The following is a 93415-nucleotide window of genomic DNA, read 5'->3' as shown; positions in this document are numbered from 1 at the left end:
ACTTCCTTGGCTCTCGAAGCCATCAATGTGCCGCCCTTCGAATTTTCGACAAAAAATTCGAGCGAGGTCCAGAACTTGATCGCTTCCATGGCGGCCTCTTTATGTTCGGACAACGAAGTGACTCCGAAATAATTCGGAGAAACCTGCGAGCCGACTTCAGCCAAGCCGGGCAATACCGGAAATGAAACCATGTCCCAATCGAGCGACGAAAAATCTTTTGTCAGTGCAAGCGGAGCGGCCGCCGTGTACAAAAGCATGGCAACCCTGCGATCCTTGCTAAACGTTGACCAATCCGGTATTTTCTTTATTTCCTTGTATGCTTTCGTGAATACGGGATTCAATAGCACAGATTGGACCAGTGTCTGCCATTGCGCGTTCGTATGAATCGTCGGTGTTCGCTTGGTCCCGTCCACCAAGGGCAAAGAATAGGGATTCCAGCCGATCATCGCACCCGTTCCATGGCTTCCGATCCCGTAATATTGCACGCTGCCGTCAAACCGTGTCATTCTGTTCGCCAAATCGAGCGTTTCCGCCCATGACATCCCGTCTTTCGGATAGGGCACTCCGAACGTATCGAAAAGCGTCTTGTTGTAGTAGAGCAGCAAGCTGTTCATCTTGACCGGAAGGCCGTAAAGCTTTCCATCGAACATCTGCCGCATCGAATCGATGGCTGTCGGCTCCAGATGGCCAATATCGACGTTATGTTTGCGGATCAAGTCGCTCATATCGTACTTCAGATCGTAATCGAGCAGCGTCTCCTCGAATCCTCCCCGTGAATTGGTGTACAAATCGAACTTGACGCCGGTCGCCAGCAGTTCGGGAATCGTCGTGCCGTTGGCCTTCGATGATTGAATGTACCGCAAATCGAGATGAGGGTGTTTTTTGCGCAGCGGCTCCAAATAAACCACTTCCATCTCCTCTATAGGAGAAATGGACACTAAGGTTAGCGGAACGCGCTTGGCCGGATTTTCCTTGGCCGTTTGAGGAACATCGGCTTCCTCTTTTGCCCCTCCGCTGCAAGCGCCGACAATAGCGGTTATTCCTGCTAACAGGATTAGCAACCTTGCTCTCTGTTTCAACATAAGAACACCCTCGCGTTTCCATTATTCTGGTTTAAAACCCGCTTCCTTCAACATGCGAACCAGGTGCATTCGAGCATCTGCGATTCGCTGATCGGTCAGCTCGGGTACAGCCGGTCCGTCCACCCGCTCCAAAAATACATTGCCCTCGAACCCGCCCCTCTTTAAAACGGTAAAAATAGCCGGGAAATCTACATCTCCTGTACCGGGTATCGGGAAATCGCGTGCGCCCCGCTCCCCGCGGTGATCTTTGGCGATAAGCGAATGCGTGCGTTCCGCCACCTGGGGAAAATCGTCAGCGGCAGCAATTCCTTCGTAAAACTCCACATTGCCGGGATCGTAGCATCCCCGAATATGCGGGGAATCGATTTGCTGCAAAGTCTCCATCATATCCGCGGCGGTTGCCGTATTTCCGGTATGGGGTTTGATCGTTATGATGAGGTCCAGTGCGGCCGCTTCCTCGGCAATTTGTTTGTACCGTTCGATGTATGCCCGGTTTATCGGTCGCATTTCCTCCTCTGTCAGAGGAGCCGACGGAAAGGAGCGGTAGCTTTGCGTCCCGATTGTAAGTATTTCCTTGATTCCCAGCGCTTTCGCTAGTTGCATGCGCTGCCTCGCCCGCTCGATCGGCTGATCGATTTTAAAATGAGCATTGGACATGAGCTGCAACGGTTGCAAGTTGTACATGGCAAACAGCCCGTCCAATTGGCCGATTGCACGGCTGTCGTCCGCATCCGGTAATTCGATCCCCCCGTGAGGATTCCCGATGCCAATATATCGATACCCCGCGCGCGAGATTCCTTCCAAAGCCCGTTCCATGGAACAGGTTGCATAAGGCAATGTCATACAGGCCAGTTTCATCTTCCGCGTCCCTCCTATTTCAGTTCCCGCAGTCCCGCGTTCAGTACCATTCGTACGGAACCCCGACCTCGCTCAATACCGGATGGGCGACATATACGAGACTGGTTGCATGGACAGACAGTTTCCGTATACCGAAGGAAACCGTTCCCGAGGACGGCAATAAGTCTACGTAGGAGACGAGCTGCCAATCCGTATTCTCAAAATATGCTGACGTGTTCGGACCCAACTGACTGGAATAGGCCGCAGCACCCGTTGACGCCTCCGAAGCTCTCGCATAAAAAGCAAAATAAACGTACTTGCTCGCTAACTCCGGATACTGCGCCAAATCGATCGTGAACCCCCAGTCGCTCGTATTGGCGGCCCCGGACAGTTCAAACGCCTCGTAGGTGCGGTAGGTGGCGCTCGACAAAGCAAACGATCCGCTTCCCGTCGTGACGGGAACGAATTGTCCCAGACCAGGCGAGTAGTTTACTCTCGCGACACCTTGAATTTCGGCCCTATGGAGGTGTGTCTTGGCTGCGGCCAAGTCCTCGATTTGCAAATTCGCCAGCGAAGCGTACGTTTCGTCGTAAGCGACGCCGTTCCCGTATATCTTCAGATTGTTGACCCACGCTCCCATTCCGGTCCTGCTCGTCCCTGTTCTTAGGAGCGTGTAGGCTTTGAAAGGAGCGCTCGAGCGGGAGATACTGTTGTTGCCGATCTCCAGCCCCAGCTTGGCGGAATAGCAAGCTACCAAGCAGTCGGCATCCCGTAGACTGGCGAAATTATTGACGATCCGGATGGAGCTGACCGGCTGCGTGTTGCCGACCGTGGCCGCTACGACCGTGCCGTTTATAATGATCTGCGCTTTCACCAACCGCTCCGGATTCGCAAACGAATAGCCGACCGAGCCATTATTTTCGAAATAGTTGTCAGACAGATCGAAGGGCATGATCGAATTGCGGGCGAAAACGCCGCATACTTTGTTTCCTTCGATATTGCAGCCGTTTATCCGGACGCCAAGCGCTTTCCTGGACAAATAGATGCCGATGCCGTCATTCGTAAATATTTTCGTATTCACAACATTGAAGACGTTCACTTCACCATCAACAAATTGAATACCATCGCCGCGGTTGTAAGATATTTCGCATGTCTCGACGTCATTGCACCAGCCGTAGCCGATAGCAAGCGCGGCTAAAGTCGTTCCTTTGATGGAGATTCGGCGGAACAGCGAATGCGCGATTTTTTTGGAATAAATCCCATATCGCGTCTTGTTGTCCCCGGATATGTCGAGATTCGAAAATTCGAATTGATTCCCCACCTCGGTATCCGTAAACTTGAAGATCGCTTCCAACGGAGCCGACACCGTGACGGAAGCATGCGGACGAATGACGGAAGAATGGACCCGTCGGTTGTAGTCGTCCCCGATCAGCCGAATCCCCCGCTTACTTGAATCAATCAGGATCGGGCTTGAGATCAAATAAAAATCGGAAGATGGAAAGTAGACGACCGCCCCCCGGTTCTGCGCGGCATCCACAGCCGCTTGTATGGACTGTGTATCGTCAGACGCGTTGTCGCCTTTCGCCCCAAACCATTTTACGTTGAATGCTCCTTGGAAAATGCGCTTGAACCGTGCTCCTGTTACCGATACAATTACCAGACCGGTATTATCCGCGCTCGACACGTCGGCCGGATCGAAACGGAAGACGCCTTCCTTGCCCGGGTCTGTCACATCATACAGTTCCGCAGGAGCCGTCGACAAGGAGCGCAGCTCGGCAATCGTCACCTTGGGCCAACAACATCCCTCCTCTTCCGCCCCGTATACCCCTTCTGTCACACGTTTCCCCTGGACATTCGCCGCACTCCACAGACTGCCCGCGACCAAAGCCGTGCCTGCCAAGCCAATCGATGCGAGCAGCTTTCTTCTGCTGCCACTGACCATTCCCGAATCGTCAACTTCTTGCTTTGTGTCGATTTCTTTCTCGTGATTCATAGAAGACCTCCCATCTGTAGTTTTGGGTTTCAAGAATCGGTAAGCGTTTACACGAAACGAGCAAGCCGATCCTGCATCCAGCATAGTCGAACCCGATTGCTTTTAAAATAAAGAGAATTAAACTAAACCATATGTAAATTTTAACGGAATTCCGAGAGATGAATGTCGGCCGGGCAACGCCTGAATGATCTTCCTAAATCCTGCCCTAATGATCGATCGTATGATACAATCAGTCTCAGATCTCTCGCAGAACGGAGGAGCCGAACTTGCATACCGAAGAGGGTCGAAATGTTCTGATCCCCCAGCTCACATACTGTAGATATTGGGAGCGAAAAGACAAATTTTTGTTTTATGAGGATACCTGCAAGGAGTGGACCATTTTCGCCGTCATAGACGGGTCGTTCCAGTATGAATTTAACGAGGAGAAAGGCATTGCCGCATTCGGCGATTTGATCATTTGTCCGGCAAATACGGTTCTGCGCAGGGTCGTTATATCGCCCCTTACTTTTTTTGCGATTCGGGTTCGATGGCGGATCAACGACTTGGTGAGGGTGGGACAGGCGGAACCGCCCCGGTTTGTCGGCAAAACGAGTATCGCCGACACGAAGCGGTTGGCAGGCAACTATTCCTTGATGAAGCAATCCGAAGGACTCAGCGAGGAAGTTAAGCTGTGGCTGTGCGGTCACTATATGCAGGACATTTGGTTGTTATATGGGAAGGAGTGCAACAAATGGCCTTGGCCGGCGGAAAGGCAAGCGGGCAAACAACCGGAGCCGATCATGAACGAAGCCTCCTCCCTCATTCGCAAACATGCCTTTGAGACTGTTGATCTGAAGGAGATTGCCGCACAATTGCGACTAAGTCCAGCACGGCTATGCCAGAAGTTTAAAGCGAGCTTCGGACAAACCCCGATCCAGTTTTTGACCGAATTGCGTCTGGAGAAAGCGAGACAGCTGCTGCTGGAAACAACCATGACGCTTGATCAAATCTCGGAATACATTGGTTACCAGAACGCCTACTATTTAAGCTACATCTTCAAGAAGCATATGGGAGTCACGCCGTCCGCCTTCAGAAAAACGCATCGGGTCTAGCTACTTCCCATATAACACCCCCCACAACGAACTCTCGGCCGATGAGGGCCGCCACTCGTTTGAAAAACGCAGTTCATACGAAAAATAGTCGGCTGTGAGGAGTTGTTCCTGACCGACTATTTTTCGTATTGACCGTCACTGGCGGTGACGTGTCCGGCTGTCCATGACAGCTGTTTTTAAGAACGTTGGATGAAAATCACTTTTTGGGCATACTCTTGCAAATTCGCAGACACAAAATGAGAGATTAAGTTCTGGGCAAGTACAGATGGTTCCGAAATAACATGGATAAAATCTTGCATATAAGCCTCGACTAAGGTGGACGGTGCTGATTGTTTGATCAGTTGGGCGATGATCATCAGCCGGTATTGCAACTGATTTGCCAGAGTAGGTTGAATTTCTTGTGATTGCTGATACCCGTCGATCCGAAGCTTCATTTCGTCCAAGAGCAAGAGTGGGTCCGTAACCTCTAAGGCGGTACTGTAATACAGAAACTTTCCTGTCGTGTCTGTTAGATATACGATATCCTTGCCCGACACGTCTGAAATAACCGACAGACGATCCGCAGGAAGCCCGGGAACAATGGATAGATGCTGCCAGCCATTAGTGTCTGGAATGGCGGCATAAACGCGATCAACTCCCGTATTGCGTATATAGTACAGCCGGATTTCTGACCCGAAACGTGTAATATCCAAAGCGGCTCTGGTGGGTGTCTCTTGAAAAATGACCTCACGCTGCCACTCGGTACCCTCCCATCGTGCAAATTTTACGACAAAGTGATTGGGATGGGACAAACTGCTTTGCCGGTATATGACTAGAGGCAAGCCGTTCTCATCCAATGCCAGCTTAGCAGTCTGCACACCATGATTACTGTTGTAATCTTCATCGGATAACAAGGGTTGGATGAGATCGACAGTTGCCGGAGTGACCGGAATTGGAACGACATTATGACTGGCATCCGTGAATGTCCCCGCAGCTGAATCATACCGAATGTAGGAAAGTTCGTGGCGCATTGGGGCGGCAGGATACAACGCCCATTCAAAAACGATGTGTACATTCCCTTCATCATCTACCTTGAGATCGTTCGGATAAACAGAGCGTTGATCGGCTGATGCAAATTCGGCAATACGGCTCCACTCGCGTTGCGTGTGATCATAATGATACAAAATACCTGGTCGGCGAGTGCTTTCATGCATGCGCACAATCAGCCACAAATCGCCTTGCGAGTCGACTTCTACAATCGGATAAGTGATTCGAGCGTTCGGGTCCGGCATATTGGCCGAGGCGTCCAATAACTGGGCGGATGAATCCGTTGTATCCAATGTAAAATAACGCCAATTGTCATTGTGCATGGAAGCGAACAGATGCAATTGGCCATTGCCGTCTATAGCCAGAGAAGGTTGATTGTGGCCGGGATCATTGATATATGATTCCGGGATTCCTGCTTCATTTGTAGCGAGATAGCGCTTCCAATCTCCTCCAGATGATCGAACCGCTATGGCAACATGGTGAAACAATTCGCGGTCGCTTGGAGTATTGTATGCCATATATATTGCTCCATTGTGCTCTGCGAGAGGAGTCCACCACCCCGCTTGATTCGAATCATGCATCCAAAAGGGCACTCTTTCGATTGGCGCTGCCGGCGCTCCACTGACTGGGAATAGCATATTTATGTAATACTGCAACTTTCGCGTCGCTTCATTGACTTCCTGCTGCGTAACGTTGTTGTCTTCATATACCGAGGTGGCAACGGTCAAGTTGCTTTGCAATTCAAACCAGCTTTGAGTCGTATAATTTGTTGCTGACAATTGTGCCGCCGCATCAAATTGCGATTTCAAACCGCTTTTATCAACGATTTCTGGCGCCGCTATCGCTTTGACGGTTACTTGATCAATCCCGACAAGTTGATTGTAGGCTCTGAAGCCGATCCCGCCTTGCGATAACGTGGAGTCTGAAGCGGAAAGCACTTCCGTCCCGTTCATATACCCGATAATTTGGTCATGATCTACAGTAAGATTCATTGTGTAAGTTTGTCCGATCACAAAAGGATAGCTCGTTCCTGTTAATCTGGTGTAGGTGCCATTCAAGTTGCGCATCAATTCGACAGAGCCTGTAGTGTTTAAGCGCAGCAAGTAGAAATTTTTATCGTCGGCTACTCTTGCTAAAATTCCGGATGCGCGTGTCCCTGCCGGTGCTTCATTGTAGAAAGTAACATCCATTTGAACCGAATAGTTTTCCCAGGAAGAACTTCCCGCCAGCAGCAAACCTTCCGCAGACATACTGTCTCGCTTCAAAACATGATTTCCGTTATCGTTTACGATTGACCAGCTACCGCTCGATTGAGTCCAGTTGCTCCCACCGCTGCTTTCGAAATCTTCGTAAAATAGCGTCGGAGGAGAACTTGTGCTTTCTTGAGCATTCGTTGCAGTGACAGAAAGTGTTGCAGAGAACACTAACAACCCCAGCAGCCATACCAGCGTACCGGACAGCCGTTTGCGAGAAGCAGAGATCATCCTTTTCATCGTACACCACCAGCCTTTAGAATTTGGTAAAAATTCGGTTTACACCGTCATTGTAAGTGACGGTTTTTATGCATGTAAATGGACGATCATTTTGAAATAACATAAAACGATTGTCCATATAGTTGAAATGAATGTCTATTTCATAATGTCATTCTTTGACTTATACTCGGCAGTGAGAGGAAATGATCGTCCACATTTTGATCGCGTTGAGGAGGAGAGGAGATGGACCACGACTTTTTTTCGCGATTTTATCCGCGTATTGTGGAAGTACTTTATCGGGATGAATCATTCTGGAAACAAGTCAATTATGATGTAAATAGGCTGCAGCTTAAAACGAAAACATTCAATATTCTTTTAGTAACAAATGGAAGCGGTTACTATTGGCTTGATGATCAGAAATATGAACTTCGCCGGGGAAACTTGTTTCATTTTAGCCCCGGAAGCGCATTGCGATTGCTCAGTTCCCGCGAAAATCCGCTGCAGTACTATTCAGTGAACTACGATTACCGGTTTATCAAATGGGAAGGAACTACGGTACATACATCTGAATCCATGATCGGCTTGTCCTTCCCCGCAATGTCGTTCATTCCGGAAATCAGCCTGTTACAGAGTAGCTTTGACTCGCTGCACAAACTATGGGATAAAAAAGACAGAGGGTATGAATGGCTGGCTCGGATAGGATTTCAACAACTGCTGATCGAAGTAGATCAGGCGCTACGGATGCTGGATAAGGCAGAAGATCATATTGGCCAAATTATTACGCAATCCGAACAGTACATCAAGGACAATTACAACAAATCATTGGATCGTGAAGAACTGGCGGCACGGGCTTCTTTATCCTTGAGCTACTACTCGATTATGTTCAAAAAATGGACTGGCTACAGTCCGCTAAAGTACATCCATAATGTTCGGATTGAACAAGCAAAACGCTTACTTCGATCCGGGAATATGAAGATATCGGAAGTTGCCCGCGAGGTCGGGTTTGAAGACCCCCTCTACTTCGCCAGGATTTTTACCAAAAAAAACGGATTGTCCCCCCGCGATTACAGAAAGGTGTAGCTGGGCAATAAGACAATCTGTGCAACGCATTTTGCAAGCGCTTCCCCCGAACCTTCATTTCCCATTCGTCAGGGTTAAAGCTCTCCCTTCCATCACGAGAAATGGATACCCGAACCGCCCCGATTGAGCATGGTTTGAATCAGACTCTAGGACCGGGATAGATGAATCTCATGGCGTTAGGAAAATATTTATTGAAGTAGCTGTGGTCGTGCACCCTTTGCATGTCGATCTCGAACTTGAGGCTGCTGCTCCCTCCAGGATTTTTTTCCTTCAATAATTCGTACGTTTTCTTATTATTCGGGACCATGTCTTTCTGCAGCGTGGCTCGGCCAACCCCCTCTTGCTCACCGACGTACATATACATGCGAATGTTGTCTTGTTCGAACGTGCGGCTCTCTACAAACTCCAAAAATTTTAAGGAAATCAACGCGCCCAAAGACCCGCCTGTGATTCCGGTTTGCTCAGGGTCTGCAATGTAAGAATTCCGATCACCCGCAGCAACCTGGCCCTAACCCACTTAGCACATATCGACATCGACCAGAACCGTCCCTTTGCAACGTTGCAACTCCTTGATGAGCTGCCTGATCGCTTGCTTCGTGCTTCGGTTTTCGAGAATCGACAGTACCAGTTCAATCCCGAACGGACTGCTGTCCGAATCGAAATCATTCTGGCTCGAGTGCCCACCGGCATGTCCGCCGTGCTTGTTGAGCCAATCCTTCATTTTGCGCCGGACTAAATTGGAAATCAGGATACCGCTCCCCATGCGCAATACGGCATAAGGGACCGGAATCGTAAAAGCGTGCTCTTTGCTCTTAACCTTCTCAATCATCATGATTGTTTTTGTTGTAAACGTTAGATTTGAACAACTGGTCAAAAGCTCGTGTTGTGTTACCATCGAATAACACAAATCCCGGATCATTTGTTCCTTTATTGCCTCGATGGGATAATCCGGATAAGACAGCGGCCGCACCTCGGCTTACTGGTACAGCAGCGGAGAGGCCTGTCCAACTCCCAACGTTACCGTTCCCCTCAGCTCCGTTCCTGTTTGAAGCTGACTGGCGGCTCCCCCCAATATTTGCTGAAAGCTTTTGAGAAGTTTCCGGCATCCTTGAAGCCGCAGAGGGCCGCGACATCATATACTTTGTGGCCATCTCTCAGAAGTTGCTTGGCCCGCATCATCCGCATCGAGATGACATAGTCGTAATAGTTGCGGCCGGTTTCCTTCTTGAACAGCCGGCTGATATGAACCGGATGCAACGCGAAACGTTCGGCCATCGCATTCAGCGACAAGTCCCGCTCCGGCTCCCGCAACGCGAGCTCGAGCAACTCGCGGATAACCGGATGTTTCGCCCCGGTATGGAGCGCATCCATTTGCCTGACAAGCCGGCTCACGAGCCGCTGAAGCAGCTCGTAGCCTTGTTCGGGCTTTTGCAGCTGCGCCAGTTCATAGGCTTCATCCTCCATGTGCTTAAACGCATCCGCGGAGGTCCATCCGTTTCGCTCCGCCTGCCGCACAATCAGATAACAGCCTTTCATTACGTGCAGCTGCCAAATGGCGTTAGCGGCGGACGGGGAATGTTTCATTTTCGCGCCCCACCATTCGGTCAAAGCCGCTTCCGCAACTCGCAGCTCGCCCGAGTCCAAAGCGGCGGCAAAAGCATTGTCCGCTTCAGGGTCATCTGAAATGGCGTCCCCCCCGCCACTCGCGGTATCGCTTATCCCCCGGCCAAGTACACTGGCCGCAGGCCCGCTGAACGGATCGACTGACGCCGCTGATCTTCGCTCGGCCCCGGTGCGAGCGGCAGCCGAGCGAACGCTTTTCGGTGGATGATCGATTTCGATGCACACGCCTGCTTCGCCGAACTCAGCTTCCGCCACATGTAACCTGACCGTCCCCGCCAAACGATCGTACCGCCAGCTGCGGAACGGATCGGCTTTATTCCGCGCTGTGCGGTCCGGACGGCGCTCCCCGCCCACCCGCACTGCTGCGGGCTTGGCGTTCGTGTGAACAATGAGCTCATAGCTCCGCTTGGCCTCCATGCCGGCGAATAATCCCTCGCGCTTTGCAATGCGCACCGTCGTCATCGCTTGATCCGACGCGCACTCCAAACGTGTTCGGACGGATGCCCCCTTCAAGTAGTCGAGCGTAGCGCCGTCGTCTTCATACAAGAGAAAGCTCCCGTGAGCTCCGGGGTATACTTCCAGCGTGAGCGTCTCAACCCGCCGCTCCCCGATATAATTCATCGGCGGCCACATCGGAACAATCGCCCCGGCGCGCACGAACAAGGGTCCGCCCGCTTCGGGAGGAACGCTTGCGTCGATCATGCACGGACCGCAGTAACGTTTCCCTGTCCAATAATCAAACCAGTCCCCTTCCGGCAAATAAACGCTCTCGGTATAAACGGCGACGAGCAAAAAATCGCCCAGCATGTACTGCCCGTCCAGCTCCCGGCAATGCCGGTCCCGCGGATACATAAGCGGCATGGCCCGCGTAATCGGCATCCCGGTGCGTACGGCAGCGTGAGCGGTCGAGTACAAATACGGGATCAGACGGTAGCGCAATCGCGCATAGTGCTGAAACAGCTCCTGCAATGGATGCTCCAGAAAGTCCGGATGCTGGAAATGATCCATACTGTTAATTCGCGACCACGCCAGCAAAAAATCGGCGTGGATGCCTTCGCGCGAAATGAGATGCATGTTCGTTGTCGTATGGACATGACCGGAAAGACCGTAATTAAGTATCGCCACGATCGCGTGCTTTGCGGTGTAAAACGTCCCTGTCGTACTGGCCGCAAACCGCTGCATCCCCAAATACCCTCTCTCTATGTGGATCGCCGGCCGCCTGTTCGTCTGCTTCAAGAAGCCGGCATACATTTGCTTGCAAAGCAAAACCGGGTAAAGATTATGCAGCTCGGCACTGCTCATGCCATTCCCCCAGATTCGCCCGGGATCGCCGTGCATCGGGTTATTCGGGTGCAGCACAAATGCCGATACGCCGTCATCGACAAACTTGCGCAAGTGCTCGTACCACGATTCCTCATGAGGAGGCTGCACGTCCTCTCCGTATCCGTCGTTGCGATCTTCCCATTCCGACCCCACATTCTCGCTGGCCAGCCGCTCTTCGAGCAATGTCAAATCGTAATCGCAGCCCAAAGCCAGGCTCAGCTTGAACCCTTGCTTGTGCAAGATGCCGATAAACGAAACTTGGCGCAGCAGATCGTTCGAACTTGTCGGGAATCGAACCGGATGCCACCGTTTCGTCGTCGAGAAGTCTTTTGCCCGCTCCATCCAATCGTCGTTTAGGCCGATCAAATCGCATGGAGTCCCGGCGCGGCGAAATTTGATCGCATCGTCCAGCACATCGCGGGCGCTGGACCCGATCCGCGAGCAAAAGTTCAGACCGTACATCCAGATTGGCAGCAGGGGCGGCTTTCCCGCAACGTTGGTGTAAGCGTCTAGCAGCTCCGCATAGTCGTTGCCTGCGAAAAGAAACAAGTCCAGCTCGCCGGTCGGCCCTTCGATCAGCAGCTCGTTTTCGTTCGAAGCTCCAATATCGAACAGATGACGCCATGTCGTATTCACCATAACAGCCCAACCGCTCGAGCTCATCAGGAACGGAATCGGGGCGCTTGCCCACAGTTGCTTCTCCGCTCGCATCTCGACACGCAGGCCGCGCCGCTGCAGCCGCTCCGGAGCGACGTTGCCCAGCCCGTACAGCGCCTCGTCGGCCCGCAGCAGGAAGCGTACGCCGAAGCCGGATGTTTCGCTCGACCAGGGAGCGGCGCACGTCGCCAACCGTTCGTCCCCATCCGTTCCGAGCAATTGAAGCTGCCCGTCCGCTCCGTCGATTCGCAGCATCGCCCGCTTGGTCCGCAGTTCCGCGACGGAGCCGGGAAACGGCGCGCAAACCTCTTCCTCCGCCCCGGAGACAGCGCTTACAATTCCATAACGCTGTAAAGCCGGCTCCGCGAAAAGCCCCGTCCCGTTCAACCGGATTCGGAAGGTGCCGGGCGCAGCCGTCTGAATGCGCATCCATCCCCCGTTCGCAAGCGGCAGCAAGAAATCTTTCCTCTCCTCCATCCCTACGCCTCCTCTATGGCCCCATTATAGCATCAGCGAAACGACAATGTTAAAAATTCACATGAAAAGTTGAGCCCAACTCGGTTTAAAATCAACATCGCCCCATTTGCAAATACCATGTACGGCTCATCCCGGCGTCCTCTATACTTGAATTGCCGACCGCCAGATATCGATTGCTGAAAAGGGGTTGGCGATAAGGAGGAAGATGAAGATGGCAAACTTGACGAGAAGAAATCTGTTGGCCGCTATCGGCGCGACGGGAGCGGCGACCCTGTTTTACAAGGCTTCCGTCGGCATGACAAGCGGAGCGGGGCAATCGGTTTTGCATGCGACCTACGGTGGCGGATTTGCAAGCAAGCTGTGCGTTTCGACAACTGTCAGCGAACTAAGGGCGGAAACGTCTCCGGAGGAAGGGGTTGCCTATTACGTCACTGACCCGGGAAAGGAAGGATTTTTCGTATATGACCCCTCCGACCTCTCGTCGCCCGACAATACCGGAACGGTTCTTGTCTCGACATCGGGCGCCCGCTTCAAACGGATCGTGGAGCAGTCGTTCGTAAACGTGAAATGGTTCGGGGCCGCGGGAGACGGCGTGACCGACGATACGGCGGCGATCAACGCGGCCGTAGGCGACGGCAACGTGACAGTGTACATTCCGGAAGGAACGTACATGATCCGGGCCGATGCCACCAGCGTCGGCCAATTGAACGCGGGCATTCAGGCGAAGGACAACACGACGATCGTGATCAGCCCTTCGGCCATTCTGAAAGCGTTGCCATCGACCACGCCGCGATATACGATCATCAACATTTTCGGCAAAACCAACGTCACCATCGAAGGCGGAGGCAAAATCCTCGGGGAGCGAAACGAGCATACGGGCACGACCGGACAATGGGGGTACGGCATTGCGATCGGCGGATCGGACCGCGTGCTGGTGCGCGACCTGTATATTGCGGATTGCTGGGGGGACGCTTCCGTGGTCGGCTATTACATGACACAGAGCAACGCTGCCCGCAATATTACGTTCCAGAACGTATACTGCGACAACAACCGACGGCAGGGAATCAGCGTCACCTGCGCCGAGAACGTTCGGATCGAGAGCTCCACGTTTGTCAATACGCACGGACATGACCCCCAGTTTGGCATTGATCTCGAACCGGACCCTGGCAGTTACGTTCGTTATGTAACCGTTACCAACTGCTTATTCGAAAACAATACCGGCGGCAGCTTTACGATGAACGGGACATTAGGGACGGTCGAATACGTCGAATTTATCGGAAATACGCTGAACGGCCCCGCCTCCCGTATTAACGGACTGCTGACGCAAAACGTCGCCTTGAAAGGCAACATCATGTCCGACTCGATCAATAGAGCCGTATGGATCAGCAAATCGACCTATTATTCAATAGAGGGGAACCTGATTCGAGATTGCAACGGAATCGGCATCTGGCTGGAAAATGCAAGCTCGATCAGCATCACGAACAACCACCTCTACAACATTGCAACCAACACCATTCGGCTTTCCGGGGCTTCCAACTATTGCCTGGTGGCCAACAACGTGATCGAAGAAAGCGGAAGCGCTGCGTCAAGCACGAGTGTGATGCTGGTAGACAGCGCAAGCTTCAATACCATCCAGGGCAACACGGTGCAAAACCGGTTCAAGCACGCCGGAGTGGCGAAGGGCGGAACGACCGCTTCGATTGTGCTGGACGATAATGCTTCCGCCACAAGCGGAGAGTACAACACGATGACGGTTTATTTGGTCGGCGGAACCGGCGCGGGTCAAAAAAGGAAAATTTCATCCTATGACGGAACGACGAAAACCGCCGTATGTACGCCGGCCTGGACCGTCGCCCCGGACGCTTCGTCCGAATTTGAAATTCGTTATGGCCCTATGGACGGTATACGCGTACACTCGCCGCAGTCCAAATACAACGTCATTCACAACAATCAGCTTCTGTTTGGCACAACGCTCTACGATTCAAACGGTATCGCAGATCTAGGAACGGGCACATCCGTGCTTGGAAACGTGTCGCTGGAATAGCACGATAGGATTGATCATCAATGAAAATCGGAGGAAACACCGTGTGGGATGCTCGAATAACGAGCATGGCGAAGTCGCCCACCGGGAATGGGACGGAAAAACCGCTGGACCCCGTCACGCTTCGCGTCCCACATGGATCCCTTTCTCCAGCGCAGTAATGGAAATCTCGGCATGATACCGGTTATGTGTAGTGACCTCCAGGATATCCAAGTTTTCATTTTCAAGCATCATGCGGTAATCCCCAAACACCTTTGGCGTATTGAATTGCTTGGCAGCCTTTCGGCAAAGTCTGTTAGAGGATCACAAAGTCAGCCATCATTCACATGTTGTTGCGATTTCTCCAGTCTATGGATCGCTTGTGAACATTCGTTCACGGGCACTGACTTTGTACCCGTCGATGTTAATACGGTAATGCCTATAAGTTCTTGTCCCAATACGGCTAAGGATATAAGTTCTTGTCCTGAGCCGTGGACAAGAACTTATATTCTTAAAACAAAAAGTCCGCGATTTACACGGAGTCCGAATAACGGCAATCGGTATAGATTCTTGACACAGAATTTTGTCAAGAATCTATACCGATAAAATGAAAAACCCGCGATGTACGCGGGAAGGAATCAGAACAAATTCTTGACAACCGACATACATGGTGTCATACACCATATATTGTTCTTTTCGCTTTTTAAAAAAATAAGATAAGATTATTTTTCAGCACAGCAAGTTTTGTTGGACACCATATAAAAAAAGCCTGCAGCAAGTTTGAAACCGCAGGCTTGGCTTTCTTATTTGCCAGCTAGACCCTCATAAGTTGAATGACGTTTTACTTCGAAGTCTTGAAATGCGCTTGTGATTTTAAGTGTTGTCTTCAACGTACTTAGATATGCAAAATCAGTTCCAAAATCCTTTGAAAAATTAGTGGCGGTCTCCTCTCCGGGATGAAATAAAGCAGGGTATACAGAGTCTATCCCACAGCCATCCTCCACTTCAACCACGTCTCCTAATTGGATAAACGTATATTTATGTCGTAATTAGAGGTGTTCAGAGGGCTCAAGCTGAATAAAATTCAAATGTTTCATTCGGTTTATGACAGATAATACTTCATTAATTCTTGGTAATTCAAGCCATCTTTCGAAACCAGGAAAAAAGGAAGAAAATACAATATCCACTCCTTCTCTCTCCATATCTTCGAGAGCTTTTTTGATCTTTTCATGAAGAAGGATGAGGCGATCCTGATTGCTTATAGCGATTTTTCGAATTAAAAAGGCAATAGCTGCAAGCTGGGCGTGTGATGTGATATTGTAAAGCCCTCTGATATCAATTTGTTCATCGCCTATCATCATGTACCCCATGGTTGAAACCATCAGCTTTTCTGTACCACTGCCTTGTGGATAGCTTGAAAAGTGATCGGTGGTTATTTTTCTTTCTATCTCCCATTTTGTAAGCGGGATACGATCGCGTGGTTTGTCGTGTGCACATAAATTTTTTGCTTCCTGGGTTACGTTTTTTGGCACAAAATTGTCCATCAGGATGATTTGATCGGCAACGGATAAAAATTCACCGCTACCTCCAATAACAAGAACGGAAGATACGCCAACAGCCTCATAAAGCTCCCTGACACGTTCCGTAAAAGGTGTAATGGGTTCATGCTTGATTAATGAACGCATTTTGATGTCTTGAATCATAAAATTCGTCGCACTTCTGTCTTCATCAATAAGAAGCAGCTTACACCCGACGTTGATTGCCTCCATAATATTTGCGGCTTGAGATGTGGAACCTGAGGCGTAGTCAGTCGAAAACTGTTCAGCCGAACTATTGGGTATCCATTTTATGAAAGGCGTAATATTGATATTTTTTATGGAACGGCCTTCCTCTGCAGATATTTCCATTGCACTTTGATCTGTAATCACAAATTCTCGTCCGTCGCCTATGCTGTGATTGTAAATCCCCGAATTTAGTGCATCCAGCAATGTGCTTTTACCCGAATAACCACCGCCGGTGATGACCGTCACACCATGTTTTATTCCCATTCCTCGCAAACCACATATTTCAACTTCAACATCTTCCGGGGATGTAAAAGGCAAAGCACCCTCCAGTGGCCCGCTGTTGTCTTTATTTCTCGGCAAAATGCTGCCATTCGCAATAAACGCACAATAATTACTGGATTTCAGCCATTCGCGAATCCTATTTTGTTTTTTTACCAATTCATAGGCAGCATTTAATTTGATGAGATCAAAGTTGGCAATTAACTTCTCCACTTCTTTTGGAAGCATTTTGCAGAGCATGCGCATAGCTTTATCATTATTCCTGAACGGAAGTTGAACTGTAATCATTAAGCATAGATACCATTTTTCCGAGATGACTTCGACAAAGGATGCATTACGTTGCAACACCACATTGGTTGGACGAAAACAATAAAAAGCACCATTTTCTTTATCAGGACGTGACCGGTTATAAATCAATTCATTTAATGCCTCAATATGATCGACCCATTCTCTTAATGCAAAATCTGAGAGAACAACTTGATCCCTATTTTCATCTAAGCCGAGACGGTCAAAAGGTATTTTTATGGTGATACATGGTTTATCCAATGTGAGTTTATGTGTCCGTTCAATGTAATAGGCAACATCATTATTCCAATAGGTTGGGTCAGGTTCATAAATCATACTGTAAGATGACTGTCCGGATTGTAATGAGCGAAAATATTGAGCGAGTCTTTTAATAAAGCATCATCCTTTCATATTTGGAAAGCGGTGAATAACGGGAAACGATGCCGAAGTTGAAACGTTATCTCAAGAAGGAGGCCCCTTATCCTTTGGAACAAGGTAACGACGAAACGGATCGACCCCTAATCTCCAGGTGTGAGCCTGCTCAAACTGTTTGAAATTTTCCGCAAAAAATGAATTCCATCCTAAGTAACTCAAGTTCAATACATATTCCCCCAAACGATTAAATCCTAACCAATTTCAAAATAAGACCACTATTGTTGCCTTGACCAACCCTTTTGTCCAAAAAAATAACAGCCACTAAGTAAGTGGCTGTCATAGACCGGCAAGAAAGCTTAAACGTTCCTTCTGCCTAAATATAAAAGCCCTGAGAGTGAATCCTACCCTCAGAGCCTAGTGTCTTCGTAAAAAAATAACTAAAAAGCAACATGAGGATAAGAGTTATATGTTTTTGTTTTCATTGTCCTCACCTCGTTACGATTTATTTTTGCAGCAACACAATCATAACATTAAGATCATCCACAATATAGGGAAAGATTAATTATAATTTACTCAAACCCTGAACTATAATAGGTAAAAGATGCCCCCATAGAATGAAAACACAGGACACGTTAAATAAACACGCCTGTAACTTTTATCGATCCCAATAACGTCAATCTCACGTGTTTGATCTAATGCCATGACAATCATTGGTAGCGGTATACGTTGCTCTCTAACGTCTGCAATTGCTTTACGAAAGGCTTCACGTTGTTTGCGCTGGCTGCTGCCTGCGGCTTAGAGAGTCCCCGTGAATTAAGGCGAGAACATGTGGTGTTTACGAACGAAAACGGACAAAGCTTCCGAATCGTGGAATTGTTTCCTTATCCGGTTTCGATTTAAGTCCCTAATTTGGGTCTGTGCGGCAACAACGAGCGCCGTTTTGTCGGATGACAAGATCGGCGCATGTTGCCCTTATTTTACCGTCTATCGCGGGAGGGATTCATAGGAGAGGCTAACTCTCTTTTTGTACGGCACTAGCTATAAGCGAGGCATAGAACTCGGCACCCTCCCGTTTAAGATGAACGCCGTCGTCGTAAAAGTACGATTTCTTTCCTTCGCTTGAAGTGTACCAGTCTACAAGGGTTACATTATGAAAATCTTTGGCTGCTTCCTTTAGCGCCGAATTAACCGTATCCTGCCATTTTCTCGGAACCCGAGTATTAACCAGAACGATTTGCCGCGCATCGCCGAGTGAGGAAAGCAATTCTCGCAATTGTTTGGTATTGAATGAACCGTTAGTTCCCAGCTCAATGATAACCCGACTGCCAAGTTTGCCGTTTGTCTTGAGATTGTCGACTACTTCTTGCGCCTGAAACATTTGCCTGCCTACTTTACCGTCGATCACAATGCCTGGCAAGTATTTTTCCAAATAGGGTGCGGCGTCCAGAATAACCGAATCTCCTATAGCCGTAATACCAAGATTTGCTTCTTTCTCGCTATTGGGCTGATCATTGGGCGAAGCTATTGGCTCAGGCGTTTCGGGCGGCTCCGGTTGCACAGCTGTGCCGGAATGCTCTTCCATATTGTGAATAACGGCGTCCGGGATCGGTTCGACCATGACCGGCGAATCCGCATTGCTCTTGCAGGATGAGGACAACAAGACGATAGGTAGAATTGCAACGACTAAATGGTGGAACTTTAATCGCGGTTTTTTACTTATTTTCCTCCATAGGTTTCCAAACAATCCATGGCGTATAGGTTCCTCGATATATTTCCATGACAGTGCGGCCAACAGGATACTAATTCCTAGTTGAATCAATATGAGGAAACTTCCCCAAGCATCGTTCTCAACAGAATGGCCGGTAAGTACGATAACAGGATAATGCCAAATATACAGGCTATAGGAGCGCACGCCGATCCAACGCAAAGGTTTACATGCCATTAGCCTCGCCAAGCGGCTAGCCGGATGAGCGAGAACGGCTATTACGATCGCTGAGATGATCGACAAGAACACGAATCCGCCGTAATAAAGAAAACTACCAAACTCGTTCGTTCGCCCTATCATCAATATGATGATGATAAGCCCGCCCCCTCCTGCCAGATCAAACAGATTTCGAAACTTACGAGAGATGCCTCCGTTCATTCTCTGACTCGGACAAACAATGGCAAGAGCGGCTCCGATCAACAAAGCAAAAACCCTGGTATCGGTGCCGTAGTAGACCCGACTTGGATCCATTCCGGGTTCATAAATCAGCCCCATGGCTAACGCCGAAACAGCTGCGCCTGCAAGAAGGAGCAAAACGATTTTGCCCCTTTGCGGTACAATGCGAAATAAGAGGATAAGGATTACTGGCCATATGACGTAAAATTGTTCCTCAATAGCCAATGACCAGAGATGCCCGTTTGGAGAAGGCGGACCAAAGCTTTCAAAGTAAGAGACGTCGTGAAAAATGAGCCACCAGTTGTGGAAATACAGGGCAACGGAAATAATGTCGCCTTGCAATGCTTGTAATCGCGAACTGTCGAACAATGCGAGCCATAAGGCTACAAACGCCAGCATGGCGAACATGGCTGGAAGCAGCCGACGCGCCCGTCTTATCCAAAAATCTCTAAGGTCGATCCTCCTATTTTGCTTCCACTGCGTAACGATCTGGTCCGTAATTAAATACCCGGACAGAACGAAGAAAATCCCGACCCCCAAAAGCCCTCCCGAAGCCCATTTGAAGTTGAAATGATAGGCGATGACCGCCAAAACGGAAAGTGCCCGCAATCCGTCCAAACCCGGCATGTAACGTCTATCGCCGGATAAGCATTTATGCGCAAGCCTCCCTCTATTGTCAGTAATCGATGATGGGTTCATGTTGCCTTTCATAGCATTCAGTCCCTCGCCTTTATTTGTTTTACACAAGCAAGACGCGCGACTTATTCAAATAGTTTGCCCCTTCAAAAATTTCCGGACGTCCAAACTTTTTTTCAAGCTTATACGTCTTAACGATATACACAAAGCATGGATATGCGGGCGCATCAAAGAGGAGTCGCTGCTCAATGACGATCAATAAACAATTCAAAAGCTTACTCGTACATTGCATAACCGAACATAAAGAAAACGTGTATCGACTAGCGTACAGCTATGTAAAAAATTCCGAAGACGCTCTCGATATCGTTCAAGATTCCATACAAAAAGCGTTTTCTTCGTCGGGAAAACTAAAAAGTGCCGAATCCATGAAGAGCTGGTTTTATAAAATCGTGGTGAATACGTCTCTGGATTTCTTGCGTAAACATAAGAAAATTCAAGTTGTAGATGAAAATACGCTGGAATCGTATCAACCGGGAAACGTTGACGTATACCAGGACATAGATTTGGAGAGAGCATTGGATGAGCTGCCGACCATCTATCGTACCGTCATCGTGCTCAGATATTTTGAAGATTTAAAAATAGAAGAAATAGCAAACGTGTTATCGGAAAACATGAACACGGTAAAAACGCGCTTATATCAAGCGCTGCGAATGCTGCGCGTTAAAATGGTCGATGAATCGCTCAAGGAGGAAACCTAAGATGGACGAAAAACTGAAACAATTGAAAAGACAGTATATGGATGTGCCTATTCCCCAAGAATTAACTTTCATCGTAGACCAAGCAATAAAGCAAAGAAAGAAACGAAAAATGAACGTGAAGTGGCTTGCCGGAATTTGTGCAGCCGCGATTATGTTCGTTACCGGGGTTAATGCGAGCCCGACTTTTGCGAATGCCTTATCGGAGGTGCCCTTTCTCGGAAACCTCGTTAAAGTAATTACATTTAGAGAATATAAAATCGACGATGAGTCCTTTAAGGCTGATTTTAAAATACCTGCCGTAAGAAATATGGAGAATAAGGCTTTAGAGAATGCGTTAAATGACAAATACATCGAAGAAAACAAAAAGTTGTACAATGACTTTATCGCGGAGATGGAAAGTATGAAGAAAAACGGCGGAGGTCATGCGGGAGTAGATAGCGGCTACGAGGTAAAAACCGATAACGATCGCGTCCTGTCCCTTGGCAGATATGTTGTAAACACGGTCGGCTCTTCCTCGACAACGTTTAAGTATGATACGATCGACAAGAAAAACCAAGTATTGCTCACATTGCCCAGTTTATTCAAAGATGACCGTTATATAGGCATCATTAGCGGGAATATTAGGGAACAGATGAAAAAACAGATGATGGACGATCCGGATAAAGCGTATTGGGTTGCCGGCGTACCTAATGGAGTTAACGAGTATTTTGAAACCATTTCAAAAGATCAGAACTTCTATATTAGCAATGACGGTAAGCTGGTCATTTCCTTTAATAAATACGAGGTCGCTCCAGGATACATGGGCATTGTCGAGTTTGTGATTCCCACAGAAGTGCTATCCGATGAATTGATCGGCAATGAGTATATGAAATGACGTGCAACAACCCCAAAATTGGAAATGGAAACAGCGCAGCGACAGCCACGGACAATACTATCAAAGTCCTGGACTGTCGCCGTTTTCATTCAACCAACGTACCCGATAGCAGAAGGAGTTTTCCCACAGCCTTGATTTCAAGTTAGTACAAAGTGGGAATGGGAGGACAAGAAACAGTGCTGATAAATCTCGGATCGATTACGTAATAAAGCCAAAACACCCCATTCCAGCGGTATCCCGCAATCTCAAAATACTCAACCGAAGTCGGGTAATACCAGAAACTTTCCCCGTTCCATAACCTTACATAAGTGTAATTATACAAGCAGTTAACAAGATAAGATCCAGTTGGAGTAAGAGGGATAAGCGGAGGGTGAGTAGGCAACGCTTGAGCGCCGGGCAGCGGCAATAATGCCATGGATTTCACTCCTTGTGATTGCCAAATAGAATCGGTGATTGAATACCGATTAACGCATTACTAACCACCATTTCCCGTTACACTATGCATAAGCCTAGTCAAAGGTGCAGTGTCGGCTCTCACAATTTTGGCGGTAATAAGGGTCGATCGGCAAACTCAGCGCTCTAAATTTCAGCACCGAGCGCGTGTCAACCCCGTACGTGCCGTCACTTGCAAGCCCCATCGTTTTCATGAGGCTTGCCTTCTTTTACCGCTTTTACGTTCACTCATATAAGTCTAGAAGCTCGAGCAAAGAATGGACTGAAAGTGCGCTCTTTGGATCCGACCTCAGCCCGATTAAACTACTTTTTACATTCCCATCAAGCGTACGTGTATCTCCTGCTTGTCGCCGCTCAAAAAGTCTAGTACGGTCGTTCGGCGCCTTTCTACTTTAAACATCTTGCCATTCCCCCCAGGTTCGCCCGTTATCATCGGAGAATCGCTCGAATGCTGCATTGCTCCAATCAGCAATGATCTCGGCTACGCTAAGACGACTAACGGCTTCATTTCTTAAAGAAAGGTCACCGCTCCACGAATAGGATAATCATGTTGGGTGCTATAAAGGTAGAAGCCATCAGCCCAATGTCCTCCGCTACCATCAGCAGGGACCCCATATGTCTTCAGAAACATCGCCAGAAACTCCGCTTCTGAAACTGAAATGTTCGGCTTGAATGTTCCGTCCGGATATCCGTATGATAGGTGTCGGTGGTGCTTATTAAAATTTAGTACTGCATAGTTGTTCCAGTCAAGCTTACAAGCGCCTCGGGCGTTTGAACGTCTCGGGTGGGGAGCCCCAATACTTCGCAAACACTCTCGAAAAGTGGCTCGGATCCTGAAAGCCGCTTTCGGCGGCCGCTTCGTACACTTTCATGCCGGATTCCAGAAGCGATCGCGCTCGGTTCATCCGCTGCATCAAAATGTAACTGGAGAACGGTTGCCCGACATGCCGTTTGAACAGGCGGCTCAAATAAAACGGATGCACATTGGTTCGTTGCGCGACCTGCTGTAAAGAAAGCTTTTGCTTCAGTTCGGCCTCCACGATCGCCAGTGCCTGCCGGATCACGGGGTGTATGTCGGAGCCGGCCGGAGGACGTGCAAAGTCCATCATCCGCCGGGCAAGGCAACTGAGCAAAGCGAGTCCCTGAGCCGGTGTCCGGATTCGATGCATCGTGTAAACGGGTTCCAAATCTTTGCCCCATACCTCCGAAGCCGTCCAACCACGGCGCTTCACATGGCTGATGAACAAGGAGCAGCCGTGGAGCAGGCGCAGCCGCCAATCGTCTCCCTCATGATTCCACCAGTTCACCAGCAGAATCCCGATCGCTTCTCTGTCCATTGTCTCCAATCCCAGAATCAATTCCTCGTCGGAAACCGACCTCGATGCGGTAGCTGTCGCTTCACCCCCTTCTGGCATACTCCGCTCTTTGCAGGGACTCGCAAGCGGATCGCCCAGGCTCAGCATCACCCGTACTCCCGTCCGCACATCCTCTGTTACCTGCAGTTGAACGCATCGGGTTTGTCGGATGTATTGCCATCCGGTTCGCGACTTCGCCTTGTCCCCCGTCTTTTTTTCCGGCATCGGCATCCCGTTCAGTTCGATGCCGGCAGGTCTGCCGCCGGTGAATACGGACAGCTCGTAGCTCCTCTTGTCCGGCATTCCTGCATACGCTCCGGTTCGAGGCCCGATTTGCACCGCGATCTGTCCGGCGTTAGACTCGCAGGAAACTTCTGTAATGGCCATATGGCCTTGCTCATGGGCCAGCGTAATCCCGTCATCCTCATATATCGTAAACCGACTGCGCTCTCCCGGATAAATATGCAGCGTCATGCGTTTAATCTCCGTTTGCCCCACGTATTCGATTTCCGGCCACAACGGTAGAATCGAGCCTTCGCGTAAAAATAAAGGGCCTCCCGCCTCATCAGGGATTGTGCAAGAAACCGTTTGTCCGCCATTATACGTTTCGCCCGTCCAGTAGTTGATCCAACGGCCTACAGGCAAGTAAACGCGATCCGTAAAAACGGCTACCAGCAAAAACGGTCCCAGCATGTACTGCTGCCGTAGCTCCCCGCAATGCGGGTCGTCCGGAAACATGAGCGGCATCGCTCTGGCAATAGGCATTCCCGTACGAGCGGCAACGTGTGCCGTTGAATACACGTATGGCAGCAGCCGGTACCTCAATCTGGCGTACTTGCGGAACATGTCCCGAAGAGGTTTTTCCAGAACGCACGGATTCCGGAAGTAGCTGCCGCTATTGATAAACGACCAGGGCTGCAAAAAACCGGCATGGATGCTTTCGCGCATATCCACGTTAATATGGGAAGCGGTGTGCGCATGACCAGACAAGCCCATGCTCAGCGCCTGAACAACCGCCACGACGCCGCTGTTGTATCTGCCCGATTCCAAAGCGGTAAACTGCTGAATGCCGGTATACCCCGAAACACAATGGATAAACGGTCTTTTCCCCGTTTGCTCCGCATATCCGTCATAAGTTTGCTTGACCAGCAGCACCGGATACAAATTGCACAGCTCGCGATCTTTCATGCCATTCGCCCACTTCCGGTCCAGTTCCGTTTCCATGCCCATCTGACTGTAGGAGGAATAACGAAAGGACGCGACCCCCTCTCCGGCGAACGGGCGCAAGTGAGCATACCATGGATCCGACGCGTTTTCAGTCCCGCTTCCGGCTGCTTGGCGCACAGAAAATTCGGCATGGGCTGTCAGATCATAGTTGATGCAGTGCATGAGCAGACCGAGCTTGAAGCCGTGCCGCTGCAACATGTCCATAAACGTGAACGAACGGTCCTGGCCGTTGGTCGGCGCGGAAAAACGCGTCGAATGCCATCGCATATCCGTCGCTTCCCCGTTGCCCGTATCGTTCCAGCCGCTGCCTAAACCGATGAGATCGCACGGAATGCCTTCCTGTCGAAACTTCAGTACGTCATCCAGCACTTCCCGATCATGGGTCGTCATGTCGCGTATGTAGGCCAAACCGTACGCCCAGATCGGCAGCAGCCTTGGCTTGCCGGCAATATCCGCGTATCGCTCCAACAACTCCCGGTAATCGTCTCCGCCGAATACGTAAAGATCAAGCTCCCCTTCTTCAGCAGTGATCCTCATCTCGCCGGGATTCGTTTGGCCAAGATCGAAGGCGTGCGGCCATGTCGTATTGATCAATAAGCCCCAACCGCCGCTGCTCATCACGAAAGGAATCGGTACCGGGCTTCCGTCCGGCGTGGCCGAAAGGACAGCTCGGCTGCCGCGCAGTTGAAGTCGATCGGGCACAGCATTCCCCAAGCCGTAGAGCCGCTCCTCCTCCGTCAAGGCAAAGCGGATATCAAAGCCCCCCTCCGCGCCGATCTTCAAGTCCGATATCATAAGCGGCAAGCGTTCCTTGCCCGAACCTCGAAACGTTATCGGTCCGTCGGCATGTCCGATGTGCAGGCTAGTCTGTTCGGTACGCATGGTGAACGAGCACTCCGTTTCTTCCGTCTCCACTGCGACGGTCCGGCCCGTCTTACGCAATATACCGTATCGATGAAGCGTCGATTCGGCAAAATCCCCGCCAACCTTTCCCCGGATGCGAAACGTATGGGGCGCGACCGCGAAGGCCGCCAGCTTTCCACGGTTTGACCAATCCATTTGCAGGCCGTGTCCGTCATCGGCCGCCGGACCGTCGCCATCGTATCTCCGCATGTCCCGTTCACTCTCCTTTTCTGATCCGATCATTTTGCTGGCAAACGGATGGACAGGTTATGAACATCCATGATAACAGAGGAGTTGATTATCGATCGTCAAACAATGGTTATCGTACGCACCTACACACCCCTCTTCATTCTTGCTAATCTGAGGATGCACATTCAAATCAAATGAAATCAAGGGGGCGTACAAGTTGAAGAAAATAGCGGTTGCCGGCGCGGGAGCGCGTGCTCATGTTCTCGTGAAGCCGTTGGCCACGCAATTTCGCGAAGAGGTCGAACTGGTAGGCGTCTATGACCAGAATCCATCCAGAGCACGCCTGCTCGCGGAAGAATGCGGACATGTACCGGTTTACGCCAGCTTCGACAGCATGCTGCAGGAAAGCGGAACTGAGCTTGTTTTGATCACGACGATGGACAGTACGCATGATGCCTTCATTATCCGGGCATTGGAAGCCGGACTCGACGTCATTACCGAGAAACCGATGACTACAGATGCCGTGAAATGCCAGGCTATTCTGGATGCCGAGAAACGGACCGGTCGCAACATCAAGGTCGCTTTCAATTGCCGCTATATGCCCTACATGATGCGGGTAAAAGAGCTGCTGGACGCCGGTACGATCGGAGACATCCTCAGCGTGGACTACAACTGGTATTTGGACTCGAACCATGGAGCACAATATTTCCGGAGATGGCATCGCCATATGAGCAACAGCGGCGGGCTGCTCGTCCATAAGTCGACACATCATTTCGATCTGGCCAACTGGTGGCTGCGCGATGAGCCCGTTGAAGTAAGCGCCTTCGGCGAACGGCGCTTTTTCGGCCCGACGCGCGAGGAACGCGGCTTCCGTTGCTTGAATTGCAGCTTTGCAAGCACATGCGAGTTTTATTTCGATATTAAGCAACATCCGTTCAACAACGACTATTTTCATAAATGCGAGACGGACGACGGCTATATTCGCGATCGCTGCGTGTTCGGCGACGATATCGATATTTACGATACGATGTCTGTCCATGTCCGATACCGGAAAGGTACGGTCTTGAACTATTCCCTGGTTGCGCATAGCCCGTATAAACATTGGACCGCCACCTTCAATGGCACCAAGGGCAGAATCGAGGCCGGCGAATATTATACCGGCGACAGAGCCGACGAACCGACGCAGCAGATTCGCCTTTTCAATCGAAAAGGGGAAAAAATCGTGCATGAAGCCCGAAAAGCAACGGGTTCTCACGGCGGGAGCGACGACCGGATCCGCAAAATGTTCGTTCAGAACGAGCCGACCGATTCGTTGGAGCAGCGGGCCGGCTCCTGGGAAGGCGCCCTATCCATGCTGATCGGAGCGGCGGCGAATATTTCGATCCAGGAACAACGGAAAGTAACGATCCAAGAGCTGTTGAATCCGAATGCAATCACAAACCATCGGTGATGAAGGAGAGGAAATCCGTGAAACCCATTCCGACCATTTCAAGCAAAGCCCGGCGTGCCGTCAACTGCTCGACTGCCATCGCAACCTTGCTGCTGGTACTGGCGTCCGGCTGTGCTCCAGCTTCGAAGGAACCCAATCGCGAGGCGGGCGGTACCGCCCCTCAAGACGGCCAGCATGAACAAGCCAAGCTTGTATTTTACTCCAATAACGGCAACTCCGAAGAAAGCTTCGATCAATCGTTCGGCAACGCCTTGCGAAAAAAATTTCCGAACTACACGATCGAATACATCCGGGCCGCAACAGGTACGCAGTTGCAGGATTTACTGGCCTCGGGCACGAAATTCGACATTTTCTTCAACACTATCGGCAACTTCGAACGTTATATGATCGAAAGCGGCATGGAATATGATATGCGCGAGCTGATCAAGAAGCATAACGTCCCCTTGTCCGATCTGGATCCGGTTTATGTGGAATACATGAATGGTGCCGCCGGCGGTCCGATCTACGGATTCCCGATTCAAAACAACGTAATGACCTTGTACTACAACAAGACGCTGTTTCAGAAATTCGGCGTCCCCTTTCCGCAAAACGGAATGACCTGGGATGAAGCGATCGAATTGGGGAAAAAACTGACCCGGCAGGAAGCCGGCACCTCCTATGTCGGTTTGACCGTAAATCCGGCCAACACCGCCAACCAGAACCAGTTTTCGCTGCCGAGCGTCGATCCATTGACAATGAAGCCGACGATTAATACGAACCCGCTTTGGAAACCGTTGTTCGAAACGTTGTTTGTCCGTCCGTTCGAAAATGAAATCGCCCGAGCGGAAACGATCCGACTGAAAAAAATACCCGATCATTACACCTTCGTACGGGACCAAACGTTAGCCATGTACGGCTATTCGTCGGGGTTGATCTCCGCCTTGGGCGAGGAAATGAAACAGCTCGATTGGGACATCGCGGCGCTGCCTACTTTTCGCGAAAAACCGGGTGTGGGCGCGCAGCCTTATCCGTTCCAGATGGGCATCACTTCATTTAGTGCGAACAAGGATGCCGCGATGACGGCCTTGAAATTCCTGCTTTCCGAAGAGTATCAGAAAGAAATATCCGAAAAGGGACAAATGCCGGTATTGAAGCTGGAAACCGTAAAGCAAGCGTTCGGCAACAAATCCACCTTCAGCAATAAAAATTATTCGGCCTTATTTTACAACAAGATGGCTTCGATTGCATTTAAAACTCCGCCTTATGGCGCCGCTATCGACAGGTTTCATACAACTAGCGCCTTACAGCTGGCACAAGGACAAGCCGACATCAACTCCCTGTTCCGCCAAGCGGAGGAAGAGGCCACGAAGGAAATTAACGCGCTAAGGCAAAACGCGAAATAATCGGCAGGGACGGTAAAGCCTCTAATCCACTTTGAAAGCGGATTAGAGGCTCCTTCATGTTGGGTAGCTCAGATCGACCAAATGCCAGGCAGCTGCGCTTTCGCCTTGCAGATCATGCCGGGTTCAATCAGCAAGCTTGTCGCTCCCGCCGCTCCCGGCAGCTGCAAGACATCCGAGCCGGATGCCAGCAGCCGGATCTTTCCTCCGGACTGGGAAGCGTTGGCGAATACATACTCCAGCCCGATCGATACAGCAGACCCGGGCAGCTGTACATCCTTTGTTCCCGTTTCGGCGGCCGGGAGCATCAGTTCGACCCCTGCCAGCAATCCGCCGCTTAAGGTGAAGTCGTCATCCAGTACGTATCTGGGTCGAGGGCCCGTATAGGTCAGCTGGCTATCGTCTGAGACGTTAAGGCGCAAAAAACCGCGATCGCCATCCAGATCGTTTTCCGAATACGGATCGATAATGTGTAGGCCGTTGATCGACGCCCCGGATGCCGCATTTGCCCAAAAGGGGACGAGCATCTGCGGCGTGCTTCTGGTGTCGATGGCCCTCGGACGTATTAGCGTTATTTTGCCGATACGGACCTGACCGCTCGTCACATGGGAGGCGACGATATCGATCGAGAACGCGCTCCGCTCCTGCGGGTAGGATGAGCCGGCAACGCCCGCTTCGTTGGGGTCCTGTACGGCGACATCAGTCGCGATCACTTCGGGCGCATTCGGTCCCCAACGCGCCCACTCCACCGCTTTGCGTGCCGGCCGCACGATCATCGCCTTCTCGATCACGATCGAACCCCGGATCTTTTTCGTCAGGTTAACCCCGCCGCTCAGTCCGGGAAAAGCGAAGCGAAGCCCCCCGACCGGACCGTCCGACTCGGAACGATAGTTGGCGATGTAAACATCAAATAAGGGATTTACGGTACTCGAGGCGGTCAGGAACCCTGGTACGAGCTGCAAACCGCCTCGTCCGTTGTTGCTGGTCTTGACATCGATAAGCGATATGTCGATCTTGTTCCCGAGCTGACTGTTGGGTTCGATATCGATGCCGTAACCCGGGTTCGTCAAAACGATCTTCCCGGTATTGCGGTAATCTCCCCCGACGATCCGTCCACTCTGGACGGTGACGATCGACAACCCTTGCCTGCGATTGGAATCGGCAATGCAATCCTGAAGCAGTATATGCTCGGGGATCGGCAGCGCCGTATTGTGCGGGTACACGCCGATATAATAGCCATCGCCCCAAAACTTCTCGGCAGTTCCGTTATGGATGGCGATATGTTTGCTGCCGGAAGCGATATAAAAACCGAACCCCCACTCTCCACCGGTCCCCGTATGGGTCCCGATATCCCCGATCACCCAGGGACGCCACATCGTAACGTGCTCGCAGCCCTGCAAGTTAAAGAGCACATGCTCGCCGTAAGGACTCGCTTTAGCTTGAAAACGGAACAGGCCGTCGAACCAATGGGTGCTGTCGCTAGGTGGTCGGATGCCCCCGTTGAACTTGGTTGTCGGATAAGCGGGGTCGTCGCAATCGATGACCGACGCTATGTCCCCGGTATAGAAATAGTTCTTCGCCTCTTTGGCGTACGCGGCCCGGACTCGCGCCGTGCAGTCGACGCCCGTCTGGACGCCGACCTGCAACATATCGATTCCCTGCGAGATTTCCAAAACGGCGACTTTGCCCGATGCAATCATCCCGTGATCGACATAGCCGTCCGGCGATCCGACATAACTGGCAGCTGGTGTAATGAAGTACCAGGCGCCGCCGCCGTCCCCGGAGGCGAAATAACCTCGCGTCCTTACAAGCTGGCCGTCTTCTGGCGATGACAGGCTTATCATTGCGGCGATGTCATCGACTACGATCACTTGTTCCCCAGCGGTCGCCCGCACTTCGGTTTGACCAAGCACGCTGCCCGCCACCAACATCGCGCCCGCGCTTGCGGCGGTGCCGAGCAAAGCCCTGCGACTCATCCTCTTGTTCTCCACTATACAGTCCTCCTTCTTTTCTCTTGCGCATCAGTCATGAATCTACTGATTGTCTTGCTCTATTACGAAACGTGTTCGTCCAAAACAAGAAAGTGCGGCATCGCGACAGTTTCTGTTCAATAAAAATGAAAGCGATTTCATTTTTATTGAAACGATAGGCTTCGCCACCCGAGAAGACCTCACCCCCTGCAGTAAAGTCGCATGCAGGACTTGTATTGCCTCCTTTCTTCCCTTCAAGTCCTTCCGACGAAGAGCTTGTCAGGGCTACAGGCTTTCCTCTACTATATAAAAAAACGGAAAGGAGAGGCTATTGCGGAAAAGGACAGACAGTGTGCCGATCCGGTCACTTTCCCGCTTTCCGGGATCGATCTGCTTCAGACAACGGTTAATCATCAATTCCGGTTTCGATGCGGCTACCGATTTTCTTCTCTGTACTTGCCCGGCGAACAACCGCATTGGCGAACAAACAATCTCCCGAAGGAAGCGGCATCCTCATAGCCGACCCGATGCGCGACAACAGACACAATGTCGTCGGTTTCGATCAGCAGTCGCTTTGCCTTTTCGATCCGGATGAACTGCACAAATTCGTATACACTGGTTCCTCGATACCGATTGAAATGCCGATTTAACTGGCGCTCCCCGACGTAAAACAGTTTCGACAGCATCGGCAACGTGATTTTCTGATTATAGTGCCTTTCCACATAACCACAGACCCGATGTACAAGCAGTTCGTTCGGAGAAGGGATCTGCAGCTTGTGCTTCCCCTTGTTGTAGTAGCGGGACAGCAGGATGAACAGTTCGGTCATTCGCAGCTGTACCAGAGCTTGATAACCGGAATCCCGCTGCGTCATTTCCCGATGCAATTCCTCCAGAATGTCCCGCGTTTTGTCAGCGCCAGCCGTCACCAAATTCAGCTTGTGGTTAAACCTGATTTCGCGATTTAAAAAAGGCTGTACGTAAAAAAAATCGAACGAATCGCCCAATCGTAACGCCTGAAGCACATATGACGCTATAAAATCCGGATGGAACAAACAGTTGATCACTTCGATGGTCTGACCTTCAGTGACGATATAACCGTGCTTCTCGCCCGGGTTAATCATAAAAATATCGCCTTTATTGATCTCGTATGAAGTATCTTGGAACAAATGCGTCGCTTGACCGCTCTCCACATAAATCAGTTCGACGAATTCGTGAGTGTGCAAAAGAGGCATGCTTCTTTGGTCATGACGGTTTCGCTGAATCCAAAAAGGGAAATTGTCGGGATGCTTATAATGAGCCAATGATTTTACCAGCATAAATCGTCTCCTCCCTCCAGCGTATAAAATCTGCGTTTCCGCCGGCAGCCGTTCCAGATTGAATTTCGTTCCGACGTTGGAGGTGCACCTCCGCCCGGTTAACAGACGTAGGGATATCTCCACTTTTCTCTATTTTACTTTACCAGTTGACGTTTTTCTAATCTATTATTCTCACGAATGGGAAACTACCAGTTTGATTTGGCCGTTTCTGGCCACTTGCAGATTTACTGTTGTTACTGTCGGATTCGCGGCTTCGGTCTTGTGTTGCCAAGAACATATATCCTTAAAATAAAAAGTCCGCGATTTACGCGGATTTCTAAGCATATAAGTTCTTGTCCCTCGACATCCGGCCCCGTAGATGCGAGCGCTGCTTTATTCCCCGGCATATCGCTTCAAATCGTTTATGAGAACTAATTCAGCATAGGCAAACGGCTCTTTTTCCTTTAGCCAGATCAGACGGAAACGCTCCGCTGCATGTGTCTCCAGAGTTGCTTCGATCTCGGAGGATTTGCTTTTATTCTTCTGAAACAGACAATTCACAGACGTTCATCCAGTTGTTTACTTCTAATGGCTCAATAGTTATATTCATCTACATATTTCTCATCTCATGGATTTTTTGCAAGGTATTAAGGTGCATTGATTTATCTTCGGGCGACTCAGCGAATTTATACCACTCCACAAGCCTGTATCCGAACATAGCAAGAATTAGTTCATAGATACAAGGATCGGAAATATGGGACACATCCGCATATTCCGAAAAACCCCTGTAATACGCCGGAATGCATTTCTGGTAATATTCAATCATATGACAGACATCCGCTTCATCCGTTATTAAACTCGCGATATCCTCGCCCATGTACCCCCATCCGGAGGTATCCCAATCGATAAGTACGATTTTACTGTCCGAATAGAATATGTTTGCCACCCAAAAATCTCTGTGGCAAAGCACTATTGGCAGCTTTTCAATGCGACTGAATATTTCGTCCGCATTGTTATCTATGTCTATGAGCATTTTACACAGGTGCTTCGGAATTTCGCAGTCATCGGAGCGTATGTAATCATACAAAACATTCCATGACCGATACCGCAGATAGTAGTTTTTCGTAAACTCAACCTTGCTTAAATTGGACAGATTCTGCAATACGTTTGGTCGTTCAGTGTACAGCTTGCCTTGAAATCGACCCAATTCCTCGGCTATACGTTCATACATTTCCGAGGTCAGATTTAAGCCTGACACACCATCAATATATTCCATCCACAGTTGAATCTCATCGCCATTTATTTCGGCGTGATAACACTCCGGACAACGGAACGAATCGAAGAAAACCTTTTTGAAATCCGATGCATAGAGGTCGTATTCCCTTCGCCATGAATCCGGATCACCGTAACGCTCAAATTTTTTCTGTGTTTTCCAAACCACCTTATACGGCAGATTTTCACCATCGGAAGTTTCAACCATGCCTGTTACAAGCCGAACATCTCCTACTGTCCCGCCTTGCAACACTTTGAGTTGATAATCTGCGCGGATTATCGCCTTGTCGAGCATTTTACTCAAAACAAGCGCCAGTATTTCGGGCTTTACAAACCTTTCATCATGGTTGTTCATTTCTTGTATCCTCCGTTTTTTACCCTAATGTCGCATGGCAATCGACTTTTGCCACGCCCGTTTATCCATGAGATACCCCGATTTATCATCCACAAACTTGTTTTCCCGCTTCTGTACAAGGTAACGCTCTAAATGCTCTGGCGCCAATGAATAGTTTTCTTAATCATATATCGCATCGGGGCAGCATACAGGGATTTATTGGTTATAGTTGATCTCTACTGCCTGTTAGGTGAGCAAAGGCAGCCGATCAGTTTGAACGGCTGCCTCTTAAATGGAGTTTCAAATTACAAAGTTAAACGACGAACTATTGCTTTTTCTGAATTAATAATCCCTGATTGTGTTCCTCGAAACTTTGCACCGTTTGATTGTCACAAATGCAGACTTTCGATCGCTTACAGGATATATATCACTGATTTTTAGCATGTCTATAGCAACTAATTCTACACGGCTTGGCGTGCCGAATGATGATGTGGGCGTGTCCTGCTCCTGAGGCTCGGCGGTAAACAGCTTTGGTCGCTCCGACGGCCAAGCACCCACTGCTTCGACCGAAATTACCTCCAAACTCTCAGAACTTGATTTCTCATATGGACACTCCTTTCGTCAGATAAGAAAAGCTTTTGATCGAAGCCTTCTCGATGATGTGCATTCGTGTTTTAGCGGTAGCTTATTCTTGGTAAGGAAAGTCTCTCTTCGTTTTAGTGCTTTAGTGAAGTTAAACTTTCCTTATCGTTAAAAAAGACCCGCCCCTACCCAAAGATAGTGACGAGTCATCCGGAGTACCGACCAAACTGATATTAATGTATTTTACCGCCGAAGCATTCTGTCAAATCCGTCTGCGTCCGAGAGTCAGCGTTTGTTGCAGACCAGCGCAACAAAGCTTGCTCGATGACTTCCCGCAGCCTTGCGCCCATATTCAAAGAAAAATGCGAATTGCCCCAGAGCGACATGTAAAACTCCGTAGTCGGCCGTGCTTGGAAATCAACCAGAGCCTGCGACACAAGGAGACGGCTGTCTGGATGTCGGTCGCCAATACGGATTAATGCGACAATTGCATGCGAGACATATTGAAACTGTTCATCCTCCTCAGAGGGGTGATGCCCCTTCTTTCCATTCGTTCCGGTGCATAAGCCGGAATCCTGGAGGATATGAACAAGTTCGGGTATAGCCGCTTGGTGAGCCAGACGACCCAGCAAACAGACAGCCGTATAACCGCGCGCATGATGAAATCTGGAACGGCCGCCAGGAATAAAGGAATCCCGTTCGCGCACCATTTCCAAAAGAACAGTAGCCGCTTCCTGCCTGTCTATCAAAGCGAGTGCGATTGCGCTATGTTTGCGCAAATGTTCCTCGTCGGCTTGCTCCATCCAGCTTATGAGGGTGTTCCCGAGCTCGGCGCCGATACGTTTGGCGGACCATATCGCGATCGCGGGACTGTCGCTTGCCAATCCGGCTTGAATATCGGCAATGCTCGTCATCCATTGCCGAACGTCACCGGGTGACGACCGGGCAGAGCGGGCTTCTTCGGATTGCGAATCGTCCAAGCAACCCGTCTCTCGAAGCAGTGCGCTTAATTCCCCGTACGGAACCTTGCGCAAAGAAATTTGATCCCGGATAGCGATATAGGCGGCGACAGCTGCGGCCTCTCCGCATTTTTGCATATCTCTTTTCATCCTGACGCAAGAGGCAAGATCATGATCGACTGCCAGACAACGGCCCGCAACAAGCAAACGATCATAACCTTCCGGGATCAGCGCTTCAAGAGGAATGGGTACGCTCAGCTTCATCCCCCACAGCCCGGCGTTCACAGACCAGTCCTGAAGCAGACTGCTTTCCAAAGCGAAGTCAATTCCATGATTGTCCAAATTAGAGAACGCCCAGAATACAGGTTCCGGTGTAGCGCGATTTTCCAGAATGTCCGAAAGTGTCACATTGGTTTCACCCTCAATATGACAGCTCTCTCTAATCCCAATCTGCGGCGCTATTCGAAAATAGTCGTTCTCGCCAAAGCAGCTTCTCAAATGAGCGGGCGATAACGCCGAATCCATAATTTTGTTCGATAAATCGAGCGGATCAGTTGTGTGGACATAACCGCTGTCCATATAGAAAGTACGAACATGATCTCGTTCCATTTTAAACAGCACATTGGAAAACGGCTGCACCATCCCATCCAGTTGTCTGCCGGTCCGTATCTTGCAACCGCTCATACGACATAGATCTGCATTGCCTGTGCAATCGATCACAACCTGGCATGTCTGCGTATACTTGCCGCGCTCCGGTGAAAAGCACGCCACTCCCCGTAACCTTTTATCCGTACGAATCACATCGATGACGGTCGTATCGTAATGAAGTACGACACCGGCTTGCAAAGCTTCCTCTTCTAGCACGAATTGTTTGCTTTCCGCTCCGATTCCTATCGCCGGCGTATAAATCGAACCGGAAACCTGCTGCGCTTTCCGATCGACATCCTCATACATGCCGCCCGTCGAACCAAAATAGTATTTAAGTACGCCTCCCGTTGTTCCAGTGCCTCCCATTGCGGATAACCGTTCGATTCCCAGCACGCGCAATCCCCGTTTCGCTGAAGCAATCGCGGCAATGGCGCCTGCCGTGCCCAGTCCGACGACAATCACATCAAAATCATAGGTTGGATGCGGCATGCTGCCCCCACTCCTTCGCCCCATATTCGTAACCATGGTCCAAGGCGTCCAGCGGATTGGCATAGGCTTCCGACGGGAACCAATTCCACCCTGTCGCTAAACGATGTACGCCTGCGGGAACATGGGAGGCGAATCTTCCGGCGATTGCGGCAATCGTCCAAGTCTTCCATGCATTCGGGCGATCGGCCCAGCAACGATGCAACCGCTGTCTGGCATCAGACCACGAGTCTTCAGCGGAAACAGCCATCTGCAATGTCGCTTGGAATGGGCGAAGCCGTGTCGTAAAGGAAAGACAAGTCTGTTCTTCGCTGTCTCCCTCCCATTCAATCCCTGCCGGATGATGGAGATAAGAATGTATGCTTTTCGATTCGGGTGTAAATAGCTCCCCGGGGCAAGTCAGACGCATGGTGGAAGTATCAAGGATTTCCTCGGCCTGTATCGTACTTTTTCCGCGAATGTCGTGTAATTCGACATGATATTGTCCCCTCCCTCTACCGATCTCCACGATCTCGGTAAGCATGCGTACTTGAAGCCGCTGTTGTCTCACTAGCAAACAGAGCAGCGGGTGGAGTGCCGACATATACACGGAGCAACCGTCTTGACCGATGATACCGCGCTCCATCATGTGCTGGTGCAGCCATCGCCCCGTCTCCGTGCGGGGTAGCCATTCAGCGCGCCTGCATTGGAAGGCTTCTATAAATTCGCCGCCAAGCAACGCCGATCGTTCGATAAGAATGACATTTCTTCCGGCGGCCTGTGCAGCCAGCGCGGCGCCAAGTCCGGCGAACGTCGCGCCGCAAACCAACAGATTGTAATCATGATGCACCTTGGTGTCCTCCTTCACAGCAACGGCCAAACCGCCTTCCCACTCTTTGGCTGATCCTATCGTTGCTTAATTTTTTCGTTTCGCTTTTTCGGCCTCGACATCTTTCGTCATTTGATCCGTCGCGACGCGCAGCGCCGTGTTTAAATCTTTAAGACCGAGCAAGTATTCCTTGAACTGATTATTAAATGCGTTTCTCGCCACCAATTCATAGGACGACAGCTGCTCAGGATAACTTGCCGGCTTCATGTCGGCAAAAGCGCGTTTGTTTTTGTCTGCCATTGAGCGCAAGTCTGTTCCGATCGCTTGATTGTACATGGCATCCTTCATCAACGACGGTCTTCCCGTTCTTACGCTTTGCAGTTGTACGTCAGTCGAGAACATTTCGGCTACAACTTGAAACGCCTGATCCATATGTTTAGTAGTCGGCGAGATGATAAATAACGGGGTATGCATCTGCGTCGACACTCCTGGTGCCTCAGGGAAAACCGGTAGCGTCACCATGTCCCAGTTAAATGAAGGATCATTCATCGTTTCAATGCCGACTACGCTATTTCCCCAGGCCGCCATCGCCACATTGCGTATTTTCAGAAAATCATTCGAGCCGCTGCCGTACGTTATATCTGTCAATTCATTGCCGCTAATCTCGAAAAAACGTTTCCAATTTTGAAACAGGCGAGCCCATTGGTCCTGGTTCTGTAAAGGCTTGTCGGTTGCCGGATCGAGAAGGCGCAGCGAAAGTTGGTTGTTGTTGAGCAACAGCGTATGCTGCATGGTGAAACCACGATAGGCTACACCTGCTTCCTGTCTCGTAAGCAGTTTGGCAAGCTGGTACGTTTCATCCCACGTCATCCCATCACGCGGATAAGGGATGCCAAATTTATCGAAAATATCTTTATTGTAGTATAAGGCGGCCATATTGTTATTGGCCGGCAATCCGACGATTTCATTTCGATTGGCGGATTGTCGCCTTATATCCTCAATGACTCCGTCTTTGAAAATCGACAAGTCGAACTTATGCCTCTTCATTAGCGGAGTCAAGTCTGCGTAAAGCTTGAGATCGATTACTGCTTGCAATGCCACGCCGTTTGTTGCATGAATCAGATCAGGCGGATTCCCGCTTGCCACCAGGTCAGGCAAACTCACCCCTTTTTCAGTCATCTTAATCGTAATATACGGATACTTCTTTTTTACCGGCTCTTCGATTAGTGTCTGGAAAGTAAGGTCGCTAATTCCCGCATAGTTAAAAAAGGTAAGCGTGACCGGATCTTTGCTTAATTCCGGCTCCAAAGGTGTAGCGGAGGAGCTGTCTTTTTTATCACTGCCGCAGCCAGCCAAAAGAATCAGCGCCAGCGCGGCCAAGAACATACCGGATGCTCTCATTTCAAATTCCCCCTATAGCTTTAGGTACAATACCAACGTTTTTGAAATCGCGAGTGAATGAATGTCTACGTTGGAAAGCTTCATGCACATTCTAATGATTCATATTCGTGCGCAGCATCTTCCGATATTCGCGCGGACTGCAGCCGGCAAAATGGCGAAACACTGTAGCAAAGTAGTTCGGACTGTCAAAACCAAGGCGGAAAGCGATTTCTTTAATCGAATAATCGCTTTCTTTCAAAAGGCTAATGCCTTGATCCACCTTAAACTGCTGAACAAAATTGTTTGGGGTAGTTCCTAGCCAGCGCTTGAACATTCGGCGCAGATGAACCTCGCTGACATTTTGCAATTTGGCCATATCCGCACTTGTTACATAAACGTCAGGATGAGTGGTCAAATAATCAACGACAGGCTGCAGTCGAAAATCCGGGCTCATCTGCCATCCATCAAGAACATGAACATGTCTGGCAAAGTGAACAAGCAGCTCCTGAATCTTGGATCTGGCGGCCAGACGATAAGCAACATCTCTTCGTTTGAGTTCACGGACGATATCGGTCAGCATCCCGATTACATATGGAACGTCCACGTCGTGCATGACCACGGGAAGGCCCGGCAAATACCGCAAAGGAACGCCCTGACTGCTCTTTAGCGTAAACAACACGCTGATATAGCCGGCTGGTTCGGTTTCACTGCAATTACGGAAATGTACTTCCTTGGCAGCCTGCCAGAAACAAACATCGCCTGCGCCGACATCCGTTTCGCACCCGTCCAAGTTCCCTCGAAGCTTACCATGCTGAACATACCAAATGCGAAAATGAGGATTATGCACATTGCTATACGACCATTTCGGCAATTGGGAACGGTCCCAGCCACTAAATACATCCGCTTGCACATCCCACAACAGATGATTCAAATAAGACATTGTATTTCCCTCTCATGAAAGGTTAACTGTACTATACCATCTTACTTCTCGTTATAATACAAACGAAACAGTCCTATATCATTAAAATCCGAACCTCGTTTGCCACAGTTAAAAGGCCAATAAAAAACTAGCTAATACTTGTCAAATGTCACTCTCTTGGATAAGAATAAAGACATCCTTCCGGATTGTATTGTACCAGGACCATCGCCATTCGCTAATTTCTTTGTCTAAATTTAAGAACTATTCCCAATCTCGGGAAACAATATATCTTCTTGTCCCTTTACGGCAAAAAATCCGCGATTTACGCGGACCTTATTACTTATATTTTCTAGTCCTCCAACAGCACGACGCCGGAGGCGCCGACATTTTCCTCCACTTGATCGGGACGCCTCGCGCCGATCAGCGCACTTGATACGTTGGGTTGCCGCAGCACCCAAGCGAGTGATAATTGGTGTAAGCCCCAAATCGCCGGCGATCACGCCCAGCTTGTGCACTGCAGCGAGACGCTCCTCTGTGATCCGCTTGCGCAAGCGGCGAAACAACACCTGTCCAAAGCCTTTGCTTTCGCCGAGCTTTACGATTTACAATCAGAAAACATCCTGCTTCACCGAGTAAGTAATCACCGGCTTCCCATCAGATAACGGGGTAATCGCACCATTTTATCGCTCACAATGTGCAACAGTTCTTGTCGATTACACTTGTTCCAACTTTTCAATCAAAACGTCCATATACAAAACTGCAACTTTAAAAGTGTTTATCCTTCTCGTAATGTAGGTCCGCTGCCCACTGCCCGCTTTTGATTTCTTAAGAAATGAAGGAAGTGTCAACAGCAAGCCCTCTAGCTCCTTTTTTGCTTCAATTAAATCTGTTTTGCTGACATCCAATTCCTGGCCTTCCCAACGTGCAAGAAGCGTATCTACGCCAATCCGAGCAGACTTCATTCACTTCTCAAGCAACCTCGTCTGTGGCGCATCTGTTTTCATATGGGAAAGCGCCATTTCCGATTTACGAATAATCGACTTAAACGCTTCAACCGACTGCTGCTTTTCTTCTGCCGTCAAATTTTCCATGAACAAATCACCCTCCAACTTTGATCATACAACATTCATGCAATATTTCGTTTGATCTACCAAGAATCGTTGTGGGAACAGCCGTTATTTCATATAATATTGTTGCTAAACTTTAAGGTTTGAGTTTAAAGGAGATTTCGCGAATGGACAAAACCTTTACTCCGAAACAAATTGCCAAGAGACTTCATATTAGCACCAAAAAACCGACTTCTCCAAGTACAGGAATGTGCAGGTAACGGAAGAGATGAAAATCGGGGAGGTTGCCGCTATCGCTGGTGTTAACCCATCCGCTATTCGACATTGGGAAAAGGAGGAGCTCATTCGCTCTAAGCGGAACCCGGAAAACGGATATAGGGCCTTTACGTCGCGGGAATTAAAAAAGATTATTGTGCTAAGCAGTTTAAGGAAAACCGTCTATTTTATTGAAAGCATGAAACAGTTGCTTGAGGCTTTAGAGACACATGATCTAACTGTTATTGAACGATCCTTCAAGGTGGCTCTTCAGAAGCTAAATGAGCAATTGGTAAATCAAATGAATGGCATATCAGAAATGATGAGATATATAGATGACTTTGCAAATTCAACTTCCTTTTTACCACACTTAAAATAAAAACAGGTGGATTATTCTGCCATCCGCACGTCCCTTAATGCCTCCACGCTGTCTTCTTTAGATACTCTACTCATTTAAAACATTGTCTTCCCGCGGTGAATGGCAACTTTATGACAGAAACGCTGGATTTACCCTTATGAGTTGAATTTCCATAATTCATTTGCAATATTGAAAATAAGCCGGTTTTCCTTAGCGTACGGAAATTCCGGCTTAATTGAATAAATCTTCGCTTAGCGTACGTTTTTCGCGTTTTGTTGGCGGGACCCCTTCTTTAACTGTTGCCCATCCCTTGATATTCAATATAAATCCCAGGCAACAATATCTTCCGAGAATCCAATTATGACTTCAAGTTCTGGCGGGATATATTCTGTATCGATACAGTATGCAGTTAACCTTGCATGACCTTCTAATGCAACAATCCTTGAGTTCTCATTACGGGAAACAAAAATCATCTTCGGAAAGGTTTTGCCCTGCTTAATTACTGAATTTAATTCTAAGAAGCCATCATTTTTCACACCATATATCTCGACATTGCTTAATACATTTTTAGCAGCATCCGAGGGAAGTCGCGTATTATTTGAAAGTTCGTTCCAATAGCTATAATCAATATACATAACGGACTGGAGATCTTCTTTACTAAATACCGCTATTCTCCAATTTATTTCAGAAGGGAAGTTCTCAAATAAGGCCTTATTTTTTCCATATCCTCTGACCTCGCCTAGTAACCACTTTCTGTATTTATTTTCATCCTAATCATTCATATTTGGGTTAGAAATGATACTATCTTCAAAATCACCCAGCGCTTTTTTAATTGTAGAGCCGTATCTTTGCGAATCGATTTCAGCTTTCAAAAACTCAGCTATCATCACATGTTCAGTAATTTGTTGTTTTAGCTCCATAATCGCAATCACGCCTTTGCCAGTTGAAATTGCTCATCGTCTTTCGGTCCTCCGCATTCGTTTATGGCAAAATGTATTTAATCAGCACGCCGCCGACTTTGTCGGTCATGAAGCTCGGCGCCTTCTTCCACAGTTCGATAAAGAAGCTGAGACTCTCCTTGTCGGGCGTGCCCTGCTCAGCCGCCCCGCCGCTGTAGACGAGGTAGGTCAGCTGCTGCGGCTTCGCGCCCCACTTCTCCTTGGATTTGTAGTGGCTCGAGCCCGTCGGCGAACGGCCAAGGTCCAAATACTTCATGCCGCTGCGGATGCCGAAGCGGACCGCCTCCCAGTACATGAAGTTGTTCAAGTACTTGTTGTTGTACTCCGTCAGGGTCCCCCCATACGGGTAGTACAGTGTCTCGTTGCTCGGGCTTGTCAGCAGCAGCATGCCGCCGATCAGCAGCGACACGCCCGCCTTCTTCAAGCTGAGGCTACGCCCGATGACGAGCGGCAGGAGCGCATGAATGCGTCCGGCCTCATCGACAACGGCGTGGTAGCCGCAGGTGTAGGCGTACGCCCGCAGCAGCACGTCGCGGAATGCCGTCGTATGAAAGACGGTGCCCTTCGCGAGCGCCAGCTTGTCCCACTCCGCCCGCATGCTTGGTTCGTAAGCGACAAATCGTAACATAAGCGGTCTATCCTTTCAGCCAGAAAACGATGCCGACCATATGAACGCACAGACGGCCCATTTCATCGCGCTAATCTGCTCGTGGAACACGGCGATCGATACGGCGAGTGTAACTCCATGGTACACCACAATTCTTCGTCTGAAAAGGCGCAACACCGACAAAGCTGACCTTCGCTTCCACGAGGTCTTTCCCGAGAGCGCTATGACTTTTCATCAGGCAAAAGCCCCGTGAAAGCGATCTTGAAAAAACAAAAAAGCCTCACCCTGAGTTGCCATCCCGAAGATCCGCGTAAAATAAGAACAAACGTTTGCTTCCGGGGTGATGAACCGTGCTCAGTGACATTGAACGGAAAGTGCTCCGGATCCTGTACAACCTGTACCACCGACCTCCACTCCTTAGTTAGGATGTGACGAAGGAATGATAGGGCTTAGACCCGTTGAGACATGGGAGCGAGAATCGCTAGGGGTCATGTGGAGAATACGTGCAGCATTTGGAACGATTTAGGTGAAGCTACTACCACCTCTGTTCCCGCATGCCTTCTAACGATTAAACCCTGCCAATTAAACGCTCTTTCGTACATCATCCTTACTAAGGAGGATGAAATCCTGCGAATACACGAGCTTGCGCGAGAAAATCAAATCATATCGAGGGAGTGGAACAGGCCGCCAATCAACTCGACAACCTCACGGTTGTTGTTTTGTTCAGCTCTCGAGACTTGAATACATAAGAATTATTATGTGAACAAATTATTAGCGATACGGCAATGCATATATGTTCTTGTCCCAATACGGCTTACTTGATGATTGATCTTGCTATCGTAGTTTTTTACAAACGAAATAACGCCATTTTAATAATGACGTTTTTTTCGTGTTTTTCTAAAAATATTTGAAATTGATTAAAATTTTAGCTTCGTTACATATGAATCAACATAGTAGTTCAATGCCCAATGCAGGCTTCAGTCTGTCCTCCTCGACATGAAGACGTACTAATCCCCGCTTACGGTCATACGTCCACTTGTCCCGGACCGTTTCGACGAATAGGGAACCTGACTCTGGCCAAACCGCAAAGCAGGAGTTTGCCGACAAGTCCGGGGATTCTCCCGCATCCTGCTGACTGGAATCGGCTTCCGTCAATGCTGCACCATTTAGCAAGACTTGAGACGGCTTATTTTCCATATACAGGACTAGATCGTAGCTTCGATTCCCGACCATGCCATCATAATTCCCTTTTCGGGGCCCGAGTTCAACGGCGATATGCTCCTTCGTTGCGGTACAGACCATTTTCGTTTCCACTACTTCGCCGCTTTCGTAGCGAAAAGTAGCCCCGTCGTCCTCGTACAGCGTAAACTCGCAGACGCCGCGCGGATACACGTGGAGCTCCAGACGTTCCACCAGCTTCTCCCCTACGTAATCCATGTCCGGCCATAGAGGGATTATAGAACCGGCGCGAACGAACAACGGTCCTCCCGCATGCGGAGGAATTGAACATGTCACCTCGCAAGGACCGGTGTATGTTTCCCGGGTCCAATAATCGATCCATTCTCCTTCCGGTATATGCACCTCGTTAGTGAACGCCGCAACAAGCAAGGAATCTCCGAACAGGTATTGGTTCAGCAGGTCGTCCGAACGCGGATCGTCGGGGAATGCCAGCGGCATCGCCCGGATGATCGGCATGCCGGTACGGGCCGCGACATGTGCCGCGCTGTAAATGTAGGGAAGCAGGCGGTATCGCATCTTGGCGTACATTTTGAACGTGTCAAGCAGTTCTTTTCCAAGCAGCCACGGATGACGCCAGTACGCCCAGCTGTTGACCTGAGACCAGGGCTGCAGGAAGCCGAAATGGATGCCGGCCGGCGAAAATACGTCCATGTCGCAGCTCGTGTTGACATGTCCCGATAAGCCATGGTTCAGCAGAGACACAAGCGGTTTGGGTCCGCCGCCGGTGTCGCCGGCCCAAGTGGCCGCGAACTGCTGGATGCCGGTAAATCCGCTTGCCGTATAAATCATCGGCCGCCTGCCCGTCTGCTCGCGAAAGCCGTTGTGCATTTGCTTGGCCAGCAAAAGCGGATACAGGTTGTGCATCTCCTCGTCCGTCATGCCGTTGCCCCAGCGTCGGTCGGGATGATCGAGCACCTGCCTCGCCCCGTCGAGCTTGAAGGCGGACACCCCCTGCCGAACGAAACGGTTAAGGTGCTCGTACCAGGGCTCGTCCTGTTTTGTAACGGTATCCAGATATACGGGGTATTGGAGTTCCACGTCCTGCTCGTAATCGTCCGCGTCACGACTGGCCATGCCATCCGCAGCTGCATCTGGTTGAGCGAAATTCGCTCCCGTTCCCGCTCCGCCTTCCCCGCCGGCAAGTTCCGCCGCGCGTATGCAGGCGCGCTCTTCCTCCCAGCTAACATCGTAATCGCAGCATAACCACAAGCTGAGCTTGAAGCCCATCCGCTCCAGCGGGCCGAAGAAGGTGGCGGGGCCGCCGTCCTGCATATGCCTCGGAATGAAAAATCGTTCCGGGTGCCAACTTTTGCTCGTCGTAAAGTCGTAAAACTGTTCCATCCACCCGGGTTCCAGGCCGATCGTGTCGCACGGAATACCTTCCCGCCTCATGTTCAGCGCATCGTCGATCATCTCCCGGGCGTTCGCTTGCTGGTTGCAGACGAAGGTCAGGCCGTAGGCCCATATCGGCAGCAGCTGCGGCTTGCCGGCTATGTCGGTGTAGCTGTGCAGCAAGTCGGCCAAGCTGTCGCCGGCAAACAGAAAATAATCCAGTTCCCCTTCGCGTCCCCAAAAACGCAGACGATCCGCCGCCGTTTGGCCGATATCGATCCAATGCCGCCATGTCGTATTGATCAGCAGCCCCCACCCGCCGCTGCTCATCACAAACGGGATCGGGGCATAACGCTTTACATTGGCCACCCACATGCCGGAACGGTGTCCCCGCTTCTGCAGCCGCTCCCGCGACTCGTCGCCCAGCCCGTAAAAGCGCTCTTGCTCGGCCAGCGCAAGTTCGGCTCCGAAGCCTTTTCGCTTGTCCGCCCAGGGCGATCTCGCATGGCGCGTCAACACCTGTCCCCGCCGGTCCAGCAGCACGAGACTCCCGTCCGTCAGGTCGATCCGCAGCGAAGCGCGCTCTGTTCGTACGGTCATCGCGGCGTCCGTCTCTTCGACGCTGTACGCCCCGTCCCGGTCCATCGGTTCAACCGAATCCGGGCGGTCGTTCACGTGCGCCGAGCTTCCGAAAAAACGGTCCGGTCCGTCCTCGTTAATCGACAAAGGCTGGCGATACGATCGGATGGAAGGAACCATGTCGCTTTGCCTGACCGATCCCGGCGAAAGCGGAGCGCCGATACAGATCAAGATTGCAAACGGGAGGTTGATCGATAAGTCAGCTGCAAACCGGAACTTGTCCGCGGAACCTCGATACGGTACAATCAGTCCGCGAACTTCTTCGCGGCATGATGGATCGCATAACCGAGCAGATGATCCTGGAAAGGCAGACAGGGCTTCACCCGCTCGTCCGTCAAACGTTCGACTTGATCGAGCGGGAACTGGAGGACCAGATCAATTTGCAAGACATCGCGGAACGGCTTCATGTCAGCCCGTCCCACCTGAGTCGCCTGATCCGCAAGGAAACTGGTAAAACGTTTTCCGATCACGTCATGATGCGCAGAATGGAACATGCCAAAAATATGCTGCAGCAAGGATTCAAGGTGAACGATGTAGCAAAAGCGCTCGGCTTTGAGGATTCCAGCTACTTGGCTAAAGTGTTCCGAAAATATTGGGGCGTTTCACCCGGCGTGTACAAAGTCTGAACAACGGAGCCTGACAGTTCTTGCCCGGAGGGGTCTGTAACTGAAACAAAAACCGCAACTGAAAGTTGCGGAAAAGAGGTAGCCTCATAGGATGAAAACTAAATGCAACTATCCTCGTAACATTTGACGATGACCGTTCTTTTCGACGATGATTGTACTCCATTTTATTGCTGAGTTATTTTTGCCGGTTCGTTTCAATGTTTTTCGAAATTTGTTCTTCCGCTTCTCTCAGTGCCGAGTTAATATCTTTCTCTCCTTTGACGACCGGGATGATGGCATTGGACATATAACCTTCCGCGAACGAATCGTATTTGCTCACTGGAAGCGCTATTGCAGGGGCCGTTTTAAAGGCGGCAATCACATTTTTTCCTTGCAAGTAAGGCAAGTTTTTGCCGAACTCCTGCTCAATATTACTTGATTTCAATACCGGCAGCCGCGCGTTGCGGGCTACTTCCGTCTGAACCTCGTCGGATAGAATTGTGGAGATGACTTGAAACGCTTGATCTTTGTATTTGCTCTGCGCCGTGACATGAAGAATCCACTCATCGACCTGCATGCCGGTGTTAGGGCGTTCTTTGAATGACGGGTACGTGACCAAATCCCAATTCAAATCCTGGGCATCCTTCAAATTCGGCAGGTTGTTATTGGAAGCCACCATAGCGAGTGTCCGTTCTTTCTTAAACTGATCCGTACCGGCGCCGGCCAAACGGGGGGTATCGTTTCCGGGAATGTCGTATATGCTTTTGAGTAATTCGAATATTTTTTTCCAGTTATCGTTGTTCACGGTCGGCTTCTCCGTTACCGGATCGACAAAGCCGTATGACAGCACGGAGGCCACGCGGGTCGATTTATCCGGTTCCAGGCCCCGATACTGCACGCCTCCATCGCTGCGCGTCACTTTTTTGGCCAGCTCTCTGGCATCCTCCCATGTCATGCCGTCCTTCGGATACGGGACACCGAATTTGTCGAAGATATCTTTATTATAATATAGTGCGCTGAAGTGCGTCGTCCATGGAAGACCGATTAAGTTATTTTGCAGGCTTGCAGACTTCACCGATTCTACGGCGACCTGGTTCAACCGGGAGAGGTCGAAATTGAATTTTTTGATCAGCGGTTCGATATTATCTTCCATCCCGGTTCCTACAAACCGGTAAATGAGAGGTGAGGCGGTCATCACCAAATCCGGTATTTCGCCGGCGGCCATCAGCTTATCGAAACCGTTCTCCGGCTTGGACAAATCGATGGGCACGATCGTAATGTAGGGATAGCGCTTTTTCACCGGCTCCTCGACATACTTCTGGAACTCTTCAGGTCCAAGCCATCCCATGCTCAGCGCGAATTTGATCGTGACGGGCTCGGTCGAAACCTGAGGCGTAGCGTTCTTCTCACCGGCCGTTTTATCGTTATTTCCGCTGCTGCAAGCGGTTGCGAACAATAATAGTGAAAGTGCGGCCATTCGATTCATTTTCATATCGGTTTCCCCCATTCATTATTGTTGAAGCAAAGTTACCAACAATTGAAATAATAGCGCTTACATTAAACGGTCCAATTAGACACAAAACCGGTCCATATGATGGGGAAATTTGTTCGGAAGCATCCCGGAATCACCGTCACAGTCGACTGTGACGATGTGGGATATTCGCAGTCACCCCCATTTCCTCCTCTAGACAATGCGCCCATGTCCCTCGAAAGGATAGTCGATCGTAATACGTCCCGTCTGGCAATCGCCAATGCCGCTGTATAGTTCGGCCTTGCCGTCCGAACGCATCACAATTCCCGAAGTAAAGACGCAGTCGACCAATTGCGGTGCCTTGGCAGGTCCCGGCGGATAGCAGGTACGACTTCCGATCAAATGAAGATCCGAAGACTCACGGGTGGTTGGATCGAAGACGAAGGCCATGTTCAGGTACACCTTCACTTCCCCGCCATTCTCATCCTCATCCTTGTAGCAGATGTGGCCGATGACGCCGATTTTGCCGCTGTCGAGTAGATAAGCCTGATTAACACCTCCCCATTCGCCTTCCCCGAAAATGCCGTAGATGTAAGGTGCGTTCTCGATGACGTCCGCAGTCAGCTCTTCCAGTCTGTCAACGACCGTGAAGCCTATCATGGATTCACTCCCGTATTTGCCTCTCATCTCCGCACTGCGCGGACGAGAGAAGACGCCAATCTTGCCGTCCGATAACGGAACAAGGCGAATATCCTTCATTTTGTTAGGTCCGGTAGTGAAGTAGTACAAATTGTGGAGGTCGGTTCCCCGATAGAAATAACCGAAAAACGTGCTGTATTTTCCAGACTGATACTGTACATGTGTCCCGCCCAGGACAAGCTCATCACCGATCTCCGAGATGTAAGGGTCTTCCAGCGTATAAATCATGCTATCTTTCACCACGGTCCATTCATCCTGTCCCGTCTCCTCGAACAGGCGGACCCAAGAGCGGGCCCATTCCTCTCGACGCTCTAACCGCCCGAACAAATAGCGCTTCCCGCCCCGTATGAACGGGATCGAAATATTGTAGACATCAAAACCGTCCACACCATGAAACACCAATGTCTCACTCTCATAAATTTTTTTTGTCTGTTCAAATTCAATTCTTTGCGTCTTCCGGTTCAACTTTTTCCCCCCTGTTAGAAGCACTCACTTTCTTTATTTATGGTAAAATAAATGAAGAATAAAAGCCTAACGCGTTTTTCGATAATTATCCCATTTTTTCTGAGGGGACCCGCCATTATGTCACAATTCCCAAGATATTTAAAAGACTATTCTACCAAGGACAGCCCGTTCCAGTTCGAGCTCCTAATTAATAGGCTGAAGAAAGGCTACCCTTCCCACCGGCAGGATTACCTGGAATTTTCATACGTCAAGAGCGGGACCGGCTGGGAAACGATCAATGGGGTAAAGCATCGGATGGAGGCGGGGACGTTTTCTTTTTTGCTGCCGTATCAAATTCATGAATTGTTTACCGATCCGGGATCGGAGCTAATTCTGTACAATTGTCGATTCAGTATGGAATTGCTCATGGAACCGAACCAAGAAGAGTTGATGAACGGCATGGTCAATGGTACCGAAGGGCTGCCTTCCTTCGTTCAGATCGAGGGGAAGGAGAAAGCGCGGACGGACAACCTGCTTGAGGATATGATGGAGGAATACTCCGGCAGCGACCGATGGCGGAACAGCTATTTGCAGGTTAAGCTGAAGGAGCTTCTCATTCGGTTCGACCGCTATCGGAGGAAGAATGGAATAACACCGAACGGGGAGCCCGCCCCGGGCAAATCAGCAGGAGCCGTCTGGCCGATCATCCACTATATTAACGGCAACTATCAGGAGGGTTTGACACTAGGCGGAATTGCCAAGCAGTTCTCATTGAGCATCTCCCGGGTCAGTGAAATCATTAAACAAGCTACAGGCCAATCGTACGTCCATTTCCTTCAGGATCTTCGCATCCGCCATGCGTGCAGCCTTCTCGTTTCAACGGAGATGAGCGTATCCGAAATCGCACTGGAAGTTGGCTACGGATCGTATAATACGTTCTCGCGGATTTTTCGAGACACCAAGGGTATATCGCCGTCAGAATATCGTAAAATGAAGACGCTAAAGTCAGAAACGGCACCTTAAATCACCTCGTATGCTCGCGATCCGTCTTGAATAGAGGACGCCCCACATATAAGGGGGCGTCCGGCAGCTCCTTTGCTTCACTTGACTTCCTTGTAAGCTTCCTGCTAGTGCATATTCAGTAGCGACACTTACAACCCTCTTGGCAAACCCCCGATTTAAAAACTCTGTCCTCGTGTGTAATGCTGCCACTTCCCATTTTTCTTCGGAATATTTCCATACTGCCGCCACAGAAGCAATTTTGTTTTCTACTATAATTGCACAGTACGTGTGTCCTAGTTTGTCCTAGTTCCCTAGCTTTGTTCCAATCATCTTGATTCATATTCCAAAATTCCTTCATAAGCCATAGGTATCGGATTAACGTCGCGGATATCGCTAAATAATTTTCGCATCTTATAAGTATATGTTTGTGTCACCATAAGCGTAAAAGGGAATGCTTGTGTCACTAACCTACGACACAAACATCCCCATTAAACAAAAAGGGTCCCTTGATTTTATTGATTTTATTTATGGCATGTTGTGTCATTAGACGACGTGTTGGAATTATAAGCTTTCTTACATTTGTCGGCAAGCTCAGACTGAGGCGAGTGGGTTGTTAGCCAGTTTCATCTCCTCCATTTGAATGCTGGAAAGTAAACGTGCATCTTAACTTGCCGTTTACAGGAGAACATCTGACAAATACAAGATCTTCACCTAAAATTTTCGATATGGCTTCAATCTTTCTTTCGATGATTTGTCTTTTACGGGCTATGACTTGCTGACACGTGAGTGTTTTTCCCTTTATTTTTTTCAAAAATATCCCTTCCTTTTTAACCGGGCTGTGGTCCGAAGCTAAAGAAGCATCTGAATTTCCCGTTTACTTTAAAGCAAGCGATTCCAACATTTTGGGTGCCAATGATTTTCGCCAAAGTCTGTATTTCCCGTTCGACTGTTTTCTTGTTACGGGCAACCATGGGACGCTTGGTTTTTACAGCCTTTTTCAAAGTCGTCACGTCCTTCTTGTTTTCATCAAATCCGATCATTAAATACGAATTCACCACACTTTGTGCGAGAACAGCTGATATCTACGAACTTTGCGCCAACTATTTTTAATAATTGCTGGAGTAGACGAATGACTTCCCGCTTCAGTCTGGCTACCTGCTCTTTTGGACCGGGGCGGCTTTGTCCCTGAAAGGAAACCCTACACCCCTGAGGGTTACAGCTCCCGCTCGCGCTTTTTGCACCTACAAGCGTTCTTAATAACAATAATCGTCTGTTTATTTGCTGCTTTATTCCAGTGATTAGTCTTTGACAGCGGAGTGCGTCACCGTTTGAACATGCGGACGCTATCCCCATATGCGTTGGACGAGTGAATGGATTCCGACGCAACTGACCCTGCTTACATGAACATGTCATACGTTGTTGCTCCCTCCAACTAAAAAAAACGTTTCGTTATCCTTCCGGTTTGGAAAACCGTTATCCGGAGGCGGACCACACACTTTCAATCCGAAAATACCGGATGAATGGGAATGACCCGTTCATGTTGTCCAGATAATAGTATTTGGTGGACCTTTTTATTTACCCGGATGAATGCGAAGGACCGAGCTGATTTGGTTGAAGGCTACCGGAGTGTCCTCTTCAAACAAGCCAAACATTTTCGCCGTGTTGGGAGTTACTTGTATGAATGGTTCAACAAAAATGTCTGTGCCTGCTTGAAGCCGAACCCTTTTCGTTACAAGTCCGCGCTTCAATAGCAGCTGATCCTTGAGAATTCCGAGTAACACTACGCCGATCGCCGAAACGTGTATTTCATTGTCCGTTATACGAGTGATGGTCCTGTCGCCATTCGTATTAATTTCAACGACTGTGCTTCCAATCCTAGTGGCAATCGAAGTACGCGACACCGGTTTTCTAAAAAAAGAAATGCTTCGATCGACCGAGTCAAACCGCACATTGTAGCGCCTCTTATTGATCAAGCCTAACGTTCGCGCAGTTGCTACACCCACGTCAATTCGATTATCAATGCATTCAGAAGCATCACTGTTAGTTAGGGAAACCCTTACTTTCGCATTCCCTCGTCGCAGGACAACATTACCATCGGGTACCGTAAATGTAGGCAATGGCGAGCCTCCGCAGCCCGCAACTAAGAATGCTTGATTTGCAAAATCAGGGACAACATTCACATCAAAAACAGCCCGCGAGATCATCTCTGTAAGCTTCACACCTTTCATGCTTGCCATAATGGAACGGGTATTCCTATGCGATTTCGCACCTAGTACCCATTCATTATGGTATGTGTCCCATGCGTTGCTGCGCTTAGATGATTGCCCTTTCTCCGGATATAATCCTCATTCTGTTCAGAGCACGACATTACATGGCTTGAGTATGTTTCGTGTCGTCCTAATATCTAAGTTAGCCGGTTTCCGCGTTTTCGGTATCTTCTCAGTCCCACCGCGCTCCGAACCTTCGATACCTTGATGCTTGCTATGTTGCGGTTAGACCAATCCATATATCGCGGCGGCAAAAACTGCATGAGCAGCGCCCCGTTCAGCTTCACCGGCCGGCCGCGTCGTGCAATTCCAGGCTGAACTGGTACAGCGTTGGGCCGTCGATCTCCCAGCACGCGGTGCCCTTTCCCCTGCACCGGCCGGGGCCTACTGCTCGTGCACCATCTGCCAACTTCAGCTTAAGCTTCAGCATCACCGGAAATGACTCTCACACGCCGATGTTGATACGGCAATGCGTATATGTTCTTGTCCCCATACGGTTAAGGATTCATGTTCTTGTCCTGAGCTGAGGACAAGAACATATATCTGTAAAATTAAAAAATCCGCGATCTACGCGGATTCCAAAGCATACAAGTTCTTGTCCCTCGAAACTTCTTCCTTCCGTTCCAAAATCACGGTGCAGCGCGAGCTACAAAATGCCCTTTAGCTTAACGATGCCGCCCGATCGATCCTGCGGCGGCCTCAAATTTGACTGCCCTCGCCCCTGGCCCAACAGCCCCTCACGCCAGCGACTTAAGCTTGTCCGGATTGCGCAAAATATACAGGCCGCGGATGAGTCCGCCTTCGACGCGGAATAGGGCAGCCGTATGAACAACTCCGTCCTCGGAGCGCAGAATCATGCCGGGTTCCCCGTTGATGCGCTCCATATGGATGACCACTTCTCCCTCGATCGTAGCGGCCTTGCGAATGATGCCCATAAGAAATTTCGCAACGCGCTCTGCGGTATGAATCGGATTAACCGCCGCCTGCACCTTGCCTCCGCCATCGGGCAGCAGCACAACGTCGGGATCGAGCATCGACAGAAGCCGATTCATGTTCCCCTGTTTGAGGGCGGTCACGAACCCGTCTACCCATTCCTCGCCGGCCGTTTGGGCCGGGAGCGGCGCCTCGGCGTCCAGCCCCATTTTCGCGCTTGCGCGGCTGAACAGCTTCCGGCAATTGACCTCGCTTTTATCCATTAGCCTAGCGATTTCCCCATATTCGAACCCGAGTGCCTCCCGCAGCACAAAAACCGCCCGCTCCGACGCCGACAACCGCTCCAGCAGCACCAGCATGGCATAGGACAACAGATCGTCGCGCGCGACCGAATCCGCCGGGTCGCTATCCGCCGCAACAAGGGGCTCGGGCAGCCACTCTCCAAAATATTCCTCCCGCTTCTTGCGAGCCGACTTGTACAGATCCCGACAGCGGTTCGTGACCATTTTGCACAGGTAGGGTCCGGGCTCGGTCAATTTCTCCGGCGGCAATTGATATGCTTTCAAAAATACGTCCTGCACCACGTCCTCGGCGTCGGAGACCGACCCGGTCAGCTGGTAGGCGAGGTTGAACAGCAGTCCTTTGTACTGCTCGTACAGCTCCTGCATCTTGTCACTTCCTTGTCCGGCTGCTTTCTTCTTGTACTTACCTTATAACTTGCCCGGCAATTAATCAACCCAAGCCTAAACGGCTTACGACGTCCTTTGGAATGGCGCAATATCGTTTATGTCGTCGCATTAGGATAAAGTTAAAGCAGTCCGGGCGCTTACTTTTTGTTTGTTCAAGCGAAAATCTTCGCCGTCCCGTGTCACAGAACGTTTGGCTCGCTCGTTATAAGTATGTCGGACAAAACAACAGGCTTCATTTAAACCAAATCGCCCAGCGAATACGGGCTAAAATCCAGGAGGAAACTCATGAAAATTGTAGTGATCGGCGGCAGCGGACTTATCGGCAAAGGACTCGTACAGAACCTGAACAATCTCGGTCATGAAGCGGTGGCGGCTTCCCCGTCCCTGGGCGTCAACTCGGTAACGGGCGAAGGGCTGGCTGCGGCGCTGGCCGGCGCGCAAGTCGTCGTCGACGTCACCAATTCGCCTTCGTTCGAAGAGCAAGCGGTGCTTACGTTCTTCGAAACGTCGACCAAGAATCTGCTGGCCGAGGCGGCGAACGCGGGCGTGCAGCACTATATCGCCCTGTCGATCGTCGGCACGGACCGTCCGCCCGGAAACGCTTATTTCAACGCCAAGGTCGCCCAAGAGAAGCTGATCCAAGCGTCCTCGATTCCTTACACGATCGTCAGAGCGACGCAGTTCTTCGAATTTGCCGGCACCATTGCCTATACGGCGACGGAAGGTCAAACCGTCCGTTTGCCGTCCTCCGCCATGCAGCCGATCGCGGCCGCGGATGTGAGCGCGGCTTTGGCCGACTATGCGCTGGAGGAGCCCGTGAACGGCATTGTCGACCTGGCCGGACCCGAGAAGGTCGGGATGGACGAGTTCGTCCGCCAATCCTTGAAGGCGGCTGGGGATAATCGCGAGGTCGTCACGGACAACGAGGCAGGCTACTTCGGCGGGCAAGTGGACGATAGCGCGCTCGTTCCTGCGGACGACAGCAACGCGCGTATTGCGCCGACCCGTTTGGCGGATTGGCTCGCGCGCTCCTGATTGCAATTTCTGGGAGACATATGGAACACTGTGGCTATCGTTGCGAGTGTGTCGGCAATTTACTGACCGGACCGGACGTATAGATATTTCGCGTATGAAACATAGGCTCCAAATCGCTTGAACTGTAAGGTAACATTCCAGGTTAGATACGAAGGGCCTCAAATTCTCTGCGTAATGCAGGGGGATGAGGCCCTTCGTGACGTTGGGACTTAGAAGGTTCGTGCGACGTCGTTCACCGATGGAGGAATGTCGCTCTCGTCGAACCCGAGCGAAGTCCGCCATTCCAAATCGCCAGAGGGGATCAACAAGTACCTGCTCGGCTCCTCTGCGCGCATCCAACGCTGTTATCGGCCATCTGGCTATTTGGGGAAGCTTCCCCTTTAATTATGTACATCCGAAACGGAAATCCATCCATTTTATCCGCTCGTTGTTTGCTGTAGGATGGGCCTGAGTCCGTTAAAACAAACCTGTACAAGGGGGAAATTACAATGACATCCCGAGCGCCGCTGTCCGTTCTTTGCTTGCCAGCTGCGCCTTGATCCGCTGCACAAAACAGAGAGCGGATGCGAATTCAAATCGAATGCAGACAAGGAGACGATACCAATGATTCACGAGGAAACGAGATGGAATGAAACAGGAAAACCGGCCTGGCAGCCGCTTCTGCAATATACATTGGAGCTGCATCTGTGCAGCGTTCGGCCGGCAGCGGCTCCATTTCGGTATGATTGGGAGGAAATCGGTCCAGGGTACTGTTACGGTCCCGCGTTTGGCCATTGGGATCTTGTTCACGCCATTTTCGATATGATGCCTACCCACCCGGACCACGCCAAAAAGCAGTTTCTGAACTACCTCTCCTTTCAGGGGGAAAACGGCGTCTTGCCCGGCACGATCATGATGCGGGACGGGAAAGCAAAATGGAATATGGAACTGAGCCATCCGCCGGTATGGCCTGTTGCATTGGACCAGTATGTGAAGCGGTATGCGGACAACGATTTGCTTCAAACCGGATACAACGCGCTTCTGCGGCAAATCGGCTGGTTCGAATCGGAGCGGAAAGCACCGTTCGGCTATTACTACATGGACATTATGACACGCAAATGGGAAAGCGGTGTCGACGACGGGATTCGGTTTGACCAGGCCCCGCATCACCCGACTGCTTGTGTTGATGCGACGTCCCATGTGTACCAATTGTATACGTACGCCGCGCAATGGGCCCAACAGCTCGGCAGCGATCCGGAGCCTTTTGTGCAGCGCAGCAAGGAACTGAAGCTAGCGATTCAACAACAGCTGTACGATGAACAAACAGGTTTCTTTTACGATAGCTGGACAATGGCGCAATCAGGTCCAAAGCCAGGGGCGCAGGAAGGGATGTGGCCGCTTGCGGTAGGGGCAGCCACACCACAGCAAGCGAACCGGGTGATCGACGAGCATCTGTTAAACCCGGAGCGGTTTTTCACCAAACACCCGCTCGCAACCGTCGCCGTTTCCGATCCGGCGTTTGAATTGCGCATGTGGCGCGGACCGGTATGGAATAGTATGACTTATTGGGCAGCAATGGGTTGTATGCACTACAACCGCATCGATGCAGCACTACAATTGCTGGAGGGGGCACTTGACGCCTCAGCCGAGCAATTTGCACGGACAGGGACGATCTGGGAGTTTTATCACCCGCACGGTGAAGCGCCGGACAGCCTCACGCGCAAACCGTATACGTCGTTCAATACGCCGTGCCGCGACTACCTGGGACATAACCCGCTTCTGGCGATGGCTAGCCTGTGGCAGCACTTGAAGTTCCAATCCTAACACGAGTCTGTTTCAAACGGCACAGCGTGCGTCATCGGACAAGACGCTTTTCAGACGGCGAACACGACATTCGATAAACAACTACTCCTGTTCGAGTCATGCGCTCTGCCGGCCCTGCATGATGATGCCGGGCACCATGAATGGAGATTTAGCTGCACGCAGAAAACAAGCGGTTGAACTGCGGAAAACGCTGCCCAACCGCTTGTTGCTGTGGTGCTGTGCTGCTGCCCATACGAGTCTGTTACAACGGCTGTGTCATTAACGTACCTGTGTCGTCAATTTGGATGGAATACCGGCTGCCGCCCGGTGCCTTCAGCACAAGCCGCTCTTCCCCGACAATGCCAAACGGCTGCCATTGTCCCGGTGTTCCTCCCTGCACACAAACCCACCCCAGAGTGCTCGACGATTGTGCAAGGCGGTTCATCACAATGCTGCTTTGACTCCATGTCCCTGAAACCGGAATGGCGTCTGCCCATATGACCCCGGCCCCTTTCGATATGGCTTCCGGAGTATAGAGACGGGAAAGTGTATCCGCCCCCCCGACAGGAACCCCCTCTCCCGTAAACAAATTGGTTCCGGTGATCTTGATGTCGGAAGGTTGGCTCTCCGGTTCCATTTTGATCGCAAACCGTTTCGCGTCAATGACGTTCCCGTCGAATAACGTATCGGTCACCACTTCCTTGAACACAAATCCGTAGTCCGTATGTACCAGCGAGTTGGCGCTAATGTGATGCCCGCTCGAAGGATTGCCCAGAAACTGCACAGCACCGTACGACGAATACACATCTTTGATCTGATTGCCATGCAGCTTGACTTGTTTGCAGTTCCACAACGCCATCGCAACAGCCCGGCTTGCCTCGATGCAGTTATCAGCAATAACAGGCGCGACCGCATTTTGAATCACCCATCCTTGAGCTCCTGTCGCGTAATCCTGATTGCCGCGGATCACCAATCCTTTTAAAATTTTCGAGATGGATAACATCCGCGCCTCGCCAACCGACCCATAAAACAAATTGTTCGTAATGCGGACCTCTTCTGTATTGCCCTCATAATTGGAATTGCAACGGAATAAATAGCGGGATCTCCCTTGATTGTTGTGAACCGTAATCCGTTTGTTGGGCAGGCCGACATTTGGCGTCAACGAGTTTACAAAATGCCCGGTGGAGTAAAACGTATTTCCTTCAATCCATACATCTTCCACCAATTCCTTGCCCGTCGAAGTTTTATTCGGCTCTAAATCGATGCACGCCACATAGTTGTGCGGATGATTCATCACGTTATTTCGAATCCAGACGCTGCGTGCCGATACGACTGCAACGACGCACCGCCTCGGACCCGACATTTCGTTGTCGTAAATGTAGATTTGCTCACAAGGGGCCAAAAACGAGACACCGTTATGGGATCCCAAATAGACACAATCTCCGTAAGGATCGACCAGGACGTTATGATGGACATGGACGTGCCGCGAATCAATGATGCGGAGCAAATGCGATTGCTCTCCCAGCTCCCCGCCCGTATACTGCCCGTCCAAACGCAAACCGGCAATATGCAAGCCGCCACCGCGATACCCTACAATGGAAAACATCCGTTTGTTATCCGATCCGTCCGGCTGCTGCATGCGAATGTCCGGCATTCCGATACCGATGATCGAGTTGGTCAAATTTATCATTGTTTGCAGCACATACCATGCCGCCGTCTTCGGGACGAGAATCGGCTTCCCTTCGCTTGCAGCAGCAGCAAAAGCCGCTGTATCGTCTGTCACGCCGTCCCCCTTTGCGCCATAATCGAGAACATTCACCGCCCCAAGCTTCGCCCAATGCGCCAGCCACGGTTGCCCTGTTCCGTACACATTCTCTGTCACCGTCTGTGCAGGCTTAGCAAACACATCGGTCATAAACGCTCCGGATGCGAGCGCAGCTCCTGCCATGCCGACAGAAGCAAGCATTTTTCTTCTGCTTAGTCGCAAACGAGAACGTTCACTGTCCTCCCATTTGCTTGGTTGATGGTCATCCATCCTCAATTCCTCCCTGCATGAAATATGGCGCTTCCCATCGGGGGTACGCTTCTGTTTCAGCATAGTTGAAATCGTTTTCATAAAGAATGGCTTCCATTTACGCGCGAATGTATCCAATTTAATCGTTAGACAGAATGTGTACTGCGGTACATCGATGGCGTCACATTAAAATATTTGCGAAACAATTTGCTGACATAGTAGCCGTCCTGGTAGCCGATACATTCCGCAATCTGATTCATGGTCAAATTGGTTTCCAGCAGCAAGCTTTTAGCCCGTTTCAACCGGTAAGAAACAAGATACTCATTCGGGGTGACCGAAAACTGTTGTTTGAATTTTTGCGTAAAGCGCGCCGGGCTGAGCTGCAGAGCGGACGCAATCTCCCGTAGTTCAAACGGCTCGAACGCCCGCTGCTGCAGCATCGCAACCGCCTGAACCATGACGGGATCCGCGGTGGAACTGTCTGCTTCGTCAGACGACAGGCCATGCATGCTTCTGTATTCTTTGCCATACAAATACCACATATCTTGCACATAATGGTTGTGGATCGTCATGCGATGACGCTCGTTACGCTCCTCCGCCTCCCGCATCATCGCGAAATTGGAGGAGAGCCGCTTCGTATTCTGGAAACTGATTTTACCGGCAATAAGAGGTGTCTCGGAATGGAATCCCGCCTCCATCCCGTCCAAATCGGTCCACCGCAGCCGGAATACATAAAACGTTAATGGTTGAATGACGACTCTTCGCAGAACGGTCTGAGCCGGGCATACGACCAAATCGCCAAATGTCGCGATTCCTTTCCGGTCCCCAAACTCGTAATAAAACGATCCATCCTCAACAGCAAAAATCGTCCACTCCCGGCACAAATCTTCATAAAGCAAAAAACGGTCCTTGCGTCTCCAGTACATGGAGTAAAAAAGCCGCGGCACATAATTGTCGATCGGAGCACGTTCCATCCAAATGTCCCTCCATCAGGTCAGCAGGCCGTTTCGAGATCGGCTACCATGGTGTTGTTATTCATCCTCCTGCCCTTTAGGTGAACGAAGCAGCCGAGCGATTCGCCGGCTGTCTCGTTATGTCATACTATTGAGCTTAAACAAATCATTAGTTTTACGGCAATGCTTATATGTTCTTGTCCCCGTATTCATAGTATTCCTTGATGCCTATAGTTTGGACAGGAACATATATCCCTAAAATAAAAAATCCGCGTTTTAAGCGGAAAAGGATGCTTGGATTTACAGGATGAGAAGCACAAATCCCAATACTATAGAGGGCTGTGTGCAGCAACTGTTGCGCTTTACTTTTGGAACGAACGCCTGCAGTCGGTCACATGGCATAGTCCGAGACCGGTCGGGTCGTTCCACGGACGGCCAATTGAGAAGCCACTTTTACATGACGATACCCGCCTTCCGCCGGATGCCCGTGCCCGGTCAAAATATCCAGTGCCGCGCTCGCCAAATGCTCGACGTTCGGCCCGACTGTCGTAACCACAATGTCCGTCATCTCCTCAAGTTCCGGAACATCGTCGTAGGCGATGAGCGAAAGATCTTCCGGGATCCTCACATTGCACATTCTGCACAGCTTCAGCAGTTTGAACATCGCGATATAGCTGTCGACTATTAGCGCCGTCGGGCGCTGCGATTTCGTTTTGCGGAGCATATCCGCTACCCGATTCCACGATTCCGGAGCGTTTTTCGGAGTAAAGATGAGACGGTCGGGATGGTCTTCTAGTTGAAGAAGCTGTCCGGCCCGGTCAAACCCTGTGATCTTCTCCGAATTGTAGCCGATAAAGCTGATCTTGCGGTGGCCGAGCCCGGAAAGATGATCCACAGCTTGTTGAATCGCCTCTTGTCGGTCAATGGATATGGTATGGTAGTAAGGACTTGGAGAACTGTTGAACATCAGCATCGTTCCCTGAAACGATTCTCTCGTCCGGATAAATTCCGGGGACGTATTCTCTGCAGTCGGCCATACAACGATAGTATCGACAAAATGTTTCATGAAAGTTCGAACCCCCGCCGCCGGGTTTCCCAACGCAACCATCACCGAGTATCCTGCCTTTTCGGCCTGGATTTGAAATTGCTCGAACAAGTGATAAAGAAACAGACCGGATTTGTTCGGCCAAATCAAGCCGATGCTGTCCGATTTGCGGTCGACTAGGCGGCGGGCGGCAAGATTCGGAACATAATTCAGTTTATTGGCGATTGCTATGATTTTGTTTCTAGTTTCCGCGCGGACACCCGGTTCGCCGTTAAGCGCTTTAGACACCGTCGTGAAGCTGACGCCCGCCATTTGAGCAATATCTTTAATCGTAACCACGGATTCACCCGATTCATGAAAGTTCTGGTCTATGCTTTCATTATAAATGAGAATCGGGGACATTGCCATCCACGGCGGTTACGGGACCTTAACGCTACTTTTCACCTCCGCAACCGCCTTTTGTGCGTTTTCTGCCGCTTCTCTAAGCGCGGTATTCAAATCGACCTCCCCTTTCACGATTCGAGGAACGACCGCATGCAGCTGTCTGCCCGCCATCAGTTCGTATCGGCTGCTTTTCGCCATAGGACCCGGCTTGTTGTAGAAAACCGATTGCCAGTTTTTATCCTTGAATACCGTATCCTGCGCAAACGGAATGCGGACATCTTCGCGATCCAGCACCGGCATAAAGCCTTTTCGGGAATAATCGGTCTGCATCTCCAGCGACATCAAATATTGAATCGCCGTTATGGCGGCATCCTTGTTCTCCGATATGCTTGTAACCCCCATGACGTACGGCGTCGACTGGGAGCCAACGCCGGGCTTCTCGGCAAGAGTGGGCAGCGCGATCATGTCCCAGTCAATCTTCTTCATATCTTCCGGGACTGTCAGAGGGAACTGCGAGTTAAACACAAACATCGCCAGTTGCTGGGAATTGGTCAATTCTAGGCGATAGGGAAGACGATTGTTCGCAATCACCCATTCCTTATAGCCCGGCCCTTGCGCCGAAACGATAAAATATTGTTGAATCAGCCGTTTCCAAACATCCTCCTGGAATGTCGGCATTTCCGACTTCGTATCCCAGAACGATTGCCCGTACGGATTCATGTTCAGAAATGACGGCGATGCGGCAAAGCCAAGATACTGCTTTTCCCCCTCTTTCCGGGTCAGGCGCTGGGCCGTTTGCAGCATGCTTTCCCAAGTCATGCCGTCTATGGGGTACGGAACACCGAATTGATCGAAGATGGATTTGTTGTAAAACAACGACTGCACGATATTTGTGATTGGCAACGCATATATTTCGCCGTTTGTCGTACGCAGCCCTTCAATCAAGTCTGATTGATACTGGCGCAGATCGATACTGTGCTTTTGGATCAGCCCGGTCATATCATATTGAAGCTCGACCGGCATGGCCATTTCATTAAACGTATTGCTTGCACTGTACAAGACGTCCACTTTTTGATTCATCACGAGCAGCTCCGGAAGCGTCCTACCTGCAGCACTGCGGATGTAGGTGATCGTCCAATTCGGGAACTTCCTCCTGAGCGCGTCTCCATAGAATGTATTGAACGATGCTTCAGTATCGCCGCTGCTCGAATGAAATACGAGCTCCAATTTTTGATCGACAATCGATTCCTCGGCCTTCGACGGCGCCTTCATCTGCTTGTTCTCTTGCTTTTGGCAAGCGGTGACAAAACCAAGCGTCAGCAATGCGAGTCCACCCAGGGTAATCCAATGTGCTGGTTTCTTCATTCTTCTTCTCCTCGTTTGAGAATTGGACACATTCACTCCGCCATGCGCGATAGGCCGCGTTGGTCCCCTCCTGCACATTGCCTTCCAGCAATGCGATGCAGTCCGCACCGCCGAAGATTCCCGGCAATGCGGATCGCCTGCTTTTGACGGCCGTCGTCCCCGCCGGAAGCGGATTTTGTCTTCGGATTGTTGGATAAATTCCCTCTCCCGCAGCACGCGATGATCTGGTTGTCCGTCACGTATCCGGCAAAATGCCTTTCAGGTCAAATCCATGATAGGCCGTTGTGTCCACCAGGTTGTTCGTAATCGTCAAGTCGTTTCCGCTCCAATACGTATCAATGGCATCCAAGCCGCGGGCAGCAGCTGCCCGGCTGCCGAAAGCGGTAAGCAGCTTTCTTCTGCTGATTGGGCTAGAAACCGATTTCTTTGACGTTCTAGCACATCGTCTAATGAAATCAATCCAGCAAGTCTTGAATCCGTATGCACTTTCCTTCCACAATGGAACGATTCGCGGCAACACCGATCAGCAGGGACATGGCTCCCGACATGGAACCGGCGCGCTGCCGCAGTTCATCCTTCGATTGCATGCAGATCATCTGTTGAAGACGGTAGTCACCGCCTCCGTGCGAGCCCGTCGCTTTTTTGGTCTGGCGGCTGATCACCTCCCCGGCGCGGTTATAGATTTGAATTTGGTGCATGGGCTCTTCGGCTCGCGGTCCCCTGAAGTATTCGCCCGCTTCCATTCTCCCCTCCGTTCCGTTGAACGTGGCGGTCCAATTTTTATAAGGACTGTGCGCCACCAAGGTGTAGTTCAGCAAGGCGCCTCTTTTGTATTGGACCTGGACAGACATCGTGTCATAGATGTCAATGTCGTCGCCAAACACGCATTTGTCCCGGATGTAGCCATCCTTCTTCTCGTTATCGTAATAATGCTCGCGGATAAATTTGTTGGCTTGAATATCGTAATAATGCTCGCAAGATTTTTTGAAGTCGCACGTCAAGCAGCGTTCCCCTCTTTGCTCCCTTGCGGGCCCGAAATATTGTCGGGTTCCCATCGCATTGACTTGCGCCGGCTGATCGTCCAGCCACCAATTGACCAAATCGAAATGATGGGTCGATTTGTGAACGAGCAGCCCGCCGCTTTGATTCATATGTCGGTGCCAACGGCGGAAATATTGCGCTCCGTGAGTCGTGTCGAGGTACCAGTTAAAATCGATACTCAACAGCCGGCCGATCGTTCCCTCCTCGATGATTTTTTTCAATTGGGCCATATAGGGCATGAACCTGCAGTTGAAGGCGACCGTCACTTGCCGCCCCGTACGTCGTTCCGCCTCCAATATCGCTTTGCACTTGTCGCTGTCTGTCGTCATCGGCTTTTCGGTAACAACGTCAAAACCGGCTTCCATCGTTCGGATGATGTATTCGTGATGGGTATAATCCGGCGTTGCGATGATATAAAGCTCGGCGCCGCTCCGAGCAAGCAATGTATCGAAATCGGCATAAACGGGAATTCCGCCATGCTCCTGTGCGAACTTATTTGCTCGCAGTGGATTGATATCGAACACGCCTACAAGCTCGACCTCGTTCGGAAAAGCGTCCGCCATCGGTTTTCCGAATGCAGCCGCCCTGTCCCCTGTTCCGACAATTGCGTATTTTTTCACTTCCAGCACCCACTTTAACGTTTTCTAAAAATACATTACAAAACTAAACAATCCCTTTGTGTAATTGATTTATTTGACGAAATTAATAATACCAAACGTTTTCCATAATAGCAATGCTGTCTTTGCCCAAAGATCGTTCGAGTGATTTCCCCAGCCTTCATGCTTGAAAGATCCGTGCAGCATATAACTGGGAATCCTGCTTATGAATGATACGGCAATGCATATAAGTTCTTGTCCTCATACGGTGAAGGATATATGTTCTTGTCCATGGCTCAGGACAAGAACATATATCCTTCAAATAAAAAATCCGCGATCTACGCGGATTCCAAAGCATATAAGTTCTTGTCCCTCGACAGAACTTGACCCGTTAAACGACAAGAAGTTGTCCGCTCGTCCACAGAATAATCGTTTCGTCTCCTCTTCGGGAATTATTCGACTGTTTTATTTGTTTTTTGCCCGGCTTGTCGTGTGCAACCACGTATCGTTCAGATGGGCCTGCCTGTTCGTAATGTAATCGCTCGTTGAGGCGGCCAACTTGGCGGTCTATCGGTGTTTTGCCGCAACAAAAACGGACCGCCGCAGTCGGACGATCGCGGCGGTCCGTTTTGTCGTGCGGCCCCGGTTTAAGACGGCTGCGCTTCTTTCCTACGCAGAACCCGGATTGCGTAGTCGCGGCCGAACTGCGGCGAGAGCGCGGTCCAGAACGAAAAGAGCGCCTTTTCGATTTCGGCCATCGCTTCCGTACTGCCCGCGTCCACCATATCGAATCCCGCTTTTGCGCCCAGCCGAAAGACGGTTTGCTTGGCTTCTTCGTCCTCGCCGCTCATGAAGAGCGTGGCGTTCGCCCCGCCGAACCGCGGGTTCGCGAGCGCCTCCCACGTTAACGTATGGAACGCCCGCACGACGCGTGCGCCATTCGCGAGCCTCCTCACTTCCGCGTCAGCCGACCGCCCGTCGAACAACATCGTCGCATTGACGACGATTTTCCGCCGCAGGTCTCCCACCTCCTCCAGCACTCGCTCGATTTCCGTGCCGGGAACGGCCAATACGACGATTTCGCCGAACGCGGCCGCTTCCTTGACGGGAGCCGCCGCGGCGTTCGGGCCGATCGACTCGAGCAGCGCGCGCATTCGTTCGCTTTCCGGATCCCGCGAGCCGAACGTCACCCGGTGACCTTTCGCCGCCCATGCTTTCCCCAACGTACCTCCGATGTGTCCTGACCCGATCATTGCAATGTTCACGCACGCATCTCCTCTGCAAGTGTTTTTGGAGGCTCGAACGCCGGAACGTTCGAAACGTTTACGGCGTTCCGTCTAACCGCTCGTTGTACAGGCGAATGTTGTTTTTCGTCCGATCGATCAGCTCGTCGAGTTCGCGGCGCTGCGTCTCCATCCGGGCCAAGTGGTTCGTCAGAAGGCCGATTCGATCCCGGAGAACGGCTTCGTCTCCGTCGCGCATCGACGAGAGTTCGGTCACGCAGCGGTTCGTACTCGTGAACGACTTAATTTCTTCCAAAGACATTCCCAACCGTTTCAAACATTTTAGTCCGGACAGCAGTCGGAGATCGTCGTCACTAAACACGCGCGCGCCGCCCGACCGTTTGCGCTGCGGCTTGAGCAGCCCGATTTTCTCGTAATACCTGAGCGTATCGTGTCCGAACCCCGTCATCTCTACGACTTGACCGATTGTGTACAACGAGCATGCCTCCTTTCATACCTCATTCTACTTGCTGGAGGCGACTCCAGGTCAACTCCCGCGAAGCGAAAAATTTTCCGGTTCTAAATAATTGCATGGGATTGTCCGCCGGCAAACCCATTCCATAAAACATCCCGTGCGTAGAAGGCTACTTTTCTTAGCATATTGCTACGGAGCCGCAAATTGTTTTAGAGGACTTCAAACTGTTGAAACGCTAAAAAGAGTATGTTTATGTCCAAATTACGACAAAGGATATATTTTCTTGTCCCGAGCCAAGATAGGAACATATATTCATAAAATGAAAAAACCGCGATTTACGCGGATTCTTAAGCATACTTGTTCTTGTCCCCGACAATTATTCATGTATTATTTAGGTTGTCTATTGGAGAAGCCAATAATTAAGGCTTCTCCTTTTATATGTCCATTATCCGTTAGCTTAAATCAAATGTAGTCCACCCAGCATCACGGATCATTTTCTGTAGCGCTGCAAATTCCTTCTGATTCCTTAATTCCACATTGGTAAAGGGTTTAGTGAAAAACTCGAAATAAGGGGGCTTCGCACAGATATCTCTTTGCCCAACGCATTTACTCTGTCTCCTAAACTGCTCGTATTTTTCTTCTGTCCATTTATTATTTCTTTTGTGGTAAGCAATCCAATTCTTATTACATTCTTTAAAGTCCACAATGATCTCTTCGTCTATTTTGTTTATAAACCTTAAAGTTTCAGTAGTCACCTCTATATTTTTCAATGTATCACCCCAATAAATTGTACCATTTTTATCCATGAATAATGCTAATTTTGTTATGCAATCCTGCCCGTTTAATGAAGCATCGTCAGTCTAATACATTATTGCTTAGTCTAATATTTTATTTTCAGTCTAAAACATTATTTTCTTCTGACAGGAGCCGGATGCGACGCTCTCGGCCGGCTCTTCCTTCAGCTGCTGCTGCTCCTCGATCGATCTCAGGGTGCCAGGCGCCGGGCGGCGGTCTGTGCCCCCCCGGGCCCCGGCACAGAGCGTTTAACCTTCGGATCAGGATGGCCACGCTCTCGGGGGACAAAAGAAATTTCTCGGTTTTAATATCATTGGAACACCATCTAATAATATAATTTGAGTATCCGAATCCCGCCGGAATATATCGACATTGGAGGAATTCCATGAACAAGTTGCGACGAAGGGTTGCTTTATTATCCATACTCGGGTTGCTCGCCTTTTCGCCATTGACCGCTTCGGCAGCGGAACCGATTATTTGGCCGACTCTCCCGTCTATCCCGTCTGTACCGATCATATTGATCGATCCCGATGACGATTTCCCTTCGGGGTCCTTGGCGAACGCCCCGTTGATCGAGCGCCGTTGGGAGTATTCCCAGCTCAAGGGAGCGTATTATTCTCCGAGCCTGGCGGCGGACGGCACCTTATACGTCGGAAGCTGGAACAAATACTCCGACGGTGACGGGCTGGCCGCCATCGCGCCTAACGGCAGGCCGTTGTGGAGCCTCCTCTCCGACAACGGCTATTACGACACGACCGTCGGACCGGATGGCACTTTGTACGCTGCAAGAGGGGGAGGCGGGCTGCAGCAAATATTCAAAGACGGACGGATCGGATGGACGTACTCAGGTTCTATCACGGGGAAGATTTCTTTTTTGCCGGACGGAACGATTGTGCTCGCGGACTCGAATAAAATCGTATTTATCGACCCCGATGAGGGTTCGATTATCCGGTCGGTCAATGTGCCTTCGGTGCTCCAGCATTCGCTCAGCGTCGCCGCGGACGGCACTGTGTATGCCGTATCCGGCAAGTCGAGTCTCTACTCGATCAAGCCGGACGGCAGCTTGAAATGGTCGCGCGATATGACCGGCGGCAGCGGCACAGCTAACTTCTTCGGCACCGCGCTCGGTTCCGACGGCACCGTGTATGCCGTAGCCAACAAAAATACCGTCATGGCCTACAAGCCGGACGGGAGCGTCAAAGATAAATATACGGCATCCGCGGACATTTCGACGACCCCGGTCATCGGCAAATCCGGCGAGTTGTACGTCGGACTCGTCAATGGCAAGCTGGTCGGATTGAACACAGCCATGGACGTGAAATGGATCACCAAATTTACCAATTCCATCACGCGAGTCGTCGCCGGTCCGGGAGAGCTTGTGTATGTCTACAGCAGCGACGGTCAATATTTGTACGCGATTGCCGCCGTCGACGGCAATGCCAAGTGGAAAGCCGAAATGCCTCATAACAGCGGCGGCGGCCACGGGAATATCGTTTTCTCCTCCGACGGCACCCTGTTTGCCAGCGGCTTCGGGCTGTTCGCACTAGGAACGCCGCCAGTTGCCAGCGTAACGCTGGATAAGTCGACGATCGAGCTGCAAGCCGGGCAGAGCGCGGCGCTAACCGCCACCGTCGCTCCCTCCGAAGCGGTCAATCGCAAAGTCAATTGGAAGAGCGACGATCCGAATGTCGCCAAGGTCGACGGCGCGGGCATCGTAACGGCCGTGTCGGCGGGCAAAACCAAGGTGATCGCATCGACGGACGAAGGCGGCTACATGGCGATTAGCGAGGTGAACGTCAGCGCATCGCCGCCCCCCCGCATCGTGTTGCGGGATATCGACGGCCATTGGGCCAAACCTGAGATTGCAAAAGCGGTGGAACTGGGAATCGTCTTCGGATACGAAGACGGGACGTTCAAGCCGGAAAAGGGCGTGACAAGGGCGGAGTTCGCGGTGATGCTCATGCGGGCTTTGAAGCCGGATGTCGAAGGCATTGCTCTGCCGTTCACGGACCAAAACGATATACCTTCGTGGGCGGCCAACGCCGTCGCTCAAGCGGCTCAGCTCAATATTGTAAGGGGCAATTCCGACGGAACGTTTCTTCCGTCGAACAACATCACGCACGAGGAAATGCTGGCGATGGTCGTGCGCGCCTCGGGCAAAACGGTTCCGGATCCCGCGCCGACCAGCGGTTACGCCGACGACGCCGATCTTTCGGACTGGTCCAGGGGATCGGCATACGTCGCTTATCGGCATTCGCTTATCGGCGGCATGAACGATAACAAGGTTCGGCCGAAGACCTCGACCACTCGCGCGGAATCGGCCGCCGCCATCGTTCGCATGCTCGACATATAAGTCAACAAGCCGGGGACCCTATGGTCCCCGGTTTGTTACCAGGGCATTGTCAGCCGGCGCGAGCTGTTCAGGGTGCCTGGCGCCGGGCGGCGGTCTGCGCCCGCCCGCGCCCCGGCACAGTGCGTAATGGTGGTCGAAGCGTACTCACAGGGAAAAATGGTCATGGTACTGGATAATACTCGTATTCATCATGCAAAATTACTTCAATCCTTTCCGGAAAATTACAAAGATCGTCTTGAATTGGTTTTCTCGCCTCGGATTTATGTTCTATTCCCTCCGCAGCGCTCCGAACTTCTGCAGCGCTTCCTCTATACCGTCTGCCGCTTGGCCATTTCCGCGAAGAGCCCTTGCCGGGACATAAGCTCTTCATACGTGCCTTGCTGCACAATCTCACCGCGATTCAGGACAATGATCAAATCCGCATGTCGAATCGTGCTTAACCTGTGGGCGATGACGATCCGCGTTGCCTGAAGCCGTTCGAGGCTGTCGCTGACCGCTGCCTGCGTACGGTTATCGAGCGCGCTTGTCGCTTCGTCGAAAAACAGGATTTTCGGCTTGCGTACGACCGCTCTTGCGATAAGCAGCCGCTGGACTTGGCCGCCGGACAACATCCCTCCCCCGTCGGGCAAGACGGTATGCATTCCCATCGGCATGTCGCGGATGTCCTCCTCCAGTCCGGCAATTCGAGCCGCCTCCCACGCGTCATCGACGGACAATCCCGAAGACCCGACGATGTTGGAATACAGATCGCCGGCCATCAATCCTCCGTTTTGCAGCACGACCCCCAATTGCCGCCGGACAGCTTGAATGTCCAACCTGGCTAAATCTTTGCCGTCGTAACCGATGATGCCGGATTCCGGCTTCTCGAAACCGAGCATGAGCCGCAGCAGCGTCGACTTGCCGCTTCCGGATTCCCCCACGATCGCAACGAAGGCTCCCGGATTGACCTTCAGCGACACGTCCCGGATCGTCAACGCCCCATCTGCCGCATAGCGAAAACAAACATGGGTCAACTCGACCCCTCCGCCGAGCGATCCGGGAAATTCGCCTCCGTCCGCCTCCTCCGGCAGCGCCTGCAGAATCGGCTTTGCCCGTTCGTACAGCGTAACGACGCTTAAGATAGACAACAATGAGGCGGACATCGCCATCATGCCGCTTTGCATAGCGGAGAAGGCGGCGAAAAAAGCGATAAAATTCCCCGTACTGATCGAATTCGCGCCAAACGAGACAACCGAATCATACAGCACCATGGAGGTTCCGATCGGAAACATCGTCTGAAAGACGGCATAATAGGCTTCCAGCTTGCTCATATGAAACTGGATGCGGTTTTGCTTGCCGAACAAGCTCGCCCATAAATAAAAGGCGCGGCTCTCGGCGGCGGCGACCCGAAATTTGGCGATGCCGGCCAATAGTTGCACCATCAGGCTGCGCAAATGCCCTTGCTGCTGCATGAGCTCCCGCTGGTAACGCAGCTGAGCGACCGAGAAGGCCGTCGTGACCAAAATGCCGGCGGCGGAAAGCCCGAGCGCGATGAGCGCAATTCCGGAATGGTACATAAACAGCAAAACCAGATAAAAAACCGAGAACAAGCCGGAAAACAGCGAAGAAACGGCGATTCCCGACAGCTTGCGGCGAATGGCGGCAATGCTGTTCACGCGCATGGACAGGTCGCCAGACGAATAGCCGCGAAAAAACGAAACCGGCATGCGCAGCAGGCGATCCCATACCGCTGCCTGTATCGTCATGTCCACCCGTCCTTCGATCCGCAGCATCGCTACGCCCCGGGCGGTTTCGAACAGAAATACAGCCACAGCGGAGCTGGCGAGGATAAAAGCCATTTGAATAAGCTGCGACCTGTCGGCATCCGGAATGATCGTATCGTACAGAATACCCGTCAAGATCGGTGTCAACAAGCCAAGCAGCCCGACGATCGCTCCTAGCGACAGCATGACGGCGAGATCGCTCCAAATGCCGCGCTGTATTCCCGCACGGATAATATCGTTAAGCTTCAGCTTCCGAAACGGCAGCGGCTTATAGAACATGATGGCCGTGTTCTTCAGTTGACCGGCCATTGTCTCCGTGACGTCACGCAGCGAGCCGTCGGCCGGATCGAACAGGCGGTACCGGCCCGTCTTATGCGGCAGCAGCGCGACGGGCCGGTCGTCCGGCTTCGAGAACGCCAGCAGCGGCCCATTATCCTCCCGCCACCATCGTCCGGCAAGCGCGACTTCCCGAGCGCGGAACCGGGAAGCATCGGCGATCGCCTGGATCGGATCGCCTCCTGCATCCGAAGCATGCTGAGACGGCCGCACCTCGATGCCCAAATATCGCCCAACGGCTTGCGCTGCCGCGACAAGCGGACGCTGTCCATCCGCGTCGTCGATAAAGCTCAGCCCCTCATCTCCGCTATGTACGCCTTGCAATCGGGCAATCGCACGGTTCAGCATGTATTGATCCTGCGAAGCGCGCGCATCGAATCGGGCCTGCTCGGCTAACGAGTCCAGTTCGCGAAGACACTGCAGCGCCGTTAAGGCGAGCGCATGGAATGCGTCGAGGCCGCTCCATTCCGGATCGCCGCGCCACCAATCGGACGTATTCAATCGTATGAGATCGGCTGCGCCGGGGTTGATCAGCCAACTTGCGCCTCCAAGCGGGAACGCCGTCGCGTTGCCGACAGGAAGCGGCAGCTCGAGCCCCCTTACGCGCCAACGGAGCGGCTCCGCTTCGGGGTCATGGAGCCGTACCCACTGCCGCGCGACATCCGCGCGTATGACCGTTTCGGAAGCGGCGCCGGCTTCGTCTTCCCCGGCGAGCGCCTCCCGCCACGCTTCAATCCACCGGTCCAACTGTTCGGTCATCCAACGGTACAGATCCGGATCGGCCGCCAGCGCATAGATGGATGCACGGGGCATCGGGACAAGCTCCGCATCTTCGAGACCGACGGCCAGTACGCTTGCTTTCGTCGAAACCGAAGTCCTCTCCAGTTGCTCTCCCAATCCGAATAGCACGCTGCCCGCGCCGGCGTCGAACAGATGTGAGCGTTTGCCGTAGCCGCCGTCCTCGCCGGCAACCACCGAGAACAGGCGCACCGCGCCAAGGCGAACAATCCATATCCCACTTCCCTTCAATAACAGGCCGCCGGACGGCATGGCGGAAACGGGTTCCCCACCGAACTGCACGGCCGCTGCCGCCGCGATCTCTCTTTCCGTCTCCGATCGGTCCACCATCGCGCCTCCATCCCTGTTAATCATCCGCAACCAGCGCAGCGTACAGACCGCCCTGCATGATCAATTGTGCATGCCGTCCTCGCTCCTCGACATTTCCCCGCTTCAACACGATAATTTCGTCCGCGTCGCGGATCGAGCTGAGCCGGTGGGCTACCGTGATGCAGGAGCAGCCTCTCCGTTTGATAGCGTCGATCACGGCCTTTTCCGTCAGCGGATCGAGCGCGCTCGTCGCCTCGTCCAATACGAGAATGGAAGGATTTCCGCACAGCGCCCTGGCGATTTCGAGCCGCTGGCGCTGTCCGCCGCTGAAGTTGGCGCCGCCTTCCGTCACGAGGTGGTCGTAGCCGCCGGGACGGGAGACGATGTCATCGTGGATTTGCGCGTCCTTGCAGGCGCGCACGATATCCGTTTCGGGCACCGTTTCGTCCCATAGCGTAATATTGTCGCGGATCGTGCCCTGGAACAGGCGAATCTCCTGATCCACGGAGGCGAGCGATCCCGCCATCACGACGGAAGGGATTTCCTCCCGCTGCATGCCGTCAAAACGAATCTCTCCGGCTTGTGGCTCATACAGACCGATGATCAGCTTGGCGATCGTCGATTTGCCGCTGCCCGTGCCGCCTACGAGCGCCATATGCTCGCCTGGATTAAGCTCAAGATGAAAATCTGAAATGAGCGGCTGCTCGAGCGGGCTATACCCGAAGCTTACCCCAGTCAGGCTTACTGTGCCCAGCAGCTTGGGGCTCGTCGCAACTGCCGCCGCCTGCCGTTTTTCGAAGTCGGGCGGCTCTGGAGCGATTGCATTTCCGTTTTTTTGCGCAGCGGCAGCAGAGGCAGTCGGATAGCGGTACACATCATCCAAACGGCTCAAGCTTCCTGCTATTTCCTGCCATGACGCTCCGAGACGGAGAATGCGGCCGACCGGGTCGAGGAAGCTCGCCATCAAGCTTTGAAAAGCAACCAGCATGCCGATCGTGAACGTGCCGTTCATGACGTACAAACCGCCGACGACCAAAGTGGCCGTCGCATTCATCGCGAACAGAAGCCCCGGCACCGTCGTTACGTATTGTCCGGTTTCCCCCAGCTTCTGCTGGGAATTAAGCAATTTGCTTTGCCAGCCGGCCCAGCGGCGGAAAAAATCCGATTCCGCTCCGCTCGCTTTTAGCGTTTCGATCAGGCTAAGTCCCGACACGGACACCCCGTCCATTTTGCCGTCATCCAGCATCAACCGTTGGTTGCGATCGGTCTGCACTCTGGAAATGAAGCGCAGGAAAACGAAATTCGCCAGCGCGATGACGATGCCGAGCAGGGTCAGCAGCCAACTGTACTGAACCATCATAATAAAATAAAAGACGATCATAAGAAGATCAAGCAGCGCGACCGCCAGTTCCCCGCTGAGCAGATGTGCGAGACGGCTGTTGATGGCGATCCGCGATGCGATCTCCCCGACGTGCCGCTGTTGGAAGAACGCAATCGGAAGCCGAAGCACATGCCAGAAAAAGCGGCCGGACATATTCATCGAAAGTCCCGTCTCCAGCCGGATGAGATAATGCTGTCTGAGCAGGGTGAGCAGGCCGCGAAGCAAGGCGGTGAGTCCCATGCCGACCAGAAGCGGCGCGACCCAGTTGTTCAGTCCCGCCAGCAGCACCTCATCGACGAATATGCGGCTGAATGCCGGGATGACTAGTCCCGGAACGACGAGCAGCAGTCCTGTCAGCACGACGTAGGCCAGCGTATCCCCGGTGCCGGCAAGCCGGCTCTTCAGGGAACGGATCGTCTGCCAGCTTTCCTTGTGCCGAATGAACTGATCCGTCGGCTCGAAGGCAAGCGCGATTCCGGTAAACGATGCATCGAACTCTTCAGCCGTAACCGTGCGTGGACCCGCCGAAGGGTCGTTGATATACGCCTTGCCCTTGCCGAACCCTTCCAGGACGACGAAATGATTGAATTGCCAGTGGATGATCATGGGGAAGATCATCCCGCGCAATTCACCCGGCTCCTTGCGGAACGCTTTGGTCGCCAGCGCATAGCTGCGTGCGGCTTTCACGATGTTCAGCGCGTTGCTGCCGTCGCGGGAAACGCCGCAATCGATGCGCAGCCGTTCCAGCGGCACTTGACGCCCGTGGTAAGCGAGCACGATGGCAAGCGCGGCCGCGCCGCATTCGACTTCTTCCATTTGCAGGACGGTCGGCGTTCGTACCCGTGAGGCTCGGACTGGCTTTTCAGTTGGTTGCTTGCCTGCGAATGCGCTCATGACGCCCCCCTGCACACGACGTTAGGGTCTGACTATCGAAAGGACGGGATTACATAGGAAATCGGTTTTTGTCTGTACAGGATGATCTCTCCGGTCATCAGCGTTCCGCTCGTGATGGCCATGGGAGGACCTTGCTTCGTCGACCAGCGGTAGCCGCTCGGCGTCGACTTGTCGACCAGTATTTCGATGCGCACCTCCAGCAAGGCCGGCCCCGCGCTCGCGAGCTGGCGCACGAACGCCTCGTTGCCGAGCGTGTTCATCATGCCTTGCTCCGTGGCCGGGTATTCCGAGACGGAGACGACCCGGCCGAGCAAATTGCCGTATTCTTCTTTGCCGACCGAGGTCGGGTTGATTTTCGCTTCCATGCCGGGGACGATTTTTTGGCCGATTTGAACCGGAATGTACATGACAGCCTGAAGCTCTCGTTCCGGTCCGTTGTCCAGTTCCAAAGTCGCGACCGAAGTTCCTTCGGACAACATGTCGTATTTCTGGACACCCACCCCGATGACGCGTCCGTCGTAAGGACTCACCACGCGCGATCGCTCGTTGATCAACGCCTGCAGCTGCGAAATGCGCGCGTCGATGTTGCCGCGTTCCGTCGTGTCATCCGCCGGGAGCGCCCGCTTCCGGTTCTCCCGGTCGGCCAGCTCTTCCAGCAGCGCCGGCTGGCGAACGCGGGCGATCACATCGCCGCGGCGGACGTGATCGTTCAGCCGTATACGGATGTCGGTCAGTTGGCCGCTCGTGACGGCGCCGATCGAGACGACGCCGCCCGGACGAACGAGAACGCCCGGATTTTTGACGGTGACCGGCTGGCTGCTGGCCACCGCCCAAATCGCCGCGGCGACGATGAGCAGTCCTGCGGCGGCGAGAATGAGCCAGCCTCCGGGTGAAGTAAGGCGGGTCAGCGTATCCAATTGATCTGGCGAGGACAGGCGGTCGATCGCCGATTTGCGAAATATGCTTCGGGCCAAACTAATCCCCCTTGTCTTTCAAATACTGAAAGGCACCGCTCGTCATTTGTTTCAGAACGATCGGTTTATCCGTCACATCCCCCGAATCGTCAAAGGTGTGGCTTCCCGTAACGCCGATCCATCCGCGCGTTTGGCGAAGCGCATGGGCAATATCGGACGGACGGGCGGAGCCCGCCGCGCGCATTGCCTCGGCCAGCAGGTTCGCCGCGTCGTACCCCTGCGCCGCCCATTTGCCGGGGATTTCTCCGTACTTGGCTTTGTATTTCCGGATAAAATTGCCGACGTCGTCCCTCCCCTCCGTCGGATCGAAGATGGAAGCCACAACCGTTCCTTCCGCCGCGTTACCCGTCATATTCGCAAGCTGCTCCGAGTCCAGACCGTCCCCGCCGAGAATGGGCATGTCCAATCCGGCACGCTTCAAATCGGCGAGCGTCACGCCTGCTTGCGGCATTACTTGAGCGACGAACACCGCGTCGCAGCCAAGCGTCCTCCATTCGCGAACGAGCCGGGTCAGATCGCCCAAGTCGGTGTAGCCGTCCACTCGGTCCACGGTCTCCACGCCCAGCTCCTTGCCGCGGTCCTCAAACGCGTTGGCCAGACCCCTGCCGTATTCGTCGTTCGTATACAGGATAGCAACCTTCCCGTAGTCCTGGGATGCGGCATATTGCACCAGCCGCTCGCTGATCCGCTTGTCGCTCGGAATCATTCTGAAGATATACCGGTAGCCGCTCTCGGTCAGCCTTGGTGCGGTGGAGCCCGGCGTCAGCATGACAATGCCCGCCTTTTCATAGACCGCCGCCGCAGCCACGGAAACCGAGGACCCCCGATGGCCGATGACGGCAACCGTTTGCGGATCGGCGGCGAACCGGCCGGCGACGGCCAAGCCTTCGGTGACGGAGCCGCCGTCGTCCGCGCTGACGACGCGAAGCTTGCGCCCGAGTACGCCGCCCCCGGCATTGATTTCATCCATTGCAAGCCTCACGCCTGTCGAGAGTCCCTCGTCGCGGCTGGCCAGCGGCCAGCCGACACCGATTACGATGTCTTCCCGATCGGCGGCGCCACGGTCGACCTTTCCTTCACCGCACCCAGCGATAACAAGGAACAGCAACATGACGGCCAGCCACCATCGATTGTTCAACGTCTTTCTTCCTTTCCTCCGTCCGACCTCGGTACCGTCCCGGGCCTCCAATACGCACATCGCTTGGTTGAACCCTACGCGGCGTCATGATCTATGCCGGAATGTTGACAGATCCCTTGCCATTCCAAAAGAACCAACGAAAAAACGGCATCGCTGCCGTTTATCGGAACCTTCAATCGGAGCGCCGACGCCAATCCGTTCGCGCATTGGCTCATCTCCCGATCGTTACTCCTCCCGCGTCATCGCCTTGCCGGTCCGCTTCGGACGCCGACACCAGCTGCGGGCTCCCCAGCCGCTTGCTTTTGTGAACGACTTCGTAGCTGTCCACGAGACAAGGCTTCATTCTTCGTTCGACGAACCGCCGCATGGGAACGTTGCCGATGCTGACATCGAAACGAGCCGTCTGAAACCCGGCTTCGCAGCAGCGTCTGGCAGCTTCGGCGATCAGCATGATGCCGCGCCCCTGCCCGTCGTGCGGCGGCCTGGCGAACATACGGTCGCCGATGACCATTCCGTCGTCATACTCTTCAACCGTCATCCAACCGATCGTCTCGTTCCCATCGCGCAAACCGACACTTAACCCCGGAACCAGATAGCGCTCGCGGATGAAAGGCGACAAATGATGAGGATACCAATCGTTATCGCCTTCCTTGATCCTCGCCTTCTCCGCCTCGCTTAATGTGTCCCAGCTGAAGATGTCCAGACGCTTGTTTGTTCTCCACGCGCCGACCCACGGCTGTGCCAGAAACTGCGGAATCGACATCGTAAAAGTCAGGATGCCGGTTCGCGGCAAATCCCACTGTGCGGTCATCCGTTGCCATACTGGCGCGCCGGCGGTGCCCGCACGGAATTTGAAATCGAGCGTGTCGCAACCCGCTTCCGCCAAAACCCTCTCGATCGTCTTCAGTAGGGCGGTACCGATACCGCTTCCGCGATAAGCGGACGCGATGTATATCGTGCGAAGCTCGCCCCTCTTGCGTTGCGGCCACCAGCTTGCCCAGACGAGGCCGATCGGCTTGCCGAACAGCTCCGCGCCGACCGCCGCCACCTTGCGCTGCTCCGACTCGCTTAGCAGTTCGTCGTGAAGGGAAGGAAAGGTCAGCATCGCATAAGCTTGCCGTTCCTCGCGGCAGTTCAGCAAAGTTATCGTTTCCATCGGCCGTCCGCTTTCCTAACCGAAACAAAGGCCCCTTGGGATTGTGAGTGGTTTTTGTTTATCGTCGTCGACATCGCTGTCGTCTTTGTTTTTCTTCTTCTTTCCGCCCGCTACGGCTTCCAGTTGCTCGTCCGACAGCTCGCTGTCTCCGACATAATCCGGCAACACGAACGTCGCGTCCGCTCTGTCATTTTCCACGAACCGCACGGTGAATCCCGCCGGAATGTCGATGCCCGCCGCTTGTTTGACCGCCTCGGTCGGATTGTTCAATGCCAGCTCGCGAAACGTTTTGTCCGTCGCTGTCTTCGAAAATACCGTCTTCAACGCTTCTTGCACCTTTTCCTGATTCCATTCGCTCATTGTTCTTCTCCTCCATGACCATTGTTTATTTACTCCAGCACAAGCACGTTCGGCAGCAGATCCGGCGAGCGGAACCGCAGCAATTCGTAGCCGATGCCGGCTATTCCCTGAAAAAAAGAAGGCTCCTCGTACAGAGGCAATGAACAATCGTCGTCACTGCCCGGTTTCCCGTACTTTTCCGCGAAGCGGAGCGCGCGCCGCCGGGCCTCGCCGGCCAAGTCGCCGCGACCGAGCTTAAGCGACGCGCTCAACAGCAGTTCCGCCCGGCCCATATGACCGCAGCACACACAATCTTTGCCGTGTTCGCGCCGCGGCGGGTGGACGATGCCTATCGCCGTGTCGATGTCGCTGCGGATGTCGGGGTTGTCGAGCGCCGCAAGACCGGCTAGTCGAGCCAGTCCGATGCCGGCAGCGCCATTGCACCAAGCGTCTACGAGTCCGGCTCCGTCTTCCGAGCCTACCCGCAAATCCGGCCATACGCCGCGCTCACGGTCGAAGATGTCCCGCTCGAAACGGATCGCCTCGTCCGCCGCTTCCGCCAGACGCGGGTCGTGCGCCGCCTGATGCAGCTTCAGCAACGCGTAAGCGATGCCGGCAGCGCCGTGCGAAAAACCGGCCAGCGCTTTACCGTTAACCTGCCAACCATCGTGTCCCGACGGCAGTTTCGCTCGGCTCGTCAGCAAATGTTCGCCGCATCGCTTTACTAGGCGCAAATGCTCCGCCTCGCCGGTCGCCCGATGCAGCGCAAGCAAGCCGAGCAGCGCCCCGGCCGCGCCGTCCATCAGATCGAATCGGTTGTCCGCCGCGATCTTCTCGTCTGTCACGAGTTCCGCGGCGGCTATCGCCTCCCGCAGCAGCGGCGGCTCGCCGATCATCTGCGAGATGCGAACGAACGTGTACACGATCGAGCCAAGACCGGAGAATCCGCCGATTGTCATCCGCGCCAGCGGATCGTCATCGACATCGCGCTCCGCAAGGCGGCGACGAAGCAGGTGCAGCGCCAAGAGCGTTTCTTCACGGGCGCGTCCGTCGCCAGTCGATCGGTACAGCGCCGCATACATCAGCGCGATGCCGCAGCTGCCGCCGTACAGATGGTACGATATCGGCCGCTGGCGCGGAATGACGCTGCCGAAGCCGGGCACAATCCACGTCCGGGTTCCGTCGTCGGCCGTTATCGCCCGGCGGTTGAGCCGGTCCGCAATGGCGGTAGCAGCATGCAGCAGCTTGGCGCTTTCCTTCTTCGTCGCCGCAAACACCGCAGCTTGCGTCCGGCTGCCGAGCGCGCCACCGATGGCGCCGCCGGACCCGACCGTTTCGTTGTCTGCCGCAAGTTCCGCATGAGATGCCGGCGTTTGCCCTCGACCGGCGCCGGCAAACTTCGTGTATAGCACGCCGCGAATGAGCGAAAGCTGCAGCTCGCGGTCCGCTGCGCTCATCGCCCGAACTCGCTCAAGCAACCGCATACGGCCGCTACGCCTAAACAGCATAGGACCGTACGCCCCTTGTTGGTCTGCCAGCCGCACTTCGCCCGCGTTCAGCCTGAAATAAGGCACATCCATTACCCGCAGCGCCGCCAGTTCGCGGAGGACAATCGGCCAGCGGTCGTATTCCTCCTCGTCCGACGCCACATACCGGCACATCGCTTCCAGCCGGATGTCGCGGTCGACCCCGTCCTTCAGCGCATCAGGATGCCAGCTGTTTTCCAGCAGTTGCCCGTATACGGCAGTCGAGCGGAACAGAAATCGCGTCGCTAGGCTGCCGAACGCGGCCAACGGCCCGTCCGCCGCCGTCAGCGCTTCCCGCCGTGCCAGCAAAAAATCGTACATATGGCGGAATCCGCCGAGCATCGCCGGTATATCCCGCCCGACATCGAACGCGCAACCGGAGGTGTGGGGATCGTTGTCCGCGCGTGATTCCGTGTCGACGACATCGCCGATTTTCATCGCGTCGGTATTGGCGAACTTGAATCGCCGCACCGTTCGCTGCCCTTCGTCCATCCCGAGCCAAGAAAACAGTCCGCTGACGTCCACGCCGGTATCCGGCTCCAACTTGACCCACTCCGGCAACAGCGACGAGCATAGCACCGAGCGGGCAATCGTTTCGCGAGCCTGTCGCTCGGCATCGCTCGGCACCTCCTCCGGTGGCCAATTCGCGTCCGGATCGGGCTGCATGTACACTTCCACATCGACCGGTATCGGCGCAACTCCGCTTGAGATCACATTCTCGCGGTGTAGATCGGAGCCGCCAAGCAGCCAACTGATCGCCACCAGTGCCCCGGCGTTGCGATAATACCGCGCGGCTTCGGCTTCGCTCGTACAAGGCCGGCGAGCGACGAACGATTGCCAGCCGTATTCGCCGCGGTCGACCGTAAACGCCGCCGCCAGTTCGCCCGGCGCGCCATGTTCCCTCAGCCACGCCAGCAGGGCGGCGTAGGCTGTATCGATCCGCAGCGGCTTCGGCTTATATACGACTTTACCTCCGCCTTCCAGCATGGCGATCACCACGGTTCGGCCGCCGTTATGGCGATCGGACTCGCCCAACGCAAGCCGTTCGATGATACCGGTAGACGCCGTGCCGCTTGTCAACCGCCCGTCGCGCCAAACTTCATCCTCGTCATAACGCCGAAGAAACTCCTGCAACGAATCCGCCCACTTGAGCACGGCAGTTGCCATCAACCGCGCCAACACGCTGTATTCTTGCATCAGTCTGAACCAGTCGCCTTCCAGCAGCCGGCGCACGAACCGGTCATACTGCTCCATGCTGCCCGGTAACGAAAAAGAGCCGATGCGAAACAGCTTGAATTCCAAATCCAGTGTCTTCCAAGCGACTTCCGCCAGCTCACGCAGCAAACTTCGCACCGCGTCGCGCCAAGCCCGTGCGGAGAGGACGCGCGACAGCTCCCCGACCTGTGCGGCCGCATAGGTTGCACCGGCTTCGGCAAACGGCAGCAGCGCGTGCTCAAACGCAAGCGGCTTGCCCGGCTCGAGCAATGGATGCTGCCGCAGTGTCTCCGGCAACGCCGCAGATGGCACGGTACCTCGGTGCTGCAGGTGCTCTGCAAACAGCCGCAGCATATCCGCCCAATCCGGCAGGGCGGCGGCGTCCCGGAGTCGTACAGGATGCACCGCCCTGCCGGCATCGTCTGCCGTCCAGCCTGAAAGCGCAAGCCGGCCCGCGAACTTCGCAGCGTCGCCTTTGCCTACCGCTTCGCTCCACCGCCGCAGCCGGTCAGCCGCGGTCGAGGCAGCCCCGTTGTCCCTCATCTCCGTCTCCGGCACAAACCGGTCGGTCAGCCGCTCCTCGAGTCCGCTTGAACGCTCTACAATCGTTCGCAACCACTCGTTCCCGTATTTGTGCTTGTGCATTGCTCTCACCTACCGCACCTGACCGGCAATGAACTACAAAGGTTATCGCTGCCAGCTCTGGCTGTTCCAGTTCCTAGTCGACACAAACGCCGTGAAATTGTTTCAACGAACCGCTCCGACTGTAGCTGGGGCTGGAGCCGCCGCCTTTGTCGAAATCGTCATCATCGTCCTTTTTCTTTTTCTTCCCGCCAGCAACCGCTTCGAGCTGCTCGTCCGACAGTTCGCTGTCTCCGATAAAATCCGGCAATACAAATGTCGCATCCACTCCGTCGTTTTCCACGAAACGCACCGTAAAACCCGCCGGGATCTCGACGCCTGCCGCCTGCTTGACCGCCTCGTTCGGGTTTTCCAGCACCAGCGCGCGAAACGCCTTGTCCGTCGCCGCCTTCGCAAACACCGTCTTTAGCGCTTCATTCGTTTTTTCATTCGTCCATCCGCTCATCATTGATCCCTCCGATACGATTTACATTTTTTGCTTAGCGTGATTCCAGTATATCTTGGCTTTATCTGACCGCATATCCCTCTTTTCGAAATTCATCGTCATTCCACCCATCCCTCTTTTTCGACAAAACACTACCTCTTTTGCTCCACTTTCGGTTATACTGTTGCTGATAGAAAACAGAAAATGGCAACATACCGATTCGTCAGGAGGTAATCCGGTGACTGATTCCATCAATCCTCCGCCGACAGCCGCTCATCTTGCCCGGCCGCTTGCGGTGCTGAGACGCGAAGCGGGGCGGCCGCTCATTGCGGTCACTGCACCGACCGGCTACGGCAAAACGATGCTGCTGCGCGCATTGGCGGATACCCTGTCCGGGGAAAACACCGTGCTGTGGCTGTCGCTTGGTCCGGAAAACAACAAGAACGATCGTTTCCTCGCACAAATCGCCGATGCAATCGCCGGCACGACAAGCGACGTACATATTTTCGTAGACCGTTACGAGGCGATTCACGAGGACAGCTTCCACCGCGCGCTCGAGCAGTTGATCGAAGACGCCGGCGAGCGCGTGCAATTTTATATCGCAAGCCGGGTCAAGCTGCCTTTCTATCACCGTCTGCGCAGCCGTCACCCCGGCCCATATATGCTGACATGCGAGCATCTGAAAATGAACTCCGGCGAAATGACGCAAGCCATACGCCGCGAAACCGGACGCGAACTGGCCGCCGGACCGGCCAAACGGCTGTATGCGCTGACCGACGGCTGGCCGCTCGCTGTCATGCATTATGCCGCGCTGCTCAAAGAGAACCGGGCCGAACCGCTGCACGAACGGGCAGCGCTTGAAGCACTGCCCGTGGAGATGTACGGTATCCTGCTGGACAACGTGTTCCTGGAACAACCGCCGGAGACTTTGCCGTTTATGCTGTTCACGTCGGTGCCCGACTTTTTCGATACCGCTCTGGCCCGTCTGGTCACCGAAGACCCGGACTGTCAAGAGACTCTCGAACGGCTGCTGGCGACCAATTTGCTGCTCACCCGCGGCGAGGGTGGACGTTTTCGTTACGTTCCGCTGTTTGCCGCCTGGCTGCGGAACCGGCTGTACGAATCGGACGAACGCGCACCGGCGACGATCCACGCGCTTGTCAGCCGTTGGGCCGAGGAGCGCGGCATGCTGGTCGAAGCGGTGTGGCATGCGCTGCGGACACCGGACATGGAACGCGCAGCCGGGTTGCTGCTCGGCGATATCGAAATTACGCTGGCGCAGCCGTGCGGCCGCTTGCTGGAGTTGCTTGATCAATTCCCAACGCAGGAAGTCGTGCGCCGTCCGTCGCTCGCACTGCTGCACGCCTTCCTGCTCATCAACGATCACCGCATTTCGGCGGCGGAGAAGGTGATTGACTTGGCTGAGGCGCTGATGACCGACGAGTTCTACTCGTTTGGTCCGACGGGCGAAAATTTGCGCGGTTATTTCGCTACGATCCGCTCGCGCATTGCGCTGATGCGCCTTGACTCGGAGCGCGGGATCGCGCTGATGCACGAAGCCGCCGCTCTGCTGCTGGGTCCGGGGCGGCTGTACACACATTTCAACGCCATCGAACCGGCCGGCAGCTCGTTGCTAAGAAGCAACGCCGGATTCTGGGGCGCGATCGACCAAGCTTTGGCGATTTACGGCTATGCCGAACCGCTCTGGGGCGGCAGCAACCAGGGATACGGCATCATCCAAACGATCCTTGGCGAATGTTATTACTTGCGCGGACAACTCGAAGAAGCCGAACGCTCTTTGCAGCGCGGCCTCTTTATCGGACTTGACTTGCTCGATACCGGTATCGTCCTTCCCGCCGCGTTGACGCTCGTTCAGCTCCGCCTGGCCACGGGAGAAACGCAGGCTGCGCGCGCCATGCTGGAGGAAATCCGGCTGCAGATCGCCGCTCGGGCAAGCGTTGATACGGATGCCGTGCTGGAAGCCTGCCAGGCGCTGGTGCATATCAAGACGGGCCAAACGGCCGCGGTTCGGAAGTGGCTGAAGGAGCAGCGGCAAGATACGGGCGCGGTGCCCGATATCACTTGGCTGTACGAATATATCGTCTTGCTGCGCGCATACATTTGTCTGGGCAGGACTCGCGAAGGACTGGCGTTCGGGGAACGGCTGGCGTATTATGCCGAGGCGCGGAATCTGCATTATTACGTGGCGGAAATCAACTTGCTGCTGGCGCTGCTGCACGCGGATGGCGGTGACAACGGCACGGCTGTGCGCAAGCTGGAAAAATCGCTGGAAACGGGCAGCAAGGAAGGTTACGTGCAGCTGTATCTGGAGGAGTGGGACAAGGCGGAGCCGCTGGTTGGCGCGCTGACGAAAAAACTGCGGCTGCACAGCACGCCTGGCTCGGGGGAGAGCGTCGCTTTTTGTCGCAGGCTGCAACAGCTTCGCGACGAACGCTGGCTGTCCACCGACAAAGACCGTTTCGTCCGCGCCAGACTGACGAACAAGGAATACGCCATCCTGCAGTTGCTCATCGAAGGCCGTTCGAACAACGATATTGCCGACAAACTCGCGATCCGGCTGGAGACGGTCAAAACCCATTGTAAAAACATCTACGGCAAGCTTGGACTGAAAGGCCGCAAAGCGGTCATGCGACACTTCGAAGACATCCGCGGCGCCGCCCGTTCCCGTTGATGTCCGGCTTTTTCAGACCTGCTTCAGATCCGACCTTGCTCCAGTCGATTTCTTCTTAAGCTTTGACATCAACCATCGGCGGCCGATGCGACGGTCGTTGAGGCGTCGAGGCCGCCGGCGAGCCGCTCGTCCATGCGGCTCGCTGTCCAGAATGTCATCATAGCGCCAGCAGAAACCGCCTCCGCCTTGGAAACGAAGGGGCAGACGAAAAAAACGATCTCCGTCGAAGAAGATCGTGTTACAGCGAATGTCCTATTGGTTCTTCACTTTATTGACTTCCAAACGAAGCATTTCGTTCAATTCCCGTAGTGCCGTATTTACATCCTTCGCTCCTTTGGCTGCTTCCATAAAAGCGGCGCCAAGCAAATTTTGTTGAATGTTTTGCGGAACATTCGGTAATTCGGCTTTTCGTTTTGGCGTGTAGGGGGCAGGCGGGTATTGATACAGGGCCGCCATGTTTTTGGTGCTGAATACCGGTGAGCCTTGACCTAATACTTGTTGAATTTGTGGGTTTACGAGCGTTGACGGAATTCCTCTGCGAGAATCTTCGAGCTGCACTTCATCCGATAACATCTCCATAATGACCTGAAACGCTTCATCTTTGTGTTTACTTTGCTTAGTAATCGACCAGTATGCAGGACCGCGTTGAGGCATTAATTTTTGTCCTCCCGCGTAAGTCGGATACGTAACGATATCCCAGTCCACTTCAGGCGGAATATTTAAATATACGTTATGCTGGTTTGCCATCAAGGCTACGCTCCCTTTCGCGAACATTCCGTTTTCGGCCGAAGTTGATGCAGCAATGGTATTGTTCGGGATTTGGTAGAAGCGTAGAAAGTTTTGAAACAATGACGCCCATTGTTCTGTATTTGCAAGTCGGTCTGCCGCTAGATCCAGAATCGGGAGATGGTATGGATTATCGCGGAGACCGCTTACGGGGTTAAAACTGAATCCGCGATATAGCTTGTTATTGTTGGTCCGAGTCATTCGCTTCGCTATTTCGTACACTTCATCCCAAGTCATCCCGTCTTTCGGATAAGGAACGCCAAATTGATCGAATAAATCTTTGTTGTAGTACAACGCATGCGGGAAGAATGGAGGCTGCGGCAGTCCATACAGCTCTCCCGTTCTTGCAGCATCGACGATTTCATCAACAAACACCTTATTAAATCGCGAGAGGTCATACCTGTACTTTTTAACATAGGGGGTCAAATCTTCACCCAAACCAAGGTCCAAATAAGAGCTGTAAACATTATTCGTGTCCGGGCGTACGATGTCGGGGATCGTTCCTTGTGCAACCAAGTCTTCCATCATATTCCCTTTATCGTTTCGCAAAAATGTAAATGTAATATGAGGAAACTTTTTGACAAGATGGTCCCGATATCGGCTTTCCAGCTCTTCCATCGTAACGCCTGCCCCGTGAATGACCATCGTAATCGGTGATTTTGGAGCTTCATCTTCTTTGGCGGGAGCGGCTTCACCGCCAGAATCGCCGCCGCAGGCAGACAGCAGAGCAGAACAACCGATGATGAAGCCGCATACGGGGCGGTATATATGTTTAGCCATTTTGCAACCTCCGTCCTAATCGTCGGCGACCCTCATGTGGAGCAGCATGTTGTCAAACGTTTCTCTCATCGAATCCGGAATTCGCAGTGAGGGAAGACCGAATGCGCGAGAAGCAATCTCGCCCATTAGCGCTTGTCCGATAGGGTTGAGATGAATCCAGTCGCGCATAATGTGCGAATAAACGGTCTGATCCTGAACATAAAGCCGTTCAAAGTAACGATACTGATCGATAATCGGTATATCCATCTCTCGACCTATTTCTCGGTTCAATTCCATAAAATCTTCAAACAATTGTTTAAATCCGTTAGGCCCCGATTCGTAGAGCGGATAGTAGTACGTTTGAATAACGGGAATAATGTGATGATCTCTCATTCGCTCGCAAATGTGCACCATATTGTTTTTGTATTGCTGTGGTTCAAATCGTCTGGCGGCATCGTTGGCGCCAATCGTAATCATACATATTTTCGGGGATAAGGAGAGGACGTCCCGCTCCATCCGCTGTATCAAATGCTCTGTTGTGTCTCCATTAATCCCCTGATTCACGATAGCGATATGTCTGCCGATCGTTTCACGTATGTTGATGCCGAACCACGAGACCCAATTATGCATACCGTTGCTGCCCCATGTTAGTGCGGTATTGCTGGAGCCGAAAGCTACAATGCGCTTTGGATCTTGGTCCGCTTCTTTCATACGTTCAAGTAATCTTTCAGAAACCGTCATCCGGATCATGCTCATGCTCCCTTCAAATTCGCAGGAATGAATCTAAGTCATTGGCTTCCAATCCGCAGGAGAGGAGGTTCCCGTAGCGATATATACAGTTCCTGCACTTAAACACATTTGCCCGACAAAAAAAGGCGGCAACGCAGCATCAGCTGAAAGATTTACAGCTGCAGGAATGTTTTCGAACACGTAATTGCGATTGACGTCGAGCGAGAGAGTCGTTCCCCTATTACTTCGGAACGTGTTCCCTGTATTCCCATATTGCTGGGTTGCTGTAATTCCGGCCCCGCCTACTTGCTCATGGGACTGATTATCGGTCACTTGACTGTCGAAAACGTAACGAAGATGAATGCCGTTGGAAGATAATGAACAGAGCTGGTTCCTTGAAATGTCCGCGCCTGAAGCGTAATGGACACGGATGCCTTCATTCGCCTCCATAATGGTATTGTCTCTTATGCACAATCCCCGAATCGATTCGGCTGCGCTTCCGGCCATAATGACGGCGTAGGTTCCACTTGAACCGACAATTGTATTATGAGCGATTTCATGATAATGACCGCCGCCCCGAACGGCTCCGTAGCCCCCTTGTTCAATCGCACAGTTCACCAGCACGTTGCCGATCACTTTAAAATGCCGCGCATAATAATTGTCTTGTTTGCCGATCGAAACACCGTCTCTTAAGCAATTTTCCGCTGTGGATCCTTCCAAAATCGTTCCGTAACCATTCGCCCCGTAAGAATCGGGAACAACTCCGTTGCCGGTCAAGCTGTACCCGACCTGAGCATCTTTCACGTGACAGCCGAGAATGAGATTGCGCGTCCCGCGAGCCTTCACACCGCTGCCTGGCGTTTGGAGAACCGTTACCCCGATTACCGAGTTGCCGGCTCCGGAAGACAGATAAACTCCGTTATCCTGCATGTTTTCAAATTGGCAATTATGAATTTGATTGAGTGTAGATTCTCTGCCGACGAGTACACCCGAACCCATGTTTGCACCTGTCAATCCTTGAATGATGTGGGCGGAACCACGGGAAATGTGACAACAGGAGCTATAGTTGTGCCCGCTTTTTGTTGTATGAAGGAATCCGAATACTTGAGCGTCTTGCACTTTGCACCACTTGCTGTTTTTGAGGAGAAAACCGTACGATTTGTTTTCGACGACACAGTCGGAAATCGTTACGCATTCAGAATCATCGACTGATATGAATGCGTTTTCAATTCCGGACGCCCCTGAAAAGAGTTCATACGTTTCTGCCCCGCTGCAGTCTAATCCTTGGATCGTGGAGCCGTCTGCTTGGGTAAGTTGAATCATCGGGACACCCAGCACCTGGCTTTCTTTTATGACGGCCGAACCGAATGCGAATAGATGCAGCGCTTTGCCCGACCACTGCAGCGGCGTACTAATTACATACGTGCCCTGAGGAAAGTAAACGGCCGATTGCCCAGGTGCCGCATTAATGGCAGATTGGATGGCGGCGGAGTCGTCTGTCGCTCCGTCCCCCGTTGCTCCATAATTCTGGACATTGATCCAATCGTCCGGCGTATTGGTCATAAAGGGGCTGGATTTTTCAGGGCGGCCTTTTCCATGTGACGGTCCTTCATGCTGCGGGTTATGATCGGCTTTTACTTGCGGAGGGATCATATTTCCGCCGATGAATGCCAAACCGGCTATCCCCGCGGTCCGGATTAACTGTCGTCTGTTCATGTGTCGATTGAATATTGCGTTCACGCTCCTCATATCATTTTGTTTAAGATTTCCTGCTTGAGAATCAGTATATCATTTCATAAAATAATGTTTAGATAGCGTTAATGACACAATATATGATTATAAAAACTTAAAACTTGGATTATGATTACTTTTTATGGGGGATCCCTATGACTGATCGATTGAGCCGTCCTGTACAATTTCAACTCGGTAACGGCAATTGGATGAAGCTTTCCCCGCTTTCCCCGCACGCCGTCCGGCTGCAAATGGACGAACATGGCTCCTTTAAAGACCCTGCAACGATTCGTTTCGGCATTATTCAAAAAACGGATCCCATTGCGTTTGAAACCGAATTTACCGATCAAACCTTATTGGTGTATCTTGAAAACGCTTTACTTGAGGTTAGTCGCTTGAACGGACAATTCCGTTGGGGCTTTGGGACGCAAGATCGGGCGTTAAGCACGAGCAGGTCCCCGCGATCCGAAGAACACGGTGGATTCGGCATTCATTTCTCCCTTGCCGATGAGGAAAAATTATATGGATTAGGCGATGTTTCCCGCGAGCATCTTCAGCGGCGCGGACAAGTTATCGAGATGCATCTAAAAAATTATTCGGCGTTTGTCCCGATTCCTTTTCTGATGAGCAGTCGAGGCTGGGCGCTCCTCATCAATTCAACCTATCGCCATACGTTCGATCTCGGATATACGCGGTCCAATGAATTAAACATTGAAGGAAGCGAAGGTCCGCTGGACGTTTTTCTTTTTACCGGTTCCGGGTACAAGCAATTGCTTCAAGCGTATGCCGAACTTGCAGGCAAACCTATGCTGCTTCCGATCTGGGCGTACGGGCTTACCTATATATGCCATGAAAATTCCAATGCCAACGATGTGGTCAAGGATGCCAGACAATTTCGCGAAGCGGGGATTCCTTGTGATGTGATCGGTTTAAGCGGCTGGACGCAAAACAAAATGGATTTTTCAATAACGAGAAAGTGGAACAAGGATCGGTTTCATATCCCTGCCAATAACATTAAAAGTCCGCATACGTTTATTGGAACATTGCAACGGTACGGCTTTAAGTTGAACTTAAATTTGTACTGCAACTACGATGTGACCTTGCATGAACATTTGTCGTCGGAGACGGACGTTATCGATCGTCGCGGCAACGTAGAGCCTTGGTATGCCCATCTGGAACAATTTGTTGACGAAGGAGCCTCCTCCTTTGCTGTTTCGGCAGCCTGGCAAATCAACGGGCACCCGGGTCATATATGGGGCGACGGAATGAGCGATGAGGAGATGCATAACGTGTACCCGGTCATTTTGTACAAGCAAATGCAGGCCGGGTTTCATCGTCAAAAAGGGGAACGGTTATTTATTTATTCCACAATCGGGTATACCGGAATTCAGCGGTTTGCCGCTACCTGTATAACAGGGAAAGGGATTCAGCGTCAGGAGGGTATAGCGGCGATGTTGAATCTCGGACTATCGGGTCATATGCATACGACCAGCAGTATGGATGTTATGTCCCGAGAAGGCATTCATGCCGGCTTTTTAACTGCTTGGTCGCTGATTAACAGCTGGGCGTATTTTTCACATCCCGCCTATTTGGACGAGCCCTTATCGCAAGTATTCAAAAAATATGCGCATCTCCGTTACCGGCTCATTCCTTATTTATATTCGACGGCGCACGCCGCCCTTTACACGGGCATGCCGATGCTTAGGGCGATGCCTTTAATGTTTCCATACGACCCCAATTGTGACGATCTCGCGCAGCAATATATGCTGGGCGATTTTTTGTTGGTTGCCGCTTATGATAAAAGAGTCTATTTACCGGATGGCACATGGATCGATTACTGGACGGGGAATACGTATACCGGGCCCAAGCTTATCCACTATTCGGCGCCGGAGGACGCCGGGGGAGCGCTTTTTGTTCGTCAAGGAGCGATCATTCCGATGTGGCCACCATTCGATCATATTCGTTCATCCGCTCCGGAACGATTAACCTTGCACATTTATCCATCCCATTCCAGCGAATTTGCATTGTACGAAGATGACGGCCTTACATCGCAATATCAACACCAGAAAGTCGCGGTCACCACGATTAGCTGTCGTTCGGAACGGGATACCGTTATCGTTCAAATCGGCTGCATGTGCGGCGATTATCCAAATATGCCAACGAAGCGCAGCTATGCGCTGCATATTTGGATAGATAGAGAACCTATTCAGATTCGTTGCGGCCGGTCATCACAAGCAGCAGACAATCCTCATCCCGTAAACGAATGGGATTATAACGAGACGGCTGGAATATTGGAACTGAATGTGGACGATGTTACCGGATCGCAACAAACCGTTTGGATCGAGTTGACGCTTCCGCATTCCCCCAGAGTGAAAGCAGCTGCAGAGATTCAGCCTGACCATTCAGAGAAGTCCGGCTTAGACAACCCGTTTCAAGCTTTACTACATACGGGAGATATTGGACGTATTCTTGAAGCATTGCAAAAGTGGTGGGAGATGCATACCCTTCAATCGCAGGGGAACGGAGCGCAAGAAATGTGGAGAGTGCAGCTGTTGCAAGGATGTTCAAGCATGATCGGTCATGCCGAGCGTATAGGGTGGCCGTTAAACCAAGTATTCGGACATGATTTAAACAAAGCGTTTCATCTCAATAAAATCGCAACGGAGGAAGAAGGGTACTCGCTGCTTAAACAATACGCGGAGCATATCGTGAGATATAAGCAGCATGCTCGGAAACGAGTAAAGCGTGATGCTATTCAACAGATTTTGGAAATCATCGAACAGGAACTCGCCGAGAAACTATCTCTCGATGAAATTGGGAAACGTCTATACATGCATCCGTCTTATCTCAGTCGAATGTTTAAAAAAGAAACGGGCCTCACATTTTCCGACTACATATTGCAAATTCGGATGACGCGCTCCAAGTCTATGCTGGAGTCGGGCATGAAAATACAGGAGGTCGCCGCATTAAATGGGTTTCCCGATGCCGCTTACTTCTCGAGAACATTTCGCAAATATTGGGGAGACACTCCGAGAAGTTATAAAATGAAACAATGAGCCTCTCTTGACATAAGTCAATGACCAGCCATCGTTCACTCTCTATTATTGAACCAACAATGCAAACATGGAGGGTATGTGATGGCTGCTTCGGCAAGAGAAGTATCGGGTCAGTGACAAGCCGCCCTGACTGCGGGCATATCGCTTCTTATTGTGACGGCATGCTAAAAAACTGATCCTCGAGCAGTTTCCCCAAGTCACCCATCGTTTAAAATTTCCTGGAGTCAAATAGCGTCTCGTTATCCAGACAAACAATGTCTGCATTCAACTCCCGAGTGATGTACTTCCACTCACTAATGATGCCATCGTAGTCGCGACCCAACCGATCCAGAGCATCGAGATATACCAAATCCCCTTCACGGATCATCAGGCGCATCGCCTGGTAACGCGGACGGTCAAAATCTTTGCCGCTCTGCTTGTCAACAAAAATAAATCGATCCTCAATTCCGAGGTTATGTCGGGTTTAGACAACAAGAAAAAGTTAAGATGCTGCCATCTTGCAGCCATCTGCTGCAGTTTGCATCCTGTCGCGCGTCGAACATGGCAGTCCTGTGTCAATGGGTTTCATATTCGACAAGCAACCGCAAACAAAAAGACTCTTTCAATAGAGGGTGCCGCAGCCTCGCAAATCCCCACGATGCAAAGAACCTTCAAAACCACTAGTGAAGTGGAACTGAAGGTTCTGTCGTCAGATGAAACGCGTACGAAGCGGGAACCGGAAAAATACCGAAAGCGGCTATTGGGAACCCGCTTGCGTTAAGGCGATTCCCCGATTGTGCCCAGAGGTCTCCATGTACCCGGCCTGCCGTCCGCCGTACAAATATACCCGACCGGAGCCCCTTCCGCCGGCGGGAGCTGAAGTTCATCGCCAGCCTTGAAATTCGCATAGTGAACGCCAGCCACTGGCACCTCCAATGCTCCTTCCCATCTGAGCGCACCGTCAATCGTTTGATGAAGCTTCTTGTAGTCGCCGGTTCTCCCTTCCTTGCCCGCTACAAAACGCACCTCATGCAAAGTTACCGAGACAATGTCGAATGCGTTTGTGGAGTAGCTGGAAGCGTTCATCAGCTTCAGACCAACCTTCGCCGTACCGGCGGGAGGCGTGAGGACGATGCACTCCGTATTCAATGGCGTCGTCGTATCTGTCGTCCCCCGACTCAGCGCGCACTGTATCGATGACAGCTTTACATCCGAGGCATCGTAATAAGGCTCATCCGGTACGCAACCCGCGGCTTGGGGAACCAAATCGTATCAGCCACGTCCACTGCACTGCGTATGGCGGCCGTATCGTCGGTTACGCCGTCTCCCGTCGCGCCGAACCATCTGACGTTCACACCGGTTTCATAAATGCGCTTGAATCTGACGCCGGATGTAGATACAACAACGGTCCCCGTGTTATCCCCCACTGGTGTCGGTAGGATCGTACAGAAAACACCCTTCTTTTCCGTCGTCTTTGACGAAGTAAACGAGATTCGCGTCTGGCTGTTCGTTCGTCCGTAGCGCGGCAATCGTCGTGGCAACGACCGAGGGATGAGGCGGCGGTTCGTTCAGTTCGTTCAGATTGAAGCTGTCTGCGCCTGGCGGTGAATAGGTTTGGGACACCACGGTTCCCGTCGCTCCTGCCGTTCCCATTGCCATCAATCCAACCCCTGCCATACCGAGCGACGCCAGCAGCTTCCGTCTGCTTATCGCGCCCTG

65 protein-coding genes and 4 pseudogenes are annotated in these 93415 nt (G+C 52.0%); 16 read left to right on the top strand and 53 right to left on the bottom strand.

The window, feature by feature from the left end; genetic code table 11:
- From FE784_RS18035 to FE784_RS18025, 3 genes are all read right to left on the bottom strand, one after another.
- Positions 1 to 1082 (bottom strand): ABC transporter substrate-binding protein (locus FE784_RS18035; RefSeq protein WP_218103790.1); only part of this gene is annotated, 1082 nt, incomplete at its 3' end.
- A 21-nt stretch (positions 1083 to 1103) separates the two neighbouring features.
- Positions 1104 to 1940, bottom strand: a complete 837-nt coding sequence (locus tag FE784_RS18030; protein ID WP_139603622.1) for a sugar phosphate isomerase/epimerase family protein — start codon at positions 1938 to 1940, stop codon at positions 1104 to 1106.
- A 40-nt stretch (positions 1941 to 1980) separates the two neighbouring features.
- Positions 1981 to 3912 (bottom strand): glycosyl hydrolase family 28-related protein, encoded by a 1932-nt coding sequence (locus FE784_RS18025; RefSeq protein WP_176706330.1) that lies wholly within the window; start codon positions 3910 to 3912, stop codon positions 1981 to 1983.
- Between the two features lie 266 nt (positions 3913 to 4178).
- On the opposite strand from FE784_RS18025, the gene FE784_RS18020 reads away from it, so the two are divergent.
- Positions 4179 to 5003, top strand: a complete 825-nt coding sequence (locus FE784_RS18020) for a helix-turn-helix domain-containing protein (protein ID WP_139603620.1) — start codon at positions 4179 to 4181, stop codon at positions 5001 to 5003.
- A 176-nt stretch (positions 5004 to 5179) separates the two neighbouring features.
- Here FE784_RS18020 and FE784_RS18015 read toward each other — a convergent pair whose 3' ends face one another.
- Positions 5180 to 7522, bottom strand: a complete 2343-nt coding sequence (locus FE784_RS18015; protein WP_139603619.1) for a BNR-4 repeat-containing protein — start codon at positions 7520 to 7522, stop codon at positions 5180 to 5182.
- A 222-nt stretch (positions 7523 to 7744) separates the two neighbouring features.
- Between FE784_RS18015 and FE784_RS18010 the strand changes: the two genes are divergently transcribed.
- On the top strand, positions 7745 to 8581 hold the full coding sequence (locus tag FE784_RS18010; protein ID WP_139603618.1) for an AraC family transcriptional regulator: 837 nt from the start codon (positions 7745 to 7747) through the stop codon (positions 8579 to 8581).
- Positions 8582 to 9098: 517 nt separating this feature from the next.
- Here FE784_RS18010 and FE784_RS18005 read toward each other — a convergent pair.
- Both FE784_RS18005 and FE784_RS18000 read right to left on the bottom strand, forming a co-directional pair.
- Entirely contained in the window at positions 9099 to 9476 is a 378-nt protein-coding gene (locus FE784_RS18005; protein WP_139603617.1) for a hypothetical protein, read from the bottom strand.
- Positions 9477 to 9610: 134 nt separating this feature from the next.
- Positions 9611 to 12661, bottom strand: coding sequence for a TIM-barrel domain-containing protein (locus FE784_RS18000; protein WP_139603616.1), 3051 nt, complete (start codon positions 12659 to 12661; stop codon positions 9611 to 9613).
- Positions 12662 to 12872: 211 nt separating this feature from the next.
- On the opposite strand from FE784_RS18000, the gene FE784_RS17995 reads away from it, so the two are divergent.
- Positions 12873 to 14705 (top strand): right-handed parallel beta-helix repeat-containing protein, encoded by a 1833-nt coding sequence (locus FE784_RS17995; protein WP_176706329.1) that lies wholly within the window; start codon positions 12873 to 12875, stop codon positions 14703 to 14705.
- A gap of 114 nt (positions 14706 to 14819) precedes the next feature.
- On the opposite strand, the pseudogene FE784_RS17990 reads toward FE784_RS17995, so the two are convergent.
- The 3 genes and pseudogenes from FE784_RS17990 to FE784_RS17980 all read right to left on the bottom strand — a co-directional run.
- Positions 14820 to 14975 (bottom strand): annotated as a pseudogene (locus tag FE784_RS17990) (Gfo/Idh/MocA family oxidoreductase); the annotation flags it as partial.
- Positions 14976 to 15730: 755 nt separating this feature from the next.
- Entirely contained in the window at positions 15731 to 17365 is a 1635-nt protein-coding gene (locus tag FE784_RS17985; protein ID WP_139603613.1) for a P-loop domain-containing protein, read from the bottom strand.
- Between the two features lie 1051 nt (positions 17366 to 18416).
- Entirely contained in the window at positions 18417 to 20276 is a 1860-nt protein-coding gene (locus FE784_RS17980; RefSeq protein ID WP_139603612.1) for an acyltransferase family protein, read from the bottom strand.
- 173 nt (positions 20277 to 20449) lie between these two features.
- Between FE784_RS17980 and FE784_RS17975 the strand changes: the two genes are divergently transcribed.
- Both FE784_RS17975 and rsiV read left to right on the top strand, forming a co-directional pair.
- Entirely contained in the window at positions 20450 to 20959 is a 510-nt protein-coding gene (locus FE784_RS17975) for an RNA polymerase sigma factor SigV (RefSeq protein WP_139603611.1), read from the top strand.
- A gap of 1 nt (position 20960) precedes the next feature.
- Positions 20961 to 21833: an anti-sigma-V factor RsiV gene (gene rsiV / locus FE784_RS17970; protein ID WP_139603610.1), complete on the top strand. Its 873-nt coding sequence runs from the start codon at positions 20961 to 20963 to the stop codon at positions 21831 to 21833.
- Between the two features lie 1205 nt (positions 21834 to 23038).
- Here rsiV and FE784_RS17960 read toward each other — a convergent pair.
- Entirely contained in the window at positions 23039 to 25981 is a 2943-nt protein-coding gene (locus tag FE784_RS17960) for a TIM-barrel domain-containing protein (RefSeq protein ID WP_176706328.1), read from the bottom strand.
- A gap of 196 nt (positions 25982 to 26177) precedes the next feature.
- Between FE784_RS17960 and FE784_RS17955 the strand changes: the two genes are divergently transcribed.
- Entirely contained in the window at positions 26178 to 27410 is a 1233-nt protein-coding gene (locus FE784_RS17955) for a Gfo/Idh/MocA family protein (protein ID WP_139603607.1), read from the top strand.
- Positions 27411 to 27427: 17 nt separating this feature from the next.
- Positions 27428 to 28792 (top strand): ABC transporter substrate-binding protein, encoded by a 1365-nt coding sequence (locus FE784_RS17950; protein ID WP_176706327.1) that lies wholly within the window; start codon positions 27428 to 27430, stop codon positions 28790 to 28792.
- Between the two features lie 68 nt (positions 28793 to 28860).
- Here FE784_RS17950 and FE784_RS17945 read toward each other — a convergent pair whose 3' ends face one another.
- The 11 genes and pseudogenes from FE784_RS17945 to FE784_RS42435 form a co-directional block, all read right to left on the bottom strand.
- Complete coding sequence (locus FE784_RS17945) at positions 28861 to 30780, bottom strand: hypothetical protein (RefSeq protein ID WP_139603605.1); 1920 nt, start codon at positions 30778 to 30780, stop codon at positions 28861 to 28863.
- A 413-nt stretch (positions 30781 to 31193) separates the two neighbouring features.
- Complete coding sequence (locus FE784_RS17940; protein WP_139603604.1) at positions 31194 to 32075, bottom strand: AraC family transcriptional regulator; 882 nt, start codon at positions 32073 to 32075, stop codon at positions 31194 to 31196.
- Positions 32076 to 32447: 372 nt separating this feature from the next.
- Positions 32448 to 32615: a DUF6061 family protein gene (locus FE784_RS42870; RefSeq protein ID WP_425465551.1), complete on the bottom strand. Its 168-nt coding sequence runs from the start codon at positions 32613 to 32615 to the stop codon at positions 32448 to 32450.
- A 49-nt stretch (positions 32616 to 32664) separates the two neighbouring features.
- A complete protein-coding gene (locus tag FE784_RS17935) occupies positions 32665 to 33681 on the bottom strand; it encodes an aminoglycoside phosphotransferase family protein (protein WP_139603603.1) in 1017 nt (338 codons plus the stop codon).
- A gap of 794 nt (positions 33682 to 34475) precedes the next feature.
- Positions 34476 to 36338, bottom strand: coding sequence for an FAD-dependent oxidoreductase (locus FE784_RS17930; protein ID WP_176706326.1), 1863 nt, complete (start codon positions 36336 to 36338; stop codon positions 34476 to 34478).
- Positions 36319 to 37164 carry an FAD-dependent oxidoreductase gene (locus FE784_RS17925; RefSeq protein ID WP_176706325.1) on the bottom strand — a complete coding sequence of 282 codons (846 nt, stop codon included), beginning with the start codon at positions 37162 to 37164 and terminating at the stop codon, positions 36319 to 36321. Before FE784_RS17925 ends, FE784_RS17930 begins: the two co-directional genes overlap by 20 nt.
- 66 nt (positions 37165 to 37230) lie before the next feature.
- Complete coding sequence (locus FE784_RS17920; RefSeq protein ID WP_139603600.1) at positions 37231 to 38544, bottom strand: ABC transporter substrate-binding protein; 1314 nt, start codon at positions 38542 to 38544, stop codon at positions 37231 to 37233.
- Positions 38545 to 38635: 91 nt separating this feature from the next.
- Complete coding sequence (locus FE784_RS17915) at positions 38636 to 39463, bottom strand: helix-turn-helix domain-containing protein (RefSeq protein ID WP_139603599.1); 828 nt, start codon at positions 39461 to 39463, stop codon at positions 38636 to 38638.
- Positions 39464 to 39791: 328 nt separating this feature from the next.
- A pseudogene (locus FE784_RS42640) lies at positions 39792 to 39948 on the bottom strand (aldo/keto reductase); the annotation flags it as partial.
- Between the two features lie 207 nt (positions 39949 to 40155).
- A complete protein-coding gene (locus tag FE784_RS17905; RefSeq protein ID WP_139603598.1) occupies positions 40156 to 40404 on the bottom strand; it encodes a hypothetical protein in 249 nt (82 codons plus the stop codon).
- On the bottom strand, positions 40405 to 40533 hold the full coding sequence (locus FE784_RS42435) for a hypothetical protein (RefSeq protein ID WP_281287120.1): 129 nt from the start codon (positions 40531 to 40533) through the stop codon (positions 40405 to 40407).
- A 244-nt stretch (positions 40534 to 40777) separates the two neighbouring features.
- Between FE784_RS42435 and FE784_RS17900 the strand changes: the two genes are divergently transcribed.
- Positions 40778 to 41143, top strand: coding sequence for a MerR family DNA-binding transcriptional regulator (locus tag FE784_RS17900; RefSeq protein ID WP_246132078.1), 366 nt, complete (start codon positions 40778 to 40780; stop codon positions 41141 to 41143).
- Positions 41144 to 41439: 296 nt separating this feature from the next.
- Here the strand turns inward: FE784_RS17900 and FE784_RS17895 are convergent, their stop codons facing one another.
- The 4 genes from FE784_RS17895 to FE784_RS17885 all read right to left on the bottom strand — a co-directional run bounded on the left by FE784_RS17895 (position 41440) and on the right by FE784_RS17885 (position 46018).
- On the bottom strand, positions 41440 to 41757 hold the full coding sequence (locus FE784_RS17895) for a hypothetical protein (protein WP_139603597.1): 318 nt from the start codon (positions 41755 to 41757) through the stop codon (positions 41440 to 41442).
- A gap of 135 nt (positions 41758 to 41892) precedes the next feature.
- Positions 41893 to 42042 carry a hypothetical protein gene (locus tag FE784_RS40945; protein ID WP_176706324.1) on the bottom strand — a complete coding sequence of 50 codons (150 nt, stop codon included), beginning with the start codon at positions 42040 to 42042 and terminating at the stop codon, positions 41893 to 41895.
- A gap of 61 nt (positions 42043 to 42103) precedes the next feature.
- Positions 42104 to 42709, bottom strand: a complete 606-nt coding sequence (locus tag FE784_RS17890) for a GNAT family N-acetyltransferase (RefSeq protein WP_139603596.1) — start codon at positions 42707 to 42709, stop codon at positions 42104 to 42106.
- A gap of 924 nt (positions 42710 to 43633) precedes the next feature.
- Positions 43634 to 46018, bottom strand: a complete 2385-nt coding sequence (locus tag FE784_RS17885; RefSeq protein ID WP_139603595.1) for a glycoside hydrolase family 31 protein — start codon at positions 46016 to 46018, stop codon at positions 43634 to 43636.
- 149 nt (positions 46019 to 46167) lie between these two features.
- On the opposite strand from FE784_RS17885, the gene FE784_RS17880 reads away from it, so the two are divergent.
- The gene (locus FE784_RS17880) at positions 46168 to 46524 is read left to right on the top strand and encodes a helix-turn-helix transcriptional regulator (protein ID WP_139603594.1); all 357 of its coding nucleotides are present in this window, start codon (positions 46168 to 46170) and stop codon (positions 46522 to 46524) included.
- Between the two features lie 175 nt (positions 46525 to 46699).
- On the opposite strand, the gene FE784_RS17875 is transcribed toward FE784_RS17880, so the two are convergent.
- Positions 46700 to 47995, bottom strand: a complete 1296-nt coding sequence (locus FE784_RS17875; protein ID WP_176706323.1) for an ABC transporter substrate-binding protein — start codon at positions 47993 to 47995, stop codon at positions 46700 to 46702.
- A 192-nt stretch (positions 47996 to 48187) separates the two neighbouring features.
- Entirely contained in the window at positions 48188 to 49138 is a 951-nt protein-coding gene (locus tag FE784_RS17870; RefSeq protein WP_139603592.1) for a DUF1861 family protein, read from the bottom strand.
- Between the two features lie 117 nt (positions 49139 to 49255).
- On the opposite strand from FE784_RS17870, the gene FE784_RS17865 reads away from it, so the two are divergent.
- Positions 49256 to 50140: an AraC family transcriptional regulator gene (locus FE784_RS17865; RefSeq protein WP_176706322.1), complete on the top strand. Its 885-nt coding sequence runs from the start codon at positions 49256 to 49258 to the stop codon at positions 50138 to 50140.
- Positions 50141 to 50946: 806 nt separating this feature from the next.
- On the opposite strand, the gene FE784_RS17860 is transcribed toward FE784_RS17865, so the two are convergent.
- The 3 genes from FE784_RS17860 to sigJ all read right to left on the bottom strand — a co-directional run bounded on the left by FE784_RS17860 (position 50947) and on the right by sigJ (position 53987).
- Complete coding sequence (locus FE784_RS17860; RefSeq protein ID WP_139603590.1) at positions 50947 to 51159, bottom strand: hypothetical protein; 213 nt, start codon at positions 51157 to 51159, stop codon at positions 50947 to 50949.
- A 531-nt stretch (positions 51160 to 51690) separates the two neighbouring features.
- The gene (locus FE784_RS17855) at positions 51691 to 52356 is read right to left on the bottom strand and encodes a hypothetical protein (protein ID WP_139603589.1); all 666 of its coding nucleotides are present in this window, start codon (positions 52354 to 52356) and stop codon (positions 51691 to 51693) included.
- A 767-nt stretch (positions 52357 to 53123) separates the two neighbouring features.
- Positions 53124 to 53987 carry an RNA polymerase sigma factor SigJ gene (sigJ, locus tag FE784_RS17850; protein ID WP_139603588.1) on the bottom strand — a complete coding sequence of 288 codons (864 nt, stop codon included), beginning with the start codon at positions 53985 to 53987 and terminating at the stop codon, positions 53124 to 53126.
- 306 nt (positions 53988 to 54293) lie between these two features.
- Here sigJ and FE784_RS17845 point away from each other — a divergent pair, with 306 nt between their 5' ends.
- Positions 54294 to 55043, top strand: coding sequence for an SDR family oxidoreductase (locus FE784_RS17845; protein WP_139603587.1), 750 nt, complete (start codon positions 54294 to 54296; stop codon positions 55041 to 55043).
- A gap of 603 nt (positions 55044 to 55646) precedes the next feature.
- Positions 55647 to 56846 carry an MGH1-like glycoside hydrolase domain-containing protein gene (locus FE784_RS17840; RefSeq protein ID WP_139603586.1) on the top strand — a complete coding sequence of 400 codons (1200 nt, stop codon included), beginning with the start codon at positions 55647 to 55649 and terminating at the stop codon, positions 56844 to 56846.
- Between the two features lie 241 nt (positions 56847 to 57087).
- Here the strand turns inward: FE784_RS17840 and FE784_RS17835 are convergent, their stop codons facing one another.
- From FE784_RS17835 to FE784_RS17800, 8 genes are all read right to left on the bottom strand, one after another.
- Complete coding sequence (locus tag FE784_RS17835) at positions 57088 to 58860, bottom strand: glycosyl hydrolase family 28-related protein (protein WP_218103789.1); 1773 nt, start codon at positions 58858 to 58860, stop codon at positions 57088 to 57090.
- Between the two features lie 125 nt (positions 58861 to 58985).
- A complete protein-coding gene (locus tag FE784_RS17830) occupies positions 58986 to 59813 on the bottom strand; it encodes a helix-turn-helix domain-containing protein (protein WP_139603584.1) in 828 nt (275 codons plus the stop codon).
- A 370-nt stretch (positions 59814 to 60183) separates the two neighbouring features.
- On the bottom strand, positions 60184 to 61176 hold the full coding sequence (locus FE784_RS17825; RefSeq protein ID WP_176706321.1) for a LacI family DNA-binding transcriptional regulator: 993 nt from the start codon (positions 61174 to 61176) through the stop codon (positions 60184 to 60186).
- 78 nt (positions 61177 to 61254) lie between these two features.
- Positions 61255 to 62586 (bottom strand): ABC transporter substrate-binding protein, encoded by a 1332-nt coding sequence (locus FE784_RS17820; protein WP_176706320.1) that lies wholly within the window; start codon positions 62584 to 62586, stop codon positions 61255 to 61257.
- Between the two features lie 455 nt (positions 62587 to 63041).
- Positions 63042 to 64247: a Gfo/Idh/MocA family protein gene (locus FE784_RS17815; protein ID WP_176706319.1), complete on the bottom strand. Its 1206-nt coding sequence runs from the start codon at positions 64245 to 64247 to the stop codon at positions 63042 to 63044.
- A 623-nt stretch (positions 64248 to 64870) separates the two neighbouring features.
- On the bottom strand, positions 64871 to 65488 hold the full coding sequence (locus tag FE784_RS17810; protein WP_139603580.1) for an NADPH-dependent F420 reductase: 618 nt from the start codon (positions 65486 to 65488) through the stop codon (positions 64871 to 64873).
- Between the two features lie 58 nt (positions 65489 to 65546).
- Positions 65547 to 65942, bottom strand: a complete 396-nt coding sequence (locus FE784_RS17805) for a MerR family transcriptional regulator (RefSeq protein ID WP_139603579.1) — start codon at positions 65940 to 65942, stop codon at positions 65547 to 65549.
- Positions 65943 to 66373: 431 nt separating this feature from the next.
- Positions 66374 to 66691, bottom strand: coding sequence for a hypothetical protein (locus FE784_RS17800; protein ID WP_218103788.1), 318 nt, complete (start codon positions 66689 to 66691; stop codon positions 66374 to 66376).
- Positions 66692 to 67101: 410 nt separating this feature from the next.
- Between FE784_RS17800 and FE784_RS17795 the strand changes: the two genes are divergently transcribed.
- Both FE784_RS17795 and FE784_RS41960 read left to right on the top strand, forming a co-directional pair.
- Complete coding sequence (locus FE784_RS17795; RefSeq protein ID WP_139603577.1) at positions 67102 to 69069, top strand: S-layer homology domain-containing protein; 1968 nt, start codon at positions 67102 to 67104, stop codon at positions 69067 to 69069.
- 126 nt (positions 69070 to 69195) lie between these two features.
- Positions 69196 to 69324 (top strand): annotated as a pseudogene (locus FE784_RS41960) (transposase); the annotation flags it as partial.
- A gap of 53 nt (positions 69325 to 69377) precedes the next feature.
- Here FE784_RS41960 and FE784_RS17790 read toward each other — a convergent pair.
- The 8 genes from FE784_RS17790 to FE784_RS17755 all read right to left on the bottom strand — a co-directional run bounded on the left by FE784_RS17790 (position 69378) and on the right by FE784_RS17755 (position 81985).
- Positions 69378 to 72296 carry an NHLP bacteriocin export ABC transporter permease/ATPase subunit gene (locus tag FE784_RS17790; RefSeq protein WP_176706318.1) on the bottom strand — a complete coding sequence of 973 codons (2919 nt, stop codon included), beginning with the start codon at positions 72294 to 72296 and terminating at the stop codon, positions 69378 to 69380.
- Between the two features lie 16 nt (positions 72297 to 72312).
- Positions 72313 to 74550: an NHLP family bacteriocin export ABC transporter peptidase/permease/ATPase subunit gene (locus FE784_RS17785; RefSeq protein ID WP_139603575.1), complete on the bottom strand. Its 2238-nt coding sequence runs from the start codon at positions 74548 to 74550 to the stop codon at positions 72313 to 72315.
- Between the two features lie 32 nt (positions 74551 to 74582).
- Complete coding sequence (locus FE784_RS17780) at positions 74583 to 75524, bottom strand: NHLP bacteriocin system secretion protein (RefSeq protein WP_139603574.1); 942 nt, start codon at positions 75522 to 75524, stop codon at positions 74583 to 74585.
- 1 nt (position 75525) lies between these two features.
- Positions 75526 to 76662 carry an ABC transporter substrate-binding protein gene (locus tag FE784_RS17775; RefSeq protein WP_176706317.1) on the bottom strand — a complete coding sequence of 379 codons (1137 nt, stop codon included), beginning with the start codon at positions 76660 to 76662 and terminating at the stop codon, positions 75526 to 75528.
- Positions 76663 to 76873: 211 nt separating this feature from the next.
- Entirely contained in the window at positions 76874 to 77818 is a 945-nt protein-coding gene (locus FE784_RS17770) for a GNAT family N-acetyltransferase (RefSeq protein WP_139603572.1), read from the bottom strand.
- 15 nt (positions 77819 to 77833) lie between these two features.
- Positions 77834 to 78178, bottom strand: a complete 345-nt coding sequence (locus tag FE784_RS17765; RefSeq protein ID WP_139603571.1) for an NHLP leader peptide family RiPP precursor — start codon at positions 78176 to 78178, stop codon at positions 77834 to 77836.
- A gap of 29 nt (positions 78179 to 78207) precedes the next feature.
- Positions 78208 to 81543 (bottom strand): type 2 lanthipeptide synthetase LanM, encoded by a 3336-nt coding sequence (gene lanM, locus FE784_RS17760; protein ID WP_139603570.1) that lies wholly within the window; start codon positions 81541 to 81543, stop codon positions 78208 to 78210.
- Between the two features lie 73 nt (positions 81544 to 81616).
- The gene (locus FE784_RS17755) at positions 81617 to 81985 is read right to left on the bottom strand and encodes an NHLP leader peptide family RiPP precursor (RefSeq protein ID WP_139603638.1); all 369 of its coding nucleotides are present in this window, start codon (positions 81983 to 81985) and stop codon (positions 81617 to 81619) included.
- 217 nt (positions 81986 to 82202) lie between these two features.
- Between FE784_RS17755 and FE784_RS17750 the strand changes: the two genes are divergently transcribed.
- Positions 82203 to 84656, top strand: coding sequence for a winged helix-turn-helix domain-containing protein (locus tag FE784_RS17750; protein WP_139603569.1), 2454 nt, complete (start codon positions 82203 to 82205; stop codon positions 84654 to 84656).
- Between the two features lie 252 nt (positions 84657 to 84908).
- Here FE784_RS17750 and FE784_RS17745 read toward each other — a convergent pair whose 3' ends face one another.
- Genes FE784_RS17745 through FE784_RS17735 form a run of 3 tightly spaced genes read right to left on the bottom strand, consistent with a single transcriptional unit; the run spans position 84909 to position 88604 of the window.
- Positions 84909 to 86222 (bottom strand): ABC transporter substrate-binding protein, encoded by a 1314-nt coding sequence (locus FE784_RS17745; protein ID WP_139603568.1) that lies wholly within the window; start codon positions 86220 to 86222, stop codon positions 84909 to 84911.
- Positions 86223 to 86237: 15 nt separating this feature from the next.
- Positions 86238 to 86951 (bottom strand): SGNH/GDSL hydrolase family protein, encoded by a 714-nt coding sequence (locus tag FE784_RS17740; RefSeq protein ID WP_176706316.1) that lies wholly within the window; start codon positions 86949 to 86951, stop codon positions 86238 to 86240.
- Between the two features lie 33 nt (positions 86952 to 86984).
- Positions 86985 to 88604, bottom strand: a complete 1620-nt coding sequence (locus tag FE784_RS17735; protein ID WP_176706315.1) for a right-handed parallel beta-helix repeat-containing protein — start codon at positions 88602 to 88604, stop codon at positions 86985 to 86987.
- A 212-nt stretch (positions 88605 to 88816) separates the two neighbouring features.
- On the opposite strand from FE784_RS17735, the gene FE784_RS17730 reads away from it, so the two are divergent.
- Positions 88817 to 91717 (top strand): helix-turn-helix domain-containing protein, encoded by a 2901-nt coding sequence (locus FE784_RS17730; RefSeq protein ID WP_139603565.1) that lies wholly within the window; start codon positions 88817 to 88819, stop codon positions 91715 to 91717.
- A 211-nt stretch (positions 91718 to 91928) separates the two neighbouring features.
- Here the strand turns inward: FE784_RS17730 and FE784_RS17725 are convergent.
- From FE784_RS17725 to FE784_RS40935, 4 genes and pseudogenes are all read right to left on the bottom strand, one after another.
- Positions 91929 to 92168, bottom strand: a pseudogene (locus FE784_RS17725) (recombinase family protein); the annotation flags it as partial.
- Between the two features lie 305 nt (positions 92169 to 92473).
- Entirely contained in the window at positions 92474 to 92962 is a 489-nt protein-coding gene (locus tag FE784_RS17720; RefSeq protein ID WP_139603564.1) for a hypothetical protein, read from the bottom strand.
- Positions 92902 to 93051: a glycosyl hydrolase family 28-related protein gene (locus FE784_RS42865; protein ID WP_218103787.1), complete on the bottom strand. Its 150-nt coding sequence runs from the start codon at positions 93049 to 93051 to the stop codon at positions 92902 to 92904. The genes FE784_RS17720 and FE784_RS42865 overlap by 61 nt, the downstream gene beginning before the upstream one ends.
- A gap of 61 nt (positions 93052 to 93112) precedes the next feature.
- Positions 93113 to 93415 (bottom strand): hypothetical protein (locus tag FE784_RS40935; RefSeq protein WP_176706314.1); only part of this gene is annotated, 303 nt, incomplete at its 5' end.

This window comes from Paenibacillus hemerocallicola, from assembly GCF_006265175.1.
In the GTDB taxonomy this organism is placed as follows: domain Bacteria; phylum Bacillota; class Bacilli; order Paenibacillales; family NBRC-103111; genus Paenibacillus_AB; species Paenibacillus_AB hemerocallicola.
This window is presented reverse-complemented; position numbering and strand designations above follow the sequence as displayed.

Excerpts from the sequence above, each read along its gene's own strand:
- FE784_RS17845 (WP_139603587.1), top strand. The coding sequence starts at position 54,294 with ATGAAAATTGTAGTGATCGGCGGCAGCGGACTTATCGGCAAAGGACTC.
- FE784_RS40945 (WP_176706324.1), bottom strand. The coding sequence starts at position 42,042 with ATGGAGCTAAAACAACAAATTACTGAACATGTGATGATAGCTGAGTTT.
- FE784_RS17740 (WP_176706316.1), bottom strand. The coding sequence starts at position 86,951 with ATGATCCGGATGACGGTTTCTGAAAGATTACTTGAACGTATGAAAGAA.
- FE784_RS17745 (WP_139603568.1), bottom strand. The coding sequence starts at position 86,222 with ATGGCTAAACATATATACCGCCCCGTATGCGGCTTCATCATCGGTTGT.
- FE784_RS17835 (WP_218103789.1), bottom strand. The coding sequence starts at position 58,860 with ATGGATGACCATCAACCAAGCAAATGGGAGGACAGTGAACGTTCTCGT.
- FE784_RS42435 (WP_281287120.1), bottom strand. The coding sequence starts at position 40,533 with ATGGAAAATTTGACGGCAGAAGAAAAGCAGCAGTCGGTTGAAGCGTTT.
- FE784_RS18000 (WP_139603616.1), bottom strand. The coding sequence starts at position 12,661 with ATGGAGGAGAGGAAAGATTTCTTGCTGCCGCTTGCGAACGGGGGATGG.
- FE784_RS18025 (WP_176706330.1), bottom strand. The coding sequence starts at position 3,912 with ATGAATCACGAGAAAGAAATCGACACAAAGCAAGAAGTTGACGATTCG.
- FE784_RS17980 (WP_139603612.1), bottom strand. The coding sequence starts at position 20,276 with ATGAAAGGCAACATGAACCCATCATCGATTACTGACAATAGAGGGAGG.
- FE784_RS17995 (WP_176706329.1), top strand. The coding sequence starts at position 12,873 with ATGGCAAACTTGACGAGAAGAAATCTGTTGGCCGCTATCGGCGCGACG.
- FE784_RS17975 (WP_139603611.1), top strand. The coding sequence starts at position 20,450 with ATGACGATCAATAAACAATTCAAAAGCTTACTCGTACATTGCATAACC.
- FE784_RS17755 (WP_139603638.1), bottom strand. The coding sequence starts at position 81,985 with ATGAGCGGATGGACGAATGAAAAAACGAATGAAGCGCTAAAGACGGTG.
- FE784_RS17930 (WP_176706326.1), bottom strand. The coding sequence starts at position 36,338 with ATGCCGCATCCAACCTATGATTTTGATGTGATTGTCGTCGGACTGGGC.
- FE784_RS17860 (WP_139603590.1), bottom strand. The coding sequence starts at position 51,159 with ATGATCGGATTTGATGAAAACAAGAAGGACGTGACGACTTTGAAAAAG.
- FE784_RS18015 (WP_139603619.1), bottom strand. The coding sequence starts at position 7,522 with ATGAAAAGGATGATCTCTGCTTCTCGCAAACGGCTGTCCGGTACGCTG.
- FE784_RS17770 (WP_139603572.1), bottom strand. The coding sequence starts at position 77,818 with ATGGAAACGATAACTTTGCTGAACTGCCGCGAGGAACGGCAAGCTTAT.
- FE784_RS17830 (WP_139603584.1), bottom strand. The coding sequence starts at position 59,813 with ATGGAACGTGCTCCGATCGACAATTATGTGCCGCGGCTTTTTTACTCC.
- FE784_RS17900 (WP_246132078.1), top strand. The coding sequence starts at position 40,778 with ATGAAAATCGGGGAGGTTGCCGCTATCGCTGGTGTTAACCCATCCGCT.
- FE784_RS18010 (WP_139603618.1), top strand. The coding sequence starts at position 7,745 with ATGGACCACGACTTTTTTTCGCGATTTTATCCGCGTATTGTGGAAGTA.
- FE784_RS17865 (WP_176706322.1), top strand. The coding sequence starts at position 49,256 with ATGTCACAATTCCCAAGATATTTAAAAGACTATTCTACCAAGGACAGC.
- FE784_RS17855 (WP_139603589.1), bottom strand. The coding sequence starts at position 52,356 with ATGGCAAGCATGAAAGGTGTGAAGCTTACAGAGATGATCTCGCGGGCT.
- FE784_RS18005 (WP_139603617.1), bottom strand. The coding sequence starts at position 9,476 with ATGGTAACACAACACGAGCTTTTGACCAGTTGTTCAAATCTAACGTTT.
- FE784_RS17885 (WP_139603595.1), bottom strand. The coding sequence starts at position 46,018 with ATGGTTCCTTCCATCCGATCGTATCGCCAGCCTTTGTCGATTAACGAG.
- FE784_RS17935 (WP_139603603.1), bottom strand. The coding sequence starts at position 33,681 with ATGAACAACCATGATGAAAGGTTTGTAAAGCCCGAAATACTGGCGCTT.
- FE784_RS17730 (WP_139603565.1), top strand. The coding sequence starts at position 88,817 with ATGACTGATCGATTGAGCCGTCCTGTACAATTTCAACTCGGTAACGGC.
- FE784_RS17765 (WP_139603571.1), bottom strand. The coding sequence starts at position 78,178 with ATGAGCGAATGGAATCAGGAAAAGGTGCAAGAAGCGTTGAAGACGGTA.
- FE784_RS17905 (WP_139603598.1), bottom strand. The coding sequence starts at position 40,404 with ATGAAGTCTGCTCGGATTGGCGTAGATACGCTTCTTGCACGTTGGGAA.
- lanM (WP_139603570.1), bottom strand. The coding sequence starts at position 81,543 with ATGCACAAGCACAAATACGGGAACGAGTGGTTGCGAACGATTGTAGAG.
- FE784_RS17795 (WP_139603577.1), top strand. The coding sequence starts at position 67,102 with ATGAACAAGTTGCGACGAAGGGTTGCTTTATTATCCATACTCGGGTTG.
- FE784_RS17820 (WP_176706320.1), bottom strand. The coding sequence starts at position 62,586 with ATGAAGAAACCAGCACATTGGATTACCCTGGGTGGACTCGCATTGCTG.
- FE784_RS17920 (WP_139603600.1), bottom strand. The coding sequence starts at position 38,544 with ATGAGAGCATCCGGTATGTTCTTGGCCGCGCTGGCGCTGATTCTTTTG.
- FE784_RS17785 (WP_139603575.1), bottom strand. The coding sequence starts at position 74,550 with ATGAGCGCATTCGCAGGCAAGCAACCAACTGAAAAGCCAGTCCGAGCC.
- FE784_RS17940 (WP_139603604.1), bottom strand. The coding sequence starts at position 32,075 with ATGCTGGTAAAATCATTGGCTCATTATAAGCATCCCGACAATTTCCCT.
- FE784_RS17915 (WP_139603599.1), bottom strand. The coding sequence starts at position 39,463 with ATGTCTTATTTGAATCATCTGTTGTGGGATGTGCAAGCGGATGTATTT.
- FE784_RS17875 (WP_176706323.1), bottom strand. The coding sequence starts at position 47,995 with ATGAAAATGAATCGAATGGCCGCACTTTCACTATTATTGTTCGCAACC.
- FE784_RS17985 (WP_139603613.1), bottom strand. The coding sequence starts at position 17,365 with ATGATTTATGAACCTGACCCAACCTATTGGAATAATGATGTTGCCTAT.
- FE784_RS17840 (WP_139603586.1), top strand. The coding sequence starts at position 55,647 with ATGATTCACGAGGAAACGAGATGGAATGAAACAGGAAAACCGGCCTGG.
- FE784_RS17890 (WP_139603596.1), bottom strand. The coding sequence starts at position 42,709 with ATGTTACGATTTGTCGCTTACGAACCAAGCATGCGGGCGGAGTGGGAC.
- rsiV (WP_139603610.1), top strand. The coding sequence starts at position 20,961 with ATGGACGAAAAACTGAAACAATTGAAAAGACAGTATATGGATGTGCCT.
- FE784_RS17960 (WP_176706328.1), bottom strand. The coding sequence starts at position 25,981 with ATGCGGAGATACGATGGCGACGGTCCGGCGGCCGATGACGGACACGGC.
- sigJ (WP_139603588.1), bottom strand. The coding sequence starts at position 53,987 with ATGCAGGAGCTGTACGAGCAGTACAAAGGACTGCTGTTCAACCTCGCC.
- FE784_RS17790 (WP_176706318.1), bottom strand. The coding sequence starts at position 72,296 with ATGGTGGACCGATCGGAGACGGAAAGAGAGATCGCGGCGGCAGCGGCC.
- FE784_RS17895 (WP_139603597.1), bottom strand. The coding sequence starts at position 41,757 with ATGTATATTGATTATAGCTATTGGAACGAACTTTCAAATAATACGCGA.
- FE784_RS17880 (WP_139603594.1), top strand. The coding sequence starts at position 46,168 with ATGATGGATCGCATAACCGAGCAGATGATCCTGGAAAGGCAGACAGGG.
- FE784_RS18030 (WP_139603622.1), bottom strand. The coding sequence starts at position 1,940 with ATGAAACTGGCCTGTATGACATTGCCTTATGCAACCTGTTCCATGGAA.